Origin of the sequence: Amphritea opalescens (genome assembly GCF_003957515.1) — a bacterium.
Lineage (GTDB): Bacteria > Pseudomonadota > Gammaproteobacteria > Pseudomonadales > Balneatricaceae > Amphritea > Amphritea opalescens.
This window is the reverse complement of record NZ_RQXW01000018.1, coordinates 1-84840: the sequence shown is the minus strand read 5'-3', so window position 1 is coordinate 84840 and position 84840 is coordinate 1. Positions and strand designations below refer to the sequence as shown.

Here is an 84840-nt window from a genome sequence, read left to right as displayed (position 1 = left end):
CAGAGATTGAGAAGGTCTCATCCCCTTCATAGACCGCATCATCGGTGGTGTCCACGGCAATCGTCAGACCGGTGGCATCTGCCGGCACGGTCACGGTACTACCATTGAGGGTTAACGTGTCGCCATCGTTAGTACCACCCACGACAGTGACGGTCATCGCATTGGTGTAGTCGGTGCCAGCGGTTGCAGAGGCAGGGTTAGACTCGCTCAACGCGAGATCCACATCGTAAGCGATGGCAGAAGAGCCGGTTAGCGTGGCATTAAAGGTCAGCGTGCTGCCCTCTTCCATGCTCGCATCAGCAATACTGATCACGGGGGTATCATTGTCTGGATCGGGCCCAGAGCCCGTACCGTCATCGATGATGATTCCTGTAGCTGTACCATCGACAATCTGACCATTACCACTCGGGTTACTCAGATTAACACTAAAGCTCTCTTTACCTTCCAAGACATCATCTTGCGTGGTCTGTACAGTAAATGTTTTACTCGTTTCGCCTGTAGCAAACGTCAACGTACCGGCTGTCGAGGTAAAATCATTAGCCTCAGCATTATCAATCGCGTCAATACCGGTTGAAAAATCAATCGTCTCTTCGCTGGTGCCCCCGGTACGAGTGACGGTAAAGGTCATCAAACCACCCTCACTGACACTTACATCTGCGACACTGTACTCAGACGGAAGCACAAACAACTCACCTTCATCATCGACATAAGGCTCACGTTCCCAATTTTCGGGATTGGTGTCATAGCCTGCACGAGCTAGTACTTCTTCTGCGGTACGGTCGACCGCCTGAAACTCAGAAAAACCAGAACTTGTAGGGGGGGTGTTACCAGCAGCCGTTTCTTCCAGAATTTGGGTAGGATCCTGACCCGCAAGAATCGCAGCCTGAATATCGGCAACATCCAGCGTTTCAGCATTAACGGAATGGAAAACGAGAGAAATTTCTCCAGTCGTAGGATCCACTTCAAGGATAGCGGTTGTATCCGCCGGCACCGTTTCTGGCTCAGCTTTACCTAGGTCAATCTCGGCTTGGCTGTTAGCAGGCACAATGACCATATCACCAGGATTAACCTGCTCACCTGATTGTAAGACGCGCTCTACGCCCTTGCTATCAACGACAACAACTTCACCGGATACACTAACCACTGTTCCTTTGGCTGCTTCTACATTTTCCATAACTTCCCCCCAGAAGATATTTTCCTGATCTTGAGTACTCTTTGAGCCTCATGCATCAAAAAAAGATGTGTTCATTGCATTAGCGGGTGGCGCAGAACACGACTCACCAACAAAACCACCAACACATAAATTTGTTTAAAATTTTTAAGATAATAGCACAACAAGATACTGCTAAATAGCCATGAAACAAGGTTTTATACTCATAATGGTTAAAATTTAAACATACTAAAATATGTTTAAATTTCGACAATAGACAAGCTGAATATAACCTGACCCGTTAACTGTTTAAGCTTACACTGACAATATGACAGCAAAGCTGTTAACGTTTTTACCGTGCTAGAATAACCAGATACCACCCTATCAGTCTAGTGGGTATATCTATATCCAACCAATAACCATACTCATCTTGTGTATTTATGCTGTTCTTTCAGCAATACATCACAATCAGTCTAGATATAAACCAACATTTTTAGCGGGGAAACCAACCAATTTCCTTGGCTGTTTTTGGCCCGACAATGACATTGTCGAGATTTCGCGGCATCAGCAACCAACCGGGCGATACCTTTATCCGCCCAGACATCACCTCTGCCCGCGTTTGCGGCAAAAGCGGCGTTTGCTGCGGATCGGCATAACCATCCGGATAAATCGGTTCATTTGTTGCTAAGTTATATTTATCCGAAGCGCCAAAGGTGTGCAGTAATTCATGCGCAATAACGAAATTAGTGATACCCATGTCATCAACACCGGCAAAACCATTCACTAAACCTATCATCCCTTTCTGCAATCCCAGCGAATGCGACAATCGCCGCTCTTCTTGAGGGGAAAAGTAACGCAGATATATTCTTACATCTGGCTCTAGCCCCTCCCAGCTATCATGTCGCCATGACCACCAGCGCATATGCAGACTCCAGAACACTCTCTCCAACAGCCCAGCTTCTACTTCAACTTCGGGGGGCTGTGCATGCACCTCTGGCGCCAAATAAAATTCAACCAAGGGGTTCTGATTAATCTGATAGCGGGATGCTTCTCGTTGCAAGAAAGCACCAATCTCCGCAAATTGATCAATAGGCAAGGCATCGATATAACGCTGAGTATCTGCTCGCCCATCGGCGTTAATCGGATAGAGCACCACCCAGACAGGACGTTCCCATGCCTGTATCCGCGTCTGCGATAGCCAGGTATTCATCGCGACAACGAACAGGACAATCAATAACAGAACTATCCGTAACAATCGAAATTGGGAAGATTTCAGCATGACCTCTCCATCTTTCAATGCTGATTAAAGAACCTAACAATGCATTTTGCCACTTAACATGAAACGACGAAGACACTAGATCGGTAATCAGCCCACTATATCAGTGAATGGCCCAGATAATTAAGAGGTAGCGCAGGGTTTTGCCCACTATGATCAGCAATAACGATTGCCACACGGAGCATCGCAACCACCCAGCAGCAAGACACAAAGGATCACCGATCAACGGCAACCATGATAATAGTAGCGCGACCACGCCATAACGTCTCAATATATTCAACGCCCGCTGTTGATGACGTTTTTTAGGCTGAGGAATCGCCCAACGAAGACTCACCCACCAGCCCATAGCGAAAGTTAGTATACCGCCGAGACTATTACCTAGGCTGGCGACTAACAGCAATTCAAGTGGTTCGATAGTCGACTGCGTTAAAAGATAGCCCAGTAACACCTCAGAGCCACCCGGCATTAGAGTAGAGGCGATAAAACTACTAAAAAATAGCCCCCATAACTCTGGATTCGCCATCACGGCTAATGACTCTGCTCAGGCCGTTCCATATCCGCACGAATACAGCGTAACACCCCAAAATCATAAAGACCGTCAAGCGCTTCATGCACGGGCTTCAATGACACACCAAATGATGCCATGCAGTCACACATAACATTCTGTACCTGCTGCAACTGATCAGCGGTCAGCTCAACCACATCAGACAATGCCAACTGACCATCCGCAATTCCATCTGCTAAGTGGTTATAGATCACGTTTTCCGACAGGTGCTGCTGACGAGCCACCTGCGCAACCGTCATTCCAGAACGATATAGCGCCACCGATTGCTGTACTTGTAGATCTTTATTTTGCGGTTGCTGCTGCTCAGCTTGATACTCACGAATGAGTTCTAAAAACTGATCACCATATAGCTCTAATTTACGCTCACCAATACCGTTTAGACGCCCCATCTGTTGATGAGTCAATGGCCGATACATCACCATCTCCATCAAGGTGGCGTCATGAAAAATCACATAGGGCGGCACATCCTGCTCTTTGGATAACGTCATCCGCAGTGTTTTAAGCGCGTTCCACAGGCCATAATCTTCAACATCCAGCTTTTGCTGCGGATCATTGCGCTTACTGAAGGACTCCTGTTTACGCTTATCCTGCCTCATCTCTATCTGTAATTCTCCCTTTAACAGAGGCCGGCAACTATCCGTTAAATACAGCACACCATGACTATTCGCAGCAACACTCAAATAACCCCGTGCAACCAACTGGCGAAACACCGAACGCCACTGGTTACGATCGAGCTCTTTACCGATACCAAAGGTGCTTAACTCATGATGCTTAAGTTCCTTGACTCGATCACTGCTTTTGCCGAGCAGAACTTCAATAATATGATTAACGCCAAAACGCTGACCGCAGCGGTAGACGGCAGATAATGCTTTGCGGGCCGATTCTGTAGCATCCCACACCGGCACCGGCTCTAAACAGGTATCACAATTGCCACAGGGCTCAGGCAATGGTTCACCAAAATAGGTCAATAAGGTCTGCCGCCGGCAACTGGTAATTTCACAGAGCCCCAACATCGCTTCCAGTTTTTGCCGCTCGATGCTTTTATGCAGCTCATCTGCTTGTGAGCTTTCCAGCATCTGTCGCAGGAAGATAACATCTTGTAAACCGTAGACCATCCACGCATCCGCCGGCAGACCGTCACGCCCTGCACGGCCGGTTTCCTGATAATAGGCTTCGACACTTTTTGGTAGATCAAGGTGAGCGACGAAGCGTACGTTTGGCTTATCGATCCCCATACCAAAGGCCACCGTGGCCACCATCAAAATATTCTCTTCGGTTAGAAAGCGGTGCTGATTATGACGCCGAAGCTCTGGATGCAGACCCGCATGATAAGGCAAGGCGTTAAACCCCTGCTCTTGCAACCACTGGGCGGTATCTTCAACTTTTTTGCGCGAGAGACAATAAACAATACCCGAGTCCCCCATATGCTCGGCTTTAAGAAACTTTAATAGCTGCTCCTTGGCACGATGCTTTTGGCCAATACGGTAACGAATGTTAGGCCGATCAAACCCTTGAATGAATTTGCGCGCATTTTGTAATCCTAAGCGCTCGCAAATTTCATCGCGGGTACGCTCATCGGCGGTTGCCGTTAACGCAATTCGCGGCACACCCGGGAAGCATTCTTGAAGATAGCTAAGTTTTAGGTATTCTGGGCGGAAATCATGACCCCACTGAGAAACACAATGGGCTTCATCGATGGCGAATAATGCTAGCTGACATTCGGACAGCATTTTCAGTGTCCGCGGCTGCAGCAAGCGTTCCGGCGCGACATAGAGCAGATCTAAGTCACCACTACGTAACTGATGCTCTACTTCTTGCGCCATGCTGTAATCCATGGACGAGTTCAGATAGCCTGCACTGATACCCCATTGGGACAACGCCTGCACCTGATCCTGCATCAATGCAATAAGTGGCGAGACCACCACCGCAACACCGGGCCGAATCAGAGCTGGCAGTTGATAACAGAGCGATTTTCCGCCCCCCGTTGGCATGACCACCAAAGCATCACCATCACCGAGCAACGTTTCAATCACGTCTTGCTGTGGCTGCCGAAATTGATCATAACCAAAGATTTGTTTTAAGAGTTGTTGCGCCTTTTCTATCATGCTCGGCATTATCCGGCATGAAATGCAAACTGTCATCCAGATTTATAAGAATCGAGCAGATTAACACTACGATCAAACACCTTTCACTGATAGAATCTGCCCACACTTTATTAGCCGGACCCAAACCTATGCAAAATGCGATGCTGAATACACCACTCACCGATGAGGAACTGGATGAGCTTGAAGCGTTTTTGTTCTCAGAAACTGTGTCTGAGGATGCTTTGGATCTGATAGGTACTCATGGCTACTTCTGTGCGCTGAACATCAGCCCAGTCAAGATCACTGAGAAACAGTGGCTACAGGAGCTGTTTGACGGCACCCCTGAATACCGTTCAGACACAGAAAAATCTCGTATCGAAGGCCTGCTGCGTCGACTCTATTTTAGTATTGGCAGCGACCTTTACAACGATCAAGATATGTTACTTCCTTGCGATCTGACCCTCGTACCCGAAGATGACGAAGAGCAAAGCGCTCTGACAACTTGGTCACAAGCCTTTATGGAAGGCGTTTTCCTGAAAGAAGACGAATGGTTTAATCATCAAGCCGAAGAGGAAGTCGCTGAACTGATGCTACCCATCATGATCGCGTCGGAACTGTTTGATGATGAAGAGTTTGTCAAAATGCGGGCAGATACACCACTGTGCGACGAAATGTGCCGCACCATTCCCGACCTATTGGTCGATCTGTACTTGCTGTTCCACGCCCCTGCCGATAAAAAATAAGTGTCAGGTAAACGCTACCAATCACAGCGTCAAAAAAGCCCGCCATCGACTCATCGATGGCGGGCTTTTTTACATCAGGGCTTAGCCGGTTAACTCAACGAATACTGTACCTTTGTACTCGCCAACCCTAACCGGCTTTCAATCAATCGTCTTAGCGGGTTATACGTGCGGTAGAACCTTGACGCAATACACGTACTCGCTCACCTGGTCGGAAATAACCTTCACTATCCACTTCCTGAACCAGCGAGATCGTACGACCACTTTCCAGTGTTAACGTCACCTCTTGCCCCTGTTTACGGGTAGAGTTCTCTTCCACTTTCTGCCCGACAATACCACCGGCGATAGCGCCGACAACAGCAGCGATACTACTACCCTTACCGCCACCGACCGTACTACCGGCGATACCACCGACAATAGCACCGGCGCCGGCACCTAATGGGCTATCTGAGCGCCCCTCAATCACGACGGGCTTAACCGCATCAACCCAAGCATATTCAACATTCTGGACCTTTCGAGCTTCGCTGCGAGAATAGGTATCACCCGTCAATGACGAAGCACAGCCCTGAAGCATTAACATTGCTGCAGTAAATACAATAATGGTCATTCTGTTCATATCATTAATCCTAAACGTTCGTTGGTAATATTAAATGCAGGTTGCTTATCAATGTCTATCACCACTCACAGCACTATAGCTCGAAAACAGCCCGAAAACCTGATGCACTAAGCAAAAAGATAGCAGCTGCCAGCTTAACGTATCTTTAACAGTAACTGGCAGACCAGTGACCAGCTCACCTCTCGCAGTTTTTGATACCAAGGGCGCTTAGACCATTGGTCATAACAAATCTCACGACTTCGCTGCATATCACTCATCAGCAGCTGTTCGACCGTATCGGTCAAATTCGGTTCCACAACTTCGAGGTTAGCTTCCAGATTCCAACGTAGGTTCCAGTGATCCAAGTTACAAGAGCCAACCGATACCCACTGATCACACAAGCCTAGCTTGGTATGCAGGAAAGAGGTCTGATACTCGAAGATTCGAACTCCTGCCTGCAATAAGCGCCGATAATAGCGTTTAGAAGCATGATAGACCCAAGGATGGTCCGTATTCGGGCCGGCAACAATCAAACGAACATCAACCCCCCGCAAAGCTGCCTGTCGTAAACTACGACGCACGGATAAAGCTGGCAGAAAATACGCAGTTTCCATCCAAACCCGCTCACTTGCACAATTAACATGATGCACAAAGCTACGCTTGATCTGCTGTATTTTTAACCCTTGGACTTCGGTTATACGGGCTAACGCATCCCCCTGCCGCTCTAAATTAGCAGGCTTAATATCAGGCATCAGGCCGCCACTTTTAATCCACTGATGAGAAAAAAGTTGCACCATATCCGCCACTACTGCGCCCTGCACCTGCAACATCACTTCATGCCATGCAAGCGCCCCATGAACAGGGATGGTCCGCAGGTATTCATCACTAATCCCCGTGCCACCGATAAAGCCAGTACGCTGATCACTAATCATCAGCTTCCGGTGATCTCTGGCTAAATTACCATCCAACTTAAATAACCGAATCGGGTTGTAACGCAGCACCTGCACGCCTGCCTGCTTTAACCGATCACTGTCCTGTTGTTTAAAGCGGCGGCCACCAAAATCATCGATCAGCCAACAAACCTTGACGCCCCGTTGTGCGGCAGCGATTAATGCAGCGATAAATTGATCGGCAACCGCGCCAGAGCTCACCATATAAAACTCTAATAACAGTGTTTCACGCGCCTCATCTATCGCTTGCAACATCCGAGGAAAGAAACGCTCGCCCTGCACCAGTAGCTCAACTCGGTTACCACCGGACCAACGGTATCGACCTGTCATAGAATCCCCTTTATACCGACATTAGTGCAGACATCAGTGTTGATGGGATCCATACAAGCGGGCATACAGCCCGTTCTGCTGCAGCAGTGCCGCGTGATCACCCTGTTCAGCCACTCGCCCATCCTCAAAAACATAGACATGATCAGCCTGCTTCACCGCACTCAAGCGGTGAGCAACAATAATGGTCGTACGCCCCTGCAGAAAACTAGCGAGGTCTCGGTGCAAGTTATATTCAGTTTCAGTATCCAATGCCGAGGTTGCCTCATCGAGAATCACCACTTTAGGGTCGGTAAGCACCATTCGCGCAATCGCTAAACGTTGTCGCTGCCCACCGGACAACCTTACTCCTTGCCGCCCCACCATGGTATCTAATCCCTCATCTAGCTGACGAACAAAGGGTTCTAACTGAGCAACGTCCAAGGCTCGCCACAACTGCTGATCAGAGAATTCACGCCCGAGTGTTAAGTTACCCCGGATAGAATCGTTAAACAGTGCGGGGTGCTGTAATACCGTCGCCACATTCTCACGCACCCGGTCAAGACCGACCTGCTCCACCGCGACATCATTAAACAGTACCCGCCCCTGCTCAGCTTGATAGAGCCCCAGCAACACCTGCACTAGGGTAGATTTACCGCCCCCGCTAGCCCCCACCAATGCAATCTTTTGCCCCGCTGGAATCTTAAGCGATAGGCCTTTGAGTATCTCCTGCCCCTCAATATAGCTAAAATGGATGTTTTGCAGCTCGATGGATACCGATGTTGATTCAGCAAAAGGGTTTTTCACGTGAGGGTATGCGGGTTCTTCATCCAAGGCCATCAACCGATTGATACGCTGCAGTGCCGCTTTGGCACCATAAAACGCATATTGGATACCCAAGACCTCCTGTACCGGCCCCATCATGAACCAGAGGTAGCCAAACACCGCCATCATCTGCCCGATGCTCAGATCTGAAAAAACCACCATCCCCATCGAGAGCGCCCGAAACAGATCGAAACCGACCAAAAACACCATAAAACTAAAACGATTGGCGGCCTCACTGCGCCATTCAAACCGCGTCGAGTGATCTCGCAACGAACGGGCATCACCGATTAACCGTTGCAGATAATGATCTTCCCGATTTGCCGCACGAATCTGATAGATCGCTTCCAGCACCTCCGTTAAGCCACCCTGAAACTGCTCATAAGCACGGTTTTCATGTTTCTTCAGCTCTTTCACCTGCTTGCCGATGCGCATCGTCAACCAGACCACCAACGGATTTAACAACAGGATAAACAGCGCCAGTTGCCAGTTCATCCAGATCAACACAATCGCCGTACCGATGATGGTTAATAAGGCGATCAGGAGCCGACTCACGGACGCCCCGACAAAGCGATCAACCGTATCGAGATCGGTAATAAAGTGAGAACTGACAGAACCACTGCCCAATGATTCATATTCAGCCATCGATATCCGCTTCAACCTCTGCAATAAGCCCTCACGGATGCGAAATACAACCTCCTTAGAGATAATCGAAAACTGCCTACCCTGCCACACATTAAACACTAAGGCGGCGGCCCTCAGCATGATGGTGATAACCAACACCGCGCCGATATACAACACCGGGCCGGACCACTGTTCTGGAAAAAAGCGCTGACACAGACGAATTAAGGCACCTGGTTGATCCAGCAACACTTCATCCACCAGCATCGGCATCAACAGAGGCAGCGGGACACTCGCACAGGTCGCCAGCAGTGCGATCAAGTTAGCCTTAATCAATAATGGACGGTATTCCAGCGCCACACCGAAAATGTATTTCCAGTTGTAATTCGGCTGATTCATGTTGGGCGTCATTCCCCTATGTAGATGGCTCACATTCGCGGCCATTTGACCGGCAGATACTGATCAACAATGGTATCTTAATGCTCTTTTTTTGCGCCCATGCAGCTAGGTGACAATGGAATATCTCCATTTTTTTCTTGCCACTCCGAGGTGGTATAGAGATGTAGCGCCAACGCATGGATCGGATTATTCATGAGTACCGCTAGCAACCCATAGATCATCTGATGCCGTGCCACGGCGCGCTTGCCGGTAAAATCATCCGCCACGACGGCCAGCTTAAAGTGGCTTTCCGTCGCTGGGCCACTGTGCATATGGCTTTCATTCTCAATTACTAGATGCTGTAACGCTAATCCTTCGGTCAAACGCTGCTCAATCTCTGTTGCTATACTCATATCGATCCTGATCTTAATTATTTGTCTTTACTGTCCACCGAGTCGGCGGCCAGCTTACTAAATTTGGAATGAATCCGCCGCGTCAGCAGCGCCACCGTGACAATCACCAGCGGCATCGAGATACCCAATGAGAGGCTTTTATTAATATGTAAGCCTTGATCATATAACACCCCGATAAAGATCTTGACCAACCCTATGGTGTAATAACTAATGGCCGCCACCGATAATCCTTCAACGGTGTGTTGCATCATCAACTGAATCCGCGAACGGCGGTCCATCGAACTCAGCAACTCCTGATTTTGCCCCTGAATTGATAACTCCACCTGAGTACGCAGCATATCACTGACACGGTCGATCCTGCGTGACAGGTCCTCCAGCCGTTCAGCCGTTGCTTTACAGGTACGCACGGCGGGAATCATCCGTCGAGTGATAAACTCATGCAGTGTCAGGTGACCCGACACCTCGTCTTCGCGTAGGTCAGCCAAGCGCTGCATGACTAAATCCTGATAGGCATTGGTGGCATTAAAGCGGAATGTCGAGCGGGCGCGATAAGCTTCAACGCGTGAGGCTAAGTGAATCAAGCGACCGAGCAACTCCCGTTCATCACGGCATTTTTCATCATCATACTCTTCAACCGACAAAATCTGCGTCAGCTCGGCCAACTGTTGATCCATCAGTTGCAGTTGCGGACCGATAGAACGCGCCATCGGCAACCCCATCAACGTCATGAGTCGATAAGATTCGATCTCCAACAACCGCTGAATCAGTCGCCCTAACTGACTGTCACTCATCTCTCGGTTGTAGATCAAAAACCGCCCATAACCATCATCATGTAACCGATAACTGGTCCATACCTGAGCGGCCCCCTGAGACGGCTGACTGCCCACTAGGCGCATGGTATCAAAATAGGTTTTTACTTCAGGAATCGTCGGCTCGGCACTATCGCACACATTTTCAACCGACATATGGAAAGCCGCGACAACTTCACCACAAATTCCCTCCAGCCAGCCATCCGGCAGATGACTGATACCGGATTCAGCAAACGGATCGCCATGATCCCCACCCAGCCAGATAAAGGTGTAGGAGACAAACTCCATATGCTTTTCCCAGCGAACCTGAAGCTGACCAAACTGCTGTTGAAAACAGGGTAGATCCTCTTTGGGCACCGCTCCGCCTAACATCTCACACAGCTGCTGCAGATGAATGAACTGCTGTGCCTTCTGCTGCTCGCTACACATCACCGAAAGGTGGGTAATTCGCGCGGGGCTGGGGATAACTTGGAAGGGTCGAGAGTGCATCTCCTCATAGAGCGATTCTCTCAAAGGGTGCATCTCAAGCTGAAGGGAACTGGCCGACATCAAACTACCTGTTAACGATAAATAAAAGACTATTCTCAGCGATTATGGCTATCGAAAGCAACTCTCCCTGAGGCCCACACCTTAACTCCGCATTATTCCGTCAACGGCGCTAATAACAGCGGCGCTTGCAACAGGTCAACCGCCATCACTTGCGGGCTAACATCAAACCATTGGAGAAACAGTTCAAGGGTACGATTCTCAGGCCAGTTATCGCCAAACTCATCCCAGGCGGCCAGCTCATTGGTAAAAATAGCCTCATAATGCTGCGCTAACTGCTGCGCGATATCCTCTTCACACTGAAACTCTTGCGTTAGATAGACACTCCCCTCGGCACGATGGTCCGCCAGCGTCATGGCCTGATTCAACTCATCCTGCTGTTGATTAGCCCAATCGACAAATGGCTGACGCGGTAATACGGCTAATCCCGAACGATTAATCAGTTTCATAGAGGCTTCTCTCGACTTCAGCTAAACTAGAGGCCAGCATTATAACCTCAGCCTTCGAGATGTGAATGAATATCCGCTGCCTTCCCCACCTGAACACTAAACAAGCCTGGCTCGACTTCTGTCAACGGGAAGTGCCCAGCTGTTTTACTGAACAACCCGAAGCCATGGTGGACTTTCAAACAACCTATCTGATGATTACCGTTTTAGAGCGCAATACTCGACACGGTAAACAGGCGATAAAATATAGTTTGGGCTCACGGACATCGATGGCGCCCGCGTGGAAATTCATTAAAGCCTGTAATTTCAATCTGCAAATGATGATTGATGGGCTAGCAGAAATAAACTTTGACGGTAATGTGCGTGACAACTCATTGCTAAAAGCTCACACCGACCTCACCGTGCGTAAGTTTTTCTCCCGCGACCGCTCGATCATCTCACCGGGCAACTTGGGTAGACTGCTACCGTTAACGGCCACCCCATCACATTGGGAGCTGCGTCATCTCGCCTGCCTGCTGGCCAATCAGCAATTTAAAGATATGCGTACCGAACAGCTAGCACTGCCGGGTAACGATCAATTTATGGTTGAATTTAGAGGGATACCGACCCCTGAGGTGCAGGGGATGTTGGTTGAGATCATTAATCAACCGGACCAATGGGATGTGCGGCCACACCCTAATGATTCCACCCGCCTGATTATTCTGCGACAAGATGCACCGCTGTGCAGCCTTGTGCCCGACCTTTACCCCAAAACAAACACTGCCCAACGGAGAACCCGTTGGGCAAGCGCAGTGAATGGCTAACATCGGCTAAACAGCCATGAGGAAATGATCAGTGTCTGAATCAGCATTGATCCAGACACTTGTTGGGAGCTGCGTCATCTCGCCTGCCTGCTGGCCAACCAGCAATTTAAAGATATGCGTACCGAACAGCTAGCACTGCCGGGTAACGATCAATTTATGGTTGAATTTAGAGGTATACCGACCCCCGAGGTGCAAGGGATGCTGGTTGAGATCATTAATCAACCGGACCAATGGGATGTGCGGCCACACCCTAATGATTCCACCCGCCTGATTATTCTGCGACAAGATACACCTCTGTGCAGCCTTATACCCGACTTTAACCCCAAAACAAACACTGCCCAACGGAGAACCCGTTGGACAAGTGCAGTGAATGGCTAACATCGGCTAAACAGCCATGAGGAAAAGATCAGTGTCTGAATCACACTGATCCAGACACTTGTTAAGCGGACACTTAAGCCGGCAGCAACCCTTCAACATCGTCGGCTTCACCCGCTGACTTTTCGATCAACCGATAAGGGTTATCGGAGTTCAGCAGCTCCTTACCATTGATGGTTGGGAACTCCACATCGATATCGACAATCCGACCATCACGGCAGACGTTGATAATGGTATCCATGGTGGTCGCCATGAGTGAATACTTATCATCCGGCGCGGCGATCAGCGTCTGCAATCCTAAGTCGCTCATAAAGCCTAGCGAGGTGACCGTGTTTTCCGCATCCAGCTTGTTAAAGGCTTCATCGAAAACCGACAGGCTAATACCACCCAATGTCACGCCGTCGGCAGTCTCACGCAAGCGATAGGTCGCCCCCATCGCCGCCGCAATAGCCACATAAAACGGCACTTGGTGTTCACCACCCGAACCCGTTTTAATTCGCTGCGAGAGCGTTGTTTTACGGTTGCCATCGAGATCTTTAACCACCAATTCGAAGTTGTAGAAGTTACGGTAATCCTGCAGCAGGCTACTTTCACCTTCATCTTTCAACACTTCATGAATCTTCGCCAGCGCATCTTGGTGAGGACGCTTCTCGTCATATTTAAAATCAAATAGCGAGCCGACATTCGCCTGATCCATACGGGTATAGGCTTCAACCAACTCCAGAATATCTTTCAATTCAGGGTTCGGCATCATCTCAAAGCTATACATCTCCCGATGAAAAGGACGGTTTTTAAGGTGTGCATTCAGCTCACGAATCAGCTCTTTAATCTTATCGATCTGATCTTTAAGGTGTGCCACAAAATCTGAACGGAATGAAGTTTCCGCTTCGAGTCTGGCGCGTTCCGCTTTCTCGGTATACTCCGCCAACTCACTGTCACGCAGAGATTGGATAGTATCATCGACAAACTGCGACAGCTGAGCATGGGTCGAGTCTTCGTTAACCTTGTCCAGATCCTGATGGCTCAGGCCAGAGCCGTGATAACGAGCTTTATATTGAGCAACACCGTCGCGCACAATATTTTTCTTACGTTCAACCAACCCCAGCTCGGCTTGCGCCTTTTTCGCCGCATCAAAGATGATACGGTCGAGATCACCGGAACAGGATTCATCCATATAATCCCGCTTTTCTTGCGCCGACTGAGCATCAAAGTTAACGTCCGCTTCACACTGGGTCCGCGCAATCGCATGCTCTTGTAGCTCATTATCCAACACTTCAAGCGAAGCATTATCTTTAATCAAACTCGTCCGGGTGGACTGCAGCTTATCCATCAGTTTTTTCTGAGCAATTTGAGTCGCTTTTTGCGCTTCGACAAGCTCACTGATCCGCTGCTGGATACCACTATCATCTTGGTTACGCAGATCGGTAATGCCCTGACGATAACCTTCGATTTCGGTTTGCAGCATCTCTCGCTGATTGACGAGATCAAAGGTGCGTTCAGTCACACCGGTCAGTGCAGCGGTCATGCGGATCAGATTTTCCCGCAGACTATCCAAGGCTTCATGATCTTTGTTCAGCGCACTGAACTCGGCCATCATCTGATCGACCTGACGATCCTGCTGCTGTAGCTGATGCTGTCGACGACCACCGCCACTGCCCATCATCGGTGCTTCTTCACGAATCGAGGTGGTTGTACCCTCGGTTTGCAACATGCAATCGTAGGTCAGTGCTCGTTCTTGTTTCAGCAACTGGCTTTCGGTTTCCACCGCCATCACGCCACCTAAGGCACGATTCATATAGGCCAACGCATCATCGCTCTGGCAATCAACAAATTGCGCCAGCGAACCGGGCTTAGAACGATTAAGCCATTCATGGGATTTAGTGGTGTTCACCACTCGACAACCTTTCAGATGACGACCCTTACGACGGTAGAGTGTGATCGCCTCTTTCACCCGATCGGGATCAACGATCAAAGCTTCACGGCGGGCGCCGAGAAAACTTTCGATCGCGATGCGCCACTTCTCATCATTGATATCCACCAACTCACAGATCGGCGTGGAATCGATGCCGTAATCTTTTAACAGTTGCATCAATTCACGGGTATTACGCCGCAAGGGAGCGCGCCCCTCTTTTAACTGTTCAACGGCGCTTTTCTGGTTCTGAATCTCACTGCGCAGCTCGTTCATCCGTATCACAGAGGATTCAAAACGACGAGCAATCTCGCGGCGAACCGAATCAACCGACGCTTTTAGTTGATTCAGATTGTTATCCACATCCACCGGCGCCTGAGGCCAGGTTTCGGCCATCATATCTTCGCCGGAACGCCACAGCTCAACAGAGTCTTTAACCACGGGAATAAAGCTATCCGGCAGATATTGCTGATAGTTGGCAAAACTAACCGCCGAGCGCAGCAATGAATACACATGCTGTACTTTCTCTTTCACCACATTCAGCTCATGCTGGCGGGCATCGATCGAGTTCTCCAGCGCTTTGACCTTATGCGCACTGTCGGTGTTGTTCAGTTCGGCACGGGTATTCGCCAGCGACTGCATGACCTCATTGAGCTCTTCGCTCTTCGCCTCAAGATCCGCCTGAAGCGTCGTCTCTTTTACCTGATTAACCTCAAGACGCTCTTGGGCTTCCTCTTTTTTGAGGTCCGCATGCTCAAATCGGGTTTCATGGACGACCCACTCATACTCGACCGAGTTTTTAACGTTGCGATCGATCCCTTTACACTGCTCTTGAACCTTTTCCAGTTCATCGATACGATTTGAGACTTCACGGGTTTTCTGCTCCATCGCGCGGTATTCATCCAGCGATTTACGAAAACCACCCACATGTACAATATTCTCATCAAGAACAAACTCACGGATAAAGCGCGTGGGGCTGTTGATCGGTATAAATTTCAATGCGTTACGAAAGTTTTTAACAAACTTATCATCATCGTTCGGCATCTGTTGATCGTAACTAAGTTCTGTCACCAGCTCGCGAATAAAGCGGTTGGCCCGTTTCTCTAACTTCATTTCAGGGCACTGCTTCAGCAGGCTCTCTTTAACCACCGGCCACTCTTTCGGCAAGCGACCGCCATCCTGCTTAACGGTAAAGTCTTCTAAACTGACGGAGAAATCAGGCAAGATAAAGCGGCCGAGAATATCTTCTTCTGGCGATGATAACGACGCACTGATGGCCAGGCCTACGCAGGTTTCTTTACCGGTTTCGGTATCGAAGAAACTGAGCGCGAGATAGCTTACCGAATCTTGCCGCGCATTCTCTTTTTTACCAAGGTCGTCCATAAAGCCTAGACAGTATGTCCGCAGGCTACGCTCACTCTTCTCGCCAGCACTGGCGTTAAAGCTCAGGTATTTTTTGTTACCGCCCATCAAAACGGTCTGAATCGCATCCAGCAACGAAGATTTACCCGAACCGTTCGGGCCGATCACCGCTACATTGCCTTTAATCGGAATCTCGACAGCGCCCAACACATACCAGTTGACCAGCACCATTCTATTAAGCTGCTTCATGAACGGTTCTCCTCGACAGCCGTGTCGGTATTATTGGCTTCAGTTGCGGTGTCTTCTGCGGCGCTTTCGGCATTGCCGTCGGCAGTCTCTGTCTCAGGGACCGAAGCGGTATCGCCATCATCGGTCGCATTAGCCACTGTATCCGTTTGCTCCGGCGTATCCGCTGGGGCTGGGGCTTGCTCTTCCGCTGCCGAGGCTTTTGCGGCTAACTCGTCACCGCGCTCTTCACATAACGCTTCAAGCTGACCGATAAAGTCCTCCACGACGACCTGACGAATCGCCGGATTGATCGTCAATGGAATATTCTTAGGATCGGTTTCGTGGGGTTTGCCCCGCTCAATCACACCGTGTCGACTGAACAGCGATAACAGTTCTTTCAGTCGGGTTTCATTAGGAATCTCACGCCCCGTCAAATTTTCATAGAGGGTCAACAGATCATCGGTGGTGATATAGGCGCGACCCGCTTCGACATCGAATGCTTCCAGTTTTTGCTCATATTGCTGACGCAGACAAAGCAGAAACAGCGATTCATCCAGTTTCAGGCGCATAAAGCGCTCTTCACCCTTAGGCAGGATACCCAAATACGCCTCATCCGGCTGATAGATCAATGTCCAACCAATGGCAGCAAACAGATTCGAAAAGTAATCCACCTGAGACGCGACCAAGAAATAACTATCGCGGTGTCCTGAGCGCTCCGCATAGAGGAACTGATTCACCAGCAGCATATTAGCCGCATGGACAAAATCCTCTTCCTGGTACTGATCGCTACGACCGATAATTTTCTGCAGATCACCCAGCATTATACTTTCCTCTGAATACTGAAATCGCGACATTCAACCATATCCGCGACATTGACATATGTATCTTCAAACTTAATCTCATACTTATTGGCTGTACCGCGCCCCTTCTTACCGAGCGAGCGCATATGCCGTAAATAACTAAAACAGATGTAATCTTCAATGCAGTCGATGGTGAAATCAGACGCGCTGATCTTCTTGTTATTCAACAGATGACGTTCAACATAAAGCTCGATATTTTCCGGTTTGACTTCACGGCGCGCTTTATACTCTTTGAATAGCTGCCGCATCTCCAAGACCCGTGGATCGATCTCCACTGGGCGGATCACCCGAGGTTTCGTCTCTACCCGACGTTTGATCGGCGAACGCACGCTCCCTGGGGCTAAAAACGCAACATCATCAAGGGTATCGATATGCGGGATAACACTGGCATCCAGCTTTGATACATCGGAGATCAGGCGCGACAACCGAGAACTCATCCCCGGCGTGGTCTTATCCATGTAGCGAACCGTATCCGCTACCCGCTTCTCTAAGCGATAACGGAAATCATCGATCGTCGCTAAACGCTGATCGACCGACTCAAAAATACGGATGATCCGATTAATATGGCTGTGCACCATCGCTTCAGCATCGGCAAAGTTGAGCTCGAACTGCTCCTGATAATGCTGTGATAGTTTTTCTACCTTGAGCGGATCAAATTGCAGATCACGCAACATCGACAGTATTTGCCGCCGAAACCGAAAGGGGTTGTTCTTGGTTTTTAGCGTTTTGTAATCGGACACCAAGATATGGGCAACAAAACGATCGAAGAAACTGCGGACAATCTCCTGTGGGTTCGAGGTCGCCGCAAGACTGATCTTTAGCTCCCGCAAACCCAGCATCATATCCGTCAGGTGAGCACTAAAGTCGGCTGCGGTCTGCGCCGCTTCCTGCAAGGTAATACCCCGCCCTGCCGGATCATTGACGGCGGATTCAAGCGAACTCAACACATTAAGAACGGCACCGCCATAGCTGCGTTTTTCCAGCTCATTAATACCCACCAAGGTTCGTAGTAGATAACTAATCGCCGGAGAAAGCAGCACAAAGGTGCGATAGATCCGCTGCTCCTCTTCCAACCATCCGGTATCGACCAAGCGACGATAGATACGACTGGTATATTCCGCCGTTGAGCGAGGTAGTTCTTGCCGTTCAGCCTCTGACTCTCCTTCTTCGGGCTCCCAGCGGCGCACACCGAGGCGCACCACCGTATCTTCAATACAGGAACGAATCAGATCTTTCGGCACAAAGGGATCAACCAGATCTTCATCGAAGAACTGATCAGCAAGATCCAGCAGAACTGCCTCGTAGATATGTTTATTCTGCCCCGATAGCGGGACAAATATTGTTTCGGGAAGCTTTTTAAAAAGCATCTCAGCTAAGATCTCCGGGCACGCGTGGCAAGGTAAAATAAGTCCGGCTACGTTCTCTGCGGACACCTTCCTTAATAAGGTTACCGATGATAACGGAAATAACCACACTGACCAAGTAGCAAAAAAGGCTGCCCAAGCAGAGTCAGCCTTTTTTTTGAGTGATAATTTAAAAGTCTTTATAAATCAGCCAGATAAAATACTGACTAATGTTTAATCAACGGTTTGTTTTAGCCTCCTGTAAGCGAGCATAAACCGATAATAGGTGCTGATGAGCAGCAAAAGCCTCCAACGCTAATGTAGACGCCGAAAATCCCACAAAAACAGCATGACCATCGATCATCTCTAACACCCGAGTGACACAATCGGCACCGTAGATCTGATTTAATACCCCATGATACTGCTCAAGAGGACGATCGGCATCTAAGCGAAACATCAAGCACTGCTGTAAACAGCGATATAAACTGGCGCGACGATTACCCCCAACCTCAGTTGTTTGTAGCCAAGCACTCCAAATCAACGCTTCACCCAACTCACCCAAGCGCAAATTTAGCAGGCATTTAAGCTCGCCCACACTGAAGGAATACCAAATATCATGCTCATCCGGTAAAAGACCGATGATCTCAACCACTCGCTGCCCATCATCAAAACCACCCTCTTCGAGCGCCACCAACAACCCTTCGATTTGCCGGTCATCCAACGACGATAGATTTAATAGCGGTTCTCGCAACTCAGTGCCCGCATTACGGTTATCCCGCACCAAAACATCGACTGAACAGACTTCAGACATCCCCGGCACAATGATACGGCAACAATGAACACCGAGGTGACCATAGTCAGCGATATAGATATCCATATCCACTTTGTGAATCAGATAGCACAACCGTTCAAATTCAGCTTGAGCATCCCCAGGGATATTCCACTCGGTGTAGTCATAATCGGTCTCGGTCGAAAACAGATCCCAACCCACCGAACCGGTCGAGTTTATTCGATGGGCATCCAAATTAGCCTGCTCGGCCACTTCAGCAAGGTCAAACGAAGGCAAGGAGAAACCGCTAAGGTCGTCGAGATCTCGCCCCTGCAACAGCTCCGTCACCGCCCGCTCAAAGGCCCGCTCAAATTTAGGATGCGCCCCAAAAGCAGCACAACAACCGCCATCCAGAGGGTTGATCAGTGTCACATTGACTAACGGAAACTGTCCTCCTAGGGAGGCATCCTTAACCATCACCATTAGTCCTTGCCCGCGAAGAGTCTCTATCGCCTCCATCATCGACGGATAACGACTGAGCACCGACTCAGGAATATCGGGCAAACTGATCCCTGATGTAATAATGGTGTTTTTAATATGCCGTTGAAATATCTCTGATAACGCCTGCACCCGCGCCTCATAGAGACAGTTCCCAGCCGCCGTACCATTACTGCCATATAAGTTGTTAATGATATTAACCGGAATCCACACCTGCTCACCATTACGCTGACGCTCAAATGGGATCGCACAAATAGCATGGTCTCGGTGCGCCGCATGGAGCTCTAACAGCATTGAGGATTTTAGTTCTCCCGTCAGGTTATAGTGCAGCCGCGTTGGCTCATCCAACAACCCGCTCGGCAAAATATCCCCCGTAACCGGAAACCAGCGCTCGTTGGGATAATAGATAAATGGCTGACTCGCCACCTCTTGTCCCAAATAATAATCAGCAAAAAAATGATTATTACTTAAACCGGCAAACAAATTCGCTAACGCGCTGACCTGCGCCGCCTCTTGAGAGGTGCCCTTCCCCTGCGCAACAAAAACGGTACTAGAACGATCCTCGAGCCTGACGGACCAAACATGGGGCACCGGGTTATGCCACTCGACCTCGTCAATCTCAAACCCTAACGTCTGCAATTTAGCCTTCATCAAGCCCGTAGCATTTTGCAGTGATGTATCTTTACCGAGAATCATAGTCATAGGGAGAAGAATCCTTACTACCCATTTTTAAATAAAAACAGCCACATCCAGAGAAACAAACCCACTTTTCCAAAGACGGTGGACAATTATAAGGCCTGCCATACCGACAACAGGAAACAAGCTAAAACATAATGTTTTGCATTATCGCGCTATAGGCAAAAAAAAGAAAAGCGATATCCAACAGATCGTTATTTAAGCACTTAATAAAACAGTAAAATATTTATCTTACCCACTTGACGCATACCCCCCTCATCATTAATATACGCCGCCACGGTTGAGACGTTCCTTGATAGCTCAGTTGGTAGAGCAGTAGACTGTTAATCTATTGGTCGCTGGTTCGAGTCCAGCTCGAGGAGCCAACCTTTTAACCGTACTGAATGACATTCCTTGATAGCTCAGTTGGTAGAGCAGTAGACTGTTAATCTATTGGTCGCTGGTTCGAGTCCAGCTCGAGGAGCCATTCACTCAGAACGGGGCATAGCGCAGCCTGGTAGCGCATCTGGTTTGGGACCAGAGGGTCGTAGGTTCGAATCCTGCTGCCCCGACCACTTTAAAGTTACCCTATAACTTTAGTGGTTAGATTCTGAGACACGCTTGAACATTTCGTGTATAAATACCGTTCTTCGTCGGGGCATAGCGCAGCCTGGTAGCGCATCTGGTTTGGGACCAGAGGGTCGTAGGTTCGAATCCTGCTGCCCCGACCATCTTTCGAAGTACTTGTTTTAGTAACAGTATTGAGTAACACCGTCTCATTGAGACAACCCTTAGTCGGGGCATAGCGCAGCCTGGTAGCGCATCTGGTTTGGGACCAGAGGGTCGTAGGTTCGAATCCTGCTGCCCCGACCACTTTGAAGCACGCACTCATATTGAATTATGGTTTAACACTCTCATTCTTCTGCTTCAAAATATTGTCACTCGCTCATTGCTCTAAATAGAATGCTTCGCAAGATATAATCGCTGTTTTTATAGCGAGAGAAAACTCCAACACCCAGTTTCTGTTATTACGATTTACAACCAGTTTTTCAGCACCTCCCCTTCGCTGAATCTTAACGAAGTCATTTCGTTATTCACCGGGGTATACATCACCGTCTGTTTTATCATGTATACAGCTACCCCGGATTTTTTCTCACCACACCAACCAACTCCCCATCAATTGATGTTTTTTATTATGCGTCAAACCTCCCCTAAACTACCTAACGACCCGTTACTAACAAGCCAAATCCAACTTTCTCGAATAAGTAGCGACGGATAATAAAAAGAGGGGGAAGATGAAGAGCCATATGATAAAATCCAACGCTCTGCTGATTGTGACGAGTAACATCAAAAAAACGTCCTGAAGTGCAAACCGGATTTTCATCTTTTAGGTTATGGATAATACAGCCGCAAAGCCGATGTAATCGATACATCTCAATCATGTTACTGGCAACAAAGGCTGCTCCATACGCATTAGGATCACAGCTAAACCGCCTAGCTGTTAAGTGCATACGACCCTACAAATGCGACAAGGAAGTTTAGATGACAACAGAACAGAACTACTTTCTCACCGTTGCCATTATCAACCTAATTCTGGCTTTTTCAGGCACGAGAATTAAAGACCCTATCGGTAAGCCGAAGTGCATTCTCTTCTTTATTATGGCGATGTCGGCAAACTGCCTTAGCTGGTTTCTATACGCCTTTGATATCGGTACCTCTTTAAAAATCATATCCGTCATGCTATCGGCGACATTCATTTGGGGGATGGTGGCATTCAGTTATCGACGCTGCGAACAGCCACTCCCCGTTTCTTTAATATCCCTTATTTTTATACTTAATTGCTTGGCGTTAGGTTATTTCACCTACACCGAACACCCCTATAAAGCTCTTCATGTCAGCGCTTTTTTTGTCCCTTTGGCCTTATCGGTAGCGGCTTACCTGTTTATTAAAAAGAAACCAGACCGAAACTCATCCGACCTTATTTTTGCTTACGCCTGCTGTGCAATGTCGATCGTCGTTATCATCCGCTCGCTATTGCTAGAGATATCACCCAACATCTTTAACGTCACCATCATTGCGTCACAAATCATCTGGCCGGCGTTCAACGTTATCGTTGGCGTATTTACCCTATTAAGTTTTACCGAGGACATACAACTCAGGTTACAAAAAGAATCGAACACCGATCAACTCACCGGCCTCGCTAATCGGCGCAGTATGGATAACATACTAAAACAGGAATGGGCAAAAGCTGAACGCCACCAAAGATTGCTAGCGCTGGTTATGCTCGATATTGATTTTTTCAAGAACTATAACGATCACTATGGTCACCAAGCTGGCGATGATTGCTTAAAGAAAGTAGCACAAGCCATTCTCGATTCAGGACAACGCGCAAGCGATGTATCGGTACGCTATGGTGGTGAAGAGTTTCTACTTATCCTCCCTGACACAGATGCCCTTGCAGCCAAAAAGATAGCCAACAAGGTACGCGCATCCATTGCAGCACTCGATATAACTCACCAAGATTCCCCGTTCGATACAGTCACCGTTAGCGCGGGAGTCGCGGTGCAGACACAAAGAAACTTTAGCACCATTAGAGATCTACTCATGGCCGCTGACGCCGCACTCTATCAGGCAAAAAACAATGGGCGCAATCAGATTCAAATAATGCCATTCGAAGCAGAATAAAGCAGGTTAGGCTATGGTCATACAGTACAGATTAGCGATGTTTCTTTGACTGTATGACGGCACCCATTTCACACCAAACGGATGAGGGCTTAATTTAACGGATGGGAGACTGTACCAAGACCTTAACAAGCCCAAGCAACACAGGGATCGAAACAAACGATTGATTGACAAAGCCTCACAACTCTATATAGTTGTTAATAGCTTAGAAAAAGTCTATTTTTTAACCATATGTTGTCGTTGTATTACTATCATAAGTTTATTTAAGTATTCTCGTCCCACTGTTTTAAATTCCAGTCTTATTTTTTCGCTATCAGAACAAACCTGCCCTTCATTTGAACATCCGTCGTGCTTTTGGCACCGAACCAACTTCGAATACAGCTGTTTCAATTTCAAGGCCAGAGTTGTCCCGATCAATACTCACGGCGTAATATCGCTACTGTGCCCGTCAGTATGGTGTGTCCCCAAGATCACAATAGAGGATCACACATTAAAGTAGCTCGCTGAAGTCAGTACCGAGGGTACTACACAGCAAGACATAGTTTTGTCATCTGTCAGAGGTAGTCTATGAATCATCTCTGCATGACTTTTTTGGTTTTCAGGCGGAAATTGTAACGATTAAGTTTCGATTTCGCGCTAAATATTCGGCTAAACAGAGCCGTTCTGATAACCAACACAATTTATTCACTCAACAGAAATGAGTGATGCCCGTTATACCTTACCGGTAACATCCGAACTGCCATTGCAGTGAGTCGATGTTCAGGGAGATTCAAACGCGGGTCTATTTGAGAAAAGAATGAGTAATATTAAAACCGCTATAAATGCCGCCGATTTTGAAAAATACAGCAACCCTATCCCTGGCCGGGAATACATCATGGGTCTGTTCGATGAACCAGGAAAATATCTCAACCGTGAACAACTGGGCAAAACCCTCAAGTTGTTTGAAGATGATGAGAAAGAAGCACTCCGACGCCGATTGCGCGCGATGGAGCGAGACGGACAATTAAATTTCGATCCACGTAAGGGCTATAGCTTACTAACTCAAGACGACCTAATCGAAGGCAAGATCATTGGCCATCCCGACGGCTTTGGTTTTCTTTCAATTGATGGCCCCGGCGACGATCTATACCTACATGAAAGCCAGATGCTTAAAGCATTTCCCGGTGACCGTGTACAGGCGCGTATCAGCGGTGTCGATCGCCGTGGACGCCAAGAAGCCCAGATTATCAAGGTACTCGAGCAAAATACCACGGAAGTGGTTGGCCGCCTGAGAGTTGATGACGGTGAGTACTTTTTACAGCCTGAAAACAGCCGTATGCGCAATGAGATCGATATTCCCGATGATCAACTCAATGGCGCTGAAGCTGGCCAATACGTTACCGTTGCCATCACTGAATACCCTTGCAACCGTTTTAATGCTGAAGGAAAAGTGGTTGAACTACTAGGCGATTCCATGGCTCCGGGTATGGAAATCGACGTTGCCATTCGCAATCACGATATTCCTCACAAATGGCCTCAGGATGCACTCGATGCTGCTGCTGCCCTCGGTGAAGAGGTTAAACCCTCCGACAAACAACATCGTGCCGATCTGCGTGCACTCCCCTTCGTCACCATTGATGGTGAGGATGCTCGGGATTTCGATGATGCGGTCTATTGTGAAAAACGTAAATCTGGCGGCTGGCGTCTATATGTCGCGATTGCCGATGTATCCCATTACGTTATGCCCGGCAGTCCACTCGATGTAGAGGCCGCTGAACGAGGCACCTCGGTTTACTTCCCAGGTCATGTTGTCCCCATGCTGCCTGAAGCACTTTCTAACGGTTTGTGCTCATTGAATCCACATGTTGACCGCCTCGTGATGGTCTGCGAAATGTCGATCAATAATGCCGGCAAGATGACGAGCTATACCTTTTCAGAAGGCATTATTCATTCCCATGCCCGTCTAACCTACACCCAGGTTGGCGCATTGGTCTCCTCTTCTGAATCCGAACTCGGTAAAACAGTGGCTCGCCAACATGCCGATGTTGTGCCTCATTTGCATGCCCTGCACCATCTATATGCAGTGCTGAGAAAGGCGCGTACCAAACGTGGCTCTATCGATTTTGAAAAACAGGAAGTACAGTTTAAATTTACCGAAGACCGTAAGATCGACAAGATCGTGCCGGTTGTACGTAACGACGCTCATAAGATGATCGAAGAATTTATGCTTTGTGCCAACGTGGCGACAGCACAGTTCCTCGAGAAGATTGACCTACCCGCTCTTTATCGTATCCATGAAGGCCCGGTCGAGAAAAAGCTAACCAACCTGAGAACATTCCTCAGTGAGCGGGGCCTAAATCTCGCCGGTGGTGATAAACCAACGCCGGCCCATTACGACCGATTACTGAAGAGCCTTGGCGATCGTCCTGATGCACAAATTATCCGCATGATGATGCTACGCTCACTGAGCCAAGCAGAGTATAGCTCCGACAACCAAGGCCATTTCGGTCTGGCTTACTCAGCCTATGCTCACTTTACCTCACCGATTCGTCGCTACCCTGATCTACTGGTTCATCGCGCAATCCGTTCGGTTATTCGTCGCAGTGAAACGGGCAGCATCTTCAGTCGAACACTGAAAAAACTGACCGGCACCGCCGACTCTGTTCATCGGGTCAAAACAGCGGCACCGCTTGAGCAAACAAAAAGCTACCCATACGACCTAACCGCCATGAATAACCTGGCAGAACACTGTTCGCTCGTATCTCGTCGCGCCGACAAAGCCGGCTGGGATGTTGAGGCTTGGTTGAAGTGCGAATACATGCAGGATCATGTGGGTGACGTCTTTAGTGGCGTGATCAGCACCGTGACCAACTTCGGTCTATTTATTGAACTCGATGATACTCAGGTGGAAGGTCTGGTGCACGTCACCGCCCTAAACAATGATTACTATCAGTTCGATGCGGCACAGCAGCGCTTGGTGGGCGAACGTACCCGGGTTAACTTTGGTATTGGTGACAAGATAGATATACGCGTTGTCCGGGTCGATATGGATCAACGTAAGATCGAATTTGAACTTGCCTATAAAGATGACGCGCCAGCATCAACAAAACCTAAAGCCCGCAAAGGCCGTGGCAAAGGCAACCGTAAATACAGTAAGAAGTGATTCAGTGAATGCTAAGGCAGCCTGCTTAGGCTGGCCTTAGCGACACTAACAGTAATCAATCGCACGACCTACACCCTAGGTCGCGCTGATCACCCTATCGTGTTTGATAACCAAACACTCTGATACGGCGCTAACAGTATCGCTCCCTGCAGATCTTCATAATGCTGACCACTGAGTAGATCCGACCAGTCTTGAGTACTAATCAAGTTCAGATCAGATAATGACAAGCTAGCGGGCTCGGCACTGATATTATTCAAACAGAATATATTTTGCGTCCTATCGATGCTCTGGCGCCAAAAGCCAAATAGCTGCTCGCCCAGATGCAGCGTAAACTGAGTCGCGTTAGGGTGAAATGCTTTCTGCTGAATACGAATAGCAATTAAATCCTTAAGTCCACTGAACACTCGATAATGATGACTCGCTTCATCGGTTAATAACGCTTCTAACGCGGTATAGTCCCATTGATGTCGGTTGATCGAACGAAACTGCCCCGTCATCTCGACACGCTCATGATCATTCAAGGTACCGAGTAAACTGTGTAGATAGATACCGGGTATCCCCTCCAGTGCCAGCATAATACGGTGAGCACAGAGGAAACGGGCTTCCCCCCAATTATCTTTGCCATCGGTCGTTCCCTGCAATGCTTCAAACAGGGCAATGTTAATCTCGTATGGCTTTTTAGCACCATCATCGAGCGCTCGCCAAGAGACATGCCCGCCAAAGTTTTGCATCGTCTCAATCATGAGGTCGACTTCGCTATCGGGCAAAATCCCCTCCACTGGACGTAGACCAATACCATCATGTGAGGCGATAAAGTTGAAGAAAGAGGTGCCATCCTGCGCCGGAGGCATACTCATCATCCACTGTTTTAGATAGAAATTCTGACCGGTGATGAGGGCATGCAGCAACAACGGCGGCAACGAAAAGTTATAGACACAGTGTGCTTCATTGGCATTACCAAAATATGAGAGGTTCTCCCGACTAGGGATGTTCGTTTCGGTAATAATCATCGCATTCGGGCAAGCGTACTCAATCAAGGTTCTGAAGAGTCGCACCACCTCATGGGTTTGATCCAGATTAAGGCAACGGCTACCCGCCTCCTTCCAAAGAAAGGCCACCGCATCTAGACGAAATATATTCACGCCCTGATCAAGGTAAAAACGGAAGATTTGCACAAACTCTTTCAAGACCGCCGTATTGCGAAAATCAAAATCCACTTGATCATGGCTGAAGGTGCACCACACATGCTTCAGACCATCCGCCGTTTCAACCTCCCGCAATAAGGGACTGGTGCGTGGCCGAACTACCTCAGAAAGGTCATCATCGGGACTCGCGGTAAAGTAATAGTCATGGCCAACCCCTTCGCCTTTAACGAAATTATCAAACCATAGACTTTCACCTGAACCGTGATTAATCACCAGATCGGACATCAAACGATACTCTGATGAGAGCCGCTGAATATCTTGCCACTCGCCAACGGATTCACGTACCTGATAATAATCACTCACCGCAAACCCATCATCCGAGCTGTAGGGAAAAAACGGTAACACATGAACACCACTGATCACGCCATCACACTGTTCATTCAAAAAGTGATGCAGCGTATTCATCGCCCGCTCATCAGCACGGTGCAAGCTATCACCATAGGTGATCATAATAATATCTTGCTGACTCCAATGATTCTTATAGGGCGTGGGCAGTTGCTCTACACTCCCAAGACGCATAATAGAGATCAGGTCGGAGACCAGCTGAGTAACCTCCTCCGCTTCAAATGAGCAATAAATATTATGCAGATGATTCTCAATCTGACTGGCGAGTTGCGCACTAGCACTATTTAAAACGCTATCCATATTATTCCGCCATAAACTCTTGATGATCCAACTCCACCGCTTCAATCAAGCGATCAAACACATCGGGCATGGCACTAGACACACGACTCCAACTGGGAATGAACGGCGTTTCCATCGGATTACTCAAAAACTGCTCACCGGCGGAGATAATATTACGGGAGAACATCTCAACCGCCATCTCTTCAGCATGGATATCCAACTGTAGGCCATTCATCACCGCATCGTTGTGATAGGTTTCGACAAAATCCAAAGCAATTCGATAGTAGGTTGCCTTAACCGAACGGAAGGTCTCGGTATTAAAGGTATAGCCTTGAGTGGCCAGCTTGCGGAACAGGGATTTAGTGATATCGATCGACATCTTTGACAGACCGGCTTCCATATCATCTAAGGATAGATCTTGGTGTTTATGATCATACTGATCGGCGATATCTACCTGACAGAGCCGGTTATTGGCATAGTTACGATGCATCTCTGACAGCACGCCTATTTCTAAGCCCCAGTCACTCGGAATACGAATATCCGTCAAGACATCTCGCCGAAAAGAGAACTCACCCGCTAAGGGGTAACGAAAGCTATCGAGAAACTGTAGATACTCAATTTCGCCAAAGACTTTCTTCAAGGCTCGCAAGAGTGGCGTCACCAATAAACGGCTGACTCGGCCATTAATCTTGCCGTCGGAGACGCGAGCGTAAAAGCCTTTACAAAACTCATAGTTAAACTGCGGATTAGCCACCGGATAGATCAACCGAGCCAACATTTCACGGCTGTAGGTCGTCACATCACAATCATGTAACGCAACGGATTCCGCCCGGCCCGAAGCCAAAATATACCCCATACAATACCAAACATTACGGCCCTTACCGGCCTCTTTAGGGGCTAGTTTAAGTGCTTGCAGTTCGGCATCTAGAGCTCTTAAACGCGGACCATCGTTCCACAGAATACGATGATGCTGCGGTAGCTTGCTAAAAAATTGGCGGGCATAACGAAACTGCTCTTCATCGGCGCGATCAAGCCCAATAACAATCTCTGAGAGGTAAGGCACCTGACTAATTTCATCGATAATATGGCTCAGTGCCGGCCCTTCAAGTTCGGAAAACAGCGAGGGTAGAATCAATGCCAAAGGCCGCTTTCGGCCAAAACGCGTCAACTCCTCTTCGACCTCTTCTATCGGCCGATCTGCTAGATGATGCAAAGTCGTAATAATTCCATTCTGATAAAAATCACCCATAAAAATTACTCCTTAGCTTCTTCCGAAGGTATTCAATTGAATTCATCTCTAACGGTCGTTCCGCGGCGCCTAAAAACCAGCTAACCCCCTCAACCCAACCATCGGGGCCGGTTTGTTTGGTTCGATAGAGATTCTTATGTTCGATGTTAAGTGGCTCATGTACAGGCGAACGGATCACGACGGCACAATCAGCCACCTGCAACATATCCACATCATTATCGCCATCACCGGCGGCAATGGTTAAAAAATGGTTTGCTTCAGTGCCATTGGAGGTTCGCAGTTCATACTGCTCATACAACCATTGCAACGCCTGCCCCTTATTACAAGCGCCGGTCACATGCAGGAATCGTCCACCCTGAAGCACCGTAGCCCCCGCTTGCCTAAGTTTTTGCACGAATAACTGTTTACGGCTCTCCGATCCGCGCCAGCGAACCGGTTCACTAAACTCACGGATATTGGCTAATTGGGCCGCGTCATCTGATAGCCCAGTACAGGCTTCGATGCCATCAATGCCCAAGGAGGTGAATGTTTCAAATTCGCCATCAAACTCAGCTCTTTGCTCTGCTAAGAGCGTTAGCCAATGATCCCTTCGTAGCGAAAACTGCGCACAGTAATAATTATCGACACTGATACAGCCCGATGGAGGCGTTGAAAAGTAACCGGTTGGGATAAAAACCGCCGCGCCATTTTCAACCACAAAGGGCTCATCGCTATCTAACTCCCTCCGTAAAACCGATAACTCCGCTCGGGTTTTACTCGTCACCGGAATAACAGGAATCTGAGTCTCTTTTAGTAAGGCCAGTAAGGGTTTAGCGGGATCAAAGCTATAGCTAAAGTGGTCCAGCAACGAGCCATCAAGATCGGTAAAAATCAAAACCTTTGTCGTCATCGTATAACCCCCTTCGCAGCAACAGTGCACATCGATCTAAGCAATAACAAAAACGCACCAATATAGACCACCCAACAACCTTTTAAGCAAAATACTTTATCCATACTGCGGATACTGCAGGAAGCATACCGATTTAGAAAAACCCCAGCATAGAGTGCAATTACTCAGACTCAGTCTATGCTTTACTCATATCGATAAATAATTTGATGGGTATTTCGTATGACCTTTTTAATCAATCATCAGTGCACCGCATCAACTAAGCTGACGGTAAAGCTCTAAAAAAGAGCCAAAAAAGAGTCAAAAAAGAATGAGTTACAGCAATACGGGATAAAAACCTAAGGATAGCGAGAACAAAGGGGAAAACATGCCCTTACAGTAACGCCTATTTAAGCAGCGCCATTCAGGAAAGATGTATTAATCAGACTGATACCAGAACATGGTATTAGTTTTGCTTAAAGAAATAAGAGAAACGAAAAATGAACGCCTGAGCGAGAAGCGCGCACTCAATTAAAGCACGCCAAAATGTGAAGCGATTGACCACTTTGGGTTTATTTTCGTAATAATAAATTAGTGAAATGTCGTAAATGGTCAAAATTTATGGAGAAAACGCCGATTATTGAACATCAAAACAGAGCGAAACTACTTAATCCTTGATATTTAAAGGTAATGTTTGCACTCTTACTTGAAATTATCGTAGGGTATAGACAGACGCGAAACAGTCGCTAAGAATAATTTACTACCGATTTAAACTTGCGGATCACAACCCATAAATTGTAGAGAGGCATAATAACAAATGGAAAATTCAGCTTCCAGTGAGGCTTTTGTACGGTTTGACGGTGTTCAGAAAAGCTACGACGGAAAGATCCTCGTCGTGAAAGACCTGAATATTGATGTCCCACGCGGTGAGTTTCTGACCATGCTTGGGCCATCCGGCTCAGGAAAAACCACATCACTCATGATGTTGGCAGGTTTTGAGACAGCAACCCACGGCGATATCTATCTCGATGGCCGTTCAATCAACAACGTAGCACCCCACAAACGCGGCATCGGCATGGTATTTCAAAACTATGCACTCTTTCCTCATATGACCGTAGCCGAAAACCTCGCCTTCCCTCTCAAAGTTCGCAACATGGGTAAATCCGAAATAGAACAGCGAGTCAACAGAGCCCTCGACATGGTCGAATTGGGTAGCTTCGGGGATCGCCGTCCAGCACAATTATCCGGTGGGCAACAACAGCGCGTCGCCGTAGCACGGGCACTGGTATTTGAGCCTGACTTGATTCTGATGGACGAACCTCTCGGGGCGCTCGATAAAAATCTGCGGGAGCAGATGCAGTACGAAATCAAACATATTCATGAACGATTGGGCGTGACCGTCGTCTATGTGACCCATGACCAATCTGAAGCACTGACGATGTCGAATCGCATCGCAGTTTTCAACGACGGTATCATTCAACAACTCGCCCCCCCCACCGAACTTTACGAAAAACCGACTAACTCATTTGTTGCCCAATTTATCGGTGAAAACAATAAGTTATCCGGTATTTTACAATCAACTCAAGACGGCATTTGTACCGTTCGCTTGCCAAGCGGTGAGCTGGTCACTGCCCTTGATATTAATACTGATGATATTGGTAAAGAAAGTACGCTTTCTTTACGACCTGAACGCGTATTTCTTGACCCTGTTGAAGGTCAATGTGACAACGTATTCACCGGAAAAGTTGAGGAGGTTATCTACCTAGGAGATCACAAGCGCGTCCGTATGAATGTCTGCGGCCACGATGAATTTATCGTCAAGGTTCCGAATTCCACGGACCATAAAGGATTGCAAGTTGGCGGCACAGCCCCTATCGGTTGGTCGTCTAAAGATTGCAGGGCCTTGGATACAATCTGATCAGGATCAGAATGTCATTGCTACTGAAAAACAATAAAGGCTACATCATTAAGATGATGAGCGAATAAACAGCGTCTTCACTAAGAAGATGTCATGTCATTAAAGCCCGAGAGGAAATGCCAAATGAAGAAATTTTCCAAATTAACATCTGTCCTAGCACTAGGTGCTGCTGTATGTGTGGGTTCTGCGACTGCAGCTGAGCCACTAACGGTTGTATCATGGGGTGGAGCGTACACAAAATCCCAACGCATGGCCTACAGCGATCCATTCACGGCAAAAACGGGCATTAAGATTGTTGACGAAGATAAGTCAGGTAATGGTCTAGCGGGTCTGCGTGCTCAAACAGAAGCCGGCAACGTAACTTGGGATGTACTGGATATTCTGGAAGGCGACGCAATTCTGGCCTGTGATGAAGGTATCGCACAAGAACTCGATTACGAAAAAGATCTTAACCCAGGTGCTGATGGCACGCCGGTAATGGAAGACTTTATAGAAGGTTCTCTTTCTGGTTGTTATGTTCCTACCATCGTTTATGCCACGCTGTTCTCATTCAACGACAAAGCATTCCCGGGCGAAAAACCAAAAACCATTGCTGACGTATTTAACGTTAAAAAATTCCCAGGTAAGCGTGCCTTTGAGAAAAAACCTGATGCTAACCTAGAGTGGGCTCTTGCTGCTGATGGCGTACCTTATGATGAAGTTTACGATGTCTTGGGGACTCCTGAAGGTGTAGAACGTGCTTTCGCTAAACTCGATACTATTAAAGATTCAATCATCTGGTGGGATGCTGGTGCTCAACCACCACAACTACTAGCCGACGGTGAAGTCGCTATCGCGTCCGCTTATAACGGTCGTATCTTTAACGCTCAAGTCGTCGAAAACCAGCCGTTCACCATTATTTGGGACGGTCAGGTTTATGAGCTAGATGGTTATATCATTCCAAAAGGTGCTCCACATAAGAAAGCGGCCATGGACTACCTGCGTTTCGCAACTGACACGCAACGTCTAGCCGATCAAACTAAATACATCTCTTATGGTCCTGCACGTAAATCTTCTGCACCACTGGTTGATACTCATGCGGAAACCGGTGTAAAAATGGCTCCCCATATGCCTACTACGCCAGTTAACTTCAAAACACCTATCAAGAAAAATGCTGAATTCTGGGCTGATAACGGTGACGAACTGCGTCAACGCTTTAACGCTTGGTTAGTACAATAAGTACGTAAATGCTGGGGGGCTGCCAAGCCCCCCTTTATGAGTTAAATGCTGATTATCGAGTCATGATTTGATCGATCATCAAACCAAACGATCAGATGATGATTCATCATTATCAACGGTACCATGCACAACCAACCGCCATTTTAATTCATCATCAATAAAGGGTTTGTATTCCTCATGATGGCAAATACTGTCGAGGCCGAAGGCCAATTAACCCCGGACGAACAGAAACGACTTACCTCGGATATGCATCGCTCATTGCGCCGCAAAAAAGTCCGCGCCCTGTTTCTGGTAGCACCCCTGCTTATCTTTATCATGGTCACCTTTGTTTCACCTATCGCAACCATGCTATTCCGGTCGATTGATAATCCGCAGGTTTCCGAATATATGCCTAATACCACCGCTGCGTTAGCGAGCTGGGATGGCGATAGCAACGAACTGCCGGATGAAGCAACCTATGCGGCACTGGTTGAAGACTTGGTCGTGGGTCGTAAAAACCATACCATTGGTAAAGCGGCTACCCGTCTAAATTACGAAAAAAGTCAGATGCGCAGCCTGTTAACCGGCACCGCGCGTAAAGCTGCTAGACTCAAACCGCCATACAAAGCCCAACTGATCAAAATCAATAAAGGTTGGGGCGATATTGATAACTGGCGAGTCATTAAACGCGAATCGAAACCCTATACCACGTCGTATTACATTGCCGCATTCGATATGGAAACCACCCCCGAGGGTGAAATCAGAATGCTACCGGAGAATCAGCGTGTCTACCTGCAGATGCTCTGGCGAACCGTCTGGATGTCGGTGGTCATCACCTTATTGACCTTGCTGCTCGGCTACCCAGTGTCCTATCTGCTGGCATCACTGCCAATGCGTGTTGCCAACACCCTGATGATCTTGGTGCTACTACCCTTCTGGACCTCGCTGCTGGTACGAACCTCATCTTGGATCGCCCTACTGCAAGGACAAGGGGTGATCAATGATATTCTCGTTTGGTTCGGCCTAGTCAATGATGAGAGCCGGCTGAGTATGATCTACAACGCCACGGGTACGGTCATTGCCATGACCCATATACTATTGCCGTTTATGATCCTGCCGCTCTATTCGGTGATGAAAACTATTCCACCAAGCTATATGCGGGCGGCTCGATCACTCGGCGCGACCCCGTTTACCGCTTTCGTTAAGGTTTATCTACCGCAATCCGTACCGGGTATATCCGCGGGCGCCATCTTGGTGTTTATTCTCGCGATCGGTTACTACATTACCCCTGCGTTGGTGGGTGGCCAGACCGGACAGTTTATCGGCAACATGATTGCATACCATATGCAAAGCTCGCTTAACTGGGGTCTTGCAGCCGCGCTCGGTGTGGTACTGCTAACACTGGTGTTAGGTATCTATGCCCTTTACAGCCGCCTATTCGGTGGTAACAATCAGATGACGTTGAGGTAAGATTATGGCACTTCCATCGTATGCCGGCCCCTTAGAAACATTCTGGTACTATGCGTTCCGTCTTTTTTGCGGCATGGTATTTATTTTCTTAATAACGCCGTTGCTTATTATTATTCCATTGTCATTCAATGTTGAGCCCTACTTCAGCTTTACCGAAGGTATGCTGGAGTTCGACCCTGATGCCTACTCACTCCGCTGGTATCAAGAGTTTTTTGCTAGTGAGCGCTGGATGGCCGCAATCAAGAACACCTTTATTGTCGCGGTCTGCTCGACCTTCCTATCCATGGTGCTAGGCACCTTGGCAGCACTGGGATTGAGTCGTTCAGAACTACCCTTTAAAGGCCTAATCATGGGGTTATTGATCTCTCCTATGATCGTACCGTTGATTATATCTGCGGCGGGCATGTTCTTTTTCTATTCATCTATCGGCGTATCACAGAGCTATATGGGCTTAATACTCGCTCATACCGCACTCGGTACCCCCTTTGTGGTGATCACGGTGACCGCGACACTGAGTGGTTTTGACTACAATTTAGTCAGAGCAGCTAACAGTCTAGGGGCTTCGCCAACCTATGCGTTCTTTAAAGTCACAGTGCCATTGATTATGACCGGTGTTATCTCAGGCGGCCTGTTTGCCCTGATGACTTCGGTGGATGAAGTGGTCGTTGCGATCTTTATTGCCGGTGCAGAACAGCGAACAGTACCGATGCAGATGTGGGCCGGTATTCGTGAGCAGATTAGTCCGACCATCTTGGCCGTTGCAACCATGCTCGTCTGTATGTCCATCATGCTGCTAAGCACCGTGGAATATCTACGTCGTCGCTCTGAAGCGATTCGTGGTATCAGCGCGCATTAATCACTGTTCTCCGCTTTAACCAAAAAAGTCACTGGCAGCCTTAGCTCCCAGTGACTTTTTTATATCACCACCTTATTAAATGGCTATTTGCTCAAGCGGGCTAACACAGCTTTCGCGACCAGCGTCGAAGAGGCTGGGTTCTGGCCGGTAATCAATAAACCATCCTCAACCAGATAAGGTCCCCAGTCTGGTCCCTGCGAATAAACACCGCCGCGCTGCTTCAACTCGTCTTCCAACAAGAATGGCACCACCTCGGTTAAGCCGACCGCCGCTTCTTCGGTATTGGTAAAGCCCGTGACCTTCTTGTTCTTAACGAGTGGCTCGCCCGCCTCATCTTTAGTGTTTAACAACACACTCGGTGCATGACAGACCGCTGACACAGGCTTACCCTGACGGGCAAAGGTTTCAATCAAAGCAATAGAGGCTTTGTTCTGAGTCAGATCCCACATTGGGCCATGGCCACCGGGATAAAAGATTGCATCATAATCATCGGCAGACACGCTATTTAATGGCAACGTGTTCGCTAGCTTCTGTTGCAGATCAGCATCCTGATCAAAACGACGGGTATCCTCTGTCTGGAAATCTTCCAACGCACTTTTCGGATCGATCGGTGGTTGACCACCGGCAGGCGAAGCCAAGGTAATATTAACGCCAGCGTCCGCTAGCACATAATAAGGCGCGGCAAATTCTTCAACCCAAAAACCGGTTTTCTCGCCAGTATTACCCAGCTCATCGTGTGACGTCAGTACAAATAAAATATTCATCGTAATCTTTCCTTTCTGGCGGGCGACTAAATTTAATATCAGTCCGCACTTTAATTAATCATCGAATGCTCAACTGAGCCACTGACTGTTTAAGCGAGTTTTACCAACATCTTGCCGGTATTCTCACCCTTAAATAGGCCAATAAAGGCATCTGGTGCTTGTTCAATACCGTTATAAACCGTCTCTTTCCAGGTAATTTTCCCCGCTTCGATCCATTGAGTCATCTGCTCAACAAAGGCTGGATAATCATCCCAGTGTTCAAACACGATAAAGCCCTGAACTTTGAGTTTCTTAATAATCAATTGGGATAAATTCGCTGGTCCAGCCTGTGGCGTGGTGGCGTTGTATTGATCGATCATGCCGCAAACTGCGATACGTCCATGATCATTCATCAGGTTTAATACCGCTTCTAGGTGAGCACCGCCGACATTCTCAAAATAGACATCGATGCCTTCTGGACAAGCCTTAGCAATGCTTTCCTGCAGATCGTCGGTCGTTTTATAGTTGACCACCGCATCAACGCCTAAATCATCTAAGAGATAACGCGCTTTCTCATCCGAGCCTACGCTACCCGCCACATAACAACCTTTGAGTTTAGCGATCTGGCATACTATCGCGCCGACCGCACCTGAGGCGGCGGAAACAAACACGCGATCGCCCTCTTTTAACTCTGCAATTTTGGTCAGCCCCGTAAATGCCGTCATTCCTGTCATTCCCAGTACGCTCAAGAACGCCTGCTCCGCGATCTCAGTGTGCGGTAACAACTGAAGATCATCACCCGTAGAGGTAAAGTATTCCCGCCAGCCATTCATGCTTGACACCTTACGGCCCACGGGAAAATCAGTGTTGCGAGACTCGACAACTTCACCGACGGCCCCACCACTTAACACTTCATTGAGGGCGAATGGTTCAATATAGCTAGCGCGTTCCATCATCCGTCCACGCATATAGGGATCAACCGAAAGCCAGGTATTTTTCACCAACACTTCACCCTCTTGCAGCTCAGCAACAGGATGACTCACTAGCTTAAAATCTTCTTTAGAAGGGATACCGACAGGACGACGAAGAAGCTGAATTTCACGATTAGACTCAATATACATTTAACACCTTCCATAAATATTGTCAGATAATGATGAGTAGTCTATTCTCACTATCAATATGCATCCAATGCATTAGGCATATATTAAACATAACTAGAAATCATGAATGAATACCGATAACCTTTCCGGCACCGACCTCAATCTCTTACCCGTCTTTCAAGTATTACTCGAAGAGCGCAGTGTTACCCGAGCCGCCGGCCGATTAAATCTGACTCAGCCGGCGATCAGTCGTAACCTCGCTCGGCTGCGTACACTGTTTAATGATCCCTTATTTACCCGTACACCCAAGGGACTCATCCCGACCCCCCGTGCAGAGGCGCTGGCCCTACAACTGCGCCAATCCCTGCAGGATCTGAGTCATCTGATTACCCCAGCGACCTTCACGCCGGAAACCGCAACCCAGAATTTCAGATTAGCCACCACCGACTACGGTGCTCAGGTGCTACTACCGCCGGTAATCAAACGATTACGCGCTGAAGCCCCCGGCGTTAACTTAGAGATTGTCCCTTGGCAGGAAAGCTTACTGCAGGAGCTAGATCAACATGATATTGACCTCGCCACCTGCACGATAAAGGATGCTCCAGCGGCGATTCATGGACGAGGGGTGGGTAGTGACCAATTTGTCTGCGTGGTTCGCAATGACCACCCTGCAGCCGAGCAGGGGCTGGATTTGGCGCAGTATGCCAACTATCCCCATGCGCTGATTACGATGGGCGGTGCACGTAAAGGTGCCATTGATTATCTGTTAGAGGAACGGGGGCTTAAACGGCGGATCGCATTGCGGGTACCCCACTTTGTGGCGGCACTGGCGATCATCTCGCAAAGTGATCTTATTCTCACCGTGCCCTACGGTTTAGCCATTAGCTTTGCCGAGCAATACCAGTTGAAAATACTCCCCTTCCCGATGCCGCAAAAAGGCTTTACCTACTCGATTATCTGGCATGAACGCTACCTCAAAGATCCGGCGCATATGTGGTTGAGAAATTTAGTATTTGAAGAGTTAACCCACACCCTAGAAACACTCAATGTCGGCTTTAGGGTGTAAAATCTTGCGGGTTAAGCTGGGAGGGATTTAAGCGTTCGAGCGACAATTAAAGTAACTTAAAGTCATCATTCATAACGACCGGCGTGACTGATACACCGAGTCTCATTGATTACCCAGCAGTGCTAATACCTGCCACCACCAGATAACCTAACCATTTAACGCGCTAGCGTTTACACGGCCACAGCGATACCAAACGCAGCCACGGCAACACCGGCAATGCGGGAGATCAAGCCTAGGCTGTAGCTATCCGCCAGTTGGCCTAACTTAGTGCCTGCCATCAACAGTGCAGCGGTGCTGATCATAAAGCCGGCAATATAGCCCAACGGACTGGCGGCCAACGGTAGCTCTGCACCATGTGCTAAACCATGGAATAGGGCAAAAGAGGCCGCGACAACAGCGCCCATAACTAGCGAGAATCGCACCGCCAACGCTAATAACACACCGGCTGCCATCACAGAGACAACAATCCCCTGTTCAACAAAAGGCACTGCCACACCGGCCAGCGCTAACAGGGTACCGCCTACCATGGCGAAGAGAAACGCGGCGGGGATAGCGATGCTTTCACGATTCAGACCACCCACACGGCTTCGGCCTGCGGCTAATAAGCCCACCGCTAACATCACCAATAGATGATCAGCACCGGTCAGTGGATGCGCAATACCCTGAAAAAAACCAGACACTTCATGACCGGTATGGGCCATCGCCGACAGGGGTGCTAACGCCGCACCTAAAGTTACCAGGCGTAGTTGATTGCGTTTATTCATAGTGTGCTCCTTAAAAGTCTAACTCAATATTAAACGACAGCCTTAACGGGCGGCAGCTGTTTCGGTTCAAGCATCCCTTCGGACACGATGAAATCAATAATCTGCTGCAGGCCTTCGGCTTTTTTCAGATTTGAAAACACGAAGGGACGCTCCCCTCGCATCCGCTTGGCATCGACATCCATCACCTCGAGTGACGCGCCTACTAACGGTGCTAAATCGGTTTTATTAATCACTAACAGATCGGAACGGGTAATACCGGGGCCACCTTTACGGGGAATTTTATCGCCGGCGGATACATCGATCACATAGATGGTTAGGTCTGACAGTTCGGGGCTGAATGTCGCGCTCAGGTTATCCCCTCCGCTCTCGACAAACACCACATCCAATTCGCCATGACGGGCTAGCAGTTGGTCAATGGCGGCTAGATTCATCGAAGCATCTTCGCGGATTGCCGTATGGGGACAACCACCGGTTTCCACACCAATAATACGATCAGCATCGAGGGCTTCATGTTCAGTCAAAAACTTCGCATCTTCCTTGGTATAGATATCGTTAGTGACAACCGCAATATCGTAATACTCCCGCATCGCCGAACAAAGCGAACGCAGCAGCGCTGTTTTACCGGAGCCGACGGGACCACCCACGCCAATTCGTAGTGTTTGTTTTTGCTTATGATTGTCTGCCTGTGTCTCTGTGCTCAACATAACTCTCCTGAATAACCGCTGTTGATTGGATCAAGAGCGGAATAACCTTGAATACTGCGTTTCATGGCCGGCACTGGCGATTGCCAACCCCTGCAGACCATTACCAATGTCATCTTCTTCTACTGATGCTGCGCGACTGATCGCCTGTGGTAGCAGAGGCTGCAGTTCAACCAATAACTGCTGTGCTTGGGTTTGCCCTAATGGCACCAGCTTAGTGGCCGCCGCTACCTGATTTTCTAACCATGACCAAAGGAATCCCAACGCAGCCACCGCGTAATCGATCTGCCAGTTTTGCGCCGCAATGCCAAACAGCACCACATAGCTTAACTCACCGGATGTCGGTAGCGGCTGCGGTAATCCTAAGCTGACCAGCAAGCGATTCATCGCCTCACCCATGGCACTATCCGTTAGCCTGAGTTCACGGGTTTCTCGACAGGCCAATGCCAGATCATTACAACGCAACAGCGCAACATGATCCTGCTGAGCCATCGCCTCCATGGTGCGCTTTAGTATCGGCAGATCCGTTTGCGCCACCGAGTACAACAGCTGTTGCTCTAACCACTGTGCTACCTGATCAGACCGTTTGATCCAGCCGGCTTCAATGGCATATTCCAGCCCTTGTGAGAAGGCATAGCCACCGATTGGTAAGCTAACACTACTCAGCTGCATTAACCTTAACAGAGCGGTATCAGTGGTGGTGATGGCCGCCATGACTGTAGGCTCCTGATTCGGGTACAAATACGTCCTGCTCATGACTCAGCGTTAGCCCCAGCAATAGCAGCATCTCTTCAAGTACATGATCGGGCTGCATTTTCAGCCAGCGTTCCCCCACCTGTAGTTTCACATGCCGATTACCCAAGTGATAACAGGCCCGCGCAAAGGTATGCCAATCCTCACAAGTAGCGTGGGTCACCGGTTCGACGGCGCCTTCAACCTGAACATATTTACCGCAGGTGGTTTTTAGATATTCACCCACCTGTAACGGTTTTCCCCGTTCGAGGAATAGACGGACCTCTTCCCCGTTTTCGCCGGTCAGCTTTAACCGACCACGATCACGCTGCTCATGGCTTAACACCACGGTGGTATACACCTCACCATGGCAGTGATCGCCTAAACGTTCATAAACTTCAAGCATTCCATTCCCTTACCATAAATAATCTTAAAAAAGGTTTTCGACATCAGAACAGATTATATAACTGGGCCAATGGCAGCACGTCAGCGGGCTCACAGGTGAGCAATTCACCGTCTGCACGGACCTCATAGGTTTGTGGATCGACGGTAATATTCGGCATCCAGCTATTGTGCACCATATCTTTCTTACCGATATTGCGGGTATTACAACAGGCCACCAGCCGTCGATTAAGCCCTAAGCTGGTGCCAATATCGCGCTCCAGTGCGGCACCCGAGACAAAGGTAACCGAGGTTTTCGCCGGCGCCTGCCCATAAGAGCCAAACATCGGACGGTAATGCACCGGTTGCGGGGTGGGAATCGAAGCATTAGGGTCGCCCATCGGCGCCGCCGCTATCATGCCCCCTTTGATGATTAACGATGGTTTCACGCCGAAAAAAGCGGGTTTCCACAGCACTAAATCAGCCAGTTTACCCGGTTCAATCGAGCCAACCTCATGGGAGATACCATGGGCAATCGCTGGATTAATGGTGTATTTAGCAATGTAACGGCGAGCACGGAAATTATCACAACCTAAGGCTTCATCCTCAGGCAGCAAACCAAACTGCGTTTTCATCTTATGGGCGGTTTGCCAGGTTCGGGTCACCACCTCACCCACACGCCCCATCGCCTGCGAATCCGAGGAGATCATGCTGAAAGCTCCGCGATCATGGAATAGATCTTCCGCCGCGATGGTTTCTTTGCGAATACGGGAATCGGCAAAGGCCACATCTTCAGGGATATTGCTATCCAGATGGTGACATACCATTAGCATATCTAGGTGTTCATCGACGGTATTTCGGGTGAAGGGTCGCGTCGGGTTGGTCGATGAGGGCAGTACATTCGGGTAAGCACAGGCGCGGATAATATCCGGCGCATGGCCACCACCAGCCCCTTCCGTATGGTAGGTGTGGATCACCCGGTCTTTGAACGCCGCCAAGGTATCATCGACAAAGCCAGACTCGTTTAGCGTATCGGTATGGATCGCCACCTGAACATCATATTGATCGGCAACCGAGAGACAGTTATCAATCGATGCCGGCGTGGTGCCCCAATCTTCATGGAGCTTCAAGCCACAGGCACCGGCTTCCAACTGATCTTCCAGTGGTTTTGGTAAACTGCCATTGCCCTTACCGAGAAAACCAAAGTTCATCGGCATCGAGTCGGTCGCTTGCAACATTTTACCGATATTCCAAGGGCCCGGTGTACAGGTGGTCGCATTAGTACCTGTCGCGGGGCCAGTACCCCCGCCCAACATAGTGGTCACACCGGACATCAATGCCTCATCGATCTGCTGTGGACAGATAAAATGAATATGCGCATCAATACCACCGGCCGTCAGAATGCTACCCTCTCCGGCGATCACTTCGGTGCCGGGGCCAATCACAATATCAACGTTATCCTGGGTATCGGGGTTACCCGCTTTGCCGACTTTAAAAATACGGCCTTCGCGGATGCCCACATCCCCCTTAACAATCCCCCAGTGATCCAGCACCAGCGCATTGGTGATCACCAGATCAACGGCGATATCATTGCCACACTGGCTCTGCCCCTGACCATCACGGATAACCTTGCCACCACCAAACTTAACTTCATCACCGTAGGTGGTAAAATCTTTTTCGACCTCGATCCATAACTCGGTATCCCCTAGGCGGACACGGTCACCGGTGGTTGGGCCAAACATCTGCGCATAGGCCGTACGATCCATCTTACTCATAGCGTATCCTCCGCATCCAACGGCCCCATCACTTCGCCGCGAAAACCATAGACGGTGCGACTACCCGCATATTCAACCAACTCGACTTCGCGCCCCTGCCCCGGCTCAAAACGCACCGCGGTACCGGAGGCGATATTAAGGCGGAAACCTCGGGTTTTTTCTCGCTCAAACTCCAGCGCCGGATTCACTTCATAAAAATGATAATGGGAACCTATCTGAACCGGACGGTCGCCACGGTTTTCGACCCGAAGAGACACGATTTTGCGTCCCTCATTGAGCAGAATATCGCCTTTCGCAGGCTGAATTTCTCCGGGAATCATGGTTATCTCCTCTCAACAGATCGGGTTATGAACGGTCACCAACTTGGTGCCATCGGGAAAGGTCGCTTCCACCTGAACTTCTTGAATCAGTTCGATCACCCCCGGCATCACTTGATCCGCCGTCAATAGGGTTTTGCCGTAGCCCATCAATTCAGCCACGGTTTTACCATCGCGAGCGCCTTCCATAATCTCCATGGTCAGGTATGCCATCGCTTCGGGGTAGTTCAGTTTCAGTCCTCGATTAAGACGTCGTTCCGCCAATAATGCAGCGGTAAAGACCAGCAGTTTATCTTTCTCTCTTGGCAGCAGTTCCATAATCGATCCTTTTAACGTATCTCGTTCATAGCGTACTGGTGATGATTAACATCGTTATCAGGTTGCCCAGATACGAGGTTCACAACCAGCACGGCCTAACAATTCGGGGCGAATCTCATGCCAGCAGCGCACAAACAGCTGCATCGCTAAATCGGTCTGATCGCCTAGGTAGCGAATAGTCAAAAACTCACCGGTCAAGCTCACCGCGGCCAGCGCACCGCAATCTTGGGCATGCTGACGTAGCTGTTGAATCAGCGGTTCAATGGAATGTTCAGTGTTTTCATCCATCGCTAGGTCAAATGGCCCCGCGACCATCAGACCGGTCACGGGTTTGCCGCGCAAACCGGCACTGCCCTGTAGCAGTCCCCGATTCTGCTCATCAATCTGTAACCGCTCGCGCAATAAAATACGTTCGCCACGATTGATTTGCAGTGTCTGCGACAGACTTCCATCGCTAAAGGGGAGGTCCCGATTGGGTAACCCAAGACTGGTAATCTCCCAGCCAATGAAATGCGCGTTATCCGCTAAGTTCACACGGGTATCCAGGCGCGTACAAGCATCGGGATAAAGGATGGTTTCCAGCGGCAGCCATTCAATCGAGCTACCGGGACTTAAATTGAGGGTATTGATCTGATGCTGTAAGGCGCGATCGGGACGGGCGCGATAGACTCGACCCGCTCCGGGGGTCGTCAGCAACGCATGGCTATCCGCGCCGGTATTCACGGTGATTTCCAGACGATCACCAGAGACTAAACCACCCGGAGGATGGAGTAGATAAACCTGAGCGAGATCGGGCCCTTCCGGATAAAACGCTTTCTGTACGTACAGCGGCCCACGATGGTCGGCCCGTTGCAACACCGAGCCGCGGGCGGTGCGGCCAAACTGTAATGAAAGCTCTGCATTCCACGCCGAGGCTTTAGGCAGCACATTGGGCGCATCTTCTGAAATGGATGCGGATAGGGACTGGGACAGGTTATTCATCGATTAAACCGCCAGATATTGACGGATAAGATCCTCACTCAGATTATCCATTCGATCGCTAGCTACTACACGACCACGTTCCATTAATCTGAACTCTTCACCCACTCGACGGGCAAAACCTAACTTTTGTTCAACCAGAATCACCGTCAGCCCCTCTTCTTTATTGAGTTTTAGAATAACATCTCCAATCTGTTTAACAATATTCGGCTGTATCCCTTCGTTAGGTTCATCCAAAATAAGTACTTTTGGTTCCAGTACCAGTGCCCGCCCAATAGCCAATTGCTGTTGCTGGCCGCCGGAAAGGTCTCCCCCCCGCCGCTGTAGCATCTCTTTCAATACGGGAAACAGCTCAAAAATCTTTTCCGGTACCTCTTTGGCCCCGTCTTTACGAATCGGCAAACCAATCTTTAGGTTTTCCTCGACGGTCAGTAAGGGGAAAATATCACGCCCCTGTGGCACATAGCCTATACCAGCGGAGGCGCGGTATTCCGCTTTTTGCATTTGCAGCGGTTCACCTTGTAGCAGAATCTCACCGCTACTCACCGGCAGTAGCCCCATAATACATTTCAGCAGCGTGGTTTTACCCACTCCATTTCGGCCCATAATACAGGTACAGGAACCGGCCTTAATATCTAAATTAAGATCCCAGAGTATCTGTGTGCCGCCATAAACCTGATTAACGTGGTTGATACTGATCATGGCGCTTCTCCCAAATACACTTCAATGACATCCTGATTATTCTGAATATCGTCCATCGAGCCTTCCGCCAACACCGAGCCCTGATGCAATACCGTCACCGTGCGCGCGATACTACGGACAAACTCCATATCATGCTCAACCACCACCACGGTGCGCTCACCGGCCAGTGACGTCAGGAGTTCAGCGGTACGCTCACCTTCCTGAATCGTCATCCCGGCCACCGGCTCATCCACCAGCAACAAACGGGGATTCGCCATCAGTAACATGCCAATCTCTAACCACTGCTTTTGACCGTGAGACAGCGAGCCGGCCAGTAGCATCCGTTCACCCTTTAGGCCGATGGTTTCTAATACCTCATCGATACGGTCATACTCTTCACCGGTTAAGCTGGCGAACAGTGTCGGCAATACCCTTTTATTACTCTTCAACGATAACTCAAGATTATCCATCACCGTATGGGCTTCAAAGACCGTTGGTTTCTGAAACTTACGGCCGATCCCTAGTTGCGCGATCTCCGCTTCATCTTTATTCAGCAGGTTGATCGACTGACCAAAATAGACCGTGCCACTATCACACTGGGTTTTACCGGTAATCACATCCATCAAGGTGGTTTTACCCGCCCCGTTGGCACCGATCAGGCAGCGCAACTCGCCATCATTGATATATAGGTTCAGATCATTCAGTGCTTTAAAGCCATCGAAGCTGAGATTAAGTCCTTCAACATACAGCAACACCTGATGGGAGATATCCACCTGGGTTTCATTATCCTGCAAAAACGGCCATACCTGATCCCGTCGCATCACTTCACGGGTAGTCTCTAGAACACTCATGCCTGCCCCTCACTTTTCTGCTCACGGTTATCATTGGCTAAAGGCGTATCCACCGGTGCTGTTGGTTGTTTATCCCCTTGCAGTTGAGACAGTAGCCCCATCAGCCCTTTCGGTAGGTAAAGGGTCACCAGTACAAACATCGCGCCTAAAGCGAACAACCAGCCGTCGGGCATAATGGCGGTGAATTTCGTTTTGGCATAGTTCACCAGAATCGCCCCAATAATCGCGCCAATTAGGGTGCCTCGCCCTCCGACAGCGACCCAAATAACAATCTCAATCGAGTTAACCGGCGAGAACTCACCCGGATTGATAATGCCCACCTGAGGGACATACAAGGCCCCGGCAATACCGGCAATCATCGCTGAATAGACAAATAACCATACTTTGTAATGTTCGGTACGATAACCGATAAAGCGTGCCCGACTCTCGCCATCACGCACTGCGACAATGACTTTACCGAAACGGGTCTGCATGATTTTTTTACTCAAAATCAACAATCCACACAGCAGCAGCGCGGTAATGATAAAGAGCGATACACGGGTGCTATCCGCTTGCAGGTCGAAACCTAAAATATCTTTAAAATCTGTCAGGCCGTTATTGCCACCAAAGCCCATCTCATTACGGAAAAAAGCCAGCAGCAGCGCATAGGTGAGTGCTTGCGTCATAATCGACAGATACACCCCCGTCACCCGTGACCGAAACGCCAACCAGCCAAAGACGAAAGCCAGCACACCGGGCACCAGCAACACCATCAACATGGCTAACCAGAATTGATCCATCCCCTGCCAAAACCAAGGCAATTCGTTCCAGTTAAGAAACACCATAAAGTCTGGCAGTTCAGGGTTGCCATAAACGCCACGATCACCGATCTGACGCATCAGATACATGCCCATGGCATAACCGCCTAGGGCGAAGAATGCCCCGTGTCCTAAACTCAAAATACCGCAATAACCCCAGATAACATCGACCGCTAATGCCAACATCGCATAGCAGAGATACTTGCCTAACAGGGTGATGGTGTAAGTAGAGACATAAAACATAGAACCCGCTGGCAACAGCAGGTTACAAGCCGATGCCAATACCGTGACGGCCAGTAACAGCACCACAAAAGGCGCCACCTTACTCTCGCCATTGATGCGTGCCCAGCCGGTATAACGACCCATTATTTTATTCATAGCGTTACTCATTCTGCCGCCCTCCCTTTCTGAGGAAACAGTCCTTTAGGCCGTTTCTGAATAAACAGAATGATAAACACCAACACCAAAATACTGGCCAGTACTGCGCCGGTCACCGGTTCGATAAACTTATTGGCGATACCCAAGGTAAACGCCGCCACCAGCGTCCCCCAGAGATTACCCACACCGCCAAACACCACCACCATAAAGGAATCGATGATATAGGCTTGCCCCAGATTTGGGCCTACATTGGTCAACTGACTCAGTGCGACACCGGCGATACCGGCAATACCCGAACCCAAACCAAAGGTCATGGCATCCACGCGGTCGGTGCGTATACCCATCGCTTTCGCCATATCACGATTTTGAGAGACCGCCCGCACATTCAAACCCAGCGAGGTTTTCTTCAACACCAGCAGCAGCAACATAAACACCAGCAGTGCAAAGGCAACGATATAAAGACGATTCAAGGTTAGACTTAGCAGTGGGTTGATCTCGATCGAGCCACTCATCCAATCCGGCGTTGCCACCTGACGGTTCAGCGGTGAAAAGACGCTACGTACCAACTGCTGCAAGATAAGACTAATACCGAAGGTCGCCAACAAGGTTTCTAGGGGACGACCATGTAGGTGACGAATCACCAATCGCTCGATCAACACCCCCGCCAAACCCGACACCATAAACGCCAAGGGCACCGCAATCCACAGGGAGTACTCAATCATATTGGGTAGCATCAACTGCACCACATAGGTGGTATAAGCCCCCAACATAATCATCTCGCCGTGCGCCATATTAATGACCCCCATCACTCCGAAGGTGATCGCCAAACCGATCGCCGCCAGCAGTAATACCGAGCCAAGGCTCAAGCCAAAAAACAGCTGATTGACAAAGTTGTACCGCTCAGCCTGTTTAGCAATTTTATCCAAGCCCTTCTGCGCGGCCTTGCGAACACTGCCAGAGGGATCATTTTCAGCGAGCTTCGTCAGTTGGTTACGCACCGCCGGCTCAAGGCTACCGTAGAGAGCTTTCACCGCCTGAAGTCGTGCGGTGGCATCCTCTGAATGCTCCGCTCGGTCCATCGCCAAGGCCACATCCATCACCGCCTGCACCGAACGGCTTTGTTCATCTAGTCGTGCGGTGCGAATTAATTCAACGGTCGGTGCATCTAGGTCAGAAAACAGTGAGCGTACCGCTTCGACACGCACCTCTGGGTCTGAGTGATGCAACTGCATCCGTGCAATAGACTCACGTAGATAGCCCCGCAATTTATTATTAACTTTGATCTTCTTGACCTGTTTTTTACTCAGATCATCGCGCGGTGCGGCGGAGAATAGACCGGTATAGCGGGTTTCGCCCTGCTCTTTCGATACCACAATCAGGCTGCGGCTCTCTTTTACATAATAAAGTTTACCGGCCAGCATGGTTTTAAACAGCGGCATCATATCGGCCCCTGTCGATGCTTCCAATTGCTGTAATACCGGTAACGCTTTGCTGAGCTTAACCTCGGTCAGCTGCATCAGCAAAGGCTGCTGAGCCTCGGACGGCGATGCTGCCAGCGCACTGGTACTCACCAGTAAGCTCAACAGACAACCGCAGATGGCCATTAAATATTTCACAGGCGTTCTCCGTTCACATAGGGCGGATAAGCACTATCCGTGCTTAATTCCGTTCTAACTGGGCGCATTAAAAGCGCTTATAAAAAAGGCTGTTAGTCGACGAGATCAACGGGCAAGACACTCGCCTGAATTCAGCTTTTTTTATAAGCTCTGTTGATTCAAACTTGAAAAAGAGCAGGCTTCTATCACGAAGCCTGCTGATGAAAATATTAAGCACTAAAATTAATAGGTCTGACCTGAACAGGTCTTAGTCTTAGTGTTGTAGTTACCGCAAGAGATAGGCGCTGTCCAATCTGCGATCAGGTCTTTAGAACCTGGCAGAAAGTCTGACCATGCATCACCGGCCACCAATCCTTCTGTTTCCCAAACCACTTCCAACTGACCATCTTCCTGAATTTCACCGATCAATACAGGCTTGCTCAGGTGGTGGTTTTTATTCATATACGCCATACCACCGGTCAAGTTTTCAGTTTCCTGACCAATCATCGCCTGTTCAACAGCATCCACATCGGTTGTACCCGCTTTCTCTACCGCCTGGGTCCACATTTTAAAGCCGATATAGGTCGCTTCCATCGGGTCATTCGTGACGCGCTTAGGATTGCCGGTGAAGGCTTTCCATTTTGCGATAAAGTCAGTATTGGCATCACTCTCAACACTCTGGAAATAGTTCCATGCCGCTAGATGACCTACCAGAGGTTTAGTATCTAAACCTGACAGCTCTTCTTCACCCACCGAGAAAGCCACCACGGGGATATCTTCAGCAGAGATACCTTGGTTACCCAGCTCCTTGTAGAAAGGGATATTCGCATCACCGTTAATGGTTGAAACAACCGCGGTTTTCTTGCCTTCGCTACCGAACTTCTTAATATCGGAAACGATCGACTGCCAATCAGAATGACCAAAGGGTGTGTAGTTGATCATGATATCTTCTTCAGCCACACCATTGGCTTTCAAATACGCTTCTAAAATTTTATTGGTGGTACGCGGGTAAACATAGTCGGTCCCCGCTAACACCCAACGCTCAACCCCAAGATCATCTTTTAGATAGTTAACCGCAGGAATCGCCTGCTGGTTTGGCGCTGCGCCGGTGTAGAACACGTTTTTAGATGATTCTTCACCTTCATACTGCACGGGGTAAAACATCAATCCGTTCAGTTCTTCCAATACAGGCAAAACAGACTTACGTGATACCGAAGTCCAGCTACCAAAAATGACATCCACTTTTTCTTGGGTTAACAACTCACGGCCTTTCTCAGCAAACAGAGGCCAGTTTGACGCAGGGTCAACAACAATCGCCTCAAGCTGCTTACCGAGTAAGCCGCCCTTTTTGTTCTGCTCTTCAACCATCATCAACACCGTATCTTTCAACGTTGTTTCACTGATCGCCATGGTGCCGGAAAGAGAGTGCAGTACACCTACTTTGATCGTATCAGCCGCGAGTGCGCTAACGCTCAGTACAGTTGCGCCCATCGACAAGGCAATACCTGTAACCAGATGTTTTATCTTCATATCTATTTCCCTTCTTGAGAGTTGTCATTCTTATTGCCGAGCTAAACTCAAGCTCCGAGCATGTTTGAAGCCACGGAACCATTATTGGGAATTACGGGGGAATTAGGTATAGGGTGATTGACGCACCCCTATATGTCATTTGACGCACGCCTATACGTCAAATGACGTATAAGGCTGAATTCATCGTTTGTGGGTAGTTGCTCTTGGTTTCGCTTGTTAGAAAAAACAAAGCTAAGCACTATAGATAGGACGTTGAAAATTAATGCGCTGAGGGCTTACACCACTAACCGACATATCTTATTACGCAGCATCTAGATCTAAAGGCTGAACATTATCTAAATTGACGTTTTGCTTCGCGTGTGAAAGTTCAAAGTTGTTTTGCATACTGAGCCAGCTTTCAGGGGTTCTACCCAGCACCTTAGATAACCGTAACGCCATTTCCGGCGTGACAGCACTCTTACCTTTAACGACACGGTTTAACGTCGATGCAGCAACACCAAGGTTAATGTTGAGCCACGGCTCTCATTCATGACTCGCAATCAACCGCAACGCCACTCCCGCCGCGGCGGTACGGTTTTCAACACCTAGCTTAGGGAATATCTGTTCTAGGTGCTTATTAATCGTGCGCGGTCTGATCTCAAGAATCTCGGCGATCTCGCGATTGGTTTTACCGTTTGCTAACCAGAAAAGCACTTCCGCTTCCCGCTCGGTCAGTTCAAGCTCTTGCTTTAACAGATCGGCGCCCGTGGGCTTGCGCCCGTCGATTAGCTGCATCAACACTTCACCGCTACTTTGGTAACCAATCAACTTGAGCGTTAAGGGGTAGTCTAAATCACGCAACTTCATGCGTTCCTGCTCTACGGGGTTATGATCCAGCCAGTTGTTAATCTGAGGCAGCAAACACGCCGCCTGAACCGCTTCCGTCACTTCTGCCCGATGCAGCAGTGAATAGGCTCTGGGGGTTGCCCAGCGAATCTGACCATCACCGACGGTGAGCAGGTGCTGACCTGTGCTATCCAAGGCACTGTGGACACTGCTGGTCTGGCGAGCATTACCTAAGTGCACCCGAATGCGAGCTAACAGTTCATTGGGGCTGATCGGTTTGGTGAGATAGTCGACGCCACCGCTATCTAGGCCGCGGACAATATCATCGGTATCGGTCAGGCCCGTCATGAAGACCACCGGGATGGTCGCCAAATCAGGATCAGCCTTCAGCTGCCGACAGGTTTCAAAACCATCCATCACCGGCATCACCGCATCCATCAAAATAATATCGGGGCGAATTCGTTTACAGATGGTGAGCGCTTGCCGACCTTCGAGGGCTACTAAAATATCTAACCCAGCCCCCTCCAGTGCATCATTAATCAGGCTCAACGCATTGGGTGAATCATCCACCACTAACACCACATCGTTACTCATGGATGCTTTTTCTCCGTTTATGTCATCAGGTTTATCTGCGGCGCTAGCTCCCGCCTTGTCACTCATCTTCATTGATTCTGAGTCTCCAAACAGCTGACAAGTTTATCAAACAGGAAGTTATCACTCAGTTGCCGCAGATGATTCAGCGCCCCTAGCGATAGAATGTCCAACCCTTCGATCTCGTTAAGACACTGTATCACCCCTTTACGATAACCAAGTTCGGCGCAGTTTTTTAATTCCAGTATTAAGGGGTGATCCGGCTGCATGATCACAATACTATGATCTATCGCACTGACCGCCGATTCAGTGGCCACCGTGTCAGCCTTAGGTTGTGGTTCAGATTCACCCCGATAGATCCATTTCAACTCTAGCTGCCGACCCAAGGCTTCGAGCAGTTGATGATTCGCCACCGGTTTAACCAGATAATCATCATAGCTACCATGCCCTTCATCTTCAGCGGATAACTCTCGGGCATCGGCCGATAACATCACAATCTTACCCGGCACTTTACGCTGTCGCAGGATACTGGCCAACTGTAACCCCGACATACCCGGCATCGAAATATCCAGTAAGAATAGATTCGGCTCACTCTGTTGCAACAGTGATAGACAGGCATCCGCATCTTGGGCCTCGATAATATTGAACCCCAACGGCATCAGAATATCCGCCAACAAACCACGTAACACCGGATCATCATCGACCAAGCAAAGTGTTTGCTGATAACCTTCATAACCAATAATACGCTGCTCTTGCAGCACCGGCGTCAGCGCTTCGCTACTCACCCAAGGCAACATCATCGACACCCGAAAACAGCTGCCCTGCCCCGGATCGCTCTCCACCTGTAGGTCACCGCCCATGATTTCGGTCAGCAGTTTGACGATGGTAAGCCCCAGCCCAGTACCCGGAAGATGCGCCGTGTCTCGGTTGCGGATACGTTCAAACGGCGCAAAAATTCGCTGCAACTGGTACTCATCGATGCCTGGGCCGGTATCACGAATCGCAAACTCCGCCACCTGATTACGGTAACGAATATCAAAATCGACCCGCCCATTCGGTGTATATTTCACCGCATTCGACAGCAGGTTAATCAGAATCTGACGTAGCCGTTTTTCATCGGTAACAATCCGCTGCGGCAACGGTGTCGCGATATGGCAGTTAAACGCGATACCTTTCTGCAGTGCCTGCATGCGAAACATCTCGGCAAGTTGCTCAATCAACTCCGGCAGATTAACCTGATTGCGATGCAGATCTAAACGGCCCGCTTCAATCTTAGAGATATCCAGTAAACCCTCAATCAGATCAGTCAGATAAAGGCCACTACGGTGGATAATATCCAAGCCCCGCTGCTGATCCGCCGGCAGTTCTGAACGTTCGCGTAATAACTGTGCATAACCCAATATCGACTGTAATGGCGTGCGTAACTCATGACTGATCCCCGAGAGGTAACGGCTTTTCGCCGCATTAGCCCGCTCGGCTAACTCTTTAGCCTGCTGCAGTTCGAGATCGGTTTGCTCATGGGCTTCGATCTCGCGGGTGAGTTTCATGGTCTGGCGATTCGATTCTTGCTGTGCCACCAAACGGCTTTCATGGGTTAACAAAAACAACCAAGTCACCACACCTGACGCGATAAAGAGGGTGAAAAACAGTGTCCAGATCGTCTGCAGCACTAGGGCTGTTTCCTCTGGGGTCTCCGGTGCTAGTTGTCGATAGATAACCGCCAGCAATGCACCGAACACAAGATTGACCACCAGCAACAGCGCCACAAACTTGCCTAAACGGGAACTCACCCACTTCACCGCTCGACGGGGTAACAGCAGGTGTAAAAATTCGAGTATCTGTCGTGACAGTCGCGCCTTTGGTTTACAGCTATCTAAGCAACGCACATCCAACGAACAGCAGAGTGAACAGATCGGCAAATCATAGGCCGGACAAAAACTCATATCCTCCCGCTCAAAGTCATTTTCACAGATACCACAGGTGACAATACTCACCTGCCGACTATCCCCCGAGATCGACTCTAAGCGAATGAACTGTTTCAGATCGTCACTAGGTCGTGCGATATAGTAACGTCCACCCGTTAGCCAAGCGATCAGAGGCACACAGACAAAACAACTGATTAGGCTGACAAAGTGACAGAGATTGCGGGCTTCTTCACCAAATAACCCTAAGTAACTCAGCATCCCGAGGGTCGTCGAGATAATCATCGACCCCATCCCTACGGGATTAATGTCGTACAGGTGGCCACGCTTAAACTCGATTCCCGGCGGGCTTAACCCCAGCGGTTTATTGATCAACAGATCCGCCGACAGTGATGCCAACCAACTGATCGCGATAATGGCGAAGATACCGAGAATAGCTTCCAGCGCCTGATAGATACCCAACTCCATCAAGATCAGCGCGATGGTGACATTAAACACCAGCCAGACAACCCGCCCTGGGTGGCTATGGGTTAACCGTGAAAAGAAGTTCGACCACGCAATCGAGCCAGCATAAGCGTTGGTCACATTGATTTTCATCTGACACACCACCACCATCAGGGCGGCCAGCAGTAATGCGATCTCCGGTGAACCGGTCATCAACTGAAACACCCGCTGATACATATAGGTAGGATCAGAGGCTTCAACGACACTCATCCCTTGGGTAATCGCCAGATAGGCCAGAAACGATCCTAATAGCATCTTGATCAGTCCGGTGAACACCCAACCAGGGCCGGCAATAATCAACCAAAACCACCACTGCCGCTTATTTTCCTCGGTTTTTTCCGGCATGAAGCGCAGATAGTCCACCTGCTCACCTATCTGTGCAAACAGGGCAAAAAACACCGACACCGCCGCGCCAAACATAATGATGTCAAACTCACCGCTAGCCGTGGCCCCCATCCCTGGGCTGAACTCGGTCCAGCCTTCAAGGCTATCAAACTCATACCACAGCACGGCAACGATGGCCGCCAACTGCAGCCCCACCCAGAGATTATGAGTGCGCACCTGAAACCGGCTGATCGCGGTGATACCGTGGGTCACAATCGGAATCACCGCCACGGCACAAAAGAGATAACCCAGGGCGAGGGGAATACCAAATAAGGCTTTCAGGGCCGAGGCTAGAATCGCCGCCTCGATGGCAAAAAAGATAAAGGTAAAGGAGGCATAGATGAGTGACGTTAGAGTGGAACCGAGATAGCCAAAGCCACCGCCCCGTGTGAGTAGATCGATATCTAAGCCATGCTTGGCCGAGTAATACACGATCGGAAAACCGGTAATAAACAACACCACACACACCGCCACCATCGCCATCACGGTATTGGTAAAGCCATAACTCAGGGTCACCGCGGCGGCCAACCCCTCTAACGCTAAAAACGATGCGGCTCCCAGTGCCGTTTTACCCACTCGGGAGATACTCATGTGCCGCCCCTTGCGTGCGGTGAAACGTAACGCGTAGTCTTCCAGCGTCTGATCCGCCACCCACTTATTGTAGTGACGTCTTACTTTAAGGATTTTCTGGAACCCTGACATAACCCACCAATGCGCACAAAGCTAGTGCATAAAAGAACAAAGAGTGCACGCATTGCACCATATAAAAGCTAGAGAACGCTGATCTGTACGATAACACCTAACCATTAGAGGTTGCATACTTTATGCCAGCGGCTAAAGCCATCATCGTAAGTGACACTTAAATACCACGACAGAACTCATCTCAACAAAATGCTGATGTCGCTCATTCAGCCCCTATTTGAGCAAACAATATACAGCATCGCATATCAGGGAAACTAAGCTCAACCGCCGCTCTCATAACGGTTCCCCTTTATTTTAGCGATACAGAATTCAAAACCTCTCGATGGCAACGAATTATCCTCTAAGCCCTTCTTACACTCTCAACAGCGACCGCGAATAACGTCATTTTTCTAGAGATTGGCACGACGTTTTGAGGGGCTGGCATATTAATTGCTATTCCTGAGAGGAAATATTATTTCCTAGTAGTTTTTTTATACACAGATAAAAGGGAACGCAACATGGCAAATTCGTGGCGACATTCTGCACTTGCTGAGAGGCATCGTGCACTCGGTTCAAAATTAGAAGATTGGAACGGTATGGGTACAGCTTGGAGTTACGATAGCGATTTATCGCTAGCTCATGAAGCGATCCGCACCAAAGCGGGCTTGATGGATGTATCAGGCTTAAAAAAAGTACACTTCGTTGGCCCCCATGCCGAAAGCCTACTGGAGTATGTTTGCACCCGTGATATCACCAAACTGTATCCCGGCAAATCTGTCTATGCCACGATTCTGAATGAATCCGGCAAGTTTGTGGATGATTGCGTCATCTACCGTACCGGTCCAAATGCTTTCATGGTGGTGTTTGGTGCAGGTAACGGTTATGAAATGCTGGTTCGCGCTTCACAAGGCCGTCAAGCGACCGTGCTGTTTGATGACGATCTACATGATCTATCGCTGCAAGGCCCTATCGCCGTCGATTTTCTAGCGGAACATGTTCCAGGCATACGTGAACTACCTTATTTCCACCATATGCAGACCCGTCTATTTGGTCTACCGGTGATGATCTCCCGCACCGGTTATACCGGCGAAAGAGGCTATGAGATTTTCTGTAAAGCGGCCGATGCACCAACTATCTGGGACACCATTCTTGAACTGGGTGCACCACAAGGCATCATTCCTTGCGCCTTTACCGCCCTCGATATGCTGCGTGTTGAGAGTTATCTGCTGTTTTATCCTTATGATAATTCAGAGATGTATCCTTTTGCCGATGAAGCTGCAGGCGATACCCTGTGGGAGCTTGGCTTAGACTTTACCGTCTCTAAAGACAAAACCGACTTCCGCGGCGCCAATGAGCACTTTAGATTGAAAGACAAAGAACGCTTCAAGATTTTTGGGGCCCTGCTAGAAGGTGATCAAGCCGCACAGGAAGGTGACACCTTATGGGCCGACGGCAAGCAAGTCGGTATCATCACCTGCGCCATGTATTCTCGCTTGACCCAAAAATCGATGGCGCTGGTACGCTTTGATCCCGATTATGCCGTGCAAGGTGCACCGCTGGAAGTGAAAGGCAGCTTGAGTGTTTCGGCGATTGCTCATTCATTACCCTTTGACGATCCCGATAAGAAAAAACGTACCGCTAAGGGTTGAGTCATGAACTCTAGGGGCCACCTCTCGCGACGATAAGAGTTGGCCCCCTAGTGATGGCATGATACGCGACACCCACGGTGCGGTTCATTCTTCACCACACCCGAATCGACTTCTGTAGGGTGTGGTGAGCCCGCGAACGGCACAGATATTGTTACGAATAATACGGGGGATACTGGCACCCAACAATAGTATTTACCCTGTAAAAACTGAATCGATCGAGACGATCTCACCGCAATCATCCGGTGAATAACCGGGCAACTGCTGCACCGCAGCCTGAAAACTTTCGCTACGGATACTGGCTAACAACCGCTGCATCGCTTCCTGCTTAAGGGTTTTATGGTGGCAGACAAACAGATAATACTCAGAAGATAACGGTATAAAATCGAGTCCAAACTGACTCGCCGCGGCCTTCACGCCCATGCCGACATCCGCCATCCCCGCACCAACAAAAGCCGCCACCGCTGAATGGGTGAACTCTTCATCGGCAAAACCGTTGATCCGTTTGCTGTTTACCCCCTCGCGGATTAATAACTCATCCAGTAATGCCCGAGTGCCAGAGTCTTTCTGACGGTTGATAAACTTAACGTCGTTACGCACCAGATCCTTCAGCCCTGCAATCTGTTCAGGGTTACCAGGCTTGACCATTAGCCCCTGCTGGCGAGTGATAAATTTAACAATTTTATGCACCCGCGGTTTCAGGTGACGGCTATAGGTTTCGTAAAGGACGTCACTCATACCACCAGCACGGCCGTTAGCAGGCACATGAAAACCTGCGACATCACAGACACCCCTATTCAGCGACGCTAAGGTGTCTTCTGCACTTTTATATTGAAGGTCCAACTGAATATCACTGCTAAAATCTGGTAATAAAGCCACCGCATAACCATAACTGGCATGTAACCGTAGTAGCGGATTGACCCCTTCGAGAGCTCGATGGATTTCTAAATTAAGCTCGGACGCTAGGCTATCTAACTGTGGTTCCAACCGCGCCAATACCCGCTGTTCAGCCCAGAGCAATTTTTCCCCTAAGGCCGACAACGTTGCCCCCTTACCTTTTTGCATATCCACCAGCGGCAGCCCAAAAAAGGCCGCCCAGGTATTCAGTAGATTCCAGCCATGCCGATAGGAGATGCCTATTTTTTTAGTGGCTTCGGTGAGCTTACCGGTTTCATGTATGGCACCCAACAATGAAAATAACTGGGGATTCAACTGGTTACCACCAGAATCGCGGAATGACCAGCTAGGGACAACCTGAATTCGCTTCATATGCACAATATTTCATATTTCGTAGAGGAGCAACTAATGCTACTTTAAACGTTACTATAAAGCACATAAATAAAGCTTTTCAGACACCAGACAGCAATATATGAACTCTACTTCATATGTTATACGAGAATAATAAAATGACCGCAGCCAAAGAGCAGTTATTACCGGTAGTGAGCGATGTCATTGCCGATCTGAAACATAAACCTGGCGCGTTACTGCCGATCCTTCATGAGATCCAAAACCGCCTCGGTTATATCCCACCCGAATCAGTACCCCTGATTGCCGAATCACTGAACCAATCCCGTGCGGATATTCACGGCGTAATCAGTTTTTACCATCAATTTCGCAGCACCGCCCCGGGTAAACATACCGTCGAAGTATGCCGCGCTGAAGCCTGTCAGGCGATGGGGGCACGACAACTCGAAGCCCACGCCAAAGCGAGCTTAGGGGTGGATTACCACGGCACCACGAGCGATAACAACATCACCCTCGAAGAGGTCTACTGCCTCGGCAACTGCGCTTGCTCCCCTTCAGTGCGGATTGACGATGAGATCGTTGGCCGAGTGACCCCCGAAAAATTTGATCAGCTAGTTGATGGGCTGCGTTCACAAACGCTGGAGGTACACTGATGAGCACTGCAGTCACTAGACTCTTTATTCCGCGGGATACCACCGCGTTGGCGATGGGTGCCGATCGTCTGGCCCGCGAGATCGCCGCAGAGGCCGACAAACGCGGTGAGACGGTTGAGATTATTCGTAATGGCTCCCGCGGTATGTTCTGGCTTGAACCCTTAATTGAGGTCGAAACCCCAGCAGGCCGCATCGCCTATGGACCGGTTGATAGCCAAGCGATCGATAGCCTGTTTGATCAAGGTCTATTGCAAGGCGAGACATCACACCCACTCTGTCAGGGACTCACCGAAGCGATTCCCTATCTGCAAAAGCAACAGCGTCTCACCTTCGCCCGTGCCGGGATTACCGATCCGGTGTCGTTGGATGATTACCAGCAGCTCGATGGCTTTAATGGTTTGAAGAAAGCACTGCAGATGGATGGTCAAGCGATTGTCGATGAGGTCAAGGCCTCTGGCTTGCGAGGCCGTGGCGGCGCTGCTTTCCCGACCGGCATCAAGTGGCAAACAGTCTTGGATGCGGTCTCGCCTAAACAGCAAAAATATATCGTCTGTAATGCCGATGAGGGTGACTCCGGCACTTTTGCTGACCGTATGGTCATGGAAGCCGACCCCTATATGCTGATCGAAGGCATGACCATCGCAGGTCTTGCCGTTGGTGCAGATCAGGGTTACATCTATCTGCGCTCAGAATATCCGGTCGCCCATCAGATTTTGAACGAAGCGATAGACAAAGCAGAAGCGGCGGGATTCCTAGGTGATAATATTCTCGATAGCGGCAAAGCCTTCCATCTTGAAGTACGCCTCGGTGCTAAAGCCTATATCTGTGGCGAAGAGACCTCTCTGCTCGAAAGCCTCGAAGGTAAACGCGGTATGGTGCGAGCCAAACCACCACTTCCTGCAATTGTTGGCCTATTTGGTCAGCCGACCATTGTTAATAACGTACTATCTCTGGCGGCGGTGCCTTATATCCTATCGAAAGGCGGTCAGGCGTATGCGGATTATGGGATGGGGCGTTCACTCGGCACCCTGCCTTTCCAACTGGCGGGTAATATCAAACGGGGTGGGCTTATAGAGCTAGCCTTTGGTGTCACCCTGCGTGAGTTATTAGAGGAGTATGGTGGCGGCACCTTTACTGGCCGTCCGATGCGGGCGGTGCAAGTGGGCGGTCCTTTATGCGCCTACCTACCGGAAAGCCAGTGGGACACGCCAATGGATTATGAATCCTTTCAAGCGGTCGGTGCCGCTTTGGGACACGGCGGTATCGTGGTATTCGATGACACCGTGGATATGTCGGCCCAAGCGCGCTTTTCCATGGAGTTCTGCGTCGCGGAATCCTGTGGTAAATGCACCCCTTGCCGTATCGGCTCTACCCGTGGCGTTGAAGTGATCGACCGTATTCGTAACGATGAAGACCGTGAAGCCAATATGGAGCTGCTCGAAGATCTGTGCGAGACCATGATCTATGGTTCATTGTGCGCCATGGGCGGTATGACGCCGTTCCCTGTACAGAGCGCCGTTAAGCACTTTCCGGAAGACTTCAACCAACCTGCACAAACCAATGGGGCACAGTCATGATTCAGATTTTTGATCCCAAAGTCGATTACAACAAAGATTATGGCACCCCTGCCCATGTTTCCGAAAACCTGATCACCCTAGAGATCGACGGTAAGTCGATCACGGTTGCCGAAGGGACTTCGGTCATGCGCGCTGCGGCTGAAGCGGATATCAATATCCCGAAACTCTGCGCCACCGATAACTTAGAGGCGTTTGGTTCTTGTCGTATCTGCGCCGTTGAGATTGAAGGCCGTCGCGGCACCCCAGCGTCATGCACCACCCCTGCTGAAGCCGGCATGAAGGTCACCACCCAGAATAAACGTTTGGGTAAGCTACGCCGCAATATTATGGAGCTTTATATCTCCGATCATCCGCTGGACTGTCTGACCTGTCCTGCCAATGGTAACTGCGAACTGCAAGATGTCGCCGGTGAAGTGGGCCTGCGTGAAGTCCGTTATGGCTTTAGTGGTGAAAACCACCTGCAGGCCGAAAAAGATCATTCCAACCCCTATTTCAGCTTCGACCCGAGCAAATGTATTGTGTGCTCCCGCTGTGTACGTGCCTGCGGTGAAGTACAGGGTACCTTCGCACTGACTATCGATGGTCGTGGTTTTGATTCCAAAGTATCGCCGGGACAGAATCAAGACTTCCTCGATTCCGAATGTGTCTCCTGTGGTGCCTGTGTACAGGCCTGCCCTACCTCGACCTTGATGGAAAAATCAGTGATTGAGGTGGGTCAACCGGAGCACAGTGTCGTCACGACCTGTGCTTACTGTGGTGTTGGCTGTCAGTTTAAAGCCGAGATGAAAGGCGCTGAAGTGATTCGCATGGTGCCTTATAAAGGCGGCCAAGCAAACCATGGTCACTCCTGCGTCAAAGGCCGCTTTGCCTTTGGTTATGCCACCCATGAGGATCGCATCACCAAACCGATGATCCGTGATTCTATCGATGAGCCATGGCAGGAAGTGAGCTGGGATGAAGCGCTGAACTTTGCCGCCACTAAGCTGCGCGGTATCCAAGAGAAATATGGCCGCGACAGTATCGGTGGTATTACCTCATCCCGCTGTACCAATGAAGAAACCTACTTAGTACAAAAGCTGATCCGGGCCGCCTTCGGCAATAACAACACCGATACCTGTGCGCGGGTTTGCCACTCGCCAACCGGTTACGGTCTGAAAGCCACCCTCGGTGAATCGGCCGGTACTCAAACCTTTGATTCCGTGATGCATGCCGATGCCATCATGGTGATCGGTGCCAACCCGACCGATGCCCACCCGGTGTTTGGTTCACTACTGAAGAAACGCTTACGTCAGGGAGCCAAGCTGATCGTTGCCGATCCACGCCGTATCGATCTGGTAAAAACACCCCATGTTGAAACCCATCATCACCTGACACTGCGTCCGGGAAGTAACGTGGCCTTTGTTAACGCCATGGCCCATGTCATCATGAGCGAAGGCTTAGAGGACCATGATTTTATCGCGAAACGCTGTCAAACCGAGGCCTTTAATGCGTGGCGCCACTTTATTACTGAAGAGCGTCACTCACCGGAAAACACCGAAGCGATTACCGGCATTCCTGCCGCCGAGCTACGCAGCGCTGCGCGCATCTATGCCAATGCCAAAAATGCGGCCATTTATTATGGTCTAGGCGTTACCGAGCACAGCCAAGGTTCAAGCATGGTCATGGGTATCGCCAACCTCGCGCTAGCGACCGGCAATATCGGCCGTGAGGGTGTGGGCGTAAACCCACTGCGCGGACAAAACAATGTGCAGGGTTCCTGCGACATGGGTTCTTTCCCCCACGAACTGCCCGGTTATCAACACGTATCCGACGATGCGGTCCGGGCACGTTTTGAGGCGGTATGGGGCGTTAAGCTCGATAATGAGCCGGGTCTACGTATTCCTAATATGTTTGATGCCGCGATGGATGGCACCTATAAAGGGATGTACTGCCAAGGCGAAGATATCGCCCAGTCAGACCCCAACACCAACCATGTTCACGCAGCGATGCGCGCATTGGAATGCTTGATCGTGCAGGATATTTTCCTCAACGAAACCGCAAAATTTGCCCACGTCTTCCTGCCAGGCTCCTCTTTCCTCGAGAAAGATGGCACCTTCACCAATGCCGAACGCCGTATCAACCGCGTCCGCAAAGTGATGCCACCCTTGGCGGGCAAACAGGATTGGGAAGTCACTCAGGCGCTGTCCAATGCCTTGGGTTATCCGATGAACTACAACCACCCATCCGAAATCATGGATGAGATTGCCCTGCTCACTCCGACCTTTAGCAATGTTAGCTATGAAAAGTTGGAAGAGATGGGCAGCCTGCAATGGCCTTGTAACGACGATACCCCCAACGGTACGCCGATCATGCATTTGGATAGTTTCCCCATTGGGAAGGGGCATTTTTCCATTACCGAATATGTCGCAACCGAAGAGCGCTCGACCCGTAAATACCCACTGTTGCTAACCACCGGGCGTACCCTGTCGCAATATAATGTTGGTGCACAAACACGCCGCACCGAGAACCAGGTTTGGCATGATGACGATGTGTTAGAGCTGCACCCTCAAGATGCGGAAGATCGTGGCATTAAAGATAACGACTGGGTCGGTATCACCAGCCGTTCCGGCGAAACCGTGATGTTGGCTAAAGTCTCTGACCGCATGCAGCCGGGCGTGGTTTATACCACCTTCCACCATCCTCATAGTGGGGCGAACGTAGTCACCACCGATAACTCTGACTGGGCGACTAACTGTCCCGAGTACAAAGTGACGGCGATACAGGTGATCAAAGTTAACGAGCCTTCTGAATGGCAACAGCGTTACCATGAGTTCCATCAGGAACAGATTGGGCACCTGCACTCCGCTCGAGGGGATAAACGCTCTGAACCCGTGGCCGGCAAGTGAGATGGCGTTGAAACACTCGATACCAAACCCGAGCTCGAAACCGAACTCGAAAAACTGCCCTGAGGACAGCCTAACGCTGTCCTTGGATGACTGTTATACGCAGTCGGTGGTGAGTCGCTGGCAAGCGGATCAACAGCTAGACGCCTTGGATCAAATCGCCGACGAAATTCCGGTGGCCATGGTCTATAACGGCATATCCCATGCCGTGATGATGGCAAGCCCCTGTGATCTCGAGGACTTTGCCCTAGGCTTCAGCCTCAGTGAAGGCATTATCAAAACAGCCGGTGAGGTCTATGGGTTGGAACTGGTAATGGCCGACACTGACAATTTAGCTGCAGGCATCGAGGTTCAGTTGTCGATCACCACGCAACGTTCGATGCAGCTTAAACAGCGCCGCCGCAACCTCACTGGTCGTACCGGTTGTGGTTTGTGCGGTACTGAATCGCTGCAACAGGCGATTCGCCCCGTTAAACGGGTGCCCTGCCTGCCTATTGCGTCACCGACGGCGGTCGAACAAGCACTCACGCAACTCAAAGCGAACCAGCCCTTGCAAACCATTACCGGTGCTTGCCACGGCGCAGCCTGGTGTGATCTTCAAGGCAATATTCAACTATTAAGGGAAGATGTTGGCCGCCATAATGCGTTGGATAAACTGCTCGGCGCACTACAGCAGAGCAATACTGACCTCAGCGAAGGTTTTGTGCTGGTATCCAGCCGTGCCAGCTATGAAATGGTGCATAAAGCCGCCAGCCGAGGTGTCAGCACCTTAGTGGCGGTCTCGGCACCAACCGGTTTAGCACTGCAACTCGCCCAACAAGCGGGGCTTAACTTAATCGGTTTTGCCCGCCCAGGCCGGCACGTTATTTACAACCAATCGGTCACGACCGGCTCAACTCAATCTTTCGATGATTCAAAGGAATAATAAACATGGGAAATCATCAACTCACCAGTCTTATCCGAATGGCAAACCAGATCGCTGCCAATAATACCCATATTGGCGATGACATCGCCGAGGCCGAAATGGTGGCTGATCATATGACCAAATTCTGGGCCCGTTCCATGAAGGTACAGATTAGGGAATATCTCGAACAGGATGGCAGTGAATTACTGCCTATTGCGAAACAAGCAGTGGCGTTGCTGAAACATTAACCGCAGCATCCGGTGCGGTTCGCAAGTCAATCAACCCCAAATAACCGTCAATGCGTAGGGTGCGGTGAGGAACGAACCGCACCATCGTATCAATATTCCACCATAACCTTCCCACACCTTCACGCCAATACCGGTGCGGTTCGCAAGCTCATCGCACCCTACCAATAACCATAGATGCGTAGGGTGCTGGTGAGGAACGAACCGCACCATCAGTATCGATATTCCACCATAACCTTCCCACCCCTTCACGCCAATATCGGTGCGGTTCGCAAGCTCGCCACACCAATAACCACCGATGCGTAGTGTGTGGTGAAGAATGAACCGCACCATTTATGGCATTGATTCTTACATGGTAACAGCCGAAGTTTCTGGTATTGGTGGTGCGGTTCGCAAGCTCACCGCACCCTACCAATAACCACGGATGCGTAGGGTGCCGGTGAGGAACGAACCGCACCATCGGTATCGATATTCCACCATAACCTCCCCACACCTTCACGCCAATACCGGTGCGGTTCGCAAGCTCACCGCACCCTACAGGTCACACCATGCACTTTGCTAAATGGCTACTGAGCCAAAACTCGGTTCGGCCTGAGCCGAATGAAGCACTGCGACCGAGCGCTTCATGCTGGCGAAGAAGCCATCATTAGGCTGCTCTTCGGTGGTTTCCTGCTGCGAGGTCATCGGTAAGGTCCCTTTACGCTCATCTCTAGGCGAGATACCGATATGTTTACGATAACAACGACTAAAATGGGGCGTTGAGACAAAGCCGCAAGCGGTGGATATTTCAACAATCGGCATACTCGATTGCTTTAACAGCTGTCTTGCTCGATCGAGGCGCAGCTTGAGATAGAAACGTGACGGGGAGCAATTAAGATATTTCAGGAACATCCGCTCCAACTGTCGACGGGAAACACTCACAAAGGCCGCCAGCTCATCAAGGCCGATCGGTTCTTCTAGGTTATTTTCCATCAACTCAATGACATCAACCAGTTTTGGTTTGCTGTCACCACCATTGTGCAACTGACGCAGAGGCACCCGTTGCTGATCAAACTCGCTACGAATACGGTCACAGATAAACATATCGGACACCGCCATCGACAGCTTCGGCCCATGCTGCAACGACACCATATGCAACAACATATCCATCGGTGAGATGCCGCCGGAAGAGGTCATACGGTTACGATCGATACTAAAAAGACGATTATTGCAGTTAACCTTAGGGTAATGCTCCTGTAAGGAAGCCATACATTCCCAATGCGTGCTGCAATCATAGCCATCTAGTAAACCCGCATGAGCTAGCAGATAAGCGCCGGTGCAGATACCACCCAGAGTGACACCTCGACGGCTCATCAACTGTAACCAACTCACCTGCTTCTGCGTAAAACTACGGGTGATATCCACACCACCACACACAATCAACAGATCCAGTTCCGGCATATCCGCAACCGAAAAATCTGGCGCAAAACTTAAACCATCACTGGCACTGACCGGCCCGCCATTCTCCGAAATCATATGCCAGCTATAGAGTTCATGGCCGGACAACTGGTTAGCCATTCTCAGCGGTTCAATCGCTGAAGCCACCGCAATCATGGTGAAATTATCCAGCATCAAAAAGCCCACGCGGGTCACTTTTTGATAATCAGAAATAGGATCGAATGCAGTTGATGAAATCATGATAGTGCCCCTATAAACGCGTAATCATTACTAAATGCAAAGAGCTAAGCAGCGTCGCACCAGTGCTAATTACTCACGTTATTTTTTGTTTTTTTGGACATTAAAAGGGAGCCAGAGAGAACAACATGATGTTAATTCTGCGGCCCGTTTTATCGTTTTTTTTTGAATTATTATCTCGACATCAGCTTTATCGCTTGTCGATGAACTGGATTCCATACTATTTGATTTAGATCAAACGAAGAATATCTAAAAACGACTTTATGCTATTTTTATTTATCTCTCAGCGACGCGCCCATCACCGCAATACGACATCTCCTCTCAATGCCCCATGAGGTGGCTCTTTCAGCCATTATTTTATCCTCATGCACCAAGAAAAGGCTGTTGATAATGTCGCTCCTGATCAACTCTTGCGCGGTAGCAGTCAGCCTTTGATTGAGACAGTCTAATACTATGATTTAACACCCATTACTGGGGGCCAATACAAAAATAATAGGAGTATGACCATGTGTAGCAATCATGCCAATCGTGGTGTTGTTTATAAAGGAGCGGGCGAAGTCGCCATCGAGGAGATCGCATTCCCCGAACTGTCACTGGGTAAACGCAAGTGCAATCACGGTGTTATCCTTCGGGTACTCACCACCAATATCTGTGGTTCCGATCAGCATATGGTACGCGGTAGAACGACCGCCGAACCCGGTTTAGTGCTGGGCCATGAGATCACCGGACAAATTATCGAGTGCGGCAACGATGTGGAGTTTCTTAAACCCGGCGATATCGTGTCAGTACCTTTCAATATCGCCTGTGGCCGCTGCCGTAACTGTAAAGAGGGCAATACCGGTATCTGCCTAAACGTTAACCCTGCCCGTCCTGGTGCGGCTTATGGTTATGTGGATATGGGCGGCTGGGTCGGCGGTCAGGCAGAGTATGTCATGGTGCCTTATGCTGACTTTAATCTACTGAAGTTCCCCGATTCTGATCAGGCGATGGAGAAAATCCGCGATCTAACGCTGCTATCCGATATTTTCCCCACCGGCTTTCATGGCTGTGTTACCGCAGGTGTTGGCCCAGGCTCTACCGTCTATATTGCCGGTGCTGGCCCAGTTGGACTAGCCGCTGCGGTCTCGGCTCAGCTCCTCGGTGCCGCCTGTGTCATCGTCGGCGATATGATCGATGAACGACTACAACAAGCACGCAGTTTTGGCTGTGAGACCCTCGACCTTCGTGAAGAAGGCGATATGGCCGATAAACTGGAAGTGATTCTCGGCGAGCGAGAAGTTGATGCCTTTGTCGACTGTGTTGGCTTTGAAGCCCACGCCTGTGGCTGCAACCATGGTGCAGAAGCGCCAGCGACCGTACTTAACTCGGCGATGCAGATGACCCGCGCCGGCGGTGCGATCGGTATTCCAGGCCTCTATGTCACCGAAGATCCAGGTGCGATTGACGATGCAGCCAAACAGGGTGCTCTCAGTATGCGCTTTGGTTTAGGCTGGGCAAAATCCCATTCATTCCATACCGGCCAGTGCCCTGTGATGAAATACCATCGCCCACTGATGCAGGCTATTCTGTTTGATAAAGTGGATATTGCGAATGCGGTCAATGTACAGATGATCTCACTCGATCAAGCACCTGATGGTTATGCCGACTTTGATGGTGGGGCCGCGAAGAAATTTGTGATCGACCCTCACGGAAGCGTTGCCGCCTAATAACCGCGGTTATGATGTCAGTAAACTAAAAAAACCACCCGCGTATGGGTGGTTTTTCGTTGTATACCACTCAGCTCCCTACAGACCCAGTCTGTGATCACTCAGCCCGCCGATCACTCATCAGGTCCACAGCTCACTCAGGTGTGTCACCTTACTATAACGATGAAGCACCTGCGCCTGCAGCAGTTCAGCCGTGGCAATCGCGTCGGTTAGCGCATGGTGCTGACCATAGTGGGGAAGATGATAACGCAAGCGACTATCCCCTAAACGAATCGATTCAAGCCGCCAACCGATCAGCCGTTTCAAGCGATTCAGCATACCTCGGCGATACAACATCGCTTCTAACTCCATCGTATCGATCATCGGGAAAATGATCCCCTCCCCTAAGCGTTTTTTAATCGCACTATTGAGAAATTCCCGTTCGATATTACGGTAATGTACCACCACAATTTTACCGGCAATGGCATCTAAGACTGATTCTAAAATCAGATTAAGATCGGGTGCCGCCGATAGCTGTGAATGGGTAATCCCATGAAAAGGCACCGAGGTTTCGGTTAACCCCTGATTCGGTTTCAGTAACCAGTAACGACTGTCACACAACCGTATCCGCTGCAAATCGAAAGGGACCAGACCAATACTGATAATCTCATCCTTATTGGCATTCAATCCGGTGGTTTCAAAGTCCAACGCGACTAAAGGTACATCGGCTAAAGCGGTATCGCCGGCAACCACGCCCTGCTGATAGAAACGTTTCAACCGCTCATCGCTTGCCTGTTCAGCCCTCTGCTGAAACAACGCCGGCCAGTTAACGGCATGACTCCCTAGCATAAACACCCCTAGCGGCCCGAGAAGGGATAACGGAATTTAAGAAAACGCTGACTATTGCTCAACACCTTAAATGCCTCTTTCAGGTTACGCCGATCGAAATCCGTCAACATCTCAGGTTTGATGCTGTTTGAAGGCTCTCTACCGGCTTCCACATCCGCCGCCTGATGACGAATACGGACCATCGAAATAAATTCCAAGGCATCCCGTAGATCAGCGGCGCGACCCGGCGGCAGAATACCCGCTTCCGACACATCATCTAGACGTTCAAAGGAGTTTTGCACTTTAGAGCCAACCGCTAAAGCATGGACGCGAATAAGATCTGACAGCGGCGCAGTCCCGCGACGTTTAAGGTTGATCGCATTACCGTGTTGGCCATCTTTCTCCATCACAAAGTCTTTAAAAAAGCCCAGTGGCGGAGTGCGGTTCAACGCATTACGGGCCAAGCTGGCTAAAAACTTAGGCGAACGCTGCGCCCTGTGCGCGACAAAACTATTCAGCTGTGCGGCCCAGTCCACTTTGCCCCAGACACCATCCAGATCAAAGAAGATCGAACAGTTCAACAACGCTTCGGGGGAAGGGTTTTCGATCCAGTCGGTAAAGGTCTGCTGCCACTCTTTGCGGGTTTTACGCCAGACCGGATTGGTCGCCATAATATTGCCGGTACAATACACATAACCACAACGATCCAAGCCATCACTGACAAACTTAGCCAACTGAGCAAAGTACTCGCCATGTTTCTCCGGCTGGTAACGATTATCCAAAATTAAAGCATTATCCTGATCGGTCACCACCAGCTGCTCATCCCTCGCCATGGAACCCAAGGCAAGAAAACAATATGGTAGTGGTGCGGCCCCTAATTCAGCCTCTCCTAGTTCAAGTAAGCGCTGTTTAAAGGTGCGACCAATCACCGACATCGCGCTGCCGATCATATGTGAGTTAGCCCCTTCAGCCACCATGCGAACAAAGCAGGCGTTAATCTGCGGTTGTAGCTCAGCCAGTTCATCAACACTGGTCTGACGCATAATGCTACTGACCATATAGAGGCTGCTTTGGGATTCGTAACGGATAATATCCGAGGTCGCTAAGACCCCTACCGGATAGTCATCTTCGAGGACCGGCAGATGATGCAGGTTATAACGCAGCATGGTCAGCATCGCCTCAAAGGCGTAGGCATCGACATCAAGGGTAACCGGCTCGACAGTCATCACCTCGGTCACCGGCGAGTCAAGATCCAGCCCCGGTGCAACCACCCGCGTACGCAGATCCCGATCGGTAATAATACCGGCCAATAAGCGGTCAGACGTATCTTCTAGCGCATCATCCTCAGGCAAGGAAGCCCTGTTTAACAAGCTCTCTGGGGAATGCATAATCAGCAGAGAGGAAACCCCCGCCTCGGTCATTTTTTGCGCCGCTTCACGAATCGTCGCCGAGGTATCGGCCATCACCGGAGTCCGTGAAATCAAGGTGGTCACTTTCGACACCATCAGATCACTTTTGTCCTGCTTATCCGACACCGCCTGATGCAGCAGGTTATCATCCACCTCGACAAAATAAGCAAAGGAATCGAACCGATCACAGAGCGACATAAACAGAGCTTCGGGCATAAAGTAGATCAGAGAATCTTCTATCGTGCGCGCCGGCAGTCGAACCCGCTGACTCATCAACAGGCTTAGCTGACCGAACACCTCCCCCTCACTCAGCCGGTTATAGAGATCCCCATTTCGCCGATAGATCTCCACCGCCCCGCTGCGGATGATGCTCAACTCATGAATCTCATCACCAAACTGATAGATATCAGTGCCCGCGCGAAAATAGCTGATCTCCACCTGACAGGCGATCTCATCCACCTCAGCTTCCGGTAGCTCGTCAAAGGGAGGGTATTGTTTTAGAAACCCTGCAATCTCAACCTGTTCTGCCTGCATCGGTCCATCCGTTTAAATCTGATAGCACTATTATGGGCGTAAAAAACAAAAAAATCGCCTGTCATCATCCGCTAAACAACGCCCCGCAACTTAGATTGGCGGGCGCTATTCGTACAGATGTGACCGGCGATTTTAACGAAACGTGGATGCTTTAGTAGTCGATCACGACATCGGTGACTGGCACGCTGCAGCAAGACAGCACATAACCGGCAGCAACATCTTCATCGGTAATACCGCCGTTATGTTCCATATTGGTTTCACCCTCTTTGATCAAGACTTTACAGGTGCCGCAGATCCCCATACCACAGGCTTTGGGAATCAACAGATCCAGCTTAGACGCAGCGGCATGCAATGTTTCCCCCGGTGCGATCTGAATACTCTTGCCTTTACCCGCAAACTCAACCCGCCGCATATCTTCCTGAGTCAATGCATCGGTTTCTTCCTGCGCGATTTCAGCATTCTCAATGGCCTCTTCTTCCACCGCTGCCGGTGTCGAACCAAACGACTCCTCATGATAGTGAGACATATCAAAGTTATTATTCTGCAGCAGTGCTTTAACCGCATTCATATAGGGTGCGGGGCCACAGCAGAACACTTCATGTTCCATAAAATCAGGGGCGATAATATCAAGTTTCGTCTGGTCGAGATAACCCCGATAGCCATGCCATGCCTGACCGCTTTCAATTTTTTCGCAAATCAGGTGCAGGGCAAAGTTACCCACTCGGGAAGACATATGATCGAGTTCCCGCGGGTAGATAATGTCCTGTGGTGTGCGCGCACTATGCACAAAGGTGATATCCACATCGGCATTAGTATCAAACCACCAACGCGCCATCGACATCATCGGCGTGATACCAACACCACCGGACAGCAACAACACTTTTTTAGCCGGAAAATCGATACAGTTAAACAGACCAACCGGACCGTGTACGGCCAGTTCATCGCCCTCTTTCATGTTGTCATGCAGCCAACTTGAAACCAAACCGTTCGGGTCTCTTTTCACCGTAATCGAAAAGCTATAGGGCACCGAGGGTGAACTTGAAATGGTATAGGAACGCATCACCATCTCACCATTAATTTCCAGCTCTAGGGTGACAAACTGGCCCGGCTTAAAGAAGTACATCACCGGCTGTTCCGACATAAAACAGAAGGTACGCACATCCCAAGTTTCTTGAATCACTTTGACGCAACGAACATTGTGTCGACCATTAACCCAGGTTTGGGTATTAACAGGAATAAAACTCTCGGAACCAACAGTAGCAGGAATGTTAGTAGTCATGGCGTATCTCTCATCAGTGCGCGGTAATGCATCGGTTCAGTTATCTGGCTCAGTTACCGACCGCATGCTATTACACGCCGGTACAGAAACACTGACCCATCAATTCATATTCATTCACTGCATTGTCTGCCGACACAGCTTTACGCTATTAACCATTAACGACATTTAATTGCTTATTGCGACCAAATCAACGGTAAGCATGACCCTAGCGGCTTTACCGAGCAGACCATAGGTCGAAAAATGTACTTAATGCTGTCGTTAACGGTCAATCTCAAAAACCCACCTAGGTAGAAGATGGATCCATGCAATATCACTGTTCCGATCAGGGTTAATCCTGATCACCTATTTAAGCAGCACAGAGTGCTTTGAAGGAAGATCCAACTGATGAACCAAAACGACTTACTCAATACTACCTGCGCGACGATCCATGAAGCGCGTCAGGAAATGGCGAATCTGCTTGAAGCACGGCCCGCAAACTACTCGCTACCCCAACCGCTGTATAACGATCCGCTGATGTTCCGGATTGATGTGGAAGAGGTATTTCAGAAAGAGTGGCTATTTGTAGGTATGACCAGTGAGATCCCCGCCCGCGGCGATTACTTTACGGTTGAAGTTGCTCAAAATCCTGTGCTGGTTGTACGTGACGCTGATGGCAGTATCAACGCGTTTCATAACACCTGCCGCCACCGAGGATCTCGCATCTGCACCGAACACCGAGGCAAAGTCGCCAACCTCGTGTGCCCTTACCATCAGTGGACCTACGACCTAAAAGGTAACCTGCTGTTCGCCGGCACCGAAATGAATGAAAGCTTTGATAACAAAGAACATGGCCTGAAAAAAGCCTTCTGTAAAACCGCCGGTGGTTTTATCTTTGTTTGTCTAGGAAAAGACGAACCCGAAGGCGACTTCGATGAGTTTTTAACCACCCTTGAAGAGTACATGGCCCCTTACGATGTGGAGAACACCAAGCTAGCGGTGGAATCTAACATGTATGAACAGGCTAACTGGAAGTTGGTACTGGAAAACAACCGTGAGTGCTATCACTGTGCCGGCAACCATCCCGAACTACTGAACACCCTGCTCGAATGGGATGACACGAACGATCCTCGTGCATCGCAAGACTTTATCGATCATTGCCAACAACAGGCCGCTCAATGGGATGCAGAAGGTATTCCCCACGAGCACCGCAGCTTTGGTCCGGGTCTGCGCAACCGTATCGTACGTATGCCATTGAAAAAAGGCACCCAAGCGATGACCATGGATGGTGAAGCCGCCTGCACTAAACTGCTGGGCAGCATCAAAAATCCGCAGCTTGGCTCTATGCGTATTCTGCACCTGCCAAACTCTTGGAACCATATGCAGTCCGATCACTTTATCGTGTTCCGCGTGCTACCAATTTCGGCTCAGGAATCGATTGTGACCACCAAGTGGTTTGTCCACAAAGATGCGGTTGAAGGGGTTGATTACGATATAGAACGCCTGCGTCAGGTATGGGATGCCACCAACGATCAAGACCGAGTGCTGGGTGAAGAGAATCAGCGTGGGATTAACTCTGTTGGCTATCAGCCTGGCCCATACTCAGAAACCTATGAGTTTGGTATCGTCAACTTTATGGAGTGGTACAGCGACACCGTGCAAGGCAATCTAAAAAAAGGCTAAGCAGCCGCTCATTATCAAGCGTTAAATAAAAAAGGCTGATGTCTAACAACATCAGCCTTTTTTGTGTAACCGCGATTTCAACCAATGTCTCCGCAGGTTTAGCGGGTTATCCCTCCACAAGCATTAATCGACTAATCGTCCCTTAGCAGCAATTTAAACGCCGCCTGCACTTCAGGCAGCATCACTGTTTGTTTCGGCTCCAACTCAGCTAACAGGGCCGCAAACGCAGCGTGCGTCGATTCATCCTGCTGCGCTAACCATTGCAGCGCCACCTGACTGCACTGCTCGGGCGATACCTGTGGCTCGAGAGGCACGCCGACTTTAAGTAGATACTCAATGTAATCATCTTGATCAATCAACTCGGTGATCATCATCTTGCTGTTCTCCTGCACAACGGATAGCGATAAAACGGATAGTGATACAACGGGGTACACATGGCTAAAACGGTTTTTCTGACCTGATCGACACACCGCAAGGGATGCCTGAACCTCTATAGCCATCTATTAAAACGGAAAAAGCTGGCATAGCGCCAGCTTTTTAAGTGTTTAACCTAGATCGACATCATCGGTTTACAGTTCTGTTTTCAGCCCTTTATAGATACTGAAACACATCAACAGCAGAATCACGGTGAACGGTAACCCTGTGGTAACCGCACCGGCTTGCAATGCTTTCAGCGCTTCAGCGCCGCCACCATACAACAACACAGCGGCAATCAAACCCTGCAGTACCGCCCAGAAAATCCGTTGTGGTACAGGCGCATCCACTTTACCACCCGCGGTGATCGAATCAATAACCAGCGAACCCGAGTCCGATGAGGTGATAAAGAACACCAATACCAGAATAATCGCCAAGGCTGATGTAATCGCAGTGAATGGCAGGTTTTCCAACATTTGGAACATCGCCAGTGACACATCGGTCAGGCCGTTAGCCAGAGCGCCAGTTCCACTCTGCACTTGATCCAACGCCAAAGCACCAAACGCAGCCATCCAGATAGCGGATACGATAGTCGGAATCAACAACACGGCGGTCATAAATTCACGCACCGTGCGGCCTCGAGAAACCCGAGCGATAAACATGCCGACGAAAGGAGACCAAGAAACCCACCACGCCCAGTAGAAAACCGTCCAACCGTTATAGAACTTCTCATCTTCACGGCCAACCCAGTTACTCAGCGGAATAATATCGCTTGCGTAGTTAGTCACGGTGAGCACAAAGTTGCTAAAGAATCCGGTCACTGAACCCGCAATAATCACAAACAGCAACAGAATGCCGGCGATACCCATATTGATATTACTCAATACTTTTACGCCGCCTTCTAGACCACGAATAACCGACAGAATGGCGATCGCAGACACCGCTGCAATAACAATAATCTGTGTGGTGATATCGTTATCAATACCAAACAGAAAGTGTAAACCCGCAGCGGCTTGAGACGCACCTAAACCCAGTGAAGTCGCCAAACCAAAGATTGTCGCTAGCACCGCCACAATATCGATCACATGGCCGATAGGGCCCCAAACGCGCTCACCCAATATCGGATAGAAAGCGGAACGGATGGTCAGCGGTAAACCTTTGTTGTAAGTAAAGAAAGCCAAAGCCAATGCGACTACGCCGTAGATCGCCCAAGGATGAAGCCCCCAGTGAAACAGAGTTGCGCCCATCGCCGCAGCGGCAGCTTCAGGTGTACTCGGTGCAACATTTAGCGGGGTACCCCACCAATCGGTATAGTAGGCGACCGGTTCAGCAACACTCCAAAACATTAAACCAATGCCCATACCCGCGGCAAATAGCATAGAAAACCATGACATACGACTAAATTCAGGTTTGGCATCATCACCACCCAAACGTATACGGCCGACAGGTAAGATAATCATCAGCAAACAGAACAACACAAACACATTACCACCGATCATGAATAACCAGTCGAAGGTTTCTGTTGACCAAGAACGTGCGCCTTCAAGCATCACTTTCGCGTCAGCTGGGAAAGCCAGGGTTAGCACAATAAAAACAATAATAGCTAACGCACTGGTGGTAAATACGGGGTTGTGGATATCCATTCCCAACACCTGAACATTATCCTGACCGGCCTTATAATCAGAGGTATATTCCGCTGATTTTGGACCACTTTGAACTTTATGGTTCATAGAGTTACTCCAGATTCTTTTTTATAGAACTGTCAAACAGGGTGCAGATTACCAGTAAACCATCAGAGCCAACGGGTTTCATACTCAGCAACCTTACGTAACAGTGCCTGTATCAATCTCAGATTAAGAAGACAGTTATCACCTTCAACTAACAGGAGATAGCAGGTTGCATCGATATTACGAGTATTAGCCGATTAACAACTGACTCGTTACGACAGAAAAAACGACAAAATGCCTGTTTTCGACAGCGCAGTATACTAACGTAAAATAGGGGGCAATAATGAGGAATTGCAAAAAAAAACCACTTCGAAGCCGTGAATCCTCGAAGTGGTTAACAATGACCTGATAATAAAATCCGATGAAAGATTCTGCTTTGGGTCAGGCGGTTGTCAAAAAGCATATGTAACTAAGCCTGTTAATCATATAAAAGCCGCACTCAAGGCATCTCCCTTTTAGCGGCAGTTTTTAACACATTAACGACATTTAAAGGCTTATCATTAAGGGGTAACCCCATCAGGATTAGCGCAGGACGCCTTCCTCGATTAAGAGGTCAACAATCGCTTGTGCCTGCTCCTCTGGTGCCTCTTTTTTCATGATCCGGCCCCCTTCAGACTGTGATTTAGCCGTCGCCGCTTTAAAACGTTCAGCCGCGGTTTTAGCTTTGATCACTTTCAGTCGCTTGGGTCGTTTTCGGGCCACCGCTTCATCCCAAGACTGACGCACCGTATCCGTTTCAGCCTCTACAACCGTGACCGTCATGGCCGCGCGCTGAGCAGGACCGAAAGCACTTTGACGTGCCGCGGGGGCTGCCGTATCGATGCTGGCGATAAAGGGGAGCCGCACTTTTAGTGCACGACGCTGCCCCCGTGGTAACGCCTGCAATACTTCAGCGACACCCTCGTTAACCGACACAATATCTGCAACACGAGAAACAATGGGCCAACCGAGTTTTTCCGCCAATTGATATGGCAGCATCCCCGAGCCTTCGCCGCTTTCGGCCCGCACACCGGTCAAAACAATATCAGCCCCTGACTGCTGCAGTTGCTCACCTAAAGGCGCAACCGCATCCGCAGCAGGATCGAGTTGCAATACATTGATCGCTGCCAGCCCCATACCTGCATAGCTTCGCAAGCCCGGCTCTGCGGGATCACCCGCATGCAGGACCATCAAACCATCAGGGTTCTGTGCCGCAAGGGTCAGACCTAATTCAACGGCACGGCTATCTTGATCCGCACGACGCACCCGACCCGACTGTGGGTGTTTACCCACCGACACCAGGGTGACAATTTTTAGGTTTTCTAACTGTAATGAATTAGGCTGCATCCTGATCTCCCTCTACCGATTGCTGTGCACGAAAAGCCTGCACCTGCTTTATCAGTTCACCCAGAATCACTTCGCTATCGCCGATCGCGCTGAGCGACGCGCGTTTAACCATATCGCAGCCGGCATCGGTATTGATCGCAATAACCTTATCGCACTGCCCGATCCCCTGCATATGCTGGATCGCACCGGAGATACCCACCGCCAGATAAACCCGCGCGGTCACCCAGGTGCCGGTCGCACCGACTTGACGGAAACGTGGCATAAAGCCATCATCCACCGCCACTCGGCTGGCCCCTTCCGTTGCGCCCAACACGGACGCCGCTTGATGGAACTGCTCCCAATCATGGATGCCATTCCCTGCGGAAAGAATAAATTCAGCCTCCGCCAGCGCCACCGCATTCGGATCGACGGCCACAGGCCCTTGGTTCTGTAACTGAGCCACAACCGTCGGCACGGCAGTCAATGTCACCGGTAGCGCTTCATGCCGGGTTTCATCAATCTGATCCGCACACTCCTCGGCTAACAGCAGTAACCGTGGCGTTGCGCGGGTAATATCCATCGTGCCACCGGCACCACGACATACCGTTGTTTGATGATCCACCTGCCACGCCTGTGCTGCTGGGCGTTCATGCAATCGCGCCGCCAAACGAGAACCCAAATCGGTGCCACCATTAACACTATCGGGAAATAACCAATGTGTCGGTTGATACTCTGTATCGACCTGAACTAGCGCTGCCAATTTTTGCTCTGGGCAATAATCGTCATAGATGGCGTCATCAAGCAGTAACAGCCGATCCACACCGGCGGTATCGAAATGCTCCTCTTTGGATGGCCCAAAACAGACGGCTAATATCGCGCCGGAGCCCTCAATACCTGCCGCCAGTTTATGTGCCTGACCGATCACATCTTTATCATGACCCGTGAGTCGACCACCCACCATATCGGCCACCACCACGATATAGAAATCGGGGTTTTCAACCTGATGCAGCGGCAGCTGAACCTCTTGGGCTGCACTGCGTCGTCCTTTACCAGACGCCGCCGCATTACCTTTGAGGCGATCGATACGCTTAATACCGTTTGGTCCGATAAAACCGACGCGATGAGGATATTTACGTAATAAACCACTCGGTCCACGCACCTCAGCGGTAGCATCACTCACCAGCGTGCCATGTAACGGATGCAACCTGTTACGGGCGATCCATTCAGCCCGCGGATCACGTCGCACGATATCTAATACGTCATGAGAGGACATCAGTGCACCTCCTTAGCTAAGCCCTTGGCGGTTGGATCAACCAGTTGACCCACCAAGATCTCAGCAATATCTTTCACCTGAGGACGCGGCTCGACCACCCCTTCCAACATTGCGGTACACTGCTGACAACCCACCGCGATCAGCTCAGCGCCGGTCTCGTTAGCGTCTTCCATCCGCATATCGGCAATCCGACGTTCGCCTGGGATATCCGTGACCGGTGCGCCACCACCCCCGCCACAACAGCGGGAACGGAAACCGGAACGCTCCATCTCGGCAACCTCAATACCCATCGAGCGTAGCAGTTCACGAGGCGCTTCATATTCACCATTATAACGGCCTAAGTAACAAGGATCGTGATAGGTCACTTTACCGCCGACAAAGGGATCTAACTGTAAACGCCCCTGTTGTACCAATGAATTCAGGAAGGTCGTATGGTGGAACACCTCCACCCCTTCTAATGCATCCGAACCGAAATCATTATATTCATTGCGTAAGCAGTGAAAGGCGTGCGGATCGGTGGTGACAATGGTGCTGAACTTATACTGCGACAATACCGCTAGGTTACGCTTCGCCAAGTTTTGGAAAGTGGCATCATCCCCTAAACGACGGGCAACATCGCCACTATCGAGTTCTTCATCACCGAGTACCGCAAAATCGACCTTGGCTGCTTTCAGCAATTTCACAAAGGCCCGCAGAATACGCTGGCTACGCATATCAAAGGCACCATCGGACACCCAAAACAGCACCTCAGCTTCACGTACCTCTTTCATCAACGGCAGGTTTTGATCCGCGGCCCAATGCGTCCGGCTGGCTGGGGCATACCCATTAGGGTTATCCGTGGCAATAATGTTATCCAGCACTTCAGCACCCTTGTTGGGAGTACTGCCCTTTTCCATTGTTAGGAAGCGGCGCATATCAACAATGGCATCGACGTGCTCGATCATCATCGGACACTCTTCCACACAGGCCCGGCAGGTAGTACAAGACCACAGTGTTTCTGGGTCTAATAAGCCTTGCGTAATGATCTGATCCGGCCCACCTTGAGCATGACCAACCTCTTTCCCAGGATAGGGACTACCGGCATACTTGGCATCGCTGCCACCCGCTAGGCCGACCACCATATCTTGAATCAGTTTCTTCGGGTTCAGTGGCTGACCGGCAGCAAAAGCAGGACATACCGCCTCACACTTACCGCACTGCACGCAGGCATCGAAGCCGAGCAGTTGATTCCATTTAAAGTCGGTCGGTTTAGCGACACCCAATACACCACCAACCTCAGTGGCCAGCGATAGATCTACCGGTTTTAAACCTGTTGAGCGACCGCCACCAAACCGTTCTTGCCGCCGGTGAAATGCCAAATGCAGCGCCCCAGCAAAGGCGTGCTTCATCGGACCACCCCAGGTCATGCCAAAAAACAGCTCGCCCATGCCCCAAATAATCAACGCCGTCAGCACTAGGGTTAATAGAACCCCGCTGGTTTGTGCCATAAAACCATCAGACAGCACACCGGCCGCCGGTAGCGTCAACACAAAGAAGCCACCGGCAAAGGCCAGCAAACTTTTCGGTAGACGCATCCACGGACCTTTGGAAATCCGGCTAGGCGGATTCAAGCGACGTTTGAAGACAAACAGCGCGCCCACAAACATCAACGTCAGCGAGGCCAACAACGCCCATGCCAATAACTGGCTATCGATACCCAGCAGATGCACCAGCATGATCAACAATGCCGACAGGACAAAACCACCGCCCGTGGCCGCATGGGTTTTAGACATGTATTTGTCACGTTCGACAATATCATGCAGATCATGCAGGTAACGTCCAGGCATCGCCATCAGGCCCGCCACCAGATCAATCTGATCCGGCTGACCCGCACGCCACAACTTAACCCGACGTACAGCACCGATCACTGCCAGCAGCAGTGCCGTTGCAATCAATAAAGGATTTAACCATTCGAAACTCATACTTCACCCTCGTAACTCAGGCGGAGAGCAATGACTACTCTCATAATCTGACATACCCGTTTTTTCGAACTGAAACCGTAACGTTGATAAGCGTTATGAGCGCAGTAAGAGCAAGGTAAAAGCCGGCGGCAGAGCTAAGCATAGCCCTGCTATCTAAGCCGCCAACCTTTAACGCAGCTATTACAAACGCAATAGCTCAAACGGATTACAAGTCCTTGCACAACCTCAAGGCATCATACATCGCGGCATGAACGTTACGCTGCGACACACAGTCACCTAAGCGCCACAGAATCATGCCGTCGCCAGATTCACTCAATACTGGCTGTGGTTTGATATCAAACAGCGCCTCATTATTGATCTGACCTTTGTTACGTGATGCCTCTTTCAGGCCGTAATACAGTTCTTCGTTCGGGCGAGTACCGTTTTCAACCACCACCTGATCTACCACACGCTCTTCACGCTGTCCGGTGTATTCGTTTTCCAACACGGCGACTAAGTTATCCCCTTCGCGATAGACTTTTTCCAGCAAGAAGTCAGAGGTCATAATCACCTCTTTTTCATACAACGAACGGTAATAGGTTGGGAAAGTCGTACCACCAATGCCAACACCTGGCTTGATATCATCGGTTACAATCTCGACCAACGAACCTTTGGCTGACAGATAATCCGCCGCCGATAGCCCAGAGAATTCACAGATAGTGTCATAGATCAGCACATTTTTACCTGGCTCAACCTTGCCACTGAGAATATCCCAGCTAGACACAACTAAGCCCTCTTCAGCACCCCATTCAGAATTCTGATCGATGAACGGCCGGCCGCCCGTTGCGATAACACAGACATCCGGTTGTAGTTCATTAATCAGCGCTTCATTCGCCTCTATGCCTAAACGGACGTCAACACCGAGACGCTCAAGCTCCATTGCTAACCAACGGGTTATACCGGCAATTTGATCCCGCTGTGGTGCTTTAGACGCTAGGGTAATTTGTCCGCCGAGTTCCTCCGCTCTTTCCAGCAGAATAACTTCATGCCCCCGTTCCGCGGCAACACGGGCAGATTCCAGACCACCTGGTCCACCACCGACTACAACAACCTTACGAATCGGCCCGGTGGTTTTCTCAATAATATGTGGTAAGCCCATATATTCACGGGACGTCGCCGCATTCTGGATACAGAGCACATCGAGGCCCTGATACTGACGGTCGATACAGTAGTTAGCACCGACACATTGACGAATCTGATCCACCTGATCATTTTTGATCTTGGCGATAATATGTGGATCGGCAATATGGGCGCGCGTCATACCGACAAAATCGACATAACCGGCTTCGATAATCCGCTTCGCCTGATTAGGATCTTTAATGTTCTGGGCGTGAATCACCGGCACATCAACGACTTCTTTAATACCGGCCGCTAGATGCAAAAACGGCTCCGGTGGATAACTCATATTCGGGATAACATTCGCTAGGGTGTTGTGCGTGTCACAACCCGACCCAACGACGCCAAAGAAATCCAGCTCGCCAGTGGCATTGTAATAAGCGGCGATCTCTTTCATATTTTCATGATTCAAACCATCGGGATGGAACTCGTCACCGGTAATACGCATACCCACAACAAAGTCGCGACCCACTTCTGCCCGCACCGCTTTCAGCACTTCCATACCGAAACGCATACGGTTTTCAAAGCTACCGCCCCATTGATCGGTTCGCTTGTTAACCCGTGGCGACCAGAACTGATCGATAAGATGCTGGTGAACAGCAGACAGTTCAACACCGTCTAGGCCACCCTCTTTCGCACGACGCGCTGCCTGAGCAAAATCACCTACTACCCGCCAAATCTCTTCTTCTTCGATCACTTTACAGGTCGCGCGGTGAACCGGCTCACGAATACCGGAAGGCGACATCAGGTTGGGCCAGTTTTCACCATCCCAACGGGAACGGCGCCCCATATGGCTAATCTGAATCATGATCTTACCGCCGTGCTTATGCACCGCGTCAGCTAGATTCTGGAAATGCGGGATAATCCGATCAGTCGAGAGGTTGACCGAACTCCACCAGCTTTGTGGACTGTCGATTGACACCACACTTGAACCACCACAGATACAGAGGCCACAACCACCTTGGGCTTTTTCCTCATAGTATTTAACGTAGCGATCCGTGGTCATACCACCGTCGGTCGCATATACCTCGGCGTGAGCCGTACTGACAATACGGTTGCGAATAGTCAGGTTATTAATCTTTAAAGGCTCAAACAGAACATCAAACTGGGACATGATATCTCACCCCGATTACCATTAATTTGGAAGGATCGATTAGCTCATTGGCGTACTAATCGATCCCTTACACATAATAATTTTTATAAAAAGTAGCGCTAGACGCCGCTCATTAAAGTGCGATCTCTTGCACCTAAATGGTCGAATCATGCGTGGTTATTTACAGCGGTTTAACCTCAAAATAACCCACTTCACAGCCCTCTTCGGCGGCGCACTGTGTTTGTTCAGCTTGGGTGCGAACCGGATAGCCTAAACTCTCGGCGACCTGATCCAGCGCACCGGCAAACCAACCGGTAAACATATAATCGACTTTACGATTCACCTTGCCGTACTGATAAACGAAGCAGGAGTTTTCTAAACGAACGGTGGCAGTACCCGCTTCTACATCCAGCGCTTCGGTGATAAAGAATCCCCAGCCACGCTGTGATAGACGTTTCAGGTAGTGATGCCAGATATCCGCACCTTCGAGACCATGCTCTTCGGCTTCTTTTTCACACCAGTAATAGGCGGACTTATAACCCGCTTTATAAAGAATATCGGCATAACGTTCAGCACCGATCTCTTCTTCGATCCCCATATGGTTGTTCACAAAGAAGTGGCGTGGCACATACAGCATCGGCAGTGCATCGGTCGTCCATACGCCGGTTTCATCATCAACAACAATTGGCATTTCAGGTGCGTGTCCACTCATCATTCTCTACCTCAAAACTCTCTATTTATTCGGTTTATCTCAGCCGCTCGTGTCGGCTGAGCTATCTTTAATACTGTGATGCTGTTATTTAGGTCAGCGCGATTACTCGCCCCACACATCCTTCAGCAGCGTGACCCAGTTCTCACCCATAATCTTACGTACTTGGGTTTCAGAGAAACCGTTACGCAACAGCGCTTCAGTCAAGTTAGGGAACTCACCCACGGTACGGATACCCTTCGGATTAACGATCTCACCAAAGCGGGTTAAACGGCGGGCATAGCCTTTATCGTGGGTCAGGTATTCGAAGAAATCATGGCCGTGGCCTTGGGTGAAATCGGTGCCGATACCGATCGCATCTTCACCCACGAGGTTGTATATGTATTGAATCGCTTCAACGTAATCATCGATGGTGGCGTTAACACCGGCCTTCAGGAAAGGAGTAAACATGGTGACGCCGACAAAGCCGCCTTTATCCGCGATATACTTCAGCTCTTCATCGCTACGGTTACGGGGATGTTCTTTCAAACCCGACGGCAGGCAATGGGAGTAACAAACCCGCTGTTTGGATTCATCGATCACCTCTTTCGCGGTGTTCGGGCCCACATGGGATAGGTCACATAGCAGACCATGCTTGTTCATCTCCGCCACAATCTCACGGCCAAAACCGGACAAACCACCATCGCGCTCATAGCAGCCGGTGCCAACGAGGTTCTGGGTGTTGTAACACATCTGCACAATGCCGACGCCGAGATCTTTAAACGCCTTAACGTAGCCGATCTGATCTTGGAACGGATTGGCATTTTGAAAGCCCATCATCACACCGGTTTTACCTTCCCGCTTAGCGCGTTTGATATCTTCGGTGGTGCGTACCTTAATCAGCAGATCACTGCTCTCTTCGATCAGGTTATTCATCTCAACGATATTTTGTACGGTGCCTTCAAAGTTTTCCCAGAAGGCCACGGTGCAGTTCGCCGCTGTTAGGCCGCCTTTGGCCATATCTTCAAACAGCGCGCGTTCCCATTTGGCGCAGATCAAACCGTCGATAACAATGGCGTCTTTGTGTAGATCAGCTGCATTCATTGTCGATATCCTTATGAATCAGAGTTAAGGCCTCGGCACATCAAGCTCAGGCCCTCAGGTAAAAAGACCTTGGCGGCCTTTCATCATTAGGATCAGTGTAGTTTTTCGTGCAAAACAAAAAGGAGCTGGAAACGACTTACACACTACTAAAAGCGACGAGCAGAAAAGGATTTACTCAGAGCCCTTATGGTAGATGGGCAAAATAAGTGGTCGGCCTATCAACCATTAGGCTGACACCTCTGAGAATTGATCGATTTTTTAAACCGGAGAAAGAGTTTCGGTGCGGTTCGCAAAGCTCACCAGGCACCCTACGATGCATATCGGCCAAACACCCCGTAGGGTGTCGGTGAGGAACGAACCGCACCAATGGAAACAACCTTAATATCGAAAACCATCACTCAACCTTGGTGCGGTTCGCAAAGCTCACCAAGCACCCTTGTATCTCTCAGCGATGGATGATTAGCTATCTCCATTGCAAAGAAGTCAGTCAGTTTGGGAGCACCCTTAGCACTTTGATGCTGTGCCGTAGATTAAACCTGACTTCTTTTTTCTCCA

The 84840-nt window shown here is 49.6% G+C and carries 68 protein-coding genes and 5 tRNA genes; 24 read left to right on the top strand and 49 right to left on the bottom strand.

Translation table 11 applies throughout. The features are described from left to right. From EH243_RS16050 to recQ, 4 genes are all read right to left on the bottom strand, one after another. On the bottom strand, nucleotides 1-1174 hold a 1174-nt coding region (locus EH243_RS16050; protein ID WP_126159678.1), incomplete at its 3' end, for a retention module-containing protein. A 469-nt stretch (nucleotides 1175-1643) separates the two neighbouring features. After that, nucleotides 1644-2429, bottom strand: a complete 786-nt coding sequence (locus tag EH243_RS16045) for a hypothetical protein (protein ID WP_126159677.1) — start codon at nucleotides 2427-2429, stop codon at nucleotides 1644-1646. 100 nt (nucleotides 2430-2529) lie between these two features. Further along, nucleotides 2530-2949 carry a YqaA family protein gene (locus EH243_RS16040; RefSeq protein ID WP_126159676.1) on the bottom strand — a complete coding sequence of 140 codons (420 nt, stop codon included), beginning with the start codon at nucleotides 2947-2949 and terminating at the stop codon, nucleotides 2530-2532. Nucleotides 2950-2954: 5 nt separating this feature from the next. Beyond that, nucleotides 2955-5096, bottom strand: a complete 2142-nt coding sequence (recQ, locus tag EH243_RS16035; protein WP_126159675.1) for a DNA helicase RecQ — start codon at nucleotides 5094-5096, stop codon at nucleotides 2955-2957. 128 nt (nucleotides 5097-5224) lie between these two features. On the opposite strand from recQ, the gene EH243_RS16030 reads away from it, so the two are divergent. Then, nucleotides 5225-5818, top strand: coding sequence for a YecA/YgfB family protein (locus tag EH243_RS16030; protein ID WP_126159674.1), 594 nt, complete (start codon nucleotides 5225-5227; stop codon nucleotides 5816-5818). Nucleotides 5819-5969: 151 nt separating this feature from the next. Here the strand turns inward: EH243_RS16030 and EH243_RS16025 are convergent, their stop codons facing one another. The 6 genes from EH243_RS16025 to EH243_RS16000 form a co-directional block, all read right to left on the bottom strand. Beyond that, complete coding sequence (locus EH243_RS16025) at nucleotides 5970-6431, bottom strand: outer membrane lipoprotein (RefSeq protein WP_126159673.1); 462 nt, start codon at nucleotides 6429-6431, stop codon at nucleotides 5970-5972. Between the two features lie 134 nt (nucleotides 6432-6565). Then, nucleotides 6566-7690 (bottom strand): phospholipase D-like domain-containing protein, encoded by a 1125-nt coding sequence (locus EH243_RS16020; protein WP_126159672.1) that lies wholly within the window; start codon nucleotides 7688-7690, stop codon nucleotides 6566-6568. 33 nt (nucleotides 7691-7723) lie between these two features. Further along, the gene (locus EH243_RS16015; protein ID WP_126159671.1) at nucleotides 7724-9508 is read right to left on the bottom strand and encodes an ABC transporter ATP-binding protein; all 1785 of its coding nucleotides are present in this window, start codon (nucleotides 9506-9508) and stop codon (nucleotides 7724-7726) included. A gap of 77 nt (nucleotides 9509-9585) precedes the next feature. Next, nucleotides 9586-9900 (bottom strand): BolA family protein, encoded by a 315-nt coding sequence (locus EH243_RS16010; RefSeq protein WP_126159670.1) that lies wholly within the window; start codon nucleotides 9898-9900, stop codon nucleotides 9586-9588. 17 nt (nucleotides 9901-9917) lie between these two features. Then, nucleotides 9918-11258 (bottom strand): DUF3422 family protein, encoded by a 1341-nt coding sequence (locus EH243_RS16005; protein WP_126159669.1) that lies wholly within the window; start codon nucleotides 11256-11258, stop codon nucleotides 9918-9920. 92 nt (nucleotides 11259-11350) lie between these two features. Beyond that, entirely contained in the window at nucleotides 11351-11704 is a 354-nt protein-coding gene (locus EH243_RS16000; protein WP_126159668.1) for a hypothetical protein, read from the bottom strand. A gap of 65 nt (nucleotides 11705-11769) precedes the next feature. Between EH243_RS16000 and EH243_RS15995 the strand changes: the two genes are divergently transcribed. Together EH243_RS15995 and EH243_RS15990 are read left to right on the top strand one after the other, a co-directional pair. After that, entirely contained in the window at nucleotides 11770-12504 is a 735-nt protein-coding gene (locus tag EH243_RS15995; RefSeq protein ID WP_126159667.1) for a hypothetical protein, read from the top strand. A gap of 114 nt (nucleotides 12505-12618) precedes the next feature. Then, on the top strand, nucleotides 12619-12882 hold the full coding sequence (locus EH243_RS15990) for a hypothetical protein (protein ID WP_126159666.1): 264 nt from the start codon (nucleotides 12619-12621) through the stop codon (nucleotides 12880-12882). A 73-nt stretch (nucleotides 12883-12955) separates the two neighbouring features. Here EH243_RS15990 and EH243_RS15985 read toward each other — a convergent pair whose 3' ends face one another. The 4 genes from EH243_RS15985 to ycaO all read right to left on the bottom strand — a co-directional run bounded on the left by EH243_RS15985 (nucleotide 12956) and on the right by ycaO (nucleotide 20550). Continuing rightward, on the bottom strand, nucleotides 12956-16399 hold the full coding sequence (locus EH243_RS15985) for an SbcC/MukB-like Walker B domain-containing protein (RefSeq protein ID WP_126159665.1): 3444 nt from the start codon (nucleotides 16397-16399) through the stop codon (nucleotides 12956-12958). Beyond that, nucleotides 16396-17199, bottom strand: coding sequence for a DUF4194 domain-containing protein (locus EH243_RS15980; RefSeq protein ID WP_241235109.1), 804 nt, complete (start codon nucleotides 17197-17199; stop codon nucleotides 16396-16398). The genes EH243_RS15985 and EH243_RS15980 overlap by 4 nt, the downstream gene beginning before the upstream one ends. Continuing rightward, nucleotides 17199-18605: a Wadjet anti-phage system protein JetA family protein gene (locus tag EH243_RS15975; RefSeq protein WP_126159664.1), complete on the bottom strand. Its 1407-nt coding sequence runs from the start codon at nucleotides 18603-18605 to the stop codon at nucleotides 17199-17201. The genes EH243_RS15980 and EH243_RS15975 overlap by 1 nt, the downstream gene beginning before the upstream one ends. A 214-nt stretch (nucleotides 18606-18819) precedes the next feature. Then, nucleotides 18820-20550, bottom strand: coding sequence for a 30S ribosomal protein S12 methylthiotransferase accessory factor YcaO (gene ycaO / locus EH243_RS15970; RefSeq protein ID WP_126159663.1), 1731 nt, complete (start codon nucleotides 20548-20550; stop codon nucleotides 18820-18822). 283 nt (nucleotides 20551-20833) lie between these two features. Here ycaO and EH243_RS15965 point away from each other — a divergent pair. The 7 genes from EH243_RS15965 (at nucleotide 20834) to rnr (ending at nucleotide 26347) form a co-directional block, all read left to right on the top strand. Beyond that, nucleotides 20834-20909: transfer RNA gene (locus EH243_RS15965), tRNA-Asn, on the top strand. A gap of 25 nt (nucleotides 20910-20934) precedes the next feature. After that, a tRNA-Asn gene (locus EH243_RS15960) sits at nucleotides 20935-21010 on the top strand. 11 nt (nucleotides 21011-21021) lie between these two features. Continuing rightward, nucleotides 21022-21098, top strand: a tRNA-Pro gene (locus tag EH243_RS15955). Nucleotides 21099-21177: 79 nt separating this feature from the next. Then, nucleotides 21178-21254: transfer RNA gene (locus EH243_RS15950), tRNA-Pro, on the top strand. Between the two features lie 65 nt (nucleotides 21255-21319). Then, nucleotides 21320-21396 (top strand) — tRNA-Pro (locus EH243_RS15945). 669 nt (nucleotides 21397-22065) lie between these two features. After that, nucleotides 22066-23208: a GGDEF domain-containing protein gene (locus tag EH243_RS15940; RefSeq protein WP_126159662.1), complete on the top strand. Its 1143-nt coding sequence runs from the start codon at nucleotides 22066-22068 to the stop codon at nucleotides 23206-23208. A gap of 793 nt (nucleotides 23209-24001) precedes the next feature. Beyond that, nucleotides 24002-26347 (top strand): ribonuclease R, encoded by a 2346-nt coding sequence (rnr, locus tag EH243_RS15935; protein WP_126159661.1) that lies wholly within the window; start codon nucleotides 24002-24004, stop codon nucleotides 26345-26347. Between the two features lie 89 nt (nucleotides 26348-26436). Here the strand turns inward: rnr and EH243_RS15930 are convergent, their stop codons facing one another. The 3 genes from EH243_RS15930 to EH243_RS15920 are packed head-to-tail and all read right to left on the bottom strand — an operon-like array spanning nucleotide 26437 to nucleotide 30314. Further along, on the bottom strand, nucleotides 26437-28197 hold the full coding sequence (locus tag EH243_RS15930; RefSeq protein WP_126159660.1) for a sugar phosphorylase: 1761 nt from the start codon (nucleotides 28195-28197) through the stop codon (nucleotides 26437-26439). Between the two features lies 1 nt (nucleotide 28198). After that, nucleotides 28199-29425 carry a glycosyltransferase family protein gene (locus EH243_RS15925; protein WP_126159659.1) on the bottom strand — a complete coding sequence of 409 codons (1227 nt, stop codon included), beginning with the start codon at nucleotides 29423-29425 and terminating at the stop codon, nucleotides 28199-28201. Further along, the gene (locus EH243_RS15920; RefSeq protein ID WP_126159658.1) at nucleotides 29418-30314 is read right to left on the bottom strand and encodes an HAD-IIB family hydrolase; all 897 of its coding nucleotides are present in this window, start codon (nucleotides 30312-30314) and stop codon (nucleotides 29418-29420) included. The genes EH243_RS15925 and EH243_RS15920 overlap by 8 nt, the downstream gene beginning before the upstream one ends. A 793-nt stretch (nucleotides 30315-31107) precedes the next feature. Here EH243_RS15920 and EH243_RS15915 point away from each other — a divergent pair. The 4 genes from EH243_RS15915 to EH243_RS15900 all read left to right on the top strand — a co-directional run bounded on the left by EH243_RS15915 (nucleotide 31108) and on the right by EH243_RS15900 (nucleotide 35731). Beyond that, on the top strand, nucleotides 31108-32208 hold the full coding sequence (locus EH243_RS15915; RefSeq protein ID WP_126159657.1) for an ABC transporter ATP-binding protein: 1101 nt from the start codon (nucleotides 31108-31110) through the stop codon (nucleotides 32206-32208). Between the two features lie 123 nt (nucleotides 32209-32331). Then, the gene (locus EH243_RS15910) at nucleotides 32332-33426 is read left to right on the top strand and encodes an ABC transporter substrate-binding protein (RefSeq protein ID WP_126159656.1); all 1095 of its coding nucleotides are present in this window, start codon (nucleotides 32332-32334) and stop codon (nucleotides 33424-33426) included. Between the two features lie 177 nt (nucleotides 33427-33603). Beyond that, nucleotides 33604-34875: an ABC transporter permease gene (locus tag EH243_RS15905; RefSeq protein WP_126159655.1), complete on the top strand. Its 1272-nt coding sequence runs from the start codon at nucleotides 33604-33606 to the stop codon at nucleotides 34873-34875. A gap of 4 nt (nucleotides 34876-34879) precedes the next feature. Continuing rightward, nucleotides 34880-35731: an ABC transporter permease gene (locus EH243_RS15900; protein WP_126159654.1), complete on the top strand. Its 852-nt coding sequence runs from the start codon at nucleotides 34880-34882 to the stop codon at nucleotides 35729-35731. 83 nt (nucleotides 35732-35814) lie between these two features. Here the strand turns inward: EH243_RS15900 and EH243_RS15895 are convergent, their stop codons facing one another. Both EH243_RS15895 and EH243_RS15890 read right to left on the bottom strand, forming a co-directional pair. Then, entirely contained in the window at nucleotides 35815-36495 is a 681-nt protein-coding gene (locus EH243_RS15895) for a type 1 glutamine amidotransferase domain-containing protein (protein WP_126159653.1), read from the bottom strand. An 89-nt stretch (nucleotides 36496-36584) separates the two neighbouring features. Next, entirely contained in the window at nucleotides 36585-37595 is a 1011-nt protein-coding gene (locus tag EH243_RS15890; RefSeq protein ID WP_126159652.1) for an NADP-dependent oxidoreductase, read from the bottom strand. A gap of 106 nt (nucleotides 37596-37701) precedes the next feature. Between EH243_RS15890 and EH243_RS15885 the strand changes: the two genes are divergently transcribed. Next, nucleotides 37702-38640: a LysR family transcriptional regulator gene (locus EH243_RS15885; RefSeq protein ID WP_126159651.1), complete on the top strand. Its 939-nt coding sequence runs from the start codon at nucleotides 37702-37704 to the stop codon at nucleotides 38638-38640. Nucleotides 38641-38810: 170 nt separating this feature from the next. Here the strand turns inward: EH243_RS15885 and EH243_RS15880 are convergent, their stop codons facing one another. The 16 genes from EH243_RS15880 to EH243_RS15805 form a co-directional block, all read right to left on the bottom strand. Further along, a complete protein-coding gene (locus EH243_RS15880) occupies nucleotides 38811-39404 on the bottom strand; it encodes a HupE/UreJ family protein (protein WP_126159650.1) in 594 nt (197 codons plus the stop codon). Nucleotides 39405-39433: 29 nt separating this feature from the next. Beyond that, the gene (gene ureG / locus EH243_RS15875; RefSeq protein WP_126159649.1) at nucleotides 39434-40108 is read right to left on the bottom strand and encodes an urease accessory protein UreG; all 675 of its coding nucleotides are present in this window, start codon (nucleotides 40106-40108) and stop codon (nucleotides 39434-39436) included. 30 nt (nucleotides 40109-40138) lie between these two features. Then, nucleotides 40139-40819, bottom strand: coding sequence for an urease accessory protein UreF (locus tag EH243_RS15870; protein WP_126159648.1), 681 nt, complete (start codon nucleotides 40817-40819; stop codon nucleotides 40139-40141). Next, complete coding sequence (gene ureE, locus EH243_RS15865) at nucleotides 40797-41243, bottom strand: urease accessory protein UreE (RefSeq protein ID WP_126159647.1); 447 nt, start codon at nucleotides 41241-41243, stop codon at nucleotides 40797-40799. The genes EH243_RS15870 and ureE overlap by 23 nt, the downstream gene beginning before the upstream one ends. Before the next feature lie 43 nt (nucleotides 41244-41286). After that, nucleotides 41287-42993 carry an urease subunit alpha gene (gene ureC, locus EH243_RS15860; protein ID WP_126159646.1) on the bottom strand — a complete coding sequence of 569 codons (1707 nt, stop codon included), beginning with the start codon at nucleotides 42991-42993 and terminating at the stop codon, nucleotides 41287-41289. After that, nucleotides 42990-43313, bottom strand: coding sequence for an urease subunit beta (locus EH243_RS15855; RefSeq protein WP_126159645.1), 324 nt, complete (start codon nucleotides 43311-43313; stop codon nucleotides 42990-42992). The genes ureC and EH243_RS15855 overlap by 4 nt, the downstream gene beginning before the upstream one ends. Nucleotides 43314-43325: 12 nt before the next feature. Then, nucleotides 43326-43628: an urease subunit gamma gene (locus EH243_RS15850; protein WP_126159644.1), complete on the bottom strand. Its 303-nt coding sequence runs from the start codon at nucleotides 43626-43628 to the stop codon at nucleotides 43326-43328. Nucleotides 43629-43685: 57 nt separating this feature from the next. Further along, a complete protein-coding gene (locus EH243_RS15845; protein WP_126159643.1) occupies nucleotides 43686-44609 on the bottom strand; it encodes an urease accessory protein UreD in 924 nt (307 codons plus the stop codon). A gap of 3 nt (nucleotides 44610-44612) precedes the next feature. Continuing rightward, nucleotides 44613-45308: an urea ABC transporter ATP-binding subunit UrtE gene (urtE, locus tag EH243_RS15840; RefSeq protein ID WP_126159642.1), complete on the bottom strand. Its 696-nt coding sequence runs from the start codon at nucleotides 45306-45308 to the stop codon at nucleotides 44613-44615. Further along, nucleotides 45305-46138 (bottom strand): urea ABC transporter ATP-binding protein UrtD, encoded by an 834-nt coding sequence (gene urtD, locus EH243_RS15835; RefSeq protein WP_126159641.1) that lies wholly within the window; start codon nucleotides 46136-46138, stop codon nucleotides 45305-45307. The genes urtE and urtD overlap by 4 nt, the downstream gene beginning before the upstream one ends. After that, nucleotides 46135-47301 (bottom strand): urea ABC transporter permease subunit UrtC, encoded by a 1167-nt coding sequence (urtC, locus tag EH243_RS15830; RefSeq protein ID WP_420897543.1) that lies wholly within the window; start codon nucleotides 47299-47301, stop codon nucleotides 46135-46137. The genes urtD and urtC overlap by 4 nt, the downstream gene beginning before the upstream one ends. A 20-nt stretch (nucleotides 47302-47321) precedes the next feature. Continuing rightward, nucleotides 47322-48917 carry an urea ABC transporter permease subunit UrtB gene (gene urtB, locus EH243_RS15825; RefSeq protein ID WP_420897542.1) on the bottom strand — a complete coding sequence of 532 codons (1596 nt, stop codon included), beginning with the start codon at nucleotides 48915-48917 and terminating at the stop codon, nucleotides 47322-47324. 234 nt (nucleotides 48918-49151) lie between these two features. Next, a complete protein-coding gene (gene urtA / locus EH243_RS15820) occupies nucleotides 49152-50438 on the bottom strand; it encodes an urea ABC transporter substrate-binding protein (RefSeq protein WP_126159639.1) in 1287 nt (428 codons plus the stop codon). A gap of 300 nt (nucleotides 50439-50738) precedes the next feature. After that, on the bottom strand, nucleotides 50739-50945 hold the full coding sequence (locus EH243_RS15815) for a HigA family addiction module antitoxin (RefSeq protein WP_126159680.1): 207 nt from the start codon (nucleotides 50943-50945) through the stop codon (nucleotides 50739-50741). Between the two features lie 15 nt (nucleotides 50946-50960). Then, nucleotides 50961-51857, bottom strand: coding sequence for a response regulator transcription factor (locus EH243_RS15810; RefSeq protein WP_126159679.1), 897 nt, complete (start codon nucleotides 51855-51857; stop codon nucleotides 50961-50963). 68 nt (nucleotides 51858-51925) lie between these two features. Continuing rightward, a complete protein-coding gene (locus EH243_RS15805; protein ID WP_126159638.1) occupies nucleotides 51926-55366 on the bottom strand; it encodes a hybrid sensor histidine kinase/response regulator in 3441 nt (1146 codons plus the stop codon). Between the two features lie 497 nt (nucleotides 55367-55863). On the opposite strand from EH243_RS15805, the gene EH243_RS15800 reads away from it, so the two are divergent. Next, nucleotides 55864-56994 (top strand): aminomethyl transferase family protein, encoded by a 1131-nt coding sequence (locus EH243_RS15800; protein ID WP_126159637.1) that lies wholly within the window; start codon nucleotides 55864-55866, stop codon nucleotides 56992-56994. Between the two features lie 192 nt (nucleotides 56995-57186). Here the strand turns inward: EH243_RS15800 and EH243_RS15795 are convergent, their stop codons facing one another. Further along, nucleotides 57187-58260, bottom strand: coding sequence for a substrate-binding domain-containing protein (locus tag EH243_RS15795; RefSeq protein WP_126159636.1), 1074 nt, complete (start codon nucleotides 58258-58260; stop codon nucleotides 57187-57189). 137 nt (nucleotides 58261-58397) lie between these two features. Here EH243_RS15795 and EH243_RS15790 point away from each other — a divergent pair, with 137 nt between their 5' ends. Genes EH243_RS15790 through EH243_RS15770 form a run of 5 tightly spaced genes read left to right on the top strand, consistent with a single transcriptional unit; the run spans nucleotide 58398 to nucleotide 64500 of the window. Beyond that, nucleotides 58398-58889 carry a formate dehydrogenase subunit gamma gene (locus tag EH243_RS15790; protein WP_126159635.1) on the top strand — a complete coding sequence of 164 codons (492 nt, stop codon included), beginning with the start codon at nucleotides 58398-58400 and terminating at the stop codon, nucleotides 58887-58889. Next, nucleotides 58889-60466 carry a formate dehydrogenase beta subunit gene (locus tag EH243_RS15785; protein WP_126159634.1) on the top strand — a complete coding sequence of 526 codons (1578 nt, stop codon included), beginning with the start codon at nucleotides 58889-58891 and terminating at the stop codon, nucleotides 60464-60466. Before EH243_RS15790 ends, EH243_RS15785 begins: the two co-directional genes overlap by 1 nt. Continuing rightward, on the top strand, nucleotides 60463-63351 hold the full coding sequence (gene fdhF / locus EH243_RS15780) for a formate dehydrogenase subunit alpha (RefSeq protein ID WP_126159633.1): 2889 nt from the start codon (nucleotides 60463-60465) through the stop codon (nucleotides 63349-63351). Before EH243_RS15785 ends, fdhF begins: the two co-directional genes overlap by 4 nt. A 1-nt stretch (nucleotide 63352) precedes the next feature. Then, on the top strand, nucleotides 63353-64273 hold the full coding sequence (gene fdhD, locus EH243_RS15775) for a formate dehydrogenase accessory sulfurtransferase FdhD (protein WP_126159632.1): 921 nt from the start codon (nucleotides 63353-63355) through the stop codon (nucleotides 64271-64273). Nucleotides 64274-64278: 5 nt separating this feature from the next. Beyond that, nucleotides 64279-64500: a formate dehydrogenase subunit delta gene (locus EH243_RS15770; protein WP_126159631.1), complete on the top strand. Its 222-nt coding sequence runs from the start codon at nucleotides 64279-64281 to the stop codon at nucleotides 64498-64500. Nucleotides 64501-64530: 30 nt separating this feature from the next. Here the strand turns inward: EH243_RS15770 and EH243_RS15765 are convergent, their stop codons facing one another. Together EH243_RS15765 and gbdR are read right to left on the bottom strand one after the other, a co-directional pair. Then, a complete protein-coding gene (locus EH243_RS15765; RefSeq protein ID WP_126159630.1) occupies nucleotides 64531-64830 on the bottom strand; it encodes a hypothetical protein in 300 nt (99 codons plus the stop codon). 225 nt (nucleotides 64831-65055) lie between these two features. Continuing rightward, nucleotides 65056-66174 (bottom strand): choline metabolism transcriptional regulator GbdR, encoded by a 1119-nt coding sequence (gene gbdR, locus EH243_RS15760; RefSeq protein ID WP_126159629.1) that lies wholly within the window; start codon nucleotides 66172-66174, stop codon nucleotides 65056-65058. Nucleotides 66175-66677: 503 nt separating this feature from the next. Here gbdR and fdhA point away from each other — a divergent pair. Continuing rightward, entirely contained in the window at nucleotides 66678-67877 is a 1200-nt protein-coding gene (gene fdhA, locus EH243_RS15755) for a formaldehyde dehydrogenase, glutathione-independent (protein ID WP_126159628.1), read from the top strand. A 120-nt stretch (nucleotides 67878-67997) separates the two neighbouring features. Here fdhA and EH243_RS15750 read toward each other — a convergent pair whose 3' ends face one another. The 3 genes from EH243_RS15750 to EH243_RS15740 all read right to left on the bottom strand — a co-directional run bounded on the left by EH243_RS15750 (nucleotide 67998) and on the right by EH243_RS15740 (nucleotide 71906). Next, the gene (locus tag EH243_RS15750) at nucleotides 67998-68705 is read right to left on the bottom strand and encodes a 3'-5' exonuclease (RefSeq protein ID WP_126159627.1); all 708 of its coding nucleotides are present in this window, start codon (nucleotides 68703-68705) and stop codon (nucleotides 67998-68000) included. 8 nt (nucleotides 68706-68713) lie between these two features. Beyond that, nucleotides 68714-70627: a DUF294 nucleotidyltransferase-like domain-containing protein gene (locus EH243_RS15745; RefSeq protein ID WP_126159626.1), complete on the bottom strand. Its 1914-nt coding sequence runs from the start codon at nucleotides 70625-70627 to the stop codon at nucleotides 68714-68716. A 151-nt stretch (nucleotides 70628-70778) separates the two neighbouring features. Beyond that, the gene (locus tag EH243_RS15740; protein WP_126159625.1) at nucleotides 70779-71906 is read right to left on the bottom strand and encodes an FAD-binding oxidoreductase; all 1128 of its coding nucleotides are present in this window, start codon (nucleotides 71904-71906) and stop codon (nucleotides 70779-70781) included. On the opposite strand from EH243_RS15740, the gene EH243_RS18555 reads away from it, so the two are divergent. Next, nucleotides 71905-72075 carry a hypothetical protein gene (locus tag EH243_RS18555; RefSeq protein ID WP_164549140.1) on the top strand — a complete coding sequence of 57 codons (171 nt, stop codon included), beginning with the start codon at nucleotides 71905-71907 and terminating at the stop codon, nucleotides 72073-72075. The two genes, EH243_RS15740 and EH243_RS18555, sit on opposite strands and share 2 nt — an antisense overlap. Before the next feature lie 215 nt (nucleotides 72076-72290). Then, a complete protein-coding gene (locus EH243_RS15735) occupies nucleotides 72291-73565 on the top strand; it encodes an aromatic ring-hydroxylating oxygenase subunit alpha (RefSeq protein ID WP_126159624.1) in 1275 nt (424 codons plus the stop codon). Between the two features lie 131 nt (nucleotides 73566-73696). On the opposite strand, the gene EH243_RS15730 is transcribed toward EH243_RS15735, so the two are convergent. The 8 genes from EH243_RS15730 to EH243_RS15695 all read right to left on the bottom strand — a co-directional run bounded on the left by EH243_RS15730 (nucleotide 73697) and on the right by EH243_RS15695 (nucleotide 84285). Continuing rightward, on the bottom strand, nucleotides 73697-74065 hold the full coding sequence (locus EH243_RS15730) for a hypothetical protein (protein WP_126159623.1): 369 nt from the start codon (nucleotides 74063-74065) through the stop codon (nucleotides 73697-73699). Nucleotides 74066-74134: 69 nt separating this feature from the next. Further along, entirely contained in the window at nucleotides 74135-75709 is a 1575-nt protein-coding gene (locus tag EH243_RS15725) for a BCCT family transporter (RefSeq protein WP_126159622.1), read from the bottom strand. 519 nt (nucleotides 75710-76228) lie between these two features. Then, nucleotides 76229-77032, bottom strand: a complete 804-nt coding sequence (gene etfB, locus EH243_RS15720; RefSeq protein ID WP_126159621.1) for an electron transfer flavoprotein subunit beta — start codon at nucleotides 77030-77032, stop codon at nucleotides 76229-76231. Beyond that, nucleotides 77022-78284, bottom strand: coding sequence for an electron transfer flavoprotein subunit alpha (etfA, locus tag EH243_RS15715; protein WP_126159620.1), 1263 nt, complete (start codon nucleotides 78282-78284; stop codon nucleotides 77022-77024). Before etfA ends, etfB begins: the two co-directional genes overlap by 11 nt. Next, complete coding sequence (locus EH243_RS15710) at nucleotides 78284-80245, bottom strand: (Fe-S)-binding protein (RefSeq protein ID WP_126159619.1); 1962 nt, start codon at nucleotides 80243-80245, stop codon at nucleotides 78284-78286. Before EH243_RS15710 ends, etfA begins: the two co-directional genes overlap by 1 nt. A gap of 205 nt (nucleotides 80246-80450) precedes the next feature. Then, nucleotides 80451-82514 carry a dimethylglycine demethylation protein DgcA gene (gene dgcA, locus EH243_RS15705; RefSeq protein ID WP_126159618.1) on the bottom strand — a complete coding sequence of 688 codons (2064 nt, stop codon included), beginning with the start codon at nucleotides 82512-82514 and terminating at the stop codon, nucleotides 80451-80453. A 160-nt stretch (nucleotides 82515-82674) separates the two neighbouring features. After that, a complete protein-coding gene (locus EH243_RS15700; protein ID WP_126159574.1) occupies nucleotides 82675-83205 on the bottom strand; it encodes a 4-vinyl reductase in 531 nt (176 codons plus the stop codon). Nucleotides 83206-83307: 102 nt separating this feature from the next. Then, complete coding sequence (locus EH243_RS15695; RefSeq protein ID WP_126159575.1) at nucleotides 83308-84285, bottom strand: dipeptidase; 978 nt, start codon at nucleotides 84283-84285, stop codon at nucleotides 83308-83310. Between the last annotated feature and the right edge of the window lie 555 nt (nucleotides 84286-84840).

What these genes read in the sequence shown, in the direction of transcription:
- dgcA (WP_126159618.1), bottom strand. Translation starts at nt 82,514, where the DNA reads ATGTCCCAGTTTGATGTTCTGTTTGAGCCTTTAAAGATTAATAACCTG.
- EH243_RS15790 (WP_126159635.1), top strand. Translation starts at nt 58,398, where the DNA reads ATGACCGCAGCCAAAGAGCAGTTATTACCGGTAGTGAGCGATGTCATT.
- fdhF (WP_126159633.1), top strand. Translation starts at nt 60,463, where the DNA reads ATGATTCAGATTTTTGATCCCAAAGTCGATTACAACAAAGATTATGGC.
- urtA (WP_126159639.1), bottom strand. Translation starts at nt 50,438, where the DNA reads ATGAAGATAAAACATCTGGTTACAGGTATTGCCTTGTCGATGGGCGCA.
- etfA (WP_126159620.1), bottom strand. Translation starts at nt 78,284, where the DNA reads ATGTCCTCTCATGACGTATTAGATATCGTGCGACGTGATCCGCGGGCT.
- EH243_RS15905 (WP_126159655.1), top strand. Translation starts at nt 33,604, where the DNA reads ATGATGGCAAATACTGTCGAGGCCGAAGGCCAATTAACCCCGGACGAA.
- EH243_RS15770 (WP_126159631.1), top strand. Translation starts at nt 64,279, where the DNA reads ATGGGAAATCATCAACTCACCAGTCTTATCCGAATGGCAAACCAGATC.
- ureE (WP_126159647.1), bottom strand. Translation starts at nt 41,243, where the DNA reads ATGCTTGAAGTTTATGAACGTTTAGGCGATCACTGCCATGGTGAGGTG.
- EH243_RS15765 (WP_126159630.1), bottom strand. Translation starts at nt 64,830, where the DNA reads ATGGTGCGGTTCATTCTTCACCACACACTACGCATCGGTGGTTATTGG.
- ureG (WP_126159649.1), bottom strand. Translation starts at nt 40,108, where the DNA reads ATGTTGAGCACAGAGACACAGGCAGACAATCATAAGCAAAAACAAACA.
- EH243_RS15735 (WP_126159624.1), top strand. Translation starts at nt 72,291, where the DNA reads ATGAACCAAAACGACTTACTCAATACTACCTGCGCGACGATCCATGAA.
- EH243_RS15985 (WP_126159665.1), bottom strand. Translation starts at nt 16,399, where the DNA reads ATGAAGCAGCTTAATAGAATGGTGCTGGTCAACTGGTATGTGTTGGGC.
- EH243_RS15990 (WP_126159666.1), top strand. Translation starts at nt 12,619, where the DNA reads ATGCGTACCGAACAGCTAGCACTGCCGGGTAACGATCAATTTATGGTT.
- EH243_RS16010 (WP_126159670.1), bottom strand. Translation starts at nt 9,900, where the DNA reads ATGAGTATAGCAACAGAGATTGAGCAGCGTTTGACCGAAGGATTAGCG.
- EH243_RS15745 (WP_126159626.1), bottom strand. Translation starts at nt 70,627, where the DNA reads ATGCAGGCAGAACAGGTTGAGATTGCAGGGTTTCTAAAACAATACCCT.
- urtE (WP_126159642.1), bottom strand. Translation starts at nt 45,308, where the DNA reads ATGATCAGTATCAACCACGTTAATCAGGTTTATGGCGGCACACAGATA.
- EH243_RS16030 (WP_126159674.1), top strand. Translation starts at nt 5,225, where the DNA reads ATGCAAAATGCGATGCTGAATACACCACTCACCGATGAGGAACTGGAT.
- gbdR (WP_126159629.1), bottom strand. Translation starts at nt 66,174, where the DNA reads ATGATTTCATCAACTGCATTCGATCCTATTTCTGATTATCAAAAAGTG.
- EH243_RS15855 (WP_126159645.1), bottom strand. Translation starts at nt 43,313, where the DNA reads ATGATTCCCGGAGAAATTCAGCCTGCGAAAGGCGATATTCTGCTCAAT.
- EH243_RS15870 (WP_126159648.1), bottom strand. Translation starts at nt 40,819, where the DNA reads ATGGCGGCCATCACCACCACTGATACCGCTCTGTTAAGGTTAATGCAG.
- EH243_RS15810 (WP_126159679.1), bottom strand. Translation starts at nt 51,857, where the DNA reads ATGAGTAACGATGTGGTGTTAGTGGTGGATGATTCACCCAATGCGTTG.
- EH243_RS15805 (WP_126159638.1), bottom strand. Translation starts at nt 55,366, where the DNA reads ATGTCAGGGTTCCAGAAAATCCTTAAAGTAAGACGTCACTACAATAAG.
- urtC (WP_420897543.1), bottom strand. Translation starts at nt 47,301, where the DNA reads ATGGGTCGTTATACCGGCTGGGCACGCATCAATGGCGAGAGTAAGGTG.
- EH243_RS16005 (WP_126159669.1), bottom strand. Translation starts at nt 11,258, where the DNA reads ATGTCGGCCAGTTCCCTTCAGCTTGAGATGCACCCTTTGAGAGAATCG.
- EH243_RS18555 (WP_164549140.1), top strand. Translation starts at nt 71,905, where the DNA reads ATGGCGTATCTCTCATCAGTGCGCGGTAATGCATCGGTTCAGTTATCT.
- urtB (WP_420897542.1), bottom strand. Translation starts at nt 48,917, where the DNA reads ATGGCCATCTGCGGTTGTCTGTTGAGCTTACTGGTGAGTACCAGTGCG.
- EH243_RS15885 (WP_126159651.1), top strand. Translation starts at nt 37,702, where the DNA reads ATGAATACCGATAACCTTTCCGGCACCGACCTCAATCTCTTACCCGTC.
- EH243_RS15995 (WP_126159667.1), top strand. Translation starts at nt 11,770, where the DNA reads ATGAATATCCGCTGCCTTCCCCACCTGAACACTAAACAAGCCTGGCTC.
- EH243_RS15880 (WP_126159650.1), bottom strand. Translation starts at nt 39,404, where the DNA reads ATGAATAAACGCAATCAACTACGCCTGGTAACTTTAGGTGCGGCGTTA.
- EH243_RS15750 (WP_126159627.1), bottom strand. Translation starts at nt 68,705, where the DNA reads ATGCTAGGGAGTCATGCCGTTAACTGGCCGGCGTTGTTTCAGCAGAGG.
- EH243_RS15725 (WP_126159622.1), bottom strand. Translation starts at nt 75,709, where the DNA reads ATGAACCATAAAGTTCAAAGTGGTCCAAAATCAGCGGAATATACCTCT.
- EH243_RS15900 (WP_126159654.1), top strand. Translation starts at nt 34,880, where the DNA reads ATGGCACTTCCATCGTATGCCGGCCCCTTAGAAACATTCTGGTACTAT.
- ureC (WP_126159646.1), bottom strand. Translation starts at nt 42,993, where the DNA reads ATGAGTAAGATGGATCGTACGGCCTATGCGCAGATGTTTGGCCCAACC.
- EH243_RS15795 (WP_126159636.1), bottom strand. Translation starts at nt 58,260, where the DNA reads ATGAAGCGAATTCAGGTTGTCCCTAGCTGGTCATTCCGCGATTCTGGT.
- EH243_RS15910 (WP_126159656.1), top strand. Translation starts at nt 32,332, where the DNA reads ATGAAGAAATTTTCCAAATTAACATCTGTCCTAGCACTAGGTGCTGCT.
- EH243_RS15930 (WP_126159660.1), bottom strand. Translation starts at nt 28,197, where the DNA reads ATGGATAGCGTTTTAAATAGTGCTAGTGCGCAACTCGCCAGTCAGATT.
- EH243_RS15695 (WP_126159575.1), bottom strand. Translation starts at nt 84,285, where the DNA reads ATGAATGCAGCTGATCTACACAAAGACGCCATTGTTATCGACGGTTTG.
- EH243_RS15845 (WP_126159643.1), bottom strand. Translation starts at nt 44,609, where the DNA reads ATGAATAACCTGTCCCAGTCCCTATCCGCATCCATTTCAGAAGATGCG.
- urtD (WP_126159641.1), bottom strand. Translation starts at nt 46,138, where the DNA reads ATGAGTGTTCTAGAGACTACCCGTGAAGTGATGCGACGGGATCAGGTA.
- recQ (WP_126159675.1), bottom strand. Translation starts at nt 5,096, where the DNA reads ATGATAGAAAAGGCGCAACAACTCTTAAAACAAATCTTTGGTTATGAT.
- EH243_RS16020 (WP_126159672.1), bottom strand. Translation starts at nt 7,690, where the DNA reads ATGACAGGTCGATACCGTTGGTCCGGTGGTAACCGAGTTGAGCTACTG.
- EH243_RS16045 (WP_126159677.1), bottom strand. Translation starts at nt 2,429, where the DNA reads ATGCTGAAATCTTCCCAATTTCGATTGTTACGGATAGTTCTGTTATTG.
- EH243_RS15785 (WP_126159634.1), top strand. Translation starts at nt 58,889, where the DNA reads ATGAGCACTGCAGTCACTAGACTCTTTATTCCGCGGGATACCACCGCG.
- EH243_RS15800 (WP_126159637.1), top strand. Translation starts at nt 55,864, where the DNA reads ATGGCAAATTCGTGGCGACATTCTGCACTTGCTGAGAGGCATCGTGCA.
- fdhA (WP_126159628.1), top strand. Translation starts at nt 66,678, where the DNA reads ATGTGTAGCAATCATGCCAATCGTGGTGTTGTTTATAAAGGAGCGGGC.
- EH243_RS15895 (WP_126159653.1), bottom strand. Translation starts at nt 36,495, where the DNA reads ATGAATATTTTATTTGTACTGACGTCACACGATGAGCTGGGTAATACT.
- EH243_RS16000 (WP_126159668.1), bottom strand. Translation starts at nt 11,704, where the DNA reads ATGAAACTGATTAATCGTTCGGGATTAGCCGTATTACCGCGTCAGCCA.
- EH243_RS15975 (WP_126159664.1), bottom strand. Translation starts at nt 18,605, where the DNA reads ATGCTTTTTAAAAAGCTTCCCGAAACAATATTTGTCCCGCTATCGGGG.
- etfB (WP_126159621.1), bottom strand. Translation starts at nt 77,032, where the DNA reads ATGCAGCCTAATTCATTACAGTTAGAAAACCTAAAAATTGTCACCCTG.
- EH243_RS15980 (WP_241235109.1), bottom strand. Translation starts at nt 17,199, where the DNA reads ATGCTGGGTGATCTGCAGAAAATTATCGGTCGTAGCGATCAGTACCAG.
- rnr (WP_126159661.1), top strand. Translation starts at nt 24,002, where the DNA reads ATGAGTAATATTAAAACCGCTATAAATGCCGCCGATTTTGAAAAATAC.
- EH243_RS15850 (WP_126159644.1), bottom strand. Translation starts at nt 43,628, where the DNA reads ATGGAACTGCTGCCAAGAGAGAAAGATAAACTGCTGGTCTTTACCGCT.
- EH243_RS15700 (WP_126159574.1), bottom strand. Translation starts at nt 83,205, where the DNA reads ATGAGTGGACACGCACCTGAAATGCCAATTGTTGTTGATGATGAAACC.
- EH243_RS15730 (WP_126159623.1), bottom strand. Translation starts at nt 74,065, where the DNA reads ATGGCTATAGAGGTTCAGGCATCCCTTGCGGTGTGTCGATCAGGTCAG.
- EH243_RS16025 (WP_126159673.1), bottom strand. Translation starts at nt 6,431, where the DNA reads ATGAACAGAATGACCATTATTGTATTTACTGCAGCAATGTTAATGCTT.
- fdhD (WP_126159632.1), top strand. Translation starts at nt 63,353, where the DNA reads ATGGCGTTGAAACACTCGATACCAAACCCGAGCTCGAAACCGAACTCG.
- EH243_RS15710 (WP_126159619.1), bottom strand. Translation starts at nt 80,245, where the DNA reads ATGAGTTTCGAATGGTTAAATCCTTTATTGATTGCAACGGCACTGCTG.
- EH243_RS15740 (WP_126159625.1), bottom strand. Translation starts at nt 71,906, where the DNA reads ATGACTACTAACATTCCTGCTACTGTTGGTTCCGAGAGTTTTATTCCT.
- EH243_RS15925 (WP_126159659.1), bottom strand. Translation starts at nt 29,425, where the DNA reads ATGGGTGATTTTTATCAGAATGGAATTATTACGACTTTGCATCATCTA.
- EH243_RS16015 (WP_126159671.1), bottom strand. Translation starts at nt 9,508, where the DNA reads ATGAATCAGCCGAATTACAACTGGAAATACATTTTCGGTGTGGCGCTG.
- EH243_RS15890 (WP_126159652.1), bottom strand. Translation starts at nt 37,595, where the DNA reads ATGTATATTGAGTCTAATCGTGAAATTCAGCTTCTTCGTCGTCCTGTC.
- ycaO (WP_126159663.1), bottom strand. Translation starts at nt 20,550, where the DNA reads ATGACTATGATTCTCGGTAAAGATACATCACTGCAAAATGCTACGGGC.
- EH243_RS15920 (WP_126159658.1), bottom strand. Translation starts at nt 30,314, where the DNA reads ATGACGACAAAGGTTTTGATTTTTACCGATCTTGATGGCTCGTTGCTG.
- EH243_RS15940 (WP_126159662.1), top strand. Translation starts at nt 22,066, where the DNA reads ATGACAACAGAACAGAACTACTTTCTCACCGTTGCCATTATCAACCTA.
- EH243_RS16040 (WP_126159676.1), bottom strand. Translation starts at nt 2,949, where the DNA reads ATGGCGAATCCAGAGTTATGGGGGCTATTTTTTAGTAGTTTTATCGCC.
- EH243_RS15915 (WP_126159657.1), top strand. Translation starts at nt 31,108, where the DNA reads ATGGAAAATTCAGCTTCCAGTGAGGCTTTTGTACGGTTTGACGGTGTT.